The organism is Paracoccus sp. TD-10 (genome assembly GCF_048270675.1).
GTDB lineage: Bacteria > Pseudomonadota > Alphaproteobacteria > Rhodobacterales > Rhodobacteraceae > Paracoccus > Paracoccus pantotrophus.
The window spans coordinates 1048580-1162992 of sequence record NZ_CP182418.1 but is presented as its reverse complement, the minus strand read 5'-3'; the positions used below and the strand labels follow the sequence as shown (position 1 = coordinate 1162992).

Sequence of the window (114413 nt, the reverse complement as noted above, 5' to 3'; positions counted from 1 at the left end):
AGAGCACGCGGGACCGCCGCGTCCAGCGGATTGTAAGGTCGCCCAGTGTGCGCGGCGTGCGCCATGGCTGCTCCACATGGGCGACCGAGAACGGCCGCAGCCCCATGCCCACCGGTGTGAAGCTCTGCGCCACATAGGTGTCGTCGCTGACCGGGCGGCTGGCCGGGCCGATGCGCCAGTTCCACGGGATGCCGAGATCGGCCTCGGCGATCGGCAGCACGGCAAGGCTCTCGTCCAGCACCACGACCCGCGCGCCTGCCGGGGCCGGGTTGCCCATCGCCCCCTCGGTGCCGCGCTGGCCACGCAGGAGCCGGGTCAGGCGATAGCGACCAGGCGCCAACAGTTCGGCTGCACCCGCCTGGACGATCTCACAGAAACCCGGCGTGCTCTCCACCGCCAGCGCATTGGCGCCGCCGAACAGCGTCAGGTCGGTGACGCTTTCCAACGTGCCGGTCAGCAGATCGATCACCAGCGCATTGCCGAGGTCGAAGCGCGAGACCGGCCCCGCGTAGAAATCCGAGAACAGCGTCCCGATCCGGGCGCGGCTGCCAAAGCTGGTCAGCAGTTCGAAGCCATCGGCCGAAGGGCTGCGGAACACCGCCATCTCGCCGGGCCACGGCACGGCATGGGCTGCGATGAGCGGCCGATGCGCCGGCTGGTCCTCGGTCAATTGCGGCAGGTCCATCAGCACCGCATCCGGCGCGCCGAACACCACCGCCCGCGTCAGCGAGGCCGCGCGGGGATCGCCCGGCGGCAGATCGTAACTCGCGCGATCCTGGCGGACCGCCTCGATGCCGCGCGCCTCGGCGTCGGCGATGGAGACTAGCCGTAGGTCGACCAGCCGCCCGTCATGCACGAGCCGGATCGCGTCGGCCGGATCGAGCGCGAGACGCGAAGGCGGCAGACGGAACGCCGCTGTCTCGCGACCGACCCATGCTTCCATCAGCGCGCGGCGGCAGCGGCGCCCGGCCTCCTCGGGCGGCACCGCCATCGGGAAGGACTCGGAGGCAATCCGCGTCGTGTCGACGGTGATGCGCCGCGCCTCGACGAGGGCGGCGTCGTAATCCTCGTCGGCACGGGCCAGCTGCCATTTCAGGACCTGCGGCAGTTCGGTCTCCTGGCCGCGGGTCAGTTCGAGGACGTCGCCCTCACGGGCAGCGACCAGATCGTCGGGCGCGACGGTCGCGACGGAGGCCCGCCCGCGCATGACAAAGCGGATCACACCCTCGGTCTCGACAGCGTCGAAACCGAAATGGCGCGACAGCGTGGTGATCGAGGCGCGCGGGCTTTCCAGCGCCCCGATCACATAGCCTTCGACCGCGCCCCAGAGGCCGGAGACGTCGATGCGGGATTCCGGCATGCTTGCCCGCAGACAGAGGTGGCGGACGAGCGCGGCCAGCGACACAGCGCCAAGCCGTCCGGTCAGCCAGTGGCCGAGCCGCCAGTTCGCGCCGTCGGTCCAGACGTCGGTCAGCGCCGGAAAGAACGGATAGGGCCGCGCGTCCCAGGTCCAGGCGGCGCATTCGGGGACATGCACCATCCGGCCGCCATAGACCGACGAGATCGGGTTGTTCGCGGGCTTGCCCCACCAGAGATAGCTCGCCTCGAGATAGGCGCGCTGGATCGCGTCGTCGCGCCAGCCGCGCGAGAAATGCGGCGTGAAGCTCTCGGAAGACTTCGGGTCGAAGAAGACATTGGGCTGGTTGGTACCGCGGTCGATGGCCGGGCAGCCGAGCTCGGTGAACCAGACGGGCTTCGACTGCGGTGCCCATGCGGTCGGCGTCGCGCTCTCCACGCCGCCCTGGCGGCTATAGTGCGCGTTCGACCACCAGGCGCGCAGGTCCTTGTAGCGGAACACCCACGGCTTTCCGGCGGCGCCGTCGGTGATCGGAGTCCGCAGCTGCGCGGTACGGTCGGCGGCGCTGGCGTAGAACCAGTCGAAGCCCTCGCCACCGGCGATATTCGCCTGCAGGTAGGCCCGGTCGTGGATCGCGGGCCAGCCCTCGGCCGCGTCGGCATGCTCGAATCCGTCCCGCCAGTCCGACAGCGGCATGTAGTTGTCGATACCGATGAAGTCGATCTCGGGATCCGCCCAGAGCGGATCGAGGTGGAAGAACACGTCGCCGCTGCCATCGCCCGGCTGGTGCCCGAAATACTCAGACCAGTCGGCAGCATAGCCGATCTTTGTCCCGGCCCCGAGAATGCTGCGCACATCGCCAAGAAGATCCCGATAGGCCTGCACCGCGGGGTAGCTGCTGGCCCCGGAGCGGATGGTGGTCAGCCCCGGCATCTCGGTGCCGATGAGGAAAGCATCGACCCCGCCCGCCACCGTGCAAAGATGGGCGTAGTGCAGCACCATGCGGCGCAGACCCCAGTCTCCGGATGGCCCGGTCCATGAAACCGACTGACCCGAGACCGCAAAACTCGTGGGCGCCGCCGCGCCGAAGAGCGTCGAAACCTGCGTAGCGGCGGTGGCTGTCTTGTCCACGGTTCCGGCGAAGCCCGCCGCAGGTGAACAGGTGATCCGTCCTCGCCAGGGGAAAGCGGGCTGACCCGTCTCGGCGGCGTTGTCGGACCAGGGGTTCGGCAGGTTGTTCCCGGGCGGGACATCCATCAGGATGAACGGATAGAAGGTGACGCGCAGCCCGCGCGCCTTCATCTCCTGGATCGCCTGCACCACGGCGAAGTCGGACGGCGTGCCGCCATAGACGGGGCGATTCTGATCATCGCGGCTGACGAGAAAGGCATTGGCGCGGCCGACGCCATTGACCGACCAGCTGCGCGGCGTGGTGGATTTTGCCGATACCTCGACGCCCGGCCGCACCTTGCAGGTGCCCGCGCGCAGGTCGTCACCGAACCAGGCGACGACGAGGCTGACACTCTCGACCGCCGGGGCCATCGCCTGCAGCCGGTCGAGCGCCACCACCATGTCCGCCTCGTCCGGCAGCGCGTTCAGGTTCTCAGATACCGTCGCGCCGCCATCGGTCTTGCGGATCGCCTGAGTGGCATAGGTGAACTCGCCCGAGGCGGGGATCATGGTGACGGCGCGGGTCAGCCCCTCGGCGGTGTCGGGATCGGCAAGCGGCCGGAATACCTCGAAAGAGAGCTGCGGCAGGCGGTTGCCGTAGCTGGAGAGCGGCAGTTCCTCGAAAACCACATAGGCCGTGCCGCGATAGGCCGGCGTGTTCGCCGCGCCCATCTTCGCGGCGATGAACGGATCGGCCGCCTGCGCCTCGTCGCCCGGATACCAGCGCCAGGTCACGCCGGTCAGGTCCATCGGCTTGCCGTCGGCCCAGATGCGGCCGATGCCGGTGATCTGCCCCTCGCAGAGCGCCACGGCAAAGCTTGCATAGTACAGATATTCGGTCGTCTTGACCTTGCCGCCCCCGCCGCCCTTGCCGCCACCCTGCGTGGTGGTCTTCGTCTCCTCGCGGAAATCGGTGGCCCAGATGATGTTGCCGCCGATCCGCATCCGGCCATAGAGCCGCGGGATCACGGCCCCCTCGGTGGAGGATGTGATGCGCAAGCTGTCGAGCCGCGCCCCTTCGATCCGCTGCGTCGGCGCGAGCGAGGAAACGATCCAGCTGTCGACAACCGAGCCGATGGTGGAGCCGATGAAGCCGCCGATGGTCGCCGCACTGACACCGAGGATCGCGCCACCGATCGAACCGCCAATGGCGGCACCGGCGGCGCCGAGAATGAGGGTGGCCATGTCGTGGTCTCAGCGTTGCGGAAACAGGAAGACGAAGGCGATGCGCCGCCGCCAGGCTTGGGTCAGCGGCTCCTCGATCACGCCGAGTCGCTCGTAGGCATGGAGGAAGGTGTCGGGGCCAGTCAGGATCCCGACATGCTTTGCGATGGCGCGCGACCTCATCCGAAGGAGAACCAGCGCACTGGGACCGGCATCGGCCGGGGCGATCTCCGGCATCATGCGCCGCGCGCTTTCGGCCAGCACCTCGCGCGGACCGGTCTCGCCCCAGTCCCGACTGTAGGGCGGGATCGGGAATGGCTCGGGGCCCACGACTTCGCGCCAGACACCCCGGGCGAGACCAAGGCAGTCGCAGCCGACGCCCTTGAGGCTCGCCTGGTCGTGATACGGCGTGCCGAGCCACGACCGTGCCGCCGCGATGACCTTGTCGGGATCGGCGGTGTTCACAGCACACCTCCGTCGTGACCACCGTCCTTGGTGGCATAGCGCAGCACGGCATCCTGGCCGGGGATGTGCGGGAAGCCGCGGAAACTGGCGCTGTTCGCGAACTTCGCGCCGCAGGTCTCGATCCGCTTGTCGCAGCCCGCGCGGATGGTGAAACCGTCGTCCTCGCTGATGGCCCGCACCGGGGCCTCCAGCAGGGTCAGCACGGCGATGCCATCCGTAAGGTCATGGCCCAACACCTCGGTGCGCCGCCCAGCGTTTGCGCCGGAGGTCCAGTCCAGCGTCCCGAATGTGAACCAGCCCGCCTCGAAGCCGCCGAGACCGGAGGCGGTGAACGCGCGATCCCGCAGCAGATCGACCGCAGCACCCGCTCCCTTGAAGGCCGGGTCCTCCAGATCGACGCCACAGCGCGCATCGCCGAGCGCCGCGTCGCAACTCGCCTGGAATGTCCGCCCAACCGTCTGGCCCAGCACGTGCGCAAGCGAGCGCACCTCCGCCACGAAGGCGAGCCGCCCCCGCCGGATCTGGCCGATGGCCCCGCGCCGCATCAGCACGCGCTGCGCGGTGTCGGCCCAGTTCACCCGCCAGACCTCGACCGCCGCGTTGTCCCAACGGCCATCGAGGATGTCGGTCTCGGTGATGCGGTCCGAAGTCAGCACGCCTTCGGCGTCCTGCGCATCGACCGACAGGTCGGAACCCGAGCGCACCTCGGAGGCCGTCAGCCCGCTCTCGGGTTCGAAATCGGTGTCGTCGAAGCTGAGCGTCCGGTCGTGATCGGTGAAGCCGAAGGTGACACCATCGGCCCGCGTGATCCGCCAGCACCAGGCGAGCGTGGTCGTGCCCTCGTCGAGATGGGCCTGCAGAGCGGGCGAGAGGGATTTCACTTCCGCCCCCAGCCGCGAAGCAACGCCAGAGAGGCCAGTGCGGACGAGACGACACCGCCGCCAGCGCCGGTCAGGGCGTAGAGGTTGAAGGGCCTCAGGTCGAAGGTGCCGGTTGCCAGATCGAAATCAGCCAGCCCGGCCATCGCCAGACCAGAGGCTGCCAGACAGGCAAGGTAGATCAGCCCACGCGCGAGGTTCCAGTTCATGACGTTGCCTTTCCTTTGAAATGGTCCAACAGCCTCCGCCACCAAGACGGAGCGAAAATGGTTTGCGTCGGCACCGGCACGCTTGCGGGATGCAGCAGCGCCAGCGCCTCGCCCTCGGTCAGACGCCGGATCGGTTTCGAGAAATCGACCCGGCCGTTGCGGTCGACCGACCAGACGGGGATCGTTCCGGCGGGATAGCGGCCCGTGGCGAAGAGATCGCGTTCTGCCTCGCGGCGCGGGCGGATCGCGGCGGGTTTGAGCCAACCCATGAAGGCTGTTGCCGCAGCTGCCCGGTCGCCCGCGTTCAGGTGCCGGGTCAGCGCCGCCTTGGCGATGCCGCCCGTGTTGTAGTGAAACGAGACCAGCGCATCGAATTCGTGCGGTTCGAGCGGCACCTTCACGGCACGCAGGACGGCGGCCTCGTAGCGCGTGAGATCGGCGCGGAATACCCGGAACGCCTCGCGGATCCCGGCATCGAGATCAACGGGCATGCCGCGCGGCATTGTGGCGGGATCGGGCAGACCGGCTGCGGCCGTGTGGCCGATGCCGGAGGTCCAGACCTGTTTCACATCCGTGTAGGGTCCGGGCACGATGCCTTCGTGCCGGACGAGGGCCAGCAGCCCCCGGTCAGTCATCTGCATGGAAATCACCCCAGAAGCGAGAGGATCAGGATCAGCGCGGCGATGGCGATGCCGACGCCCAGCCGGTGGCGGAAGGCCTGGCCGGGATCGGACGGGTCGCAGCGCAGGGAGCGCGCGAGGCGGAGAAGGTCATGCATCGCCATCGCCTTTCCCGGCATGGCGCAGACGGGCGAGCAGCACCTCGATGAAGGCGGGACCGAAGACGCCGACCAGATAGGCCGCCGATCCGGCCGCGCCCCCGGCCGGGATCGCCTCGGGCGGCAGGCCGAGCCAACGGGTGATGATCGCCATCGACAGGCTGCCCATCCCGGCCGCGATCAGACCGCCAAGCAGGATGTGGCGTAGCGCATCGCGCAGCCGCATCTTCGTCGTCAGCGCATTGGTCGCCCCCCCGAGCGCGCCCCAGGCGGCGAGGATCACCGCCGTGGAGGCGAGCAGTTCCTTCAGCGCTGCCGCCAGAAATCCGGTTTCGTCGTTCATCGTCGGATCTCCAGAAGCGGGATGGAGGTGATCGAGCCCAGCCGCTCGAGGTCGAGCGTCACGTCGAGCACGTCGGTGTCGAAGCGGACCGGGACATCGAACTCGAAGCCTGCGGTGACCGCGACGCCAGCGCTCGGCGGGGTGGTGAAGGTGATGACGCCGGTCGTGGTATCGACGGACCAGCCAGACGCCTGCGGTGCGCCATTCAGGGCGATGGTGACCGAGCCCGCGACCGGCTTGGTGATGGTCCGCACCCACGACTGGCTGCCCGAGGCGTATCGCTTCACCAGCTGGAAGGCGGTCGTCGCGCCATTGCCGGTGCCGATCGCCTGGTCGGTCGGCGAAGGCGTGCCCGAGGGAAGGCAGGATTTGTGATCGCCCCAGTCCTTGAACCGGAAGCCATGGAGGCGACCGTTCCGCGTCTCGAAGAAGGCAACCACGGCGGCTAGATCGTCGGCCCGGCGGATACCGTAGGCCACGTCGTAGCGACGGCGCGAATTGGCCCAGCTGGCGTTGCGCTCTTCGTCGCCCGAGGCAAGTTCGACGATCTGGGTGCGCCGTTCGGGCCCGCCGCGCGCGCCTCGGCTGATGTTGTCCGGGAACCGGACCTCATGGAACGCCATGGGTTACATCCCCCGGCGCCCGAGCGAGACCGCCCGGGCGATGTCGGCCGCGACCTGCGTGCGGGATTGCCGGAAACTCTCGGCGTCGCGGGCCATGATGGTGACGTAGATCCCACCGCCCGTGCCGTAGCTCTGCGCATCTCGCCGGGAGAGCACGCGTTCGCCGCGCTGCAGGATCGCAGGCACCTCATCATGGCGAAGCCCCACCGCACCGCCCGAATGCATCCGGGGTGCGGCGGCGAAGGCCATGGCCGGGACCATGCGCGAGGGGCCGGACGATCCGACGATGCCGCCTGCGTGCAGGATATTGGCGAAGATCCCGCCCGCGCCGCCAAGCGCGCCCGAGAGCGCGTTGGCGATGGGACCGAGGATGAACCGCCGCGCCGCGAGCTTGGCGAGATCGGCGATGAGCGAGGTCACCAGATCGCGGAAGTTCAGCTTGCCGGTCTTCACGAACTCTCCCACCGCGTCCTCGGCCGACTGGAAGGCGCTGACGAGGCTCTGGCCGATATCGCCGCCAATCTCCCGAGCCCGGCTGGCATAGTCCGAGAGCGCCGCCGTCACGGCCTGCCATCCGGTCAGCGCGCGCTCCGCCCCGTCTCCAGCAGCGGTTCCGGCATCGCGGGCAGCACCTCCGGCGCCATTGGCCGCGGCAGCGGTGTCGTCGAGCCCGGCCGCCAGTGCATCGGCGGAGGTCGCGGCATCTGTCAGCGCGGTCCCAGCTTCCGTGCCGGACCCGGTCACGGCATCCTTCAGCGCCTGCCAGGCGGCAAGCGGCCGGGTCGCGGCATCGGTCAGCATACCCGCAGCCTCGCGATAGGCATCGGCCCGGGCACGCGCGTCATCCGCCATGGCACCGAGCCCGAGATCGGGCGGTGCGATATAGGTCCGGGCGAGCGCGTCTGAGAACGCATCGGCCGCTGCCGTACCGGCCGCCGTCGCGGCCCCCTCGAATGGGTTGTCGATCCGGCTCAGGTCCACTGCGTCGAGCGTGCCGATCCGCACGCCGCCTTCGCCGACCGCCCATTCGGGCAGCAGGGCCAGCGCGGCGTTCAGCGTTTCGATAAAGCTGTTGATGCGCGTGACGACGCCGTTCAGCATCGCCTCGACCCCGCCGATCAGCCCGTTTGCGGCCTGGTAGGTGAAGTCGCCGATGGTGCCCGGCAGGCTGCCCCAGATCGCCACCGCACCGTCATACGCGCCCTGGAAGATTGCCACAGTGCGGTCGCCGAATGTCAATCGGCGTTGAATGGTGCCCCCTTATCGGCGTCCAAAAGGGACCCCTCTGGCGATGTGGTGAGCAGGCCCGTGGCGGCGTAGCTTTTCAGCTGGCGCAGCCGACGCGGGCCTGCGTTTTGGAGGGCGGTCAGGCTCTTGTTTTGATGCGCCAGCTGTCGTTGCCGGTTTCGACGATGTCGCAGTGGTGGGTGAGACGATCGAGCAGCGCGGTGGTCATCTTCGCGTCTCCGAAGACGGTCGGCCACTCTCCGAATGCGAGGTTGGTGGTGACGATGACGGAAGTCTGCTCGTAGAGCTTGCTGATCAGATGGAACAACAACTGGCCGCCGGACTGCGCGAATGGCAGATATCCGAGTTCATCGAGAATGACGAAGTCGAGCCGCATGAGATGCTCGGCCAGCCGGCCGGCCCGCCCTGCACGGCCCTCGGCCTCCAGCCTGTTCACGAGGTCCACAACGTTGAAGAAGCGGCCGCGAGCGCCGTTGCGGATGACGGCGCGCGCGATCGCCACGGAGATATGGGTCTTGCCGGTCCCGGTGCCGCCGACCAGCACGACATTGCGCTGCTGGCTGAGGAATTCCCCGCTGGCCAGGTCGCGCACCAGCGTCTCGTTGATCGGCGTATCATCGAAGGTGAACTCCTCGATCTCCCGGGCATAGGGCAGCTTGGCGGTGGTGATCTGGTATTTGACCGAGCGCGCCTTCTTCTCGTTGATCTCGGCGGCCAGAAGATCTCCGACGATCTGGCGGGGTTCGTGCTGGCGGCGCACAGCCACCGCCATGAGTTCGTCGTAAGCGGCGCGCATGCCGTAGAGCTTCAGCTCGCCCATCGCTGCCATGATCTCTGCACGATCCATCAGCCGGCCCTCCGCAGCAGGTCATAGCGGGCACAGTCGGCCACCGGTTCATGGGTCAGGCGCAAGGCCGGAGAGGTGAGCAGCAAGGGTGGCGGCTCCGGGTCGCACCTGCGGGACAGGATGTTGAGGATCACATCGGCGGAGTGGACGCCCTGCGAGAGCGCTTCGGCGCAGGCCTTCTGCACGGCGGGAACTCCCTCCGTCAGCACGGCGCCGAGGATCTTCACCATCTGGCGGTCACCGTCCGAGGAGCCCTGCAGCTTGCGACGGATCTGCTCGAGGGCGCCGGGCAGAACCCAGTCCTTGAACGGTGCGCCATTGCGCAGCGCCCCGGGTTTGCGAAGCAGGACAGGCACATAGTGCCAGGGATTGTAGATTGTCCGGTCCCGCCCGAAGTGACGGGGATGGTCCCCGACCAGCCGCCCTTCCTGCCGGATCTCGATCCGTTCCGCATAGGCCCTGATCTCGACCGGCCGCCCGACAGCCGTTGCCGCGACAGAGTATTTGTTGTTGTCGAACCGCACGAGGCAGGTCTTCGATACCGCCGCAGGCAGCGAGTGGAAGCCGTCGAAGCGCCCGGCATAAGGGACGAGGTGCGGGCGTTCTTCCTGAAAGACTTCCCAGATGGTCTTGTCCGTCAACTCCGGATGCTTGCTGCTCCTGGCCGAGGCGATGCACTTGTCCAGCAGCCAGGCATTCAGTTCCTCGTAGCTCTTGACCCTGACCCGGGGTGAGAAGAACCGTTGGCGAACCGTGCCGACCTGGCTCTCCACCTGACCCTTCTCCCAGCCCGAGGCCGGGGTGCAGGCGACGGGCTCGACCAGATAGTGGCTGGCCATCTGCAGGAACCGACGATTGTAGAGGCGCTCCTTGCCGACAAAGATGGTCTCCACCGCCGTCTTCATGTTGTCGTAGATCCCGCGGGTGCAGGTGCCCTTGAAGAAGGCGAAAGCCCGATCATGGGCATCGAACACCATCTCCTGCGTCTCGCGCGGATAGGCCCGCACGAAGAACATCCGGCTGTGGCACAGGCGAACATGGGCCACCTTGATCGTGGTGGTCGCCCCATCGATCAGGACAACCTCGTGGCTCCAGTCGAACTGATAGGCTTCGCCGGGGGCAAAACTCAGCGGCACGAAGGCGGACGAGGCACCGGAGCTTTGAGTGCGCGCCCAGACCGAGGCGTAGCGGCGGACCGCATCATACCCGCCTTCATAGCCAAGGCCGCGCAGTTCCTCGTAGATCTGGATCAGCGTCAGGCGTTCCCGGCGCCCACGAGCCGCGTTGATCGCCAACAGCCGGCTCAGTTCCTCAAGCCAGGCGCCCAGCTTCGGGCGTGGCTGAACCGTCCGGGTGTAGGTGAACTCCGTTATCCCGGTGCGGATCACCTTGCGCACCACCTTCTTCGACAGCTTCAGGTCGCGGCAGATCGTCTTGATCCCCTTGCCCTCGGTAAAATGCAGCCGCCTGATTTTTGCGATTGTCTCCACGATCAGCATCCCGCGCTCGGCCTCCGATAATCCTCGGAAGCACAATGGACCCAACCCCCGGTCGGTGGGGTCCCTTTTGGACGCCGATCACCCCAGAAGCGGGGTCCTTATTCCACGCCGCTCAACACGCCACTGGCATCGAAGTGCTCAGGTGCACGTTCGAAAACTCAATCGTTTCAGATCTTTGAAAGCTATTCACCAAATCCGCGCAGTCATCAGGTCCGGAGAATATCCCGCCTGAGAGACCGCTTCCGGACGGCCCGGCAGCGGGGGCAGTGCTCAGCCCCACCCGCATAACCCTCGAAAACAACGGAAAAATCCGGCCGGGGCCGGATGGGGAGAACGCTTTCGCGAGGGCAAGTGGCGGAGGGGATGGTACTGCCGTCCAACCTTCTCTGGACCATGCTACGTAGCGGCGCGGGGCCGTACGAGTTGGATCGAAGTTTCCGGTACCACAACTTCTCCACGACGTCGGCGCGAGAAGGCAAAGGCGTAACGACCGAAATTGTCGCCCTAACGATTTATTTCTCAGATCGCGTATTATCGTGACAGGGAGATGTTCGGTGGCGAATAAGAAATTCGGATTGTCGAAATCGAAGATCGCGGCGTTTGAACAGTGTCCCAAGCGTTTGTGGCTGCATGTCCACCGAGCGGAGCTCGCCGATATTGATGATGCGGCTGCGGCCGGTTTCGCCGCTGGCAATACCATCGGTGCGATCGCCTGCTCTCTTCTACCGGACGGCGTCATGGTCAAGGCCGATCCAGATCTCAAAGCCGCTCTTCGGACGACCGAACAGCTGATTGCGGAAGGGCACCCCGGGCCAATCTTCGAAGCCACATTCTCCCATGACGGCGTTCTGGTGCGGATCGACATTCTCGAGCGCGATGCTTCCGGTGGTTGGGCCATCCGGGAGGTGAAGAGTTCAACCCGCGCAAAGGACCACCACCACGGTGATCTCGCGACCCAAGTCTGGGTTGCGCAGAAGGCGGGAGTCAATGTCAGCGCCGCCGCGATACGCCATATCGATAGCGCTTTCGTCTTGGGGCAGACGAACAAGTTCGATGGTCTCTTCGCCGATACCGAGCTTCTCGACGACATTGGCGGCATGGTCGCTTGCCGAGACGATACCATCCGTGAGGCCAGAACCACCCTAGCCGGTCCCGAGCCGGTGGTCGAAATTGGCGGCCGCTGCGCTAGTCCTTACGCTTGTGAGTTCACCGCCTATTGCAACCGCGACATCCCGGCGGGTCCAGACTGGCCGGTTGATCTCCTGCCCTATGGCGGCGGCCGCAAGTGGCGGGCGGAAGGCATAGAGGACTTGATGACCATCAATGCCACGGGCCTGGAAGGGCGCGAAGCCAACATCGTACAGGCCACGCAAAGCGGTCGTCCGTATCATGACGTAGAGGAAGCTCGCAGAGTGATCGACGGCTGGAGTTACCCTCGCGCCTGGATTGACTTTGAGACGATTGCCTTCGCCGCACCGCGTTGGGTTGGCACGCGACCCTACCAACAGATCCCGTTTCAGTTTTCGGTTCATCTTGAAGAAGCCGATGGAAGCATCACACACCACGAGTTTCTACACCTCGACGGCGGAGACCCGCGCCACGCCTGCGCGCAAGCACTCGTCGCCGTCGTTCCGGCAGGAGCAACCCTCGTTGCCTACAATGCTAGCTTTGAAAAACGCGTACTGGAGGCTCTCGCCGCCGCCGTGCCCACGTATGCAGACCGGGTGATCGGGATGGCGGAGACCATCGTCGATCTCCTGCCGGTTGCTCGGCAGTCCTGGTATCACCGAGACCAGCGGGGATCGTGGTCTCTGAAGGCGGTACTGCCTACCATCGCGCCGCTCGATTATGCTGGACTAGAAGTGAAGGACGGTGGCGCGGCGCAAGCGGCCTATCTTGAGGCGATTGATCTGGCTACCACGTCGGAACGAAAGCTTGCGATCGCCGCGGCGCTCCGTTCCTATTGCGAGCGCGACACTTGGGCAATGGTTGTGATGGCACGCGCACTGAGGGTGTCGAAGGTCGCTGAAGAAGAACATGTTGCCAGCATCAACCGGGTGTCGCGTGACGGCGAACAACCGTTCAGGCACGCCTAAGAGGTCGCACATTTACGGCAATACCGTGAAATCCTTCCGCCGGTGTCCCTTGACCAGATCGGCGACAGCCTTCGGGGCGATGACTTCGACGGTATCGCCCCATTGATACAGGTGCCACGCCATTTCGTAATGGCCTGAGGCCCGAAAGCGCACGGTGATCGAGCCATCTGCGTGATGCTCGAGCGTCTGGTCCGGATGGAAACGCCAGTTCGCAGCCGAAGCGGCTGCTCTCGGCGCGAACCGCCATTCCACATCCTCGTATTCATTCGCATTCCAGAAAACGCCGAAGCAGCGGCGTGCATGTTCGGCAAGCGTGAAGCCGTCTGGCATGGCACGCGCGGGCTTGTCGGCGATCACGGGATCAACGATCCGGTCCATGCGCCAGTGGCCAGGCTCGCCCCCGCTAGGTGCGGTAGCTACTCGCGCTACCAGATACTTGCGCGGGCCGAGGAGGACGCCCACGGGCTCCACGCTGCGGGGGGTCAACGATCCATCAGACCCCTTGTAACCGAAGCTGAGGCAGCGCCCTTTCAGAATGGCCTCGCTCACGATGCGTTCGATCGCCTCATCGATCCCGATCTGCGGACCTGGCTGCGCAACAATGGCCTGCGCGTCGCGGAGTGCCTCGAAATCAACTTCGAAGCGTGCGCGTCGGCGAGTATCAAGTGCCATCTGGAGCGCATTCTTCATCCGCTCGAGGCGTACTGCCCCGTCCCTGTCGTTGCGTTTTGCAAGTACGTCCGTGGCCCGATCGAGCGCGGCGAGATCCGCCGGATCAACGAGGGGCATGTTGGCAAGATCCTTCGTGCGCAGCGTCCAGCGCCGGTGATTCTCCTCGTCGGTGCTAACTTCAAGGCCCGCACCGAAAAGGACACCGAGTTGCGCAAGCATCCTCTGGCGCTGACGTTCCAGCGCTGTTTCGGACTGTTTTGAAGACCCGTTCTCTGTCAGTCGTGCTTCAATCTCGGAGGCGCTGAGTCCGTAATGGCTTCCGGCCAGTGCCAATGCCAGGTCCAATAATTCCCTCGCTTTCTCGTAGGCCATTCCGCATCGCACCTCCGTTAGTTCGGCCCATTTGTGCACTGCCGACCAAATTTGTCGACCCGGCGTGGCATCTATCATTCTAGAGAAGACAAGAACTGATCTGGAACGGGGACGAACATGACTGACGGTTTGTATTTCAGCGGTCACGCCACCGCCCGCATGACCCAGCGTGGGATCCACGGCGAGGTCGTCAAAACGTTGTTCGCCTATGGCAGGTGCAAGCGGTCTCGCGGAGCGGACATCTACTTCATGGATCGCAGCGCCCGGCAGCGGGCTCTTGATGATATCGGCCCAAAGACCTTCGCGCGGCTCGAAAAGAGCCTCAATACTTACCTCGTGGTCGCCGACGATGGCACTCTGGTCACTACCGCACGACGCCTACGCCGCCTCCGCGACTGAAGTTGCCGGCACGTTCGGCTGGGCCTCATCTTTTAATCTTAGAGATCAAACCATGCGACGCACCGCTCACGTCCGTTCGACTTCTCTTTTCGATGTCCCGTTCGGCGCTTATGAACGGCATCTCCTGCGCGGCTACGCGCTGGCCGCGTTCCTGCCTGAGAAAGGCAAGCGGCGTCGTGATGTCTCCGATGACCTCATCGACTGGTACAAGACCAATCGCCGGATGCTCGCCTACCGGATTGCGCCTCTCGATGCATTCTTGGAACGCGCCCGGTCAGATCGCGATTTTTCCGGCTCCACTTCGTTGCGATACACTGGCCGGAACTTTCCGGTCTACGATGGACCGGCGCCCGCGCCTTCTGCGCTCCAAAAGCGCCTCGACTGGGCAGCTGGAACGCTTCGACTTAACAGCACCGAAACAGCCTTTCTCGGCGCTGTTGTTCGTCTGACTTACGTCCGGCCGTTCTGCGAGTTCTACGAAGCAGCAATGGAAGGCCGCTCGTGCGACGATGAGGTTCAAGCGATGGCTGCCGCCCGCATGGCGGGATTGACCGAGCGCGAAGGCCGTCGTCTCGCCAGTCACCGCAGCCCCCTGATGCAACTCGGACTCCTGGAGGATCGCAGCGGTGGCGACGTTGCGGTGTCGGCCACCCTGATCGATCTGCTTGCGACACGAACCTGCGATCCGGTCGTTCTGCGCCGATCGCTCTTGGGCGAGGCGACGACGACCAACCTTACACTGGTTGATTTCCATCACCTGGGCGTGGCCCGCGACAACGCCATGAACCTCTTGAGCGGAGCTCTCTCGAGAGGCGAGCGCGGTGCGAGCCTTCTATTTTACGGAGCGCCGGGAACCGGGAAGACCGAGTTCGCCAAGCTGATTGGCGCGGAAATCGGTGCCGATGCCGTCTTCATCGGCGAGCGTAGATCGGAGCTGGAAGACAGTCGCCTGCGTGCGGAGCCCTCCCGCGCCGACCGGCTGTCGCATCTCGCCTTCGCCTCCGCGCTCGCTGAGCGCGCTGGGCGCGTTATCCTCATCATCGACGAGGCAGATGACGTTTTTACCGGAGTCGATGACGAGGAGTTCTCCAATCGCTCCGGCTCAAAGGTGTTCATGAACCGTATTGTCGAAGCCTGCCCCGTGCCGATGATTTGGATCACCAATCATCCGGACCGTCTCGGCGACGCCGTTCTGCGTCGCATGCTCTATGCGGTGGAGTTTCGCGAGGCGGACCGGACAACACGCCAGCGTATCGTTGAACGCCACGCAAACGAAAAAGGCGTTCCGCTTGCGCAGAGCGCGATTGACCGCCTCGCCAGTCTGCCCGCCGCCCCCGCATTACTCGAGACGGGAATACGCGCCGCCGCGCTGGCGGTGGCCGAGGGAGACAAGGCCTGCGACCTTGCGATAGCTGTCACTCGGTCGCTCCTAAAGGTCGCAGGACGCGACCGACCACCTGAGCCGCTCGCCGGTCCGATCGCGTTCGATGCCAACCTCTCCAACGCCGACACCGATCTTGCTGAACTGGAGCGGCAGGTAGCAGCGACCGGCCCGGCCGCGCTTTCCTTTCTCTTCTCCGGCTTGCCTGGCACGGGCAAGAGTGCGTTCGCCCGTCACCTCGCTACACGCCTCGGCCTAGAAGTCCTGGAGAAGCGCGGGTCGGACCTTCTTGGAATGTTCGTGGGCGAGACCGAGAAGCGCATCGCCGATGCCTTCGCCGAAGCTGCCGACACAAGACGCTTCCTGATCTTCGACGAGGCAGACTCGCTGCTGGCTGACCGCGCTGGCGCTCATCAGAACTGGGAGGTCGGCCAAGTTAATGAGATGCTGACCTGGATGGAGCGTCACCCCGCTCCCTTCGCTGCGACGACAAACCTCGCGGCGCGCCTTGATCCGGCGACGCAGCGCCGCTTCCTCTTCAAGGTAACCTTTGGTGCCATGACGAGCGAACAAGCGTCCAGCGCCTTTCGCCGGACGTTCGGTGTCGAAGCGCCCTTGCTCGTGCAGAGACTCCCCCAGCTTACACCAGGGGATTTCGCGATCGTCGCTCGCAAAGCCAAAGTCCTCGGCATCAATGATCCGATTGCGCTGGCCAGCATGCTCGAGGTTGAAGTACTGGCCAAGCCAAGCGCTTCAAGGCGTATCGGGTTTTGAGTAGGCGGAACAGAGATGCCAGAGAATACTTCCATTCCGTAAGGGAATTGTATCAAGCGGTTGCTGGTGCAGTTACAAACGCGTGCGGACTACAAACCGAGAGTTATTCCTAAATGACAATACATTGGGGCATGCTGGCGCCTGAAAACGTCAAGCCGTCGCGCAGAAGACTCACACTGGGGCTTGGCAGGGCAGTTATGCTCTACAACGAAGCTGCGGTTCCCGGGCTGGGCGGGATGTGGTTCATACGCCAGGCGGCGCTCGCTCTTCTAGGCATTCGGGTTGCGGAAGAGTCTCCTCATGCAGGAAGCAAGATAGAGGTCGCCAATGCCATAGAGGCTCTGGCCTGCTGGATCGGCTATCAGGACAGGGGCTGGAGCCGTGGAGACTGGAGACTGCGGGGACCACGCAAGCTCAAGTCACTGCATGACCGGGGGATGGAGCAGACCTTTCGCCGGCTGAAGTCGCCGTCGTCCTATGTAACGCAACCCATGCGCATGGGTTGTGTCGAAGCGCTCCCGGGGCTTGGACTCGTTGATGCGAGCGGATCAAGATTCAACAGCTTTTCGGTCAACGTTCGCGGACAACAGCTCATCGATGCCGTCTTTGGCGAAAGAGGCCGAGGGCAGCGATACCTTCCCGATTACCTACGCGACTGGGTGCTCGATGAGCCGGTAAAATTTACTGGCTCTCTTCGCGGAAAACTCAATCCAACGGCCGATGCGGGAGATGATGCTCGCATGGTGATGCGTGAGGCGCTGGCTTTTCCCGGAGCCGGGGCCGAGCGTCGTCGGAGCGCTTTGGCCTGGATGCGGAGAATCGATGCAGGGGACGATTTTGGCGCGACCCCGTACACCGACTGGGGGAACCAGCCCGCTGAAATTGAGGACAACCACTGGAAGGATCTGCGGGCAGGAGCAGCGCTTCTTCAAACTCGCGACGCCGCTATCAGTGTGCTGGCAAACATCGAACAGGAACTTGTAGCCCATTCACGTCTCGACCTGACACGAAAGCTTCCAGAAGGCGTAGCAACCTCGATGGAGGTGTGGCGCAAGGAAGCACAGCGCTTTCTGGCACTTGATGGCCACGGGCCGAATGAGGCGGCTGCAGCGGCACGCGAGTTTTGCACCGAAGCACTTCAATCCAACGTCCATGCAATCATGATGCTTGTGAGCCGCGAAGACCACATGTTGCGGGTGACGGGCAGCGTTGTCGTTCCGACTGCCGCGTGGCGAACAGACGCCGCTCTTCCTGTAAGCGACGCTGCGCAAGCGGGATCCGATATCGAACCGGACGCCGAGGGCATAGAGGACAGTGCGCCCAAGCGGGCCGAGCGTGACGTCCTGCCGCCTTCCATCTCTCCGCGCATAATTTACCTGCGACGCCTGTCACTTGACCTTGAGGGACGGCTCGGCAGGTTCATTGAAGCGCAGGGGCAGTACTGATGGCCGCTCCACATCTGCCCCTTTCCCTCGTGGACCATGCTGCACCTCCGACTGATATGACCGGCCATGCAGGATGGATGTGCGGCTTTTCTGCCGACGCAGATTTCATGGAGGCGTTCGTCGAGCGTTTCACCGGCCAGGGTCGATCGGCACGCGCTGACCTTGGCCGCACGTTCATCGGGCTCTGCCTTGACCGTTCGCAGGTACAGATCCCTCCTGGCGAAGTGCCGGGCGTCTTGCATCTGCCGGCCCGCAACGACGCACCGCCTTATCGCCTCATGCACGCGAAGGTGGCGCTTCTGGCTTTTCGCAATCCAACCGATGAAAGCAAGTGGGCTCTGCGCTTGCTCGTTACCACGGGCAACTGGACCCGGCAGACCACTGAGGACAGCATCGACCTCGTCTGGCGGCTCGATCTGGCTGCGGAAGATGTTCTTGCGCGGGAGACGGACGACGCGCTTGAGCAACACCGGACTGACATGGCCGCAGCGCGCGATTTCTGGCGATGGTTGCGGAAGCAATACCAGTGCCGGCTTTTGGAAGGGGACGCCGAGTCCGAAAAAGCCCACAAAACTCAAGGTGCGGCATTTGCCGAATTGGAGCGCTGGACGAACAAGCTGAAACCCCGGCTCAACACAGCGCCACGCTTCATCGACACAAGGCAACAGGCGCTGATCACCCAACTGGCCGGTCGCATCAAAACTCATGCTGGGTCGCAGCGCCGCAATAACCTCATTCTAGGCTCCGGATTCTGGGAAGGCGAGCAGGCCTCGGGCTTGCCAGTTGTTCCCAGCACGATCGCGAATACGCTGATAGAAGCCTCTCTCCTGACCCGATCCGCAAAGATCACGCTAGTCGTTGAAAGCGATAAATGCGCAGCACTGGCAGATGAGCATGTTTTCGACAGCATGCGTCAAGCCGGATGGTCGCTCCTTCATCCATTGAAGGTCGAGGGAGACATGAGGCGCCTGCACGCCAAATTCCTGTTCTCGGCAAACCGGCAAGCAGATGGCAAGGGGTGTGCCTCCGCCTGGGTCTATCTGGGCTCAGGCAATCTCACGCGTGCCGGTTTTCTCGCTGCACCAAGCCGTGGCGGCAATCTGGAGGCCGGTGTCATAATGGCGGCGGACGGTTTGAGCTGGGAATCCGCCGGGACCAAGTCCCGACTCACTCCTGTCGGGCACGTTCTACCCGTTGACTGGGACGCTCACATCACCGACCTTTCAGTGTTAACTGCAGGGGACGGCCCACCCGAGCGCGACACGCGCTTCATCGCGCCGCCCATTTCCCATCTTGTCTGGACACCTGGCGAGACGGTCCATTTCCTCACAGTGCCCCAAGGCGAGGATGCCACGGGAATAGTCATACTGGGGCCGAGCAATCAAGCGCTTACACCGAACGAGTCCGGACAGTTCCTGTGGGATGGCGAGCAGCCGGCGCATGTAGGCGTGGGTCGCCTCGACCAGAACGACGGTGCGTCGACTGTCCTGGTTCCCGTATTGGATCGCTACGGACGGCTTGCTGCGCGGCCGTTGGAGCCGATTGATCTGGAGCAGGCCATCGAGCTTCTAGATAGCTTTCCAACAGTGCCAGATGGAGGGGATACCGGAGAAGACGAGGATCCGCCTGCGCCGCCGGACACCAGAAATCCACCGGCCGCAGCTGGGCGACCGGCACCGGACGCGCGTTATGCCATTCGGCGAACCATGCAACTGATCGAGGCCATTGCCGAACGCCAGACGATGGTGCCCAAGGCGGATTGGACAAGTTGGACACAGCGGCTGCAATGTGTGCTGACGCAATTAGGCACCCTGCCGAAACATGGGAAGTTTGGCCAGAGGGCACACCACGACAAAGGGCCGACGAGAGGCGCATTGGTCGAGGCCCTGCTTCCGCTAAAGATCAACCCGCTTTCCTGCCTGCGGGAACCGCCATTCCTCCCGGACTACGTCAAGCGGGGCAGCACGGAGTTCTTGGCCCTTGACGAAGCCTTGAGTGCCGCTGAGGCCAACTGGGACGTGACCAAATTCGATGGGCTTGGAAGCAGGGTCTCTGATGTCGGCTAAGATGGGCAAGTTTGCAGGATGGGGAGCTGTTGCCGCTAACATCAGCGGACCACAGGAATCGCCATTATTACCGCAAGGCTATCTCGATGCGAGTCAGATCGACGCCTTGAAAACCTTGGCGGCATCCTTGAGAAATCACGGCGCCGTGCTCGCCGATGAGGTCGGCATGGGCAAGACGCGGATCGCGGTCGCTCTGGCCCTAGCGGTCAAGCGAAGCGGCGGCAGGGTTGCCTTCGTCATTCCGCCGGTCGTCGCCCCGCAATGGCGCGATGAGATCATCAAGGCAGGCGAGAGTTCCAAAGACATTTTGCGCAGCTTCGACGGCTTGATGCGTGAATATGAAACCGATGGCGCGGCAAGAATGGATGATGCTCTGGTCATCCTTTCCCACCGTTTTGGTGACCTGCGGGCACAAACATCCGGAAAGAGGTGGCGTGCCGATCTCCTTAAACTGATCGTCCGAAATGTAGACAGGAAGATCAGAAACGGGTGCCGCCTCGCACAGTGGCGGATGCCGGGCGTCGAACTAGCGGCCAACGAGATTTCGAAGCGAACTGAGGAATGCCATCTTACGAAGACTGCAGTTGAAGCGATCGTCGAGGAGTTCCGGGATCTCGATAACCGTTCTGAGCTCGATGATTCTCGGTCGTATCGCTTCGAGAATCACTCCCCCGAGCTCAAGTTGCTGGAGCGTACTCTCGGGCTTGCACTTGGCCCGTTCGATCTTGTCATCATCGATGAGGCCCATAAATCTCGTGGCGAATGGGGAAAGCTCTCGGCGCTTCTCGATCGCGTCATCCTCCCGCGTGGCAAGGCGTGCCGCCGCCTGGGCCTAACTGCGACCCCGGTCGAACTTGACGTGTGGCAGTGGAAAAGCACTTTAAAGCGCGTTTCCATGCCCGACCGTACATGGATGTCGATCGAATCCGCGGTGTTAGAATTTCGCGAAGCTGCTGAAGCGGTGCGCAGGCGGTGGCGTACGGACGAAGCGGCGCATCATCGTTACAAGGCGGCAGCGGCAAAATTTCAGGATGCTCTCGCGGCTTGGGTCGTACGCCGGGACAAGCGGCGTGATGAAACGATCATGCTGTTCGACAGGCATGCGCCCAACGGAATGAGCTACCGACGGGAGCACCCTATCGAAGTTCACGCCGGCGATTTGTCGCCAGGTTGGCGCCGGATCGTCTTTGCCGCCGAGGCGCTGTCAGTCATCGGCCAGGCGGCGGCTGACACAACCGCGGCGCGTGCACGGCTAACGATCAGTAATGGGCATGGAGTGGCCGGGATCATCGACAAGCTGGCGAACAGGCGGGCTGGAAACAGTAGCCTTGAAGATGATGAAGCCGATCGCCAGCAGGCAGCAGAAGATGGTGCCGAAGACGGTGTCGAAGCAAGCGCCGAGCTCACGGCCGAGCAATATGGCGTGCACAAGCGAAAGCAACGCGCGGATTGGTGGAAAAACGCGCTGGCTGCGTCATTCGCTGATGGTACCGAAAGCCTTTATGAACATCCGGTCCTGTCGGCGGTCGTTGACGAGATTGAAAACTACACACGCACCGGCGAGAAGGTACTTGTGTTCGGCCGCTTCACGCGGCCCATGCGCGTGCTGACCGATCTTCTCAATGCGCGGGCCTTGTTGCGGGCAGTGCGGGACGGAACGCCATGGCCACAGGAAAAGACGTCCGACGACGATCAAGGTGTACTGCGCGCAGCGGCCAAGCAGCTTGAACTCGACTACGACCGTAAGCGCGTCGATGATATCCTAGCCGATGCCTACAAAGCCTTTGAAACGCAACGCCAGACACTGCGCAACCACATCCTGGCTCTGATTGAAAGCGGGGCGGCCGACCAGACCATACTGTTGCAGGCCATGGCCAGTGACAAGAACCCGTCTGCGATCGTACCGCCACTTGCCCGGGCAGCCGAGCCCTTCTTACGCGAGGAGACTTCGGGAGCCAGGATCTCACGCGAAGCGGTAGCAAAAGCGCTCATCCAGGTAACCGATGCCCTGCGCGAACGCGGCGAAGGAAATGCCCAGGACGACGAACTTGACGGCATATCTGCGAGGGCATTGTGGGCAAAGCTTCGTGAGGGGCTGATAGAGGAGTACGGTGCGCCTCGAGCCTCATTCGCCCGGATGCTGTACGGCCAGACACTCCCTTCCACGCGACGTCTGGTTCAGCTTGCATTCAATCGTTCGGAAAGTGAACCGCACGTGCTCATCGCTCAATCCATGGTCGGACGCGAAGGGCTCAACCTGCACGAAAGCTGCCGGATCGTCATTCTACTCCATCTCGAATGGAATCCGGGTGTCGTGGAGCAGCAGATCGGGCGCGTCGACCGCAAGAACAGCTATTGGTCGCGGCTCCTGCAGGAGGCGGTAGATGCCGGTAGCCAGGAGCTGCCGCGGATCGAAATTCGACCCGTGATCTTTCGGGGCACGTATGACGAGCATCATTGGTCAGTGCTGTCACGGCGCTGGGACGAACAACGATCGCAGCTTCACGGGTTCATTGCCTCCGGTGACGATCGTGAGAATCTTAGTGACGAGGAGAGTAGGCTCCTTCAATCGCTCGAAGAAAAAAGCCCGGACTTCTGGCCAAAGCCGCCAGCAGAGAGCTAAGGGGTGCCTTTTTTCATCAGCACCCACGTACGCTATTACCGCCCCAACACCGACTTAATGGTGTGACCACCGCCATAGATCGCGAGCCACAGGCCGGCAAAGCCAAGGAGGTGTTCCCATGGGATCGGTACGATGGATGTGCCGGTAGTTGCGTTCGCAACCGGTAAGATCACGCCGTTCCACGACCAGAGGAACAGCAACATCCACGACATGGCCGGGCGCCATCCCCAGGAGAAGACGCTGCCACGCTGATCCTCGCGGTCCAGCATGTGGTCGCGCTGCGCGGTCGCCATCGTGAGATAGGCAACCCACTCGGCGCTTCGTTCGCGCTCGATCGCCTGCACCCTGGTGGCGGCTTTGGGATCAGCCTCGATCGCAGCTTTCACCGCTTCCGGTGTGGGCTTCGCACCAAAGGCCTGTTGACCGGCGTGGAATAAGGACCCCGCTTCTGGGGTGATCGGCGTCCAAAAGGGACCCCACCGACCGGGGGTTGGTCCATTGTGCTTCCGAAGATTATCGGAGGCCGAGCGCGGGATGCTGATCGTGGAGACAATCGCAAAAATCAGGCGGCTGCATTTTACCGAGGGCAAGGGGATCAAGACGATCTGCCGCGACCTGAAGCTGTCGAAGAAGGTGGTGCGCAAGGTGATCCGCACCGGGATAACGGAGTTCACCTACACCCGGACGGTTCAGCCACGCCCGAAGCTGGGCGCCTGGCTTGAGGAACTGAGCCGGCTGTTGGCGATCAACGCGGCTCGTGGGCGCCGGGAACGCCTGACGCTGATCCAGATCTACGAGGAACTGCGCGGCCTTGGCTATGAAGGCGGGTATGATGCGGTCCGCCGCTACGCCTCGGTCTGGGCGCGCACTCAAAGCTCCGGTGCCTCGTCCGCCTTCGTGCCGCTGAGTTTTGCCCCCGGCGAAGCCTATCAGTTCGACTGGAGCCACGAGGTTGTCCTGATCGATGGGGCGACCACCACGATCAAGGTGGCCCATGTTCGCCTGTGCCACAGCCGGATGTTCTTCGTGCGGGCCTATCCGCGCGAGACGCAGGAGATGGTGTTCGATGCCCATGATCGGGCTTTCGCCTTCTTCAAGGGCACCTGCACCCGCGGGATCTACGACAACATGAAGACGGCGGTGGAGACCATCTTTGTCGGCAAGGAGCGCCTCTACAATCGTCGGTTCCTGCAGATGGCCAGCCACTATCTGGTCGAGCCCGTCGCCTGCACCCCGGCCTCGGGCTGGGAGAAGGGTCAGGTGGAGAGCCAGGTCGGCACGGTTCGCCAACGGTTCTTCTCACCCCGGGTCAGGGTCAAGAGCTACGAGGAACTGAATGCCTGGCTGCTGGACAAGTGCATCGCCTCGGCCAGGAGCAGCAAGCATCCGGAGTTGACGGACAAGACCATCTGGGAAGTCTTTCAGGAAGAACGCCCGCACCTCGTCCCTTATGCCGGGCGCTTCGACGGCTTCCACTCGCTGCCTGCGGCGGTATCGAAGACCTGCCTCGTGCGGTTCGACAACAACAAATACTCTGTCGCGGCAACGGCTGTCGGGCGGCCGGTCGAGATCAGGGCCTATGCGGAACGGATCGAGATCCGGCAGGAAGGGCGGCTGGTCGGGGACCATCCCCGTCACTTCGGGCGGGACCGGACAATCTACAATCCCTGGCACTATGTGCCTGTCCTGCTTCGCAAACCCGGGGCGCTGCGCAATGGCGCACCGTTCAAGGACTGGGTTCTGCCCGGCGCCCTCGAGCAGATCCGTCGCAAGCTGCAGGGCTCCTCGGACGGTGACCGCCAGATGGTGAAGATCCTCGGCGCCGTGCTGACGGAGGGGGTTCCCGCCGTGCAGAAGGCCTGTGCCGAAGCGCTCTCGCAGGGCGTCCACTCCGCCGATGTGATCCTCAACATCCTGTCCCGCAGGCGCGACCCGGAGCCGCCACCCTTGCTGCTCACCTCTCCGGCCCTGCGCCTGACCCATGAACCGAAGGCAGACTGTGCCCGCTATGACCTGCTGCGGAGGGCCGGCTGATGGATCGTGCAGAGATCATGGCAGCGATGGGCGAACTGAAGCTCTACGGCATGCGCGCCGCCTACGACGAACTCATGGCGGTGGCTGTGCGCCGTCAGCATGAACCCCGCCAGATCGTTGGTGATCTTTTGGCCGCCGAGATCAACGAGAAGAAGGCGCGGTCGGTCAAATACCAGATCACCACCGCCAAGCTGCCCTATGCCCGGGAGATCGAGGAGTTCACCTTCGATGATACGCCGATCAACGAGACGCTGGTGCGCGATCTGACCAGCGGGGAATTCCTCAGCCAGCAGCGCAATGTCGTGCTGGTTGGTGGCACCGGGACCGGCAAGACCCATATCTCCGTGGCGATCGCGCGAGCCGTCATCCGCAACGGCGCCCGGGGCCGCTTCTTCAATGTTGTGGATCTCGTGAACAGGCTGGAGGCCGAGGTCCGTGCAGGGCGGGCGGGCCGCCTGGCCGAACATCTCATGCGACTCGACTTCGTCATCCTCGATGAACTCGGATATCTGCCATTCGCGCAGTCCGGCGGCCAGTTGTTGTTCCATCTGATCAGCAAGCTCTACGAGCAGACTTCCGTCATCGTCACCACCAACCTCGCATTCGGAGAGTGGCCGACCGTCTTCGGAGACGCGAAGATGACCACCGCGCTGCTCGATCGTCTCACCCACCACTGCGACATCGTCGAAACCGGCAACGACAGCTGGCGCATCAAAACAAGAGCCTGACCGCCCTCCAAAACGCAGGCCCGCGTCGGCTGCGCCAGCTGAAAAGCTACGCCGCCACGGGCCTGCTCACCACATCGCCAGAGGGGTCCCTTTTGGACGCCGATAAGGGGGCACCATTCAACGCCGATTGACATACAAGATCGACCGGCTCAGCCGCGCCCTGATGGATTTCTCGAAACTGGTCGAGGTCTTCGACCGCAACGGCGTGACCTTCGTCTCGGTCACGCAGTCCTTCAACACGACCACCTCGATGGGGCGGCTGACGCTGAACATCCTGCTCAGCTTCGCCCAGTTCGAGCGCGAGGTCATTGGCGAACGCATTCGGGACAAGGTGGCCGCCTCGCGCAAGCGCGGGATCTGGATGGGGGGCTATGTGCCGCTCGGCTACGATGTGCAGGACCGCAAGCTGGTGATCAATGAGGTCGAGGCCGCCTCGGTGCGCCGGATTTACGAGCGGTTCGCCGAACTCGGCTCGGCCACGATGTTGGCGAAGGAGCTGCGGCGCGAAGGGTTTCACAGCAAGCAGGGCACGCTGATCGACAAGGGCTACCTTTATCGGGTGCTCCGCAATCGCGTCTATCGCGGCGAGGCCGTCCACAAGGGCAAGGCCTATCCGGGCGAGCACGACGCCATCGTCACCGACAAGGTCTGGGATCAGGTCGACGCTATCCTGCAGGGCAACCGCCACGCCCGGTCCAGCAACAGCCGCATGCAGACGCCCGCGCCGCTGAAGGGCCTGATCTTCACCGACACAGGCGCGGCCATGACCCCGACCGCGACCAAGAAACGCGGCAAGCTCTACCGCTATTACGTGTCGATGGACGTGATCAAGAACCGCACCACGGAGGATGACTGCGGTGGCGATCAAGCACCGGTCCGCCTGCCTGCGGGCATGGTCGAGGACGCCATCGTCACAGAGGTCCGGCGCATCCTGCAGACGCCCGAGGTGGTCACGCAGGTGCTGGCGGCGCTGAAGCGCGATCAGGTCTCCGAGGCCGAGGCCATCGCGGCGCTGCATGATTTCAACACGCTCTGGGCCCAGCTGTTTCCGCTCGAGCAGGCGCGGATCATCCAGCTTCTGGTCCGGCGCGTCACGGTCACCGCCGCCGGGCTCGAAGTCGACATCCGGCGCGAAAGCGTCGCGGGCGTTATCCGCGAAATGATCGCGCCGCGCAACATGGAGGCCGCAGAATGACCCGGAGCAACGACACGATCCGCGTGCTGATCCCCCTGAAGCTGCGCAAGAAGAACGGGCGGCCCAAGATCATGCCGCCCGCCGATTACAGCCCGAGCGAGGATCAGGCGCAGGACCCGCACATCCTGCGCGCCATCGGCCGGGCTTGGGGCTGGCGGCGGCGCATGGAGGCAGGCGAGTTCGCCACGATCCAGGAACTGGCCGAGGCCGTCGGCTTGGCCGAACGCCATGTTAGTCGCCAACTGCGCCTCGCCTATCTGGCGCCGGAGGTGCTCAAACGCCTGACCTGCGGCCGCGAAGCGTCGGCGGTCAGTCTCTATGACCTGTGTTTTCTGGCCGGGGAGACATGGCAGGAGCAGGCTGAGCGGGTGTTCGGGTAGCTCACGGCAAGATTGCCATTGCGACGCGCATTCACTATAAGTGAAGTGAGTTCAGTTTCTTACGAGGGCCGTCCCATCCATGGCGAAGAAAAATGGTGGCGGAGAAAAACGCGCAGCCCCCTTGGTCGGAAACGGCGCGGATACTGAAGAAAGCAAGCAACCAGAACTTATCAATTCAGAAAATTTGTACAATTTTTCTTGGTGGTCGAAGACCGCCGACGCCAAAATTTCATCAATTATTTCATCTATTGATGTCCATGCTCGCGGGGAGCGTGACAGAACACCTTTGATGATGGCGGCACGGAACGGATCCCCCAGCCACATCCGCACATTGTTAAACGCCGATGCCGATGTAAATGCACACGATGATATCGGATGGACGGCGCTACTGTGGGCCACACGATCAAAGAAACCAGAGAATATCGAGGTTCTGCTCAATGCTGGCGCTGACATCAATTTTCGTGACAAGCATAATCGAACAGCGTTCAGCTACGCTCAAGAATGCGAGGTCCTCCGGGGCACAGTGCCGTACTGGCGATTGGCGAATGACCCGGATGCGCAACGAAAACCACTCGCCGACGTAGTAAAAGAGATACTCCGCTACTCCGCCGATGAAGGGAGTGACTTAATCATGGGAGGTGAACCGAGCTTCGTAAACCTCTCCTTAGTCTTTGACAAGGATAGGAGCCCCATAGTCACAAAAGAGGCATGGATCACTGCGCTGAAGGCAGGCGAGCACAAGCGAATAATTGGTGCAAGGATAGACGAGCCAGGTCTTATAGCCATAAGAGAACATGACTTACCAAACCTACTCTCGCTTGAAGAGGTAGAAGATGCTCAAGCCGCAAATGAATTAGAAAACCAGATCCGACGGTTTATGAAAGATCGCCTAAAAGAAGGGCCGCCATACTTTCGAGCCATCGGTGGCCACCCGCATTGGGGCTATCAAGAAAAGCATTCGTTCAGAATCTATTCAGACCACAATGCGGAACCCGATGAAATCGAGTCCAAAATTGAAAAATTCTGGCGGTACGGCGCAAGCGCTCATATTTCCCATCGAGTTCTTTCCATAAGCTATCGAGACAATATCGGCGTCTATATTGAGAAGCCTGACGAGGCGCTAATACTTTCATGGACGGGTCAAAGTGCAAGTGATGGCGACGAGCATATTATTTCGCGCAGCAGCATGAGAATGAAGGATTCGGCTAGGGCGTGTTGACAAAAGGGATTCACCGGGCGCGGTGATCGTGATTCAAGCTGGTATCTGCAATGGAGACCAGCGTGGCACGAAACCTGATGTCGAACGACGAGTGGGCGTTCTTTGAACGCTTCATCCTGGCTGTCCGTTCTCCGAACGGCCGCAAGCCCACGAACCATCGGCTTGTTCTGGATGGGATTTTCTGGATCGCCCGAACGGGGTCGCCCTGGCGCGACCTGCCGGAAGAGTTCGGCAAATGGTCGTCTGTCTATCGGCAGTTCCGGCGCTGGACGTTGGCGGGGCTGTGGGAACAGATCCTGGAGGCGCTGAACGAGAGCCGGATCGTGCCGGATGCGCTGCAGATGATCGACAGCACCGTGGTTCGCGCTCATCATCAGGCAGCGGGCGCAAAAGGGGGACTCCGCGCCAAGGTTTCGGCCGCTCGCGAGGTGGCTTCACGACCAAGATCCATCTGCGGGTCAATGCGGCAGGCCTGCCCATGAGAACCGAGATCACGGCCGGGCAGACATCGGACTACCTCGGCTTCGATCTGGTCATGGCTGACAACCTGCCCGAGCCAAGCGTTCTGCTCGCAGACCGCGGCTACGACTCCGACAACATCCGCAAGACCATGGAGGTGCGCGACGTGGTGCCGGTCATCCCCATGCGCAAAACCCGGAAGCTACGGGTCGCCGTTGACCGCAGGCTCTACCGCCTGCGCAATCTCGTTGAGCGGTGCTTCAACAAGCTCAAGAATGCCCGTCGCGTCGCCACCCGCTACGACAAGACCGCCGAAAGCTTCCTGGGCTTCATCGACATCACGTCGATCCGCCTCTGGCTCCGCCATTTGTCAACATGACCTAAGCGGTACACAAGGCTTATCTACGCAAGACTTGCAGAGAAGACGGCCATGTCGATCTACTCGTCTCTGTCAAACGAGACGGTCGAAGACTGCTCCATACTTCAAACCGGGGGAAAGGATAACCGATGGCGAGATTTCGATATCTGGGCGAGCAGACCTCTAGGTCATGTTGACAAATGGCGGAGCCAGAGGCGGATCGACGTGATGTCGATGAAGCCCAGGAAGCTTTCGGCGGTCTTGTCGTAGCGGGTGGCGACGCGACGGGCATTGTTGAGCTTGTTGAAGCACCGCTCAACGAGATTGCGCAGGCGGTAGAGCCTGCGGTCAACGGCGACCCGTAGCTTCCGGGTTTTGCGCATGGGGATGACCGGCACCACGTCGCGCACCTCCATGGTCTTGCGGATGTTGTCGGAGTCGTAGCCGCGGTCTGCGAGCAGAACGCTTGGCTCGGGCAGGTTGTCAGCCATGACCAGATCGAAGCCGAGGTAGTCCGATGTCTGCCCGGCCGTGATCTCGGTTCTCATGGGCAGGCCTGCCGCATTGACCCGCAGATGGATCTTGGTCGTGAAGCCACCTCGCGAGCGGCCGAAACCTTGGCGCGGAGTCCCCCTTTTGCGCCCGCTGCCTGATGATGAGCGCGAACCACGGTGCTGTCGATCATCTGCAGCGCATCCGGCACGATCCGGCTCTCGTTCAGCGCCTCCAGGATCTGTTCCCACAGCCCCGCCAACGTCCAGCGCCGGAACTGCCGATAGACAGACGACCATTTGCCGAACTCTTCCGGCAGGTCGCGCCAGGGCGACCCCGTTCGGGCGATCCAGAAAATCCCATCCAGAACAAGCCGATGGTTCGTGGGCTTGCGGCCGTTCGGAGAACGGACAGCCAGGATGAAGCGTTCAAAGAACGCCCACTCGTCGTTCGACATCAGGTTTCGTGCCACGCTGGTCTCCATTGCAGATACCAGCTTGAATCACGATCACCGCGCCCGGTGAATCCCTTTTGTCAACACGCCCTAGATGTCAAGAATGCGACCATCTATCGACAAAATACTCGACAGAACTTTGTTCCCAAGTTCAAGAGGTCAGGAAGCCAGGATGTTGTGATCTCAGCTTTTACGACTGCGCGCAGTACTTTTGGTGGGATTGAACAAACTTATCTCGGAGAGGTTTCACAGCACGATCTAGAATTGTCGAGAGCGGCGGTTCAACGTGCTTTTCCCGGCTTGGAGACAATACAAGTTCGCTTTGATGATCAGCATCTCCCAACTTGGTCATTCGAGTATCCCTTTGGGCAGCTAAATTACGAAGAACTGTTCAACGCATACTTGTTGCTTGCGGAGCGGCCGGAATCGATCCTTGCTGCGGCTCTCGCCGCTGGAAATGTTCACGAGATCGGAGCGTATACGCGGCTGAGTGCTCGACAGAGGCGGATTATTGATTCATTTTCGCAGGCAGTTCTCGAGTCGACATACTCGAAGAGAACAATCGTATTATTCGCAGTTTCGGGGTTTATCTCCGAGGCCTTGTCAGGCGGGTCGCCACTCAGGTTTGTAAGATTTTTTCGAAAGCTTTTCCAAATGGAGGAGCTCGGCAGGCGCTACGGGGACGGTGTTGGCGCAAAGAAATGCCCTCTTTTTCCTGAAAGCAAGACTGGTGGTCTCCCCGACCCACTACATTCAGTACGCAACATGTTCGACTTGCTCGAACGTGCCGCGGAGGCAATTTCAGCATCTGGTTTCGATTTCGAGGCGTTTCATGCGCAAAATCCACATGTCCTACTCGGACGCCTCAAAGGCGGAAGGCAGATCACAGTTTATGCCTATTGTGGCGGGCGATCGGAAGCCGGCATTCCGTGCGACACATTTCCTCTTATATTGGGGAAAAATGATACTTGTCATAGATGCGGAAAACTCGTGTGCCATGAATGCGGTTTCTGTAGCAGTGGTTGTAAGTAGGTATCTCAACAAAAACTCGCCTGAAACGTCGTTGCGGTCAATGAGACATGCGCGTCCAGCGGCGGATGCAATTCGAACGCCTTCGGCTCGCGCGCGAAGTTCCAGAGCCGGAACAGGGACCATTCCGAACGCCGCTCCTCGGCCACGGCCAGCTCGTTGCGGCTGATGTAGAAAGGGGTGCGTTCCCAGCCATTCGTCGTCTTCACCTCGATCAGGCGCGGACGGCCATCCGGCGCGAAGCTGGCGATATCGTAGCCGGCACCATCGCCGTCCTCCTCCGACACCCACCGGACCTTGCGCGCAAGATCGTCGCGGCCCGCTGATTTCAGGGCGGCCCGTTCGTGCGCCAGCACGCGTTCCTCACCGGCACGGCCGAGGGCGCGGTTTCGTTCGTCTCTCGCCGCGACATCGAATTTGCGGGCGATGTGCAGCATCTGCTCCAGCTCCTGCGGCGGCGGCTGGTTCGACAGCGTGGGCGGCGGTCCGATCCAGATCGGCCGCGCCTCCGCGAGGTCGGTCGTCGCTCTGATACCCGAATGGCGGCCGAGCCATGCCGGGTTCAGCGCCAGCCAGCGCGCCACGGCATCCACCAGCGTCATCTGGAAATTGAAGGCGGGCTTGTAGCCCGGGATCCAGTCCTCACCCAGCCCCTTCAGCACGGCGCTGATGTTCTGGTGCTTGAACTCGACCGATCCCTCGGACCGATCATTCAACAGCGGCATAAGCCCGCGCCGATGCTCGGCCTTGTTGTAAGGGCGGCCAGAGACGTCGTCGGCCAGCATCGCGAAGTAATCCGCAACGATCAGGTCGTTCTCTTGATCTGTCCAGGCCCCGTTCGACATCGCGCCAGGCTAGGGGCGGAAACTGCTCTTGTCATCAGAGACTTCGCGCAAAACTCCCAAGACATACCTACGACCACGCCGCCCGTGTCGTGTCTCCGCCTGCTTCGAGACAAGCCCGAACCAGCGAAACAGGGGCGCAGCGCGATCCGGTCAGTTCATTGAAATGTATTGGGGTTTTGAACCCGTCTCGCCGAGAGCGCAGGGCGGGTGGAAAGAGACGGTGGGCGTTCGGAGACCGATCTCGCGCGACTGGCCAGTCTCCGAAGGGCGGATGGCTCCTGCAAACCCCTTTGGCACATAAAGAAAAAGGCCCCGCGAGGGACCTGTTTTCGGGTTTGCAATGTGCAAGTGGCGGACGGTGAGGGATTCGAACCCTCGAGACGGTTCCCCGCCTACACACTTTCCAGGCGTGCGCCTTCGACCACTCGGCCAACCGTCCGTGGCGGTTCCTCTAGCGCGACGGACCGCGGGGCGCAAGACGCAGTTCTCTCAAAGCTTCGAAATCCGCTTCTGCAACTCGGCAAGCTGGCGGCGGATCTCGGCCATGTCCTCGGGTGCGGAGCCCTTCTGGCCGCCACGGCGGGTCTCGTCCGTCTCGGTCTCCTCCATCTCGGGGCCGCTGCTGCCGGCGCCCCAGCCCGCCGCCATCGCCTTCAAAAACAGCTGCTGCTGGCGCTGGAGCGCCTCGAAACCCGGCATCGAGGACATCGGGTTGGGAAAGGTCGACAGATTCTCCATCATCTTCGACTGACCCTCGCGCAGCATCTCGAAGCTGGCGGCCAGGAATTGCGGTACCACCGATTGCGCCTGGGTCGTGTAACTGCGCACCAGGTCGATCAGAACCTCGATGGGTAGCACGTTCTCGCCCCGGCCCTCATGCTCGGCGATGATCTGCAACAGATATTGCCGGGTCAGGTCGTCGCCGGTCTTGAGATCGACGATGCGGACCTGCCGCCCGGCACGGATGAAGCCCGCGATATCCTCAAGCGTCACGTAATCGCTGGTCTCGGTATTGTAGAGGCGGCGGCTCGCATAGCGCTTGATCAGAAGCGGGGTCGTGTTCTCGGGCTCAGCCATGGCTCCTCCGGCAGTGCATTTGCAGCATGATGGGAAATGACCCGGAAAAATGCAAAGAAAATCGCCATCCTGCGCCGGAAGCAGGGGCGAGGCATAAGAAAAGGGGGCAGCGAACTGCCCCCTGTCCCGAAACCGTCAAGGACCGCAATCAGGCCTTGGTCACGGTGCTGGCCGAAGTCGCGGCGGCAGCGGCTTTCTTGACCGCGGCCTGGGTGTCGCGGCTGGCCTTTTCGGCGGCCTTCTGCGCGTCGGCAGCCAGATCCTTGCCGGCGGTCAGCATCAGGTCGACGGTGTCCATCTGGACCTTCTTCGCCACTTCGGCAAAGGCGGCCATGTGCTCGGCAGCCATTTCGGCGGCGGCGGTGGCGAAATCGCTCAGCGCCTTGGCGTATTCGGCCGGCTCTTCCTTGGACGAGGTCAGCTCGCCCATGCGCGCGATGGTGTCCTTGGCCCATTGGGCCGAGATCTCGGTCGAACGCTCGGCAGCGGCCAGCGCGACGCGGGCCATCTTTTCGCCCAGCGCGGTCTGCGACTTGAAGGCGTCCTGGAACGACGAGGTGTCGACCGGGAATTTCGCCATAACTTCTTGCATGGTCTTGGTAAAGTCAGGGGTCTTGGCCATTTGCTCTCTCCTAGGTCGGCGCGAAGCTTCGGCACCGGTTGAACTGTTCTGTCCAACATATACTTTCTGCACCGCAGCATTGCAAGGTTTTCTTGCTGCGGTGCAGAAAAATTTTACGCCCGCTCGTGGACGTAAAGGCCCGGCGCAGGGCCGAAGCCCTCGCCCGGGTCGCGGGCATCGACCATGCCCCCCGCCCGCCGGGCCAGCCATTCGCCCCAGCGGCCCCACCAGCTGCCCTCGTGATGGCTGGCCTTGTCCAGCCAGTGCTGCTCGCCCTGACCGAAACCGGCGTCCGAGGTATAATGGCCGTATTTCTTCTTGCTAGGCGGGTTGACGATGCCGGCGATATGGCCCGATTCGGACAGGATGAAGGTCTTGTCCCTGGAACCCATCTGCGCGATGCCGCGCCAGCTGTCCTTCCAGGGCGCGATATGGTCGGTCTCGCAGGCGATGGCGCAAAGCGGCACGGTCACGTCGCCGACATGCAGGCGGTGGCCCATCAGATCGAACCCCTCCTTGACGAAGCGGTTCTGCTGGCACAGGCCGCGCAGGTATTCCACGGCCATGCGCCCGGGCAGGTTGGTGCCGTCGCCGTTCCAGAACAGCAGGTCGAAGGCCGGCGGCGTCTCGCCCAGCATGTAGCTGCGGATCGCCGGCCCCCAGACCAGGTCGTTGGCGCGCAGGAAGCTGAAGGTGCGCGTCATCAGCTGCGCGCCCAGGATGCCGGTCCGCGCCGCCTCCTCCTCGATGCCTGAGACGAAATCCTCCTGCAGATAGGCAGTGAACTCGCCCTGGTCGGCGAAATCGGTCAGCGCGGTGAAGAAGGTGGCCGCGTTCACCCGGTCGTCGCCGCGCTGCTTCAGCAGCGACAGGGTCAGCGCCAGGGTGGTGCCGGCGATGCAATAGCCCACCGCATTCAGCTTTTTCTGGTCGGTCAGATCCAGAACCCGGTCCATCACCTCCAGATAGGCGCTGACGTAATCGTCCATGCCGGTGTCGCCATAGCTGGGGTCGGGGTTCTTCCAGGCCACCACGAACAGCGTATGGCCCTGGTCCACGATCCATTTGATCAGGCTGTTCTGCGGCTTGAGGTCGAGGATGTAGAATTTGTTGATCCAGGGCGGAAAGATCACCAGCGGGATCTCATGCACCTGCGCGGTGGTGGGCTTGTACTGGATCAGCTCGTAAAGCTTGGTGCGCGCGACCACCGTGCCCTCGGTGGTGCCGATGTTCTCGCCCACGCGGAAGGCATCGCGGTCGGCCAGCGACACGATCAGCTCGCCGCTGTTCTGCTCGACGTCGCGCACCAGGTTCTCAAGGCCCCTGACCAGGCTTTCGCCCTCGGTCTCCAGCGCCTTTTCCAGCGCGTCGGGATTGGTGGCCAGGAAATTCGTCGGCGCCATCATGTCGATCATCTGGCGGGTGAACCATTCGATCCGGCGCCGGTCGGTCATCTCGGGCAGGTCCAGCGCGCTGGCCGCCTCCTGCAGGGCCTGGGCGTTGATCTGGTATTGCCGCTTGATGAAGTTGAAGAAGGGATGCGCCTCCCACAGCGGGTTGGCAAAGCGCCGGTCCCGCGGCCCTTCGCTGGGCGGCGGCGTCAGCGTGCCGCGGGCAAAGGCGGCCTGGGCCTCGGCGAAATGGCGCAAGGTTTCGCCCCAATAGCTGACCTGCTGGCCGATCACCCGCTCGGGCTGCTCGGCCAGAAGCTTGATCCAGGCCGAGGTCGCGGTGGCGAAAAGGTCGGGGCCCGGCATCTCGACGCCGGGATTCGAGGGACGGCGCTGCGCCAGCGCGCTGATCAGGCGCTGGGTCAGCGATTCGATGCGCTCGATGTTCTGGGCCAGCTGCTCGGGCAGGCGGCTGCCGGGACCGAAGGCCGCCTCGACGAAGGCGGCGGTGGTCGGGCTCGGATGCGGCTCGGCAGCGAGTCCGGCAGACTGGCCGGTCCCCGCCGGGGCGGCAGCCTGGGCGCGGGGCGCGGCCATGGGCGGCACGCCGCCGCCCGGTCCGACGGCGCCCAGCGGACGCAGCGCCTCGTCGGCCATACTGAGCGAGGCGGTCTCGGCCTGCGCCTTCGCGGCGGCCTTGCCCGAGGGCTTGCGGCGCGGACCGGGGCGCGGATCGCTGCGACCGGCCCCCCGCCCGCGCAACGCGGGCTTGCGTGTGCCGGCCTTGGCGGCAGGCTTGGCGGGATCGGAGGCCGCGGCCGCCTTGGACCTGGCAGGCGCCGCGGGCTCCGGCACGGGCTCGGGCGGGGTCTTTGCCGCGGCCTTTTCGCGCCGCGGTCGCGCCGGCTTTTCCGAATCGGCAGGCTTCGGCTCCTGTTTCGCGGCCCCGGCGCGGCCCTTGGCCCCTGCCCCGCGGCCCCTGCGTGGTTTGCCCCCGGCTTCGGCCGCGCCCGCAGCTTCCGGTTTTTCGTCCTTGCCCGCCATAATTGACAATCCTCCCTGAACCGTAAAATCATTATGCCCAGCACAATACGCAGGTAAAGCCGTGTCCTTCCCCGGCAAGGCCGAATCCGGCGGGTTCATGGGAGAAGGTTGCAATGACGACGTACAAGGGTTTGAGAGGGATCATCTCCTATGATGCGATGGAGACGATCCGCAACACCAATGAATGGATGGGCGCCAGCGCGCGGGCCCTGGCCTCCTACCCGGCCTTCGCGCTGCTGCCCAATCCGCTGTTCAAGCTGATGTCGGCCTGGGGCCGGGTGACCGAGCGCAGCTTCGCGCGCATGGTCATCAAGCCGGACTGGGAAATCCCGCCCGTCGTCTCCGAGGACGGCCAGGACCATGTCGTCTATGTCGAGCCGGTGATTGAGCGCCCCTTCGGCGACCTGGTGCATTTCCGCGTCGCCCGCCGCGCGCCGCTGGCGCGCAAGGTTCTGCTGGTGGCGCCCATGTCGGGCCATTACGCCACGCTCCTGCGCACCACGGTCACGTCCCTGCTGCCCGATTGCGAAGTCTATGTGACGGATTGGCACAATGCCCGCGACATCCCGGTCAGCTGCGGCAAGTTCGACATCGACGATTACACGCAATACCTGGTCGATTTCATCCGCCATCTCGGCCCCGACACCAATGTCATCGCCGTCTGCCAGCCCGCGCCGCTGGCGCTTGCCGCAACCGCGCTCCTGGCCGAGGAAGACCCCAAGGCCCAGCCGCGCTCGCTGATCCTGATCGGCGGCCCGATCGACCCCGACGCGGCGGCGACCGAGGTGACCGATTTCGGCAACCGCATCACCATGGGCGAGCTCGACTACCTGATGATCCAGCAGGTCGGCTTCAAGTATCGCGGCGCCGGGCGCATGGTCTATCCGGGCCTCGCGCAGCTTTCCTCCTTCATCGCCATGAATGCCGAAACCCATGCCAAGGCCTTCCTCGACAAGATCTTCGCCGAGGCGCGCGGCCAGGGTTCCGAAGGCGACAAGCACAACACCTTCTACGACGAATATCTCGCCGTCATGGACATGACAGCCGAATTCTACCTCTCCACGGTCGAGCGCATCTTCAAGGAACGCGAGATCGCGCAGAACCGCTTCACCGTGAACGGCAGGCCGGTCGATCTGGGCAAGATCACCGATGTCGCGGTGATGACGGTCGAGGGCGCCAATGACGACATCTCGGCGCCGGGCCAATGCGTGGCGGCGCTGGCGCTTTGCACCGGCGTGCCCGCGAACCGCAAGACCCAGCACCTGGAACCCGGTGCCGGCCATTACGGCATCTTCGCCGGGAAAAGCTGGCGGTTGAACATCCGTCCGCTGGTGCTGGATTTCATCGACGAGCAGGTGCAGCCCGCCGGCCAGCGCAAGCGCCGCCGCGGCGGCCCGGTCCCGGTCGATTGCGGCCTCGCCAACCTGTCCGAACACGACTCCAAGATCGCGGTCTAGGAAACCCGGCGCGGCCAACCGGCCGCGCCCCTCTCACCCCCGCGCCAGCACCTCCTCGACTGCCGCGCCGATCAGCGCCAGGCAATCGGGCGTCGAAAAGCGGTGATCCGCCCCCTTCACCAGCGTCAGCCGCATGTCCTCGCCGCGGGCATGGTCCAGCAGGTCCAGCGCCCAGGCCATCGGCACATCGGCATCCGCGGTGCCCTGCAGGAAGCGCGCCGGAAAGGGCAGCGGCAGGGGCTGGTCCAGCACCAGATGGTCGCGCCCGTCCTCGATCAGCCGGCGGGTGATGACATAGGGCTCGCCATAGTCGCTGGGCTGCTCGACCCGGCCCCGCTCCTGCAGCGCCGCGCGCTCGGCCGGTGAAAACCCGGCCCAATAGCCGCGCTCGGTGAAATCCGGCGCCGCCGCCACCGTGACCAGCCCGGCCAGCCGCTCGGGCATGGTGCGTGCCAGCAAGAGGCTGATCCAGCCGCCCATGGACGAGCCGACCAGCACCTGCCGCCCCTCGGTCAGCCCGCGGATCGCTGCCATGGCATCGGAAAACCAGTCGCCGATGCAGCCCTCCTCGAAAGCGCCCGAGGATTCGCCATGGCCCGAATAGTCGAAGCGCAGGAAGGCCCGCCCCTGCGCGCGCGCCCAATCCTCCAGCCACAGCGCCTTGGTGCCCTGCATGTCCGAGCGGAACCCGCCCAGGAACACTATGCCGGGCCCCTGCCCCTCGATCCGCTCATAGGCGATGCGTCGCCCCTGCGGCCCTTCCATGAATTGCGTCATTTCTCCGTTTCCCAAATACCCTGCGGGGGAGTCGCGGAACGCGACGGGGGCGCAAAGCCCCCTTGCACACCTAGCCGCATTGACAACGCCCGGCAATCGCGCCACACCCGCGCCACATACCCGCAGCCGGGCGTTCCGTGGGCGCCAAACCGACGAGGAGGACTCCATGTCCCAGATCTCCCTGACCTTTCCCGATGGCAATGCGCGCGACTATCCCGCCGGCATCACTGCGGCCGAGGTCGCGGCCTCCATCGCCCCCAGCCTGGCCAAGAACGCCATCTCGGCCAGTCTCGACGGCCGCCATATCGACCTGCAATGGCCGATCACGGCCAGCGGCAAGATCGCCATCAACACCATGAAGGACAGCGAGCCGGCGCTGGAGCTGATCCGCCACGACCTCGCCCATATCATGGCCCGCGCCGTGCAGGAGCTGTGGCCGGACGTGAAGGTCACCATCGGCCCGGTGCGCGACCAAGGCTGGTTTTACGATTTCGACCGCGCCGAGCCCTTCACCCCCGAAGACCTGGGCGCCATCGAGGCGCGCATGAAGCAGATCATCGCCGCCCGCGATCCGGTGCGCACCGAGGTCTGGGACCGCGCCCGGGCGCGCGCCCATTACGAGGCGCAGGGCGAGCCCTTCAAGATCGAACTCCTCGACCGCATCCCCGAGGGCGAGCCGATCCGCATGTACTGGCACGGCGACTGGCAGGATCTGTGCCGCGGCCCGCATCTGCAGCATACCGGCCAGGTGCCGGCCGACGCCTTCAAGCTGACGCATGTCGCCGGCGCCTATTGGCTGGGCGACGCCTCGCGGCCGATGCTGCAGCGCATCTACGGCGTGGCCTTCAAGAACCGCGACGACCTCAAGGCGCATCTGACCATGCTGGAGGAGGCCGCCAAGCGCGACCACCGCAAGCTGGGCAAGGAAATGGAACTCTTCCATTTCCAGGAGGAAGCGCCGGGCATGGTGTTCTGGCACCCGAACGGCTGGTCGATCTATCGCGAGCTGGAGGCCTATATGCGCCGCCGGCTGATCCGCGCCGATTACAAGGAAATCAAGACGCCCCAGGTCGTGGACCGCATCCTGTGGGAGAAATCCGGCCATTGGGAAGCCTATCGCGAGAACATGTTCATCGTCGAGGTGGACGAGGAGGGGGCTCGCGAAAAGCGCATCAACGCGCTCAAGCCGATGAACTGCCCCTGCCATGTCCAGGTCTACAACCAGGGCCTGAAGAGCTATCGCGACCTGCCGCTGCGGCTGGCCGAATTCGGCTCCTGCCACCGCTACGAGCCCTCGGGCGCGATGCACGGGCTGATGCGGGTGCGCGGCTTCGTCCAGGACGATGCGCATATCTTCTGCACCGAGGACCAGATCGAGGCGGAATGCGCCGGCTTCATCGAACTGCTGTCCTCGGTCTACCAGGATCTCGGCTTCGGGAAATTCGACATCAAGCTCTCGACCCGCCCCGAGGTCCGCGTCGGTTCCGACGAGATCTGGGACAAGGCCGAGGCGGCGCTGAAAGGCGCCATCGAGCATCTCGGCCTGCCCTATGAGGTCAATCCCGGCGACGGCGCCTTCTACGGGCCGAAGCTCGACTTCAAGCTGACCGACGCCATCGGCCGCGAATGGCAATGCGGCACCTTCCAATGCGACTTCAACCTGCCGCAGCGGCTCGAGGCGGAATATGTCGGCGAGGACGGCATGAAGCACATGCCGGTCATGCTGCACCGCGCCGTGCTGGGCAGCTTCGAACGCTTCATCGGCATCCTGATCGAGAACTATTCGGGCAAGCTGCCGCTCTGGCTCGCGCCGCGCCAGGTGGTGGTCGCCTCGATCGTCTCGGGCGCCGACGATTACGTGCATCAGGTGGTGGCCGCGCTACGCGATGCCGGGCTGCGGGCCGAGGCCGACACCCGCAACGAAAAGATCAACTACAAGGTGCGCGAGCATTCAGTCGGCAAGGTGCCGGTCATCATGGCCGTGGGCCTGAAGGAGGTCGAGGAGCGCAGCGTCTCGATCCGCCGCCTCGACCGCCAGGGCAGCGAAAGCCAGGGGCTCGAAGCGGCCATCGCCGCGCTGCGGGCCGAGGCCACCCCGCCGGATCTGCGCTGAACACCCGGCTTGGCGACAATTTGCCGATGCGAACGCGCAAGATGACCCTACGTCACCTTGCGCGGCGCATTCGTGCTTGCGTTTTTTGGCGAATCGTTCATCCTCTCGTCCGCGTGAGCACGACTTTCTACCGCCTCCCTTCACGGGGCAGCCGGACTTGACGGGAAAGGGCTGCACGGCCTGGGCGCAATCTCGCCCCAGGATGACTTGAAGGAGAGACGGTATAATGGCTACCGGCACCGTAAAATGGTTCAACGCCACCAAAGGCTATGGCTTCATCGCGCCCGATGACGGCGGCAAGGACGTGTTCGTCCATATCTCGGCGGTCGAACGCGCCGGCCTGACCGGCCTGAACGACAACCAGAAGATCGCCTACGAACTGCAATCGGGCCGCGACGGCCGCAGCTCGGCCTCGGATCTGAAGCTGCTCTGATTCGGCGACACCCGGAATTTCGGAAACGGCCGGCCCGCATGGCGCCGGCCGTTTTCATTTGCCTCTCCCGGCTTCTTTCTTGTCCAAATATCCTGGGGGAGCGCCTTGCCTGGCCCAGCGGGGGCAGGCGAGGCGCGGGGGCAAAGCCCCCTTCCCATGCGCGCCGCCAGCCTCTATCCCCAGGCCCGGGACGGAAAGAAGGGGCGACGGGATGAACCTGGCCGAACATGTGCTCAGCGCGGGGCTGGCTACGCCGGACAGGCTGGCCATGTCGGTGCTGGGCCTCAGCCGCGCCGACCGCTGGTCGCATGCCCGGCTGCGCCAGGCGGTGCTGGGCACCGCCACCGGCCTGCTGCAATCCGGCCTCGTCCCCGGCGACCGGCTGCTGATGCGGCTGGGCAACGATCCTGGCTTTCCCGTGACCTATCTCGGCGCCATCGCCGCCGGCATCGTCCCGGTCCCGACCTCGCCCATGCTGACCGCGCCCGAGATCACCCGCATCGCCGCCGCGATCCGGCCGGCCATGGTGATCGCCGCCCCGGACCTCACCCTGCCCGACCACCCGGCGCCGGTGCTGCCCGCGGCGAGGCTTGCCGATTTCGCCGCCCTGCCGCCGGCCGGCTTCGCGCAACGCGATCCCGGCGACCTGGCCTATATCGTCTTCACCTCGGGCACCTCCGGCCAGCCGCGCGCCGTCTGCCACGCGCATCGCGCCATCCTCGCCCGCCGGATGATGTTCCAGGGCTGGTACGGGCTGACCGCGCAGGACCGGCTGCTGCATGCCGGCGCCTTCAACTGGACCTTCACCCTCGGCACCGGGCTCATGGATCCCTGGACCCTCGGCGCCACGGCGCTGATCCCGGCCCAGGGCGTCGCACCCGAACAGATCCCGCTGATCGCCAGCCGCCACGGCGCCACCATCCTTGCCGCGGCGCCCGGCGTCTTTCGCCGCATGCTGCGCGCCGACTGGAAGCCCTGGGCCGGGCTGCGCCACGGGCTGACCGCCGGCGAAAGGCTCGATCCCGGCCTGCGCCGCGCCTGGCAGGCGCGCACCGGCACCGACCTGCACGAGGCCATGGGCATGTCGGAATGCTCGACCTTCCTGTCCGGCAGCCCCACGCGCCCCGCGCCAGAGGGCACGGCCGGTTTTCCCCAGCCCGGCCGCCGCATCGCCATCCTGGACGACAGCGGCGCCGAAGCCCCGCCCGGCGCCACCGGCATCCTGGCCGTCCACCGCTCGGATCCCGGCCTGTTTCTGGGCTATCTCGACCAGCCCGAGGAGACCGCCGTCCGTTTCCGCGGCGACTGGTTCCTGACCGGCGACCTGGCCGAAGTCGCGCCCGATGGCGCGATCCGCATCCTGGGCCGGGACGACGACATGATGAATGCCGGCGGCTTTCGCGTCGCGCCGGGCGAGGTCGAGGACGCGCTGGCCCAGGTCTCCGGCATCGGCGAGGTTGCCGCGGCGGAATTGCCGGTCGGCCCCGGCTCCAGCATCATCGCCGCCTTCTGGACCGGTCCCGCCGACGAGGCGCGTCTGCGCGAAGCCGCCAGCAGCGGCCTTGCGCGCTACAAGCAGCCGCGCGAATACATCCACCTGCCCGCCCTGCCCCGCACGCCGACGGGCAAGATCAACCGCCGCGCCCTGCGCGACCTCCATTCGCGCACACGGCACGACACCCATAGCAAGGACCAGCCATGACCGAACCCCTTCCCGGCCAAGTCCGCCTCGACATCTTCGCCGACCCCGTCTGCCCCTGGTGCCTGATCGGCAAGGCCGAACTGGACCGGGCGCTGGAAAGCCGCCCCGACCATCCCTTTGCGATCACCTGGCAGCCCTTTCGCCTCGACCCGCAGATGCCGCGGGCGGGAATGGATTACGTCGCCTACATGAAGATGAAATTTACCGACGAGAAGGGCATCATCGCCGCCATGAAGCCGGTGATGGAGGCCAGCGAGCGGCTGGGCCTGTGGATCAATCCCTCGCTGATCGAGCGGGTGCCGAACACGCTCGACGCCCACCGCCTGCTGCATTGGGCCGCGCTGGAAGGGGTGCAGACCCCGGTCATGGCGGCACTGATGCGGGCGCATTGGCGCGAGGGCAGGAACATCTCGAACCCGGACGTGCTGGCGGCGATCGGCGAAGGCGCGGGGATGGAGGGGGCGATGATCCACCGGCTGCTCGCGTCGGATGCCGATGCCGATACGGTGCAGACGCGCGAGTTCCATGCAAGGCAGCGCGGCGTGAACTCGGTCCCGACCTTCATCGTCGCCGATGCCCATGTGGTGACAGGCGCCCAGCCCGCCGATCTGTGGCTGCGGGTGATCGACGAGTTGGCGGGCACGCAGCACCAATAGGTTGCGCAGATACGCACAGCCGCCGCAATATCTGGAAATCGGCGCCGGTTTCGTCTATATTTCATTCTCTCACCCTTTCCGACTGGAACCGGGCGCGCGCGGCTGTATAAGACCCGCTCGCCAATTTCCGACCACGAACCAAGGACACCCGCCATGAGCCGATTCTCTGCCCCTATCGCCGAACAGATCTGGGACATGAAATATCGGCTCAAGGATGGCGCCGGCCAGCCGATCGACCTGTCGGTCGAGGATAGCTGGCGCCGCGTCGCCCGCGACCTTGCCCGCGTCGAGAAGGAGCCGGCGCTGTGGGAGGACCGCTTCTATGCCGCGCTCGAGGATTTCAAATTCCTGCCCGCCGGCCGCATCCTGGCCGGCGCCGGCACCGGGCGCGAGGTGACGCTGTTCAACTGCTTCGTCATGGGCACCATTCCCGACAGCATGGGCGGCATCTTCGACATGCTCAAGGAAGCCGCGCTGACCATGCAGCAGGGCGGCGGCATCGGCTATGACTTCAGCACCATCCGCCCGCGCGGCGCCGAGGTGAAGGGCGTGGCCGCCGATGCCTCGGGGCCGCTCAGCTTCATGGATGTCTGGGACGCCATGTGCCGCACCATCATGTCGGCGGGCAGTCGCCGCGGCGCGATGATGGCGACGATGCGCTGCGACCATCCCGACATCGAAGCCTTCATCGAGGCCAAGCAGGACAGCGCCCGGCTGCGCATGTTCAACCTGTCGGTGCTGGTCACCGATGCCTTCATGCAGGCGGTCAAGGCCGACGGCCCATGGGATCTGCAATTCGACGGCAAGATCTATCACACCGTGCGGGCGCGCGACCTGTGGAACCGCATCATGCGCGCGACCTATGACTATGCCGAGCCGGGCGTGATCTTCATCGACCGCATCAACCAGCAGAACAATCTGAACTATGCCGAGACCATCGCGGCGACGAACCCCTGCGGCGAACAGCCCCTGCCGCCCTATGGCGCCTGCCTCCTGGGCTCGGTCAACCTGGCCCGGCTGGTCGAGGCGCCCTTTACCGCCGATGCGCGCCTGAACCCCGAGGCGCTGGACGAGCTGGTCCGCACCGCGGTGCGGATGATGGACAACGTGGTCGATGCCTCGAAATTCCCGCTGCCGCAGCAGGCGGCCGAGGCGCAGGCCAAGCGCCGCATCGGGCTGGGCGTCACCGGGCTTGCCGATGCGCTGCTGATGCTGGGCCTGCGCTATGGCGCGGCGGATGCGGTCGAGCAGACGCGGGCTTGGATGAAGGCCATCGCGCGCTCGGCCTATCTGGCCTCGGTGGATCTGGCCCGCGAAAAGGGCGCCTTCCCGCTGTTCGACGCCAAGAAATACCTGGCCTCGGGCTTCATGCGCCGGATGGATGCGGATCTGCGCGAGGCGGTCAAGCAGCACGGCATCCGCAACGCGCTGCTGACCTCCATCGCGCCGACCGGGACGATCAGCCTTTACGCCGGCAATGTCAGCTCGGGGATCGAGCCGGTCTTCGCCTATGCCTATAGCCGCAAGGTGCTGCAAAAGGACGGCTCGCGCACCGAGGAAGAGGTCGTGGACTATGCCGTGCAGATGTGGCGCGACCTTCATGGCGACGCGCCCCTGCCCGACTATTTCGTCAATGCCCAGACCCTGGCGCCGCTGGACCATGTCGCCATGCAGGCGGCGGCGCAGGAATGGGTGGATAGTTCGATCTCCAAGACCATCAACTGCCCCGAGGACATTTCCTTCGAGGATTTCAAGGACGTCTACCTGGCCGCCTGGGACAAGGGTTGCAAGGGCTGCACCACCTATCGCCCGAACGACGTCACCGGCTCGGTCCTGTCGGTCAGCGAAAAGGCCGAGGAGGCGCCGCAGGCCGACAAGGGCGCCGACGTGGTCTATCTGACCGAGCCCTTGGACCGGCCGGCGGCGCTGGAGGGCGCGACCTACAAGCTGAAATTCCCCGGCAGCGAGCACGCAATCTACATCACCATCAACGACATCGTGCAGGGCGGGCATCGCCGGCCGTTCGAGGTGTTCATCAACTCGAAGAACATGGAGCATTTCGCCTGGACGGTGGCGCTGACGCGGATGATCTCGGCCGTGTTCCGGCGCGGCGGCGACGTGAGTTTCGTGGTCGAGGAGTTGAAGGCGGTCTTCGACCCGCGCGGCGGCGCCTGGATCGAGGGGCGCTACGTGCCCTCGATCCTCGCCGCCATCGGCGGGGTGATCGAGCGGCACATGATCGCCACCGGCTTCCTGGCCGGTGAGGGCATGGCGCTGAAATCCGACCCCCAGGCCGAGGTCATGGCGGTGGGCGAACGCCCGCGCGGCCCGGCCTGCCCGGCCTGCGGCCAATACGGCATGCGCATGATCGAGGGCTGCATGACCTGCCCCTCCTGCGGCCATTCGAAATGCGGCTGACCGGTGCGGCACACTGTGCGGCCATGCATAAAATACCCCTTGCCAGGTATTCTTGACCCTTCCTGCAAGCACAAAATGACTCCCGGGAAATCCAAGTTTGGATTTCCCATTTAAAATCAAATCAATACTGAATAACCTGCCTACGGCTCCTGCCGCCGTTTCAGGCATCGCTGATACGGCCCAGCCCCCGTTGACGAAGCAGCCATCGCCGAAGATGGTCGCAACATGTCCTCTGGGGCTGGCGGTTAGGCAACGCCCCCGTCCGCCCGGCTCTCAGTCGTTTCCACTCTCTCCGGGACAGCGCCACCGTTTCCGACGCCTCGCATCCGACAGGGCGGGCGCGACCGCTCAGCGTCTATCGGTTCTGGCGCGACCTCGGCCATGCCATCGGCGCCTTGTTCGCCGGGCGGATCGCCGACCGGTTCGGCTTCGCCGCCGCCATCCTCGCCGTTGCCACGGTCGGCTTCCTGTCGGAAACCCTTGTCGCCCTCCTCATGCGCAAGAACCGCGACCGGCTTTCGCGCATCAGCCGGGACACGGGGCAAGCCGGCGGGGCTGGCCTGGCGCGGCAGGCCGGCCGGCATCGCGCTATTTCACGCCGCGCACCACCGCCTGCACGGCAAAGACCGCAGCGCGGGTCCAGCCCGATCACCGCGTCGAGATCCTCGGCCGAGCGGGCGCAAAGCGTCACCGCCGCCCCGGCCGAGGCCAGCGCTTGCCGGCCGGCTCGAAGCTTGCCGCGATCATTCCACCGCCGTCCCATAGGCGACATCCGTGCCGCCATAGCGCCGGACGCGGATATTGGCCTGCTCGGCATGGCCGACAAAGCCCTCGAGCATGCATAGCCGCGAGCAATAGGCGCCGATCCCGGCCGCCGCCGCATCGGTGGTGATGCGCTGGTAGCTATGGGTCTTGAGGAACTTGCCGACCCACAACCCGCCGGTATAGCGTCCCGCCTTCCTGGTCGGCAGGGTGTGGTTGGTGCCGATGACCTTGTCGCCATTGGCGACATTGGTGCGCGGCCCCAGGAACAGCGCGCCATAGCAGGTCATCTTCTCAAGATACCAGTCGTCGCGATCCGTCATCACCTGCACATGCTCCGAGGCGATATCATTCGCCACCGCCAGCATCTCGTCATGGCTGTCGCACAGGATCACCTCGCCATAGTCGCGCCAGCTGGCGGCGGCGGTCTCGGCGGTGGGCAGGATCTTCAGCAGGCGCTCGATCTCGGCCAGCGTGTCCTCGGCCAGGCGGCGCGAATTCGTCACCAGCACCGCCGGGCTGTTATAGCCATGCTCGGCCTGGCCCAAGAGATCGGTGGCGCAAAGCTCGGCATCGACGGTCTCGTCGGCGATCACCATGGTCTCGGTCGGCCCGGCGAACAGATCGATGCCGACCCGGCCGTAAAGCTGCCGCTTGGCCTCGGCCACGAAGGCATTGCCGGGCCCGACCAGCATATGCACCGGCGCCATGCTCTCGGTCCCCAGCGCCATGGCGCCGATGGCCTGGATGCCGCCCAGCACATGGATTTCATGCGCGCCGCCCAGATGCATGGCCGCGATCACCGCCGGGTTCGGCTTGCCCTTGAAGGGCGGCGTGCAGGCGACGATGCGCGGCACCCCGGCGACGCTGGCCGTGGCGACCGACATATGCGCCGAGGCCACCATGGGGAACTTGCCCCCCGGCACATAGCAGCCCACGGATTGCACGGGGATATTCTTGTGGCCCAGGATCACGCCCGGCAGCGTCTCGACCTCGATATCCAGCATCGAGTCGCGCTGCGCCTGGGCGAATTTCCGCACCTGCTCTTGCGCGAAGCGGATATCCTCCAGCTCGCGCGGGCTGAGCTGGGCGATCAGCGCCTCGATCTCGGCCTGCGACAGGCGGAAGCTGGCGGGCGCATAGCCGTCGAATTTCTCGCTCAGCTCGCGGACGGCGGCGTCGCCGCGCGTCTCGATATCCTTCAGCGTGGCCTCGACCACGGCGCGGGTGCGGGCGTCGTCCTGGCTTTTCTCGGCCTCGGGCTTGCCGCGCTTGAGATGGGTGATTGCCATCGGGTGATCCTCCAAAATCCTGCGCCGACTGTTCCCGGAAGGCCGGATTCGGAACAAGAAAGACCCGCATGACTGAAAATTTTTCATCCACGACCGCCAAGCATATCGCGGTTTCGGCACGATCGCGCTAGAAATGCCGTGAAATTTTTTGCAAGGTAGGGCCATGCCGAAAGTCACCGCCAAGATGGTCGCCGATGCCGCGGGCGTGTCGCTGGCGGCGGTGTCGCGGGCATTCCGCAGCGACAGCGCGCTGGCCGAGGACAAGCGCGCCCGCATCCTGCGCGTGGCCGGGGAACTGGGCTACCTGACCCCCTCGGGCCGGACGCTCAGCCGCATCGCCACCGGCACGGTCAGCCTGGTGGCGGGCGACCTGACCAATCCCTTCTATCCGGTGGTGCTGGAAGAGCTGTCACGGCGCCTGCACCAGCAGGGCCGCCGGCTGGTCCTGCATGCGGTGCCGCCCGGCGGCTCGGTCGATCTGGTGATGCAGCAGGTGCTGGACTATCGCTCGGACGCGGCCATCGTCACCTCGGCGACCATGCCGTCGCGGCTGGTGCGGGAATGCCGCAAGCAGAACCTGCCGGTGGTGCTGTTCAACCGCGTGCAGCTGGATGCGCGGATGCTGGCGGTGACCTGCGACAATTACGGCGGCGGCCGGATGGCGGCCGAGCGCCTGCTGGCCCGCGGCTGCCGGCGCATCGGCCATGTCACCGGCCTGCGCGAGACCTCGACCCATCTGGAGCGGGCGCGCGGCTTTCTGGACGCGCTCGGCCAGCGCGGGCTTGCGCCCGCCTGCTCGGCGCGGGGCGAGTTCTCCTATGACAGCGCCCGGCAGGCGGCGCTGTCGCTGTTGCAGGCACCCGACCGCCCCGAGGCGCTGTTCTGCGAAAACGACATCATGGCGCTGGCGGCCCTGGACGTGGCCCGTTCGCTGGGCTTGCGCATCCCTCAGGATCTGGCGGTGATCGGCTTCGACGACATCCCGCTGGCGGAATGGGGGGCCTACCGGCTGACCACGATCCGCCAGCCGGTGCGGCAGATGGTGGCCGAGGCGCTGGAGCTGATCGCACAGGTCCGCTCGGGCCAGGGCAGCGAGGGCACGATCCGCGTCCTGCCGGTGCGGCTGATCGAACGCGACAGCGCCTGAACCGGACGGAGCCGCGGGGATGGCGCGGCCTTTCCCCGGTCAGGCCCTTTGCAGCCGGTCCAGCCGCGGACCAGCCGGCACCCGGCCTCGGCGGCGATCATCTTTGCGTCACCGCCGGCATCCGACAGGATGAAGATCTCGGCGGTGGCCGGCAAGCTGGCCGATACCGATGGGGCCGAAGACCTGGCGCCTGGCTTCGTTCACGAAGGCATTGCCGGGGCCGACGATCCCATCCACGCCGGGCACCGTTTGGGTATCGCAGGCCATGGCCGCGATAGCCTGCGCGCCGCCAACGCGGAAGATGCGGTCGGCGCCCGACAGCCGGCTCCGACCATCATCGCCGGATGCGCGTTCGGCGGGGAACAGGCAATCACCACGCCATCGGCCGCACCACGCAGAAGCCCCTCACCTCAACTGATCGGGCAAGGGAATGAACTCGTCCTGGTCGCCCGGCGGCAGTTGGAAGCGGCCATGTTCCCAGTCGCCCTGCGCCCATGCCTCCTTGGCGGCGTCGATGCGTTCCTGCGACGAGGCGACGAAGTTCCAGGAAATGTAGCGCGGCCCGTTCATGGTCTCGCCGCCCAGCACCATCAGCCGGGCACCGGCCTCGCCGGCCTTCAGGCTGATGCGATCGCCTGGGCGGAACACCATCATCCGGCCGGCCTCGAAGCTTTCGCCGGCGACAAGGATGCTGCCCTCGACCACATAGACGCCGCGGTCCTCGTGATCGTCGGGCAGCGGCAGGCTGGCCCCGGCGGCAAGGACGGCATCGGCATAGAAGGTCTCGGTGAAGGTCTTGACCGGCGCGCGCTCGCCCCAGGCCGAACCCAGGATCAGCCGCACCTGCTTGCCGCCTTCATCGAGGAAGGGCAGCGCCTCCTGGCCGTGGTGCTCGAAGGCCGCGGCGCGATCCTCCTCGGCTTCCGGCAGCGCGACCCAGGTCTGGATGCCGAAGAGCGAGCCGGGCCGCTGGCGCATTTCCTCGCTGGTGCGCTCGGAATGGGTGACGCCGCTACCGGCGATCATCCAGTTGACCTCGCCGGGATAGACCATCTGGTCGGCGCCGGTGCTGTCGCGATGATGGAACGCGCCCTGGTAAAGATAGGTCACGGTGGCCAGCCCGATATGCGGGTGCGGGCGCACGTCGATGCCGCCGCCGGTCAGGAACTCGGCCGGGCCCATCTGGTCGAAGAAGATGAAGGGGCCGACCATTTGCCGGCGCGGCGCGGGAAGCGCGCGGCGCACCTCGAAGCCGCCCAGGTCGCGGGCGCGCGGAATGATCAGCGTCTCGATGGATTCCAGGCCCTCGCGGTCGGGGCAATCCGGGTTCTGCGTGGGGTTCCAGCTCATGTCGGGCTCCTGTCATGGCTCCGGGGATGCAAAGGTTACGGTATCAGGTCTTGCGCCGCGCCGCATCGACACTGATCGGGCCGGCGCCCGCCGCCGCAAGATGGAGAAAGACCAAGCAGAACAGGATCGCGGCAACGCCGCCGTTCTGCGCCGGATAGAATCCCTGCGGCGCATGGACCAGGAAATAGGCAAAGGCCATGACTCCGGACAGGACGAAGGCCGCGATGCGGGTCTGGAAGCCGACAGGGACCAGAAAACCCGCGACCAGCTCGAAAATGCGCGCGATCCAGGACAGCGAGCCCTTCGGCGGCGCGGCCTCGCTGGCCGGAAAGCCCAGGATCTTCTGCGTGCCGTAGCGGAAGATCACCAGCGCAGCCACGATCCTGAGGATGCTGAGCAAAAGCGGTTCATGGGGTTTCAGGGCGTGTTTCATCATGTCTGTCCTTGGCTGGTGTCATGTCTGATCGTCTTGCAGGGCGACCGGACGCGGTCACAGCCGCCGCAGCAGGTGCCGGACCGGCGGCGGTCCTTCGCCGATATGGAAGGCGTTGAGCATCTGCTGGTCCAGCTGGTCGGCATGGGTGACGCGGGCGTGCTGGCGCTGATGCTCGGCCCAGCTTTCCACCACGAAGGCCTCGACCAGCCGCCCCGACTCGGCAACGTCCTCCCACAGGTTCCGGCGGATCGCGCCGTCGCGCTGACGGGTGGCGGTGAACCTGCGCAAGGCTGCGGTGAACGCGAGCAGCCGGGCCGGATCGACGCGATATTCGATCTCGATCAGCACCGGGCCGCGATCATCCCCCGGCGGGATGGCGACGACGGATTCCGCCCAATGGTTCGAGGGCGCAAGGTCGGTCGTCGCATCCTTCGGCAGCCACCAGATCCGTGCCAAGAGCACCAAGGCGGCCAGCCCCGCGACCACCAGCGCCGCCGGCACGCCGGCGCCCAGGCGATGGTGCCCCAAAACACGCTGCCGCCGGTCACCGCGCCCTGGAAGACCAGCAGATAGACCGCGAGCGCCCGCGCCTTCACCCAGCCCGGAGAGGCCGTCTGCGCCGCCACGTTCAGCGAGGCCAGCATCCCGATCCGGGCCAGTCCCGCCAGGAACATCACCACGCCCCCGATCCAGGCATTGCGCACCAGGCTCAGGGTCAATGTCGCCCGCGCGAATAGCAGCGTCGCCCAGACCGAGATGCGGTTGGCGGGAACCGTCCGGCGCAGCCGCTTCAGCAGCAGCGCGCCCATGCAGCCCGGAAGCGCGCCATAGCCCGCGGCGTCGAGCCCCAGCATCCTGTCGCCGACCAGCGGCAGCATGGCCCAGAGCGCGCTGCCGAACAGAAGGAACCCCGCCGCCCGGATCAGCACCAGCCGCATGGCGGGCGAATGCCGCGCATGGCGGTATCCGGCCATCAGGGCACCGAAGAAATGACCGGGCGGCAGGCTCTGCGCCGTCTCGGCGCATTCCCAAAAGAACAGCACGCCCAGGACGGCGAACACCGAAACCGCATTCAGCGCAAAGACCGCCGGGGTGCCGGCCAGCGCGACAATCACCCCGCCAAGCGCCGCGCCGATGGCGCGCACGATGTTCACGCCCAAGCTGTTCAGCGCCATGGCGTCGGGGAGGGCCTGCTTGTCCACCAGTTCCGGGACGGTGGCCTGGAACACCGGCGCGCTGACCGCCGCCAGCAGAACCCAGGGCCGGTCAGGTCCAGCAGGGTCAGGACCGAAAGCGCAGCCGCGGCGGCAAGGCCAAGCAGCTGCACCGCCAGCAGCAGCCTGCGCCTGCCGACGATATCGGCCATCGCCCCGGCGGGCCGCGCCAGCAAGAACATCGGCAGGGTCGTCGCCGCCTGCACCAGGGCGACCAGAAGCGGGCTGGGCGACAGCGAGGTCATCATCCAGGCGGCGCCGACATCGTGCATCCAGGTGCCGATCTTGGATATGATCGTCGCGATCCACAGCGCCCGAAAGACCGGGAAAGTCAGGAGACCGGATGTCCCGGGGCTCGGTTCGGCCATCTCGACGCCTCTCGAAAGGGAAATGGACACCAGGCACCGGCATCCGTGGCCGGCAGGATCGTGCATCCCGCCGCTGCAATCCCGTCCGGCGCAGACCGCCCAGCAGCAGCAGCAACTGCCGAAGCTGCCCCAGAAGCTCCGGGCGTCCGAGGCCGGCACATCGGCGCCAAGCGCCGCGGCGTGGTCATGGCCACGGGCCGCGCAGCCCGGCCCGCATCCGCAGGCGGCGGCGAAGCGGGTCCGGTCCTGCTGCAATTCCGCCCTGCGATAATAGCCGCCAAACCGCACCACCGGCGACCAGTCGGGCATCGGCGCGGGCAGCGCCGGCGCCAGCGGGCCGAATTCGTCGCCGCCATGCACGACCTTGCCGCCCAGCACGGTCAGGACCGAGCGGAGATGCACAATCCCGCTTTCCGGAACCGCGAAGTAATCCGCCGACAGCAGCGCCAGGTCGGCAAGCTGTCCCGCCTTGATCTGGCCCTTCTTGCCCTGTTCGTTCGAGAACCAGGTGTTCGCCTCGGTCCAGAACCGCAGCGCCGTCTCGCGGTCCAGCCGGTTCTCGGCCGGATAAAGCCGGGCGCCGCCCAGGATCCGCGAGGTCACCCCAGGACAGCGAGACCCAGGGGTTGTCGCTTGCCACCCGCGTCGCATCGGTGCCGGCGCCGACGGGCAGGCCCGCCTCCAGCATCCGCCGGATCAGCGGCGTGGTCTCGGCCGCCTTCCCGCCGTAGCGTTCGGTGAAATATTCGCCCTGATACATCATGCGGTGCTGCACCGCGATGCCGCCCCCCAGCGCCGCGATCCGGTCGGTGCTGCGCTCGCTGATCGTCTCGGCGTGGTCCAGAAACCAGTTGACGCCTTGCAGCGGCACGTCGCGGTTCACCTTCTCGAACACGGCCAGCGCGCGACGGAGGGTCTCGTCATAGGCCGCGTGCAGCCGCCAGGGCCAGCGGTTCTCGGCCAGCAGGCGGATGACGGGTTCAAGGTCGGCCTCCATGTTCGGCGGCCTCTCGGGCCGCTCCACCCGGAAACCCTCGAAATCGGCGGCGGAATAGACCAGCATCTCGCCGGCGCCGTTGTGGCGATAGGTGTCGTCGCCCTGTCCGGGGCCGACCTGCTTTACCCAGCCCGAGAAATCGGCCAGCTCCTCCTTGGGCTTTTGCGTGAACAGGTTGTAGCTGATGCGCACCGTCAGCTGGTCCTCGGCATGCAGCCTTTCGATGATCGCGTCATCGTCGGGATAGTTCTGGAAGCCGCCGCCGGCATCGATGACCGCGGTGACGCCCAGCCCGTTCAACTCGCGCATGAAATGGCGCGAGGAATTGAGCTGGTATTCCGGGTGGCATTGTTGCAGCACACTGACCGTGAAGGATTCACCTCGTGAATCCATGCGGTTAGACGGGCTGCATGAGCAAGCCCGAGCCCGCCCGCTACCGCACAACGAGCTGGCCCGCCTACAATGATGCGCTCAGGCAGCGCGGGTCGCTGCTGATCTGGCTGGACAAGGAGATGGCCTGGCACGCGCCGCATGAGGGTCGCCCCGGGCGCCCGCCGGTCTTCTTGAATGCGGCGATCCTGTTCTGCCTGTCGATCAAGGTGCTGTTCACGCTGCCGCTCAGACAGGCCGCCGGAATGGTCTCCAGGCTGTTGCGGCTGGCCGGGCTGGACCGGCCCGTTCCGGACGATTCGACCCTGCGCCGCAGGCAGAAGACCGTGGAGGGGCATATCCCATCGCCGCGCTGCCGGGCCGCTGAACCTGCTGGTGAACAGCACAGGGATCAAGTTCCTCGGCGACGGGGAATAGCGGGCGCGCAAGCATGGTGTTCAGAGCCGTCGCCAATGGTGCAAGGTCCATCTGGCCATGGACACCGCCACATCCGACATCCGCGCGGTGAAGTTCACCCCCCAGCCGGGAAGGCGACAGCCCCGTCCTGCCGGACCTTCTGGGCCAGATCCCCGAAGATGCGGAGATCGGCACCGTGACCGCAGACGGCGCCTACGACAGCCGCCGCTGCCACAGCGCCATCATCGCGTGCGGTGGCACGGCAATCATCCCGATCCGCAAGACTGGTCGAGCGTGGAAGGAGGACAGCCCAGCCGCCCGGCCCCGGAACAAAACCCTGCGCGCCACGCACCACTCCGGCCGCGCGTTCTGGAAACGATGGACAAGATACCATGCCCGCAGCCGAGCCGAGGCAAGGATGCGCTGCCTCAAGGCATTCGGCGAGCGCATCGCCGCAAGAGACCCAGGCCGCCAAACCGCCGAAATCGAGGTGAGCTCCGCGTCGCACTCATGAACCGCTTCAATGCACTCGGCACCGCCGAGATCGTCCGCGGGGTCCGAACATGAAGGGAGAAGGGGAAGTCACGCCTCAGTCCGACTTTCTGAAAATAATGCCGTCGCCATCGGTCGATGCTGAAACGCTCGGTCCTGCCCGAGGACATTGCCGAGGCCGCCTATTTCCTTGCCAGCGACCTTTCCGCGAAATCGACCGGCAATATCCTGAACGTGGACGCCGGCAACGTCCAGGCTTTCACCCGGTGACGACCATGATCGAGAAAACCGTGATCGAGGCGGAAAACGCCGCCCGCGAGGCCGATCTGCAGGCCGATTACCAGGCCCTTGGCGCCCGCCTGGCGCGCCGGAGCGTCGATATCGAGGCGTTGACCGCCCGCGCCATGTCCTTCGGCGTCGCCATCCCCAGCTGGGGGACCGGCACCGGCGGCACCCGCTTCGCCCGGTTTCCGGGCGAGGGCGAGCCGCGCGGCATCATGGACCGGCTGGACGATTGCGGCACCATCCACCAGCTCACCGCCGCCACGCCGCGGGTCAGCCTGCATATCCCCTGGGACAGGGAAGACCCGTCGCTGCTGCGCGAAAAGGCCGAGGAGGTCGGGCTGGGCTTCGACGCCATGAACTCGAACACCTTCCAGGACCAGCCCGGGCAGGCGCGCAGCTACAAGTTCGGCTCGCTCTCGCATACCGACCCGGAGACGCGCCGGCAGGCGGTCGAACACAACCTGGAATGCATCGAGATCGGCCGGGCCATCGGATCCAGGGCGCTGACCGTCTGGATCGGCGACGGCTCGAACTTTCCCGGCCAGACCTCGCTGTCGCGGCAGTTCGACCGCTATCTCGACTCGATGAAGGCGATCTATGCCGGGCTGCCCGAGGACTGGCGGATCTTTTCCGAGCACAAGATCTATGAACCGGCCTTTTATTCGACCGTGGTGCAGGACTGGGGCACCAGCCTGATGACCGCGCAGGAACTGGGTCCGCAGGCGCAATGCCTGGTGGACCTGGGCCATCACGCCCCGAACGTCAATATCGAGATGATCGTGGCGCGGCTGGTGCGGGCCGGCAAGCTGGGCGGCTTCCATTTCAACGACAGCAAATATGGCGACGACGACCTGGACAGCGGCACCATCGAGCCCTTCCGCCTGTTCCTGGTCTTCAACGAACTGGTCGAGCTGGAGGACCGGCCCGGCCTCGACCTGGCCCATATGATCGACCAGAGCCACAATGTCACCGATCCGATCGAAAGCCTGATCGTCTCGGCCGGCGAGATCCAGCGCGCCTTCGTGCAGGCTTCGCTGGTCGACCGCGCGGCGCTGGAGGGCTTGCGGGCGGAAAACGATGCGCTGATGGCGGCGGCGACGCTGCGCGCGGCCTTCCGCACCGATGTCGAGCCGATCCTGCAGATGGCACGGCTGCGCGCCGGCGCGGCCATCGATCCGGTCGCGACCTTCCGCGCCTCGCGCTATCGCCACCGCGTTGCCGCAAAGAGGCCCCGGACACGATCCGACGGCGGAGGTATCGTCTGAATCAGGGGCAGCGAACACGCTGTTTCGGCCAGCCGGACATCATCGCTGGCCCAAGGGCGGCAAGGCCATGTGCGGTGATCGCCCCACACGGGCCCTGTCGCCCAAGCCTTATCCGGGGACGCATCTGGTCTGGCAGGATAAGAGGCGCGACAGTCCCGACCTGCAGGACCGGAGACGGGCGAGCCAGCCGCAGGCCACGCCCTCTCGGCGAAGCGATCCGGGATCGCCGCAAATTCGCAAACAGGACCGGAAGCGAAAACCCGTAAAGGGCGCTGGTAGGGGTGGTCGGACTCGAACCGACACTTCTTGCGAAACCTGATTTTGAGTCAGGCGCGTCTACCATTCCGCCACACCCCCGTGGCGCCCTTTTCCTGGCCGGTGCGGCGCGGCGCGGCGGAACGGCACGACCTTCTGCAAAGGCGATGCTTTCCCGCCGCTGGACGCTTGGAATCCAAAACACCCGCTGCGCCCGGCACTCGGCCATCTCTGCGTTCCGCCTAAGGCGCAACGTAGGGTTTTGCAAGCCCCGACTTAGGCCTGGCCCAGCTTTGCCAGCCGCGCCTCGCGCAGCTGGGCGAAGTCGTCGCCGGCATGGTAGGACGAGCGCGTCAGCGGCGTGGCCGAGACCATCAGGAAGCCCTTGCCATAGGCGGCTTTCTCGTAGCCCTTGAACTCCTCGGGGGTGACGAATCGGTCCACCCGGTGGTGCTTGGGCGTCGGCTGCAGATATTGCCCGATGGTGATGAAGTCCACGTCCGCGGCACGCATGTCGTCCATCACCTGCAGGACGCCCTGGCGATCCTCGCCCAGGCCGACCATGATGCCCGATTTGGTGAACATGGCAGGGTCGAGTTCCTTGACCCGCTGCAACAGCCGCAGGCTGTGGAAATAGCGCGCGCCGGGCCGGACGGTCGGGTAAAGGCCGGGCACGGTTTCAAGGTTGTGGTTGAACACGTCGGGCCGCGCCTCGACCACCGCCTCCAGCGCGCCGGGCTTCGACTTCAGGAAATCGGGTGTCAGCACCTCGATGGTCGAGCCGGGCGAGCGGTGGCGGATGGCGCGAATGGTCTGGGCGAAATGCTCGGCCCCGCCATCGTCCAGGTCGTCGCGGTCCACCGAGGTGATGACCACATGCTTCAGCCCCAGCTTCTGCACGGCATGGGCGACGCGGCCCGGCTCGAACACGTCGAGCGCGTCCGGCTTGCCGGTCATCACGTTGCAGAAGGAACAGCCGCGGGTGCAGATCTCGCCCATGATCATCATGGTGGCGTGGCCCTGGCTCCAGCATTCGCCGACATTGGGGCAGCCGGCCTCTTCGCAGACCGTGGACAGGCGGTTGTTGCGCAGGATGTCGCGGGTGTCCTTGTAGCCCTGGCTGGTCGGCGCCTTCACGCGGATCCAGTCCGGCTTTTTCGGCTGCGGCTGGTCGGGGCGATGGGCTTTCTCGGGGTGGCGCAGAACCGGGGGCATATCCGCCATATCGGCATCCTTTGCTGGGAGTCGGCCGAACTTACGGGTTTTTCGGGTCTTGATCAACGCCCATGCAGGGTGCATCTATGCCCCTTCGATGCTGCGCCGCGGCATCGACCGAAGGGAGGAGCGGATGATGAAAGGACCAATGATGAAACAAGGCGATCTGCTTCCCGAAGTGACCTTCCAGACCCGCGTGCGCGACGAATCCGTCGGCGGCGACAACCCCTATCGCTGGCAGGCGATGACCACCGCGGATTACTTCAAGGGCAAGCGCGTGGTGCTGTTCTCGCTGCCCGGCGCCTTCACGCCGACCTGCTCGACCTATCAGCTGCCGGGGTTCGAGAAGGCGGCCGACGAGATGGCCGAGCTGGGCATCGACGCGATCTATTGCATGTCGGTCAACGACAGTTTCGTGATGAACCAATGGGCCAAGGCGCAGAATCTGCAAAACGTCAAGGTGATCCCGGACGGCTCGGGCGAGTTCACCAAAAAGGTCGGCATGCTGGTGCGCAAGGACAACCTGGGCTTCGGCGCCCGCAGCTGGCGCTATGCCGCCATCGTCGAGGACGGCCGCATCCAGGCCTGGTTCGAGGAGCCCGGCCGGATGGACGATTGCCCCGAGGATCCCTATGGCGCCACCGCGCCCGAGGCGGTGCTGGACTGGCTGCGCGCCAATCCCGCCAAGGCCGCGGCCTGATCCGGGGCCGGCGACGATGCGAAAAGGGCGCCGCCGGGCGCCCTTTTTCATGGCCGTCCATGACCATGCCCGATCGTCAGCCGATCAGCGGTGCGCCCGAGCCATAGGTCTCGCGATAGTGGCGTTCCAGCCGCATCAGGCCCAGGCGCAGCACGATCTTGCCCGAGCGCGCCGACCAGCCCAGCCGCCGCTCGGTCATCTCGATGCCCTCCAGAAAGCAGCAGACCCGCAGGCACAGGTCGCCCATGCCGGGGCCCAACTCGCGCAGCGCAGCGGCGACGCGGTTGCGCGCCCCTTCCGAACCGCCGCCATGGCCGGACGAGACGCGCGAGACATCGACGCCGGCGGTCAGGAAGCGATCCCAGTTCTGGGTGACGCGCGGCCCCATCTGCGCCAGTTCGAAATCCTCGCGCAGCCGTTCGCCGGCCGCGACCAGGTCCGGCGCCAGAAAGGGCCGCCCATCCGGCTCGCGCCGCCGCGCCAGCATCAAGAGCGGGCTTTCGGCGATATTGACGCGGGCACGGCGGCGTCGGCCATCCTCGGGGTCGGTGATCTCGCGCTCGTCCCATTGCCGGTGCCGGTCGGCATGGCGGAAGCCGGCCGCGTCCTCGGCGCAGCCCTGGACCGGGGAAGCGACCGGGGCCGCCAGCACGAAATCCTCGCCCCGCGGCAGGGCGCCGCCGCGCCGGGCGGCCAGGATCGCCCGCAGCGCCTCGCGCCCTTGGGCCGAGAGGGCATAGCGGTCGATCCTGCCCTGGCCCAAGAGCTGCACCCAGCCGCGCATCGCCATATGCTCGGCCAGTTCGCGGTCGAGGATGGCGGTGCGGATCTCGTCGCGCACGACGATGGCCTTGTCCATGCCGCCGGCCACCACCATCTGCGCCCCCGGCTCGGCCAGGCGTCGCAGGATGCGGGTGATCTGCTTGCGGCCCGCCAGCCCCGGATCGGCCGGACCCGCCCCCGCGCCCCTGCCCTTGCCCGCAACGCGCTCGACCGCGCGATCGACCAGCGGATCGTCGCGCCGCGCCTCGAAGCGCCGGATGCGGCGCAGGATGGTCGAGGCATGGCAGCCCGTCTCGCGGGCCAGCGAACGGATCGATTCCCCGCCCTCGACATGGCGCAGGTAAAGCTTGAGATCGCCGTCCTCGGCCTGCGGGACAAGCGCGGTTTCGGGCTGATTGCCGTCCGTGGGCCCGACGCCGGCCGGCAGGGCGGCAATCAGGGCGTCCGGCGCGAAATCTCCCGTCAAAATCGTCATGGTCATTCCTTCGCTTCCTGCAGACGAGCGGGCAGAGGCTCGCCGGTGGGTTGTTTCCCGCCCCGGTCCGGCACAGCGGGACCAAGGCAAGATGCGGCAGTATTTGCTAAGAATTCCTAACGATTCCTTGCTGCGGCGCGCGCAGCACGGGCGGGTGGCGCAACACACGCCATGGTTGCAAATAATTCCCCCGGCCTCGACCGGAAAGGGAAACCGCCATGACGATGATGAGCAATGTGATCGCCTTTCAGCCGCGTCCCGGACAGCCGCATCTGCGCCGCCCCCGACTGCTGGTGCGGGCCGCCAGGGCTGGCCAGGTCGGCTGGCGCCGCAGCCGCGACCTGCACCGGGTGCTGAAATGCGAGACGCCGCCGCCCGCCGGCAAGGCGCTGTCGCGGCTTCTGGCCGAAGAGGAGCGGCTGGACCTGCTTCGCCGCAGCGGCCAGGCCGGCTACGACATGCACCGTCACATCCTGCTGCTGATCGCCATCCTGGCCGAGACGGCCGAGGCCGCGCCCCGCCCGGTGCCGAACCCGGTCACTTGCCCCTGAACAGAGACCCCAGCACCCCGCGCACCAGCGCCTGCCCGGTCCTGGTGCCCAGTTGCCGGGCCAGGCTCTTGCCGAAGGTCACGGCGATCGAATCGCTGTTCGAACGGCGGGCACGGGGCTTGGGCTCGGCCGGAATCCGCAGGCCGGGGTCATAGCGGCGCGCGCGGGTATATTCGCGGTCCATCTGCCACAGATCGTCATCCGCCCCCTTGGCCCCGGCCCCGGCGCTGTCCGCGGCCACCGCCTCGGCGCGTTTCGCCAGGATCTCGGCCGCCGATTCGCGATCCAACGCCCGGCCGTATTTCAGCGCCATGGGCGAGGCCGCATTGATCGCCGCGCGCTCGGCATCCGAAATCGGACCAAGCTGCGACAGCGGCGGGCGAATCAAGGTGCGCTGCACGATGCCCGGCACGCCCTTGGCCTCCAGAAGCGAGGTAACCGCCTCGCCGGTGCCGACGGCCTGGATCGCCTCGGCGGTGTCGAAATCGGGATTGGGGCGATAGTTCTGCGCCGCCAGCCGCAGCGCCTTCTGGTCCTTGGCGGTGAATGCGCGCAGCGCATGCTGGACCCGGTTGCCCAATTGTCCCAGCACCGAATCCGGCAGGTCGGCCGGGTTCTGGCTGATGAACCACAGGCTGACCCCCTTGGAGCGGATCAGCCGCGCCACCTGTTCGATCTTGTCCACCAGCGCCGGGGGGGCGCCGTCGAACAAGAGATGCGCCTCGTCGAAGAAGAAAGCGATGCGGGGCTTGTCCGGGTCGCCCACCTCGGGCAATTGCTCGAAAAGCTCGGACATCAGCCACAGCAGGAAGGTGGCATAGAGCCGCGGCGCGTTCATCAGCCGCTCGGCCGACAGGATGTTGACCATGCCCTTGCCCGAGGCATCAAGCCGCATCATGTCGGCCAGTTCCAGCGCCGGCTCGCCGAACAGCCGGTCGCCGCCCTCGTTCTCCAGCACCATCAGCGCGCGCTGGATCGCGCCGACCGAGGCGGTCGAGACATTGCCGTATTTCAGCGCCAGTTCCTTGGCGTTCTGGCCGACCCAGACCAGCATGGCCTGCAAGTCCTTCATGTCCAGCAGCGCCAGCCCCTGCTCGTCGGCGACGCGGAAGGCGATGTTCATCACCCCTTCCTGCGCATCGGTCAGCCCCATGAGCCGCGACAGCAGCAAGGGCCCCATCTCGGCCGGGGTGGTGCGGACCGGGTGGCCGCGCTCGCCCCAGATGTCCCAGAAGGTGACGGGAAAATCCTGGTAGTCCAGCGCCATCCCGATGGTTTCGCTGCGGGCCTGAAAAGCCTCGTGCAGCTTGCCACCGGGATCGCCGGGCCTGGCGATGCCGGCGAGGTCTCCTTTGACATCCGCCATGAAGACCGGCACGCCAGCACGCGAAAACGATTCGGCCAGGGTTTGCAGCGTCACGGTCTTACCGGTTCCGGTGGCGCCGGCGATCAGCCCGTGGCGGTTGGCATATTTCAGCAGCAGCTTTTGCGGCTCGGCATGGCCAGCCCCGCCGCCCCCCACGAAGACCGTCCCGGTGTCCAGATCGACGATGCCTGTCATGTTTCCTCCACGGATCGGCAAAAAAGCGCAAGGCTCGGACGAAAGGACAATACAATCGTAAGGATTTTGTGCCAGTCTGTTCCTTGCCGGACCCCGCATCGGCGGATGGCCGGCTTCCTCCCTGTTGGACTGCCGCGCCTTCGGGCGCGGCATTTTTTCGCCCGGGCTGCCTGCAATCCGGTCAGATCGCGACGCGATCGCGCCGATGTCATATTTGACCTTTAGGACAGTTGACGGCTTGTCTTGCTGCATCTAGCCTTCCGCGCAATGATGACCGGCCAGTCCGGCAGGGAAGGAAAGCCATGGGGATCCGGGGCAGCGATCTTGCGCCCCGGATCCTCGTGTGTTGCGGCCTCGGGATGGACCCGCGCCTTCACGCCAACGCAAAGGTGACGCAGCGCGATGCGATCCGCCCTGACAAGGCGCGATGCCCATGTTAGGACCGGGGCCGATGCATGGACCAAAGGAAGAGAACATGGTCAACAGGACATCCGCGGCACTGGTTGCCGCCCTTGTTGCACTGGCGGGCAGCACCGCCGGCGTGATGGCACAGGACGCCAGCACCCAGCCCCCGGCCCAGCCGACCGCCGAAGCCCCCGCGGCCGAAGCCCCCGCTGCCGAAGCGCCTGCCACCGAGCCCCCCGCGGCCGAGGCTCCTGCAGCAGAGGCGCAGACCGCCGACGCCCCCGCTGCCGAGACCGCCGGCAACGGCGAGCCCCAGGTCGGCCAGCCCTATGCCAGGTCCACCCATGGCGACTGGACGCTGCGCTGCATGAAGACGGAGGACGGCAAGGATCCCTGCGAGCTTTACCAGCTGCTCAGGGATGACAAGGATTCGCCGGTGGCCGAGGCTTCGGTCATCCCGATGACCGGCAACGTCCAGGCCGTGATCACCTTCATCGCGCCCCTGGAAACCGATCTTCAGGCCGGCGTGGGCCTGCAGGTCGATGCGGGCAAGGAATCGCGCTATCCCTTCCTGCTTTGCGCGCAGGTCGGCTGCGTCTCGCGCGTCGGCCTGGCCGAGGCCGACCTGGCCCCGCTCAAGCGCGGCAAGGCCGCCAGCCTGTCGCTTCTGCCCTTCGGCGCGCCGGAAGACCAGATGGTCAAGCTGCCGCTGTCGCTGACCGGCTTCACCGCCGGCATGAACGCGCTGACCGAGGCCAGCAAGGGCCTTGCTGCCGCCCCCGCCCCCGCCCCTGCCGAGGCGCCCAAGCAGCAGTAAGCCGCAGCGAAAAGGGGCGCCGCAGGGCGCCCCGAGCAAGCGGGCCGGGTCACTCCCGGCCCATCTTCATGCTGCGTGTCACCCGACCGGAAGGGCGACGAAGCGCGGCTCGCCGGCACGGCGCACCATGACCAGGATGGACTTGCGCCCGGCATCGCGCGCCTCCTTGATGCGCGCCTCCAGATCGGCCAGCGTGGCGACCGGATGCTGGCCGGCCTCGGTGATGACGTCGCCCGCGGCCAGCCCCTTGTCGGCGGCGGCCCCGGTCGGCTCGACCGATTGCACCACCAGCCCCTGCATGTCGCGCGACACCCCCAGTTCGGCGGCGATCTCCGGCGTCAGCGGCGCCAGCGTCATGCCCATCAGGTCGCTGGCCGATGCCTCGGCGCTGTCCACCCTGCCGCCGCCGGTGCCCTCGGCCAGTTCGCGCCGGCCCAGCGTCACCTTCAGCTCAACGGGCTTGCCGTCGCGCTGCACCACGACCTCGACCGCCTCGCCCACCGGCGCATCGGCCACCCGGCGCACCAGGTCGCGCGGATCCTCGACCGCGCCGCCGGCAAAGCGGGTGATGACGTCGCCCGCCTTCATGCCGGCATCGGCGGCGGGGCCGGCGGGAACATCCGTGACCATGGCGCCCTTGGCCTCGGCCAGGCCCAGCGATTCGGCGATGTCTTCGGTCACCGGCTGGATCTTGACGCCCAGCCAGCCGCGCCGGGTTTCGCCATATTCCTCGAGTTGCTCGACCACCTTGCTGACCACGTTCGAGGCCATCGAGAAGCCGATGCCGATCGAGCCGCCGTTGGGCGACAGGATCGCGGTGTTCACCCCGATCACCTCGCCGTCCATGTTGAACAGCGGCCCGCCCGAGTTGCCGCGGTTGATCGCCGCATCGGTCTGGATGAAATCGTCATAGGTGCCCGAAAGCGCGCGGTTGCGGGCCGAGACGATCCCGGTCGAGGCCGAGAAGCCCTGCCCCAGCGGGTTGCCGAGCGCCAGAACCCAGTCGCCCACCCGCGCCCGGTCGCTGTCGCCGAACTTGACGAAGGGCAAGGCATCGCTGCTTTCCACCTTCAGCACGGCGATATCGGTCTTGTCATCCTTGCCGATCACCTTGGCCGGCAGCCGCTTGCCGGAAAAGAACTCGATCTCGATCGCATCGGCGCCGTCGATGACATGGTTGTTGGTCACGATCAGCCCGTCGGGAGAGATGACGAAGCCCGATCCCAGCGCGTTCGAGCGCTGCTCGCGCTGCGGCCCGCGCTGGAAGGGATTGCCCTCGCCCGGAGGGAAGCCGGGAAAGCCGAATTCGCGAAACAGGTCGCTGAACGGGCTGCCCTCGGGCAGTTGCGGCCCGCGCACCAAGGGCGTCGAGACGGTCGAGGTGGTGGTGATGTTGACCACGGCGGGGCTGACCTTTTCGACCAGGTCGGCAAAGCTTTCGGGCATGACCTGCTGCTGGCGGGCCTGGCTGTCGGGCGCGGTCAGCGGCTGGTTGTTGTTCGCGGCCTCCTGCGCTGCATCGGCGCCGGGGACCGCCGGTTCTTGCGCGATGGCCGGCGTCAGCGCCATCAGCAGCGCAAGCCCCGAGGCGGTCAGGAAATGGCGGGAAGAGGGTCTGTTCATCTGGATTGTCTCCTTCCATGCCCGGGCGGCGCTACCCGGTCTCCTGGCAATATGCTCATGTTCAAGGGGATTTTCGAGCCCGTTGCAAATGAACCACGCTCGCAAAGGATGAACTGATCGTGACTTGCAGGCAATGCCGGGCGCAGGCCTCGGGCCATAAAAAAGTTCCGCACCCCAGGGGACGCGGAACAGGTTTCATCGCAGCGATGATCTTCAGTGCAGCGCCGCCGCCTTTCCCGCGCAAATCAGCGTGACCAGGGTCGAGGCGCCGCGCATCTCGATGCCGGCCACGTCCATCGGCCGGCGATCCATGTCGCCGCCCAGGATCTCGACCCGGCCCGCGCCGTAAAAGGCCGCATCCAGCAAGGGCAGCACCGCGTCGCCCCGCAGCTCGGCCTCGACCCCGCCGGGGATCGGGTGGATGGCGGCGGGGGTGATGCGCCTGGCGCCGACGATCAGTTCCATGTCCTGCCTTTCGTCCTGGTCGGGGCCCGGCCGCGCGCTGCGCCCGGACCCGGATCGCCTCAGCTGCAACCGCTGGTCGCGCCGCAGGTGTTGCACTTCATGCAGGTGCCGTTCCTGACCAGCGTGTAATTGCCGCATTCGCCGCAGGGATCGCCCTCGTAGCCCTGCATCCGCGCCTTGGCGCGCGCATCCATGGCCACGACGCCGACCGCCGTCGCCGCCTCGACCGTCGAAACCGCCGCGACCGAGACCCCGGATTGCAGCGCCACCAGATCCTGCGGCAGGCGCTTGCGCAGATAGCCGGTCGAGCTGATCTGCTTGAGCATCTCGAGCGAACGCGAGGCGCCCTCGCTGACCGGGGCGAGATTGGGCTGGCTCTCGGCCTCGCCGCCGCCCAGGTCGTCGAAGCGCGCGCCCTGCGGCTTCACATGCGCCAGGTCGGTGCGGTCCAGATAGGACACGGCCAGCTCGCGGAACACATAGTCGAGGATCGAGGTCGCGTTCTTGATGCTGTCATTGCCCTGGACCATGCCCGCCGGCTCGAAGCGGGTGAAGGTGAAGGCGTCGACGAACTCCTCCAGCGGCACGCCGTATTGCAGGCCCACCGACACGGCGATGGCGAAATTGTTCATCATCGCCCGGAAGCCCGCGCCTTCCTTGTGCATGTCGATGAAGATCTCGCCCAGCTTGCCGTCGTCATATTCGCCGGTGCGCAGATAGACCTTGTGCCCGCCGATGATCGCCTTCTGGGTATAGCCCTTGCGACGCTGCGGCAGCTTTTCGCGATGGCTGCGCACCGCCTCCTTGACGATGATCTTCTCGACCACTTTCTCGGCGATGACCACGGCCTTTTCCTGCGCGCTGCCGCTGGCCAGGATCTCCTCGGCCTCCTCGTCGTCCTCGACCAGCGCCGAGGCCAGCGGCTGCGACAGCTTGGAGCCGTCGCGGTAAAGCGCATTGGCCTTAATGCCCAGCGACCAGCTCAGCTCATAGGCGGCCAGCGCATCGGCGATGGAGGCGCTGTTCGGCATGTTGATGGTCTTGGAGATCGCGCCCGAGATGAAGCTCTGCGCCGCCGCCATCATGCGGATATGGCTGTCCACCGACAGGTAGCGGGTGCCCTTCTTGCCGCAGGCATTGGCGCAGTCGAAGACCGGGTAATGCGCAGGGTCCAGATGCGGCGCGCCCTCCAGCGTCATGGTGCCGCAGACATGGTCGTTGGCGGCGTCGATCTGCGCCCGGGTAAAGCCCAGGTGCCGCAGCAGGTCGAAGCCGGGGTCGTTCAGCTTCTCTGCCGGGATGCCCAGGGTCTCGCGGCAGAAGGCTTCGCCCAGCGTCCACTGGTTGAAGACGAAGCGGATGTCGAAGGCCGAGGCCAGGGCCGCGTCGATCTTTTCCAGCTCGCGCGGTCCGAAGCCGTGGCCTACCAGGCTGGCATGGTTGATGCCGGGGCAATTGCCCAGGCTGGCATGGCCCACGGCATAGGCGATGATCTCCTCGATCTGGGCCGAGCCGTAACCCAGCGCCTCCAGCGCCGCCGGAACCGAGCGGTTGATGATCTTGAAATAGCCGCCGCCGGCCAGCTTCTTGAACTTCACCAGCGCGAAATCGGGCTCGATTCCGGTGGTGTCGCAATCCATCACCAGCCCGATGGTGCCGGTGGGCGCGATCACCGTCGCCTGCGCGTTGCGATAGCCATGCGCCTCGCCCAGGGTCAGCGCCTCGTCCCAGGCGCCCTGCGCCAGCGCCACCAGCCGCGGGTCGGGGCAGTTCGCGGCATCCAGTTCCACCGGGGCCACGTTCACGCCCTGGTAGGCGCCGGTGCCATAAGCCGCCGCGCGATGGTTGCGGATCACCCGCAGCATGTGCTGGGCGTTCTTGGCATAGCCGGGGAACGGCCCCAGTTCCGCTGCCATCTCGGCCGAGGTGGCATAGCTCACCCCGGTCATCACCGCGGTCAGCGCGCCGCACAGCGCCCTGCCCTCGTCGCTGTCATAGCCAAGGCCCATGTTCATCAGGAGCCCGCCGATATTGGCATAGCCCAGGCCCAGCGTGCGGAAGTCATAGCTGCGCTGCGCGATCTCCTTGCTGGGGAACTGCGCCATCATCACCGAGATTTCCAGCGTCACCGTCCACAGCCGGCAGGCATGGACATAGCCGTCGGCGTCGAACTCGCCGCCCTGCCAGAAGCTCAGCAGGTTCATCGAGGCCAGGTTGCAGGCGGTGTCGTCCAGGAACATGTACTCGCTGCACGGGTTCGAGGCGCGGATCGGCCCGTCCTCGGGGCAGGTGTGCCAGGCATTGATGGTGTCGTGGAACTGGATACCCGGATCGGCGCAGGCCCAGGCGGCATGGCCGATCTGGCTCCAGAGTTCGCGCGCCGAGACGGTCTTGGCCACCTTGCCGTCGGTGCGGCGCACCAGCTCCCAGGGCAGGTCGTCGCGCACGGCGCGCAGGAAGGCATCCGTCACCCGGACCGAGTTGTTCGAGTTCTGCCCCGAGACCGAGACATAGGCTTCCGAGTCCCAATCCGTATCATAGGTCGGGAACTCAATCGAATCAAAGCCCTGGCGGGCATATTGAAGAACCCGGTTGATATAGGTTTCCGGGATCATCACGCGTTTTGCCCCGCGGATCGCCGCCTTCAGCGCGGCGTTCCGGGCGGGATCGGTGGCATCCTCGACGCTGCCGTCCCATCCGCGGATGGCGGCGAAGATGGCATTCAGCTCGCGCTCATGCATCTTCGAACCCGCCACCAGCGAGGCGACCTTCTGTTCTTCGATGACCTTCCAGTTGATGAACTGCTCGATGTCGGGGTGATCCATGTCGCAGATCACCATCTTTGCCGCGCGCCGGGTCGTTCCGCCCGATTTGATCGCGCCGGCTGCGCGGTCTCCGATCTTCAGGAAGCCCATGAGCCCCGAAGATTTCCCGCCGCCCGACAGTTTCTCGCCCTCCCCTCGAAGGGACGAAAAATTGGTGCCCGTGCCCGAGCCGTATTTGAAAAGCCGCGCCTCGCGGACCCACAGGTCCATGATGCCACCCTCGTTCACCAGGTCGTCGGCGACGGACTGGATGAAGCAGGCATGCGGCTGGGGATGTTCATAGGCGCTGTCCGACCGGACCAGCTTGCCGGTCTTGTAATCGACATAGAAATGGCCCTGGCCGGGGCCGTCGATGCCATAGGCCCAATGCAAGCCGGTGTTGAACCATTGCGGGCTGTTCGGCGCCCCCATCTGGCTGGCCAGCATGAAGCGCATCTCGTCGTAATAGGCGCGGGCGTCTTCTTCGTTCGAAAAATACCCGCCCTTCCAGCCCCAATAGGTCCAGGCGCCGGCCATGCGGTCGAAGACCTGCCGCGCGCTGGACTCGCCGCCAAAGCGCGCCTCCTGGGGCAACGCCGCCAGCGCCGCCTCGTCGGGGACGGAACGCCACAGGAACTCGGGCACGCCCTTTTCCTTGACGCGTTTCAGCCGCGCCGGCACCCCGGCCTTGCGGAAGTATTTCTGGGCGATCACGTCCGAGGCGACCTGGCTCCAGCCCTGGGGCACCTCGACCGAATCGTTGCGAAAGACGACGGTGCCGTCCGGGTTGCGGATCTCGCTGCTGGTGGTGGTAAAGGAAAGCGCGCCGTAAGCCCCGCTCTCGACCGTGGTGAAGCGCCGTTCGATCCGCATCCTGACTGTCCCCCGTCATCCGCAACAGGACCGCATGCCGCCCGCCGCCGCCCGCGCCAAGCACGGGCCCAGGCGGCCGGATCGCACGGCACCCCGAAGCATTTTTCCTGATCTTCGCCCCGGCGCCGGACCGGATCACCTGTCGAAAAAGACACAAGATCTGGTGGCACCGAGGGCCTGGGCCACAAATTGACCCGAGACAGGACGCATTTCAATCAAAATTTTCGCTGGACTTCGCCACCGATTCCGACCCTCGCGGCGCCGCGAGATTCGCTGCAAATGCACTGTTAACAACTGCCCCTTGGCGGCCGGCGGCGAAAAGCCAAGCGATCTGGCGGGGTTCCTTGCGGCCGCTCACCCGGTTTCCACAGGCTTATCCCCAGTCGCAAGGCATCAAGGTTGCAATTTCGTTCCCGCACTCGCGCCTCGCGATTTTTCCGGCTGCGGCAGGATGACGCCCCGGTCGGTCACGATCAGGTCCAGGGGCTGGTCGGTCGCCTCGGCGGGGATGGCGCGAATCTCTTGCGCCGCGTAGGCCAGCCCGATGGCGACCACCGCCCCCTCAGCACGCAGCCGGGCCAGCGTGCGGTCATAGAATCCGCCGCCATAGCCCAGCCGATGCCCGGACCGGTCAAAGCCGGCCAGCGGCACGATCAGCACCTCGGGGCGCAGCAGCGGCGAATCGGCTGGGGGATGAAGGGTGCCGAAGCGGCCCGGCTCCAGCCGGTCGCCATGGGCGCGGAACGCCAGCGGCTGGGCCGGGCCGATCACCACCGGCAGGCAGACCGGCCCCTGATGCGCGGCCATGGCCGGGCGCGGATCGGCCTCGCCCCGCATCGGCCAGTAGCCGGCCAGCACCCTGCCGCGATGGGGCGCCAGCGCCGCGATCAGATGGCACGTCAGCGCGGCATCGTCGCCGCCCGCCGCGCGCGCCGCCAGAGCCGCCTGGCGCAAAGCGGCCTTCAGACCAGTATCCATGAAGCCAGCCCAAGGAATGCAAAGAACCCCATCATGTCGGTCATGGTGGTGACGAAGGTGCCCGAGGCCAGCGCCGGATCCAGCCCCAGCCTGCTCAGGCTCAGCGGCACCAGCACGCCGCCCATCGCCGCGACCACCTGGTTGGCGATCATCGCCATGCCCAGCACCAGGCCGATCTGCAAGCTGCCCAGGATGATGGCGCCGGCCAGGGTCAGGATCACCGCCAGGCCGAGGCCGTTGAGCATCCCCGCCATCAGTTCGCGCAGGATCACGCGGCGCGCATTGGCGCTGGTCAGCTCGCGCGTGGCCAGCGCGCGCACCGCCACGGCCAGCGACTGCGTGCCGGCGATGCCGCCGGTCGAGGCGACGATGGGCATCAGCGCCGCCAGGATCACCAACTGCGCCAGCGTCGATTCGAAGCGCGAGATCACCAGCGCCGAAAGCGAGGCGGTGCAGAGGTTGATCACCAGCCAGGGCAGGCGCTGGCGCGCGGTCTGGAACGGCCCGTCCGAGACGTGGCTGTCATCCGAGACGCGGGCCATGCGCAGGAAGTCCTCTTCGTGCTCCTCGTCCAGCACCGACATGGCGTCGTCGATGGTGATGACGCCGACCAGCCGGTCGTCGTCATCGACCACCGGGGCCGAGATCAGGTGATACTTGTTGAAGGCATAGGCCACGTCGCCCTCGTCCTGCCGGGCCGAGATGGTGCGGAAGCTGTCCTCGGTGATGTCGCGCAACAGCACCTCGCGGCGCGAGGCCAGAAGCTTGCCCAGCGTGACATAGCCGGTCGGATGGCGGCGCGGATCGACCAGCACCACGTGATAGAACTGGTCGGGCAGCCATTCCTCGGCGCGCAGGAAGTCGATGGCCTCGCCCACGCTCCAATGTTCGGGCGCGGTCACCACCTCGGATTGCATCAGGCGGCCGGCCGAATATTCCGGCCAGGTCAGCGAGCGTTCGACGGCGGCGCGGTCGGATTCGTCCAGCGCCGCCAGAATGGCCTGCTGCTCGGGCTCCTCCATGTCCTCGATCAGGTCGACGACATCGTCGCTGTCCATCTCGCGCACCGCCTCGGCCACCACCTCGCGGGGCAGCTGCTCGATCACTTCGTCGCGGATGGATTCGTCGATCTCGGACAGGATCTCGCCGTCGATCTCGCCGGAATAGAGATGCAGGAACTCGCGCCGGCGCGCCGGCGTCAACTGCTCGATCAGGTCGGCGATGTCGGCGGCGTGCATCGGCTCCAGCGCGGCATCCAGCGCCGGGCCGTCGCCGTCGTCCACGGCCTTGTTGATCGCGTCGATGTCCTGCCGGCTCAGCTGGAAATCGGCTTCGGGGGCATCCGTGTCGGTTTCGCGCGGCTCGGTCATCGGCTGGCTCCTCGGGGTTCGGGTCTTGCGACGAGGATGGCGGTCGGGGCAGTTCGATAGGGGCGCACCATAGGGGGCCCGCGCCGGGGTCTCAATCGTCCTTGAGCAGGGCTAGCGCCTCGGCATGTAATTCTTGTGAACCCGCGGCCAGGATGGTGCCGCCGCCATGCGCCGGCCCGCCCCGCCAGTCGGTCACCACCCCGCCCGCGGCCTGCACCACGGCGATGGGCGCGGCCACGTCATAGGGTTGCAGCCCGGCCTCGATCACCAGGTCGACATGGCCGGCCGCCAGCAGCGCATAGGCATAGCAGTCGAGCCCATAGCGCACCAGCCGCGCCCGTGCCGCGACGCGGGAAAAGGCGGCATGTTCGGCGGGGCTGCCGACCTCGGGATAGGTGGTCATCAGCGTGGCCTGTGCCAGCGCGACGCCGCGGCGCGCCCGCAAGGGCACGGTGCCGCGGCCCGAGATCAGCCGGGCATGGCCCAGCCCGCCCTCGAACCGCTCGTCCAGATGCGGCTGGTCCACGATGCCGTAGATCGGCCCCCGCGCATCGCTGAGCCCGATCAGCACGCCCCAGCTCGGCGCCCCGGCCATGAAGGCGCGGGTGCCGTCGATCGGGTCCAGCACCCAGGTCAGGCCGCTTCGCCCTGCCTGGGCACCGTATTCCTCGCCCAGGATCGCGTCCTCGGGCCGCTCGGCGGCCAGGATGGCGCGCATCGCGCGCTCGCTGGCCCGGTCGGCTTCCGTCACCGGATCGAACCCGGTCGCGGATTTGTTGTCGGGCCGCAGGGCCGGGCTGCGGAACAGGCTCATCGTCTCGGCCCGCGCCGCATCGGCCAGACGATGCGCCACGGCCACGATCCGCTCGGCTTCTTCGACAGGATTGGTCTTGTTCGCGCTTGTCATGACCTGCCCCCGCGGACTGCTTCGGGCGCAGGTTTAGCCGCAGTATCCCGCAAGCGAAAGCCCCGGAACGCGGCAGGTCTGGATCAGGCCGCGTCCGACAGCACGCGGGCGAGTTCGAAGATCTGGCGCCGCTGCGCCTCGGGCATGGCGTAATAGGCCCGCACCAGTTGCAGCGCCTCCTTGTCGGCCAGGATGTCGCCCTCGACCGAATTCTGGACCTGGCCATCCTCGAGCCCCTCGAAGAAGAAGCTGATCGGGACATCCACCGCCCGCGCGATGTCCCAAAGCCGCGAAGCCGAGACGCGGTTCATCCCGGTTTCGTATTTCTGGATCTGCTGGAACTTGATCCCGACCTTTTCGGCCAGCTGCTGCTGGGTCATGCCGATCATCCATCGACGATGGCGGATCCGCTTTCCGACATGGACATCCACGTTATGTTTCATGGTAACACCTCACTCAATCTAAACGGGCGCTACATCAGAACGGCGCAATTTTCGAGGTCGATAATGGCCACTTGTCCAAAAAGACAATCGCTTGCGGGCACCGAAAGCCTCTGGCCGAACCCCCCGAAAACATGGAAAAAAGCCGGGAAAAGGACAGGCGGAACGCGCCGGGAGGAATCATGAAGACGACCTGGAAAATGATGCAAATCAAAGAAATGTCGGGTTCTCCCGTCGCGGGCTGCCTGTCGCTTGCCGCGCCCGGTCCGGGCGAGGTGCTGGTGGGCCTGCGCGCGGCCGCCCTGAATTTCGCCGATCTGCTGATGACGAAGGGACAGTATCAGGAAACCCCGCCCCTGCCCTTCATCCCCGGACTCGAGGGCGCGGGCGAGGTGCTGGCGGCGGGCGCAGGCGTGGCCCTGGCGCCGGGCACTCGCGTCGTCGTGCAAGGCCAGGGCACCATGGCCGAGGCCAACCTGTTTCCCGCCGAAAGCTGCCACCCGATCCCCGACGCCATGGGCTATGACGAGGCGGCGGGCTTCCTGATCGCCTATGGCACCAGCCATTTCGCGCTGACGCTGCGCGCGGGCCTGCGCAAGGGCGAGACGCTGGCCGTTCTGGGCGCCGCGGGCGGGGTCGGGCTGACGGCGGTCGAGATCGGCGCCGCCCTGGGCGCGCGGGTGATCGCCGTGGCACGCGGGGCCGACAAGCTGGCGGTGGCGCGGGCGGCGGGCGCCTCGGATTGCATCGACAGCGAGACCTGTCCCGACCTGCGCGCCGCGCTGCGCGATCTGGGCGGGGTCGATGTCGTCTACGACCCGGTCGGCGATGCGCCCGGCGAGGCAGCCTTCGGTGCCCTGCACCCCGGCGGCCGCTTCCTGGTCATCGGCTTTGCCGGCGGCAAGCCCCCGGCCCTGCCGCTGAATCATGCGCTGGTCAAGAACATCGCCATCCACGGCTTTTACTGGGGCGGCTATCGCAAGCTGGACCCCGCGCTGCTGCGCCAGGACATCGCCGCGCTTTTCGCGCTTTACGAACAGGGCCGCCTGCGCCCGCATGTCGGCGCCACCCTGCCGCTGGAGCGGCTGGCCGAAGGCTATGAGCTGCTGGCCAGCCGGCGCTCGACCGGCAAGGTGATCGTTAGCATCTGAAATTTTCGTCAGCGAGGGCCGAAACCGCCGGTTCTGCATTGAAAAACCGGCGTGCTTTGCCAATATCTGCGTGGATGGTCGGCCATGCGGGCCGCACCGCGATTTTCGACCGGGGAGAACCTATGCAAGACTACAATTCGATCCGCACGGCCGGGACCGCGACGCGCTCGGCTGCCGTGGATGAGGGCCTGCGCGCCTATATGAACAAGGTCTATGGCCTGATGGCCGTGGGCATGCTGGTGACCGCCGGCGCCGCCTGGGGCATGGCGGGCCTTGCGCTGTCCGACACGCCGACGCAATGGGCGCTGGGCAATGGCCACTACCTGACCGAGTTCGGCAAGACGCTGTATCTGTCGCCGCTGAAATGGCTGGTGATGTTCGCGCCGCTGGTCATGGTCTTTGCCTTTGGCGCCGCGCTGAACCGGCTGTCGGTTCACGGTGCGACGACGCTGTTCTATGCCTTCGCCGCGGTGATGGGCATCTCGATCAGCTGGATCTTCGCGGCCTATACCAGCTTCTCGATCATCCAGACCTTCCTGATCACCGCCATCGCCTTCGCCGGGCTGTCGCTTTACGGCTATACCACCAAGCGCGACCTGTCGGGGATGGGCACGTTCCTGATGATGGGCCTGATCGGCCTGATCGTCGCGATGATCGTGAACATCTTCCTGCAATCCAGCGCGATGCAATTCGCCATCTCGGTGATCGGCGTGCTGATCTTTGCCGGCCTGACCGCCTATGACACGCAGAACATCAAGAACACCTATCTGCAACTGGCGAATTCGGACCGCGACTTCCTCGGCAAGGCCGCGATCATGGGTGCATTGCAGCTCTACCTGGACTTCCTGAACCTGTTCATGTTCCTGCTGCAATTCCTGGGCAACCGAGAATAAGACCGGAAGCATCCCGGAGCTTCCCTTTTCGGCCCCGCCGGTGCATGATGCCTGGCGGGGCCTTTTGTTGCGCGGAGCGGCCGCGCGCCGCGATGGCCCTCGCAACACCGGAATGCAAAAGCCCATGGCGATCCCCTGGCATGCCTTCACGGTCGGCCGATCGAGGCGATCGGACCGCGATCCTCTCCTCCAGATCCGGCGATGCCGGCATCGGAATGGCTGGCGATCCTGCTTGCGCGGACAGGGCCAGCCGCTTGCCGCGACGATGCACGGGGCCCAAGCCCGGAATGCCAGGCCGGCATGGCGCCCCAGACTGCAACCGCGGATCCGGGTCCGGCTGACGATATTGTCGCAAGATGTGCCGCTATCGTTGCATCCGGGACAGGACGAGGCGGGGATGATGCGGCATGAACACGTCCGGCTGCCGGTTGGCGCCTTGCCAGGCAAGCATCGCATTGCCCGAACTGCAACCGCAGGCCAGGATGACGACCGGCAGGAACCCGGTTCCTGCCCAAAGAGCCCCCGGTTGGAGCGACGCGCCGGGGAGCGGAGGATAGTTGTCGCAACAGGGAGATAACGATGAAACGACGCTTCTTTCACGGGACTGTTGCCGGGCTTCCGTTTCTGGTGCTGGCCGGCACTGCCTGGGCCGATTGCGGCAGCCCGACCATCGCCAGCATGAACTGGCAAAGCGCCGAGCTGGCCGCGGCGCTGGATGCCTTCATCCTGAACAACGGCTATGGCTGCCGCGCCGAGGTGATCCAGGGCGACACGGTGCCGACGCTGACCTCGATGGTGGAAAAGGGCCAGCCCGAGATCGCGCCCGAGGGCTGGGTCGACCTGGTGCCCGAAGTCATCCAGTCGGGCCTCGCCGAGGACAGGATCGTGGTCACGGGCGACATCCTGACCGACGGCGCCGTCCAGGGCTGGTGGATCCCGAAATACCTCGCCGATGCCAATCCCGAGTTGAAGACCATCGACGACGTGCTCAAGCGGCCCGACCTGTTCCCCGATCCCGAGGATCCCTCGAAAGGCGCCATCTTCAACGGCCCGGCCGGCTGGGGCGGCACGGTGATCACCAGCCAGCTCTACAAGGCCTTCGACGCCGAGGCGGCCGGCTTCACCCTGGTCGACACCGGCTCGGCCGCCGGGCTCGACGGCTCGATCGCGCGCGCCTATGAACGCCAGCAGGGCTGGGTCGGCTATTACTGGGCGCCGACCGCGCTGCTCGGCCGCTACGAGATGGTCAAGCTCGAGCACGGCGTGCCGCTCGACATGGACGAATGGCAGAACTGCACCTCGAATGCCGACTGCGCCGATCCCAAGAAGAACGACTGGCCGGCCGACAAGGTGCAGACCGTCGTCGCCAAGGGTTTCGCCGACAGCGCCCCGCCCGAGGTGATGGACTACCTGTCCAAGCGGTCCTGGTCGAACGACACCGTCAACGCGCTGATGGCCTGGATGACCGAGAACCAGGCCCAGGGCGAGGAAGGCGCGCGGCAGTTCCTGCGCGAGAACGAGGCGATGTGGACCGAATGGGTCACGCCCGAAGCGGCCGAAAGGATCAAGGCCGCGCTCTGATCGCGGCCGCGCCGCGGCCGGGCGGGCCGATCCCGCCCGGCCATTTCTCCGGCCACTCCCCCGATGCCGGCCGCCGCGGCGGTGCCGGCCCTGCCATGCCGCCCCGGCCCTGACCCAGCCCTTGCGCGAGGATCCCATGACCTGGCTCACCACATTTCCCCAATTGAAAAGCACCTGGCTGCGCGATCTCCAGCGGCTGATTGACGACGGTTTCCGCAGCTTCACGCGCAGCTACGGCGACCTGATCGAAGGCTTCTTCAGCCCGCTGCAGAGCCTGCTGATCTGGTTCGAACGGCTGCTTCTGGGCACGCCCTGGCCGGTGATCCTGCTGGTCGTGGCCGGCCTGGCCTGGGGCGCCAGCCGCAGCCTGCGCGTGGTGATCGGCTCGGTCGCCACCCTGGTGCTGATCGGCCTCTTCGGCATGTGGGACGACACCATGAAGACCATCTCCATGGTGCTGGCCGCCACGCTTTTGTCGATCGCCGTCGGCCTGCCGCTGGGCATCCTGATGGCGCGCTCGCAGCGGGTGCAGCGGATCATCAGCCCGATCCTCGACATCATGCAGACCATGCCCAGCTTCGTCTACCTGATCCCGGTGGTGATGCTGCTGGGCATCGGCCGGGTGCCGGGGCTGATCGCGGTGGTGATCTATGCCATCCCGCCGATGATCCGGCTGACCAACCTGGGCATCCGCCAGGTCGATCCCGAGGTGCTGGAGGCGGCCGACGCCTTCGGCTCCTCGGCCTGGCAGAAGCTGGTCAAGGCGCAGCTGCCGCTGGCGCTGCCCACCATCATGGCCGGCATCAACCAAACCATCATGATGGCGCTGGCCATGGTGGTGATCGCCTCGATGATCGGGGTGCAGGGGCTGGGCCAGCCGGTGCTGCGCGCCATCAACAACCAGTATTTCACCCTGGGCCTGTTCAACGGCTTCGCCATCGTCGGCATCGCCATCCTGTTCGACCGTATCAGCCAGGCCTGGGGCAAGCGGCTGCAGAAACACCATGAGGCCAGCCATGACTGATCCCATCGGCATCGAGATCAAGAACCTCTACAAGATCTTCGGCGCGGACCCCCAGGCCCATGTCGCGGCGGTGCGCGCCGGCATGACCAAGGCCGAGCTGCAGGCCCGCCACGGCCATGTGCTGGGGCTCAGCGACATCAACATCTCCATCGCGCCGGGCAGCATCCAGGTGATCATGGGCCTGTCGGGTTCCGGCAAGTCGACGCTGATCCGCCACATCAACCGGCTGATCGAGCCCACCGCCGGCGAGATCGTGATCGAGGGCCGCAACGTCGTCGGGATGTCCCGCGACGAGCTGCGCGCCTTCCGCCGCCACAAGACCGCGATGGTGTTCCAGAAATTCGGCCTGCTGCCGCATCGCACGGTGCTGGACAATGCCGCCTACGGGCTGGAGGTGCAGGGCATGGCGGAGGCCGAGCGCTATCGCACCGCCATGCGCTGGATCGAGCGGGTGGGCCTTGCCGGCTTCGAGAAGAGCTACCCGAGCCAGCTTTCGGGCGGCATGCAGCAGCGCGTGGGCCTGGCCCGCGCCCTGGCCAATGACGCGCCGATCCTCTTGATGGACGAGGCCTATTCGGCGCTGGACCCGCTGATCCGCTATGACATGCAGACGGTGCTGCTGGATTTGCAGCAGGAGGTGAAGAAGACCATCGTCTTCATCACCCACGACCTCGACGAGGCCTTGCGCATCGGCGACCGCATCGCGCTTTTGCGCGACGGCTCGGTGATCCAGCAGGGCACGGCGCAGGACATCGTGCTGCGCCCGGCCGACGATTACGTGGCCAATTTCGTCCAGCATGTCGACCGCGGCAAGGTGCTGAAGGTCGGCGCGGTGATGCTGGCCCAGCACGGTTTCGACGCCCTGCCCGAGGCCGCCATCGCCCCCGAGGCCAGCATCGCCGAGGCCCTCCAGCACATGGCCGCAAGCCGCCTGCAGGCCCTGCGCGTCCAGACCGCCGACGGAAGCACCATCGGCATCATACCCTTCCAGGAAGCCATCAACGCATATACCGGGCAGCGGGCATGAGGCGCCGCCATCGGCCGGCTCAGCGCAGGCCCATCTCGGCCAGCGCCCTGGCGATTTCAGGGGGCAGGTCCGGCTCGGCCCCGCGTCCTGCCGGCAGGTCGGGCGGGGCCTCGGTGCCGGGCAGATAGCGCCAGCCCTGAAAGGGCCGGCGCGGCACGGCCGCGACGCGCACCAGTTCCGGGTGGAGGATCAGCGCGCAGCGGCGGATGCCGTCCTCGCCCTGCACCTCCTGCAAATCCAGGATGCGCTGGCGGGCCTGCATCACGCCCTTGAACACCCAATAGATCGAGCCGCCGTCCAGCAATTCGGCCTCGCGCCTGGGCCACATGCGGGTGACGTGGCGGGCCGGGCCACCGCCGAAACGGTGTTTCTGCCATGCCGCGAGTTCGGCCGGATCGTCGCAGCCGACGCAGAGTTTCATCAGATTCAGGGACGCGCTCATGCGCCAGATATAGCCCGGCGGCGGGCGGGTGCAATGGACCTGCGCGCCGGCGCCATGATCGCTGCGCGGCGGCCGGCAAGCAGGACGAGGCGCGGCCGGGCCGGAGCGTGCCGTTTCCCCCGAGGCGATGACCGCCCTGCGACAGCATGGGCGCTAGGCCGAATCCGGTTCTTTGGCCAGACAGCGTTCATTCAAGAGAAATATTGCAAAACAATGCAGTCCGGTGCAGTCCGGTCCGGTGCAGTCCGCGCGCCCGGCCTCCTTGGGCTGTGAACCCATGAACACAACGGGAGGAGTAACCCATGATCAACCGCCGCATGTTCCTTTGCAGCACCGCTTCGCTCACGCTGGCTTCCGCCGGCGCGGCCCTGGCGGAAACCGCCTGCCTCATGCCAACGCAGGCCCGGCAGGCCGGCATGTCCCCCGCCGATGTCATCGCGGCGCTGAAAGAGGGCAATGCCCGCTTCGCCGCCGGAGCAATGCGGAACTGCGATCTGAACGCGATGGTGCGCGAAACCTCGGAAGGGCAATATCCCATAGCCGCGGTCGTGGGCTGCATCGACAGCCGCGTGCCGCCGGAACTGGTCTTTGACCAGAAGATCGGCGACCTGTTCACCGCGCGCATCGCCGGAAATTGTGTGAACACCGACATCATCGGCAGCCTGGAATTCGCCTGCAAGGTCTCGGGCTCCAAGGCCATCGTCGTGCTGGGCCATAGCTCTTGCGGTGCGGTCAAGGGCGCGATCGACAAGGTCGAACTGGGCCATCTGACCCATGCTCTGCAACTGATCGAGCCGGCCGTCGCGGCCGTTGCCCCGACCAATCGCACATCGAAAGACAAGGCTCTGGTGCAGAAGGTGGCCGAGAAGAATGCCGAACTGACCCTGGCCAAGATCCTGTCGGAAAGCCCGATCCTGAAGGACATGGCCGATGCGGGCGAAATCGTGGTGATGGCCGCGATGCATGACATCGCCACGGGGGAAATCCGCTTCCTGTAAGCGGAAAGCGCCGGGAGGATGCCGGGCGCCCCCAGGGGTTGAACCTGGGGGCCTGCGGGGATAGGCCGCAAGCTGCCCTGCCATGGAAACCGTCATGCCCGACCCGATTGCTCGACCGCCCCGCAGCCAGCCCCTGCCGGAGTTCATCGCGATGCTGGCGCTGATCTTTGCCGTCATCGCCTTTTCGATCGATTCCATGCTGCCCGCCCTGCCCGAGATCGCGGCCGCCCTGACACCCGGAAACGTCAACCGCGCGCAGCTCGTACTGACCTCTTTCGTGGGCGGGCTGGGGATGGGCCTGCTGGTCGGCGGGCCGCTTTCCGACGCGCTGGGGCGCAAGCCGGTCATCACCGCCGGCTTTGCGCTTTACGCCATCGCCGCCGTGGCGGCGATCTTTGCCGATTCGCTGGACCTATTGCTGGCGGCGCGTTTCGTGCAGGGCATCGGCGCCGCCGCGCCGCGGATCGTGGCGCTGGCCATGGTGCGCGACCTGTACCAGGGCCGCGAGATGGCGCGGATCACCAGCTTCGTGATGATGGTCTTCATCCTGGTGCCGGCGGTGGCGCCCTCGATCGGGGCGGTGGTGATCCATTTCGTCGGCTGGCGCGGGGTGTTCGGCTCTTTCGTGGTGCTGGCGCTGATCGGCAGCCTGTGGCTGAACCTGCGCCGCCCCGAGACCCTGCCCGAGGCCGCGCGCCGGCCGCTGAACACGCGCAGCCTGGTCGCCGCGGCGCGCGAGGTGATGGGCAACGGCCAGGTGCAGCTGGTGACGGTGGTGATGACGTTGGGCTTCGGGCAGATGTTCGCGCTGCTGAGTTCGGCCCAGCAGCTTTTCGTCGACACCTATGGCAAGGGCGACAGCTTCCCGCTGTGGTTCGCCGCCATGGCGCTGCTGTCGGGCAGCGGCACGGTGCTGAACGCGCGCTATGTCGTGCGGCTGGGCATGCGGCGGATCGTGGGCTGGGCCTATGGCATGCAGGTGCTGGTCTCGGGCTTGATGACGGTGCTGGTGTTTTGCGACCTGCTGCCCGAGGCGCTGCGCTTTCCGGCCTTCTTCTTCTGGGCGGTCAGCGTGTTCTTCATGGCCGGCGTGACCTTCGGCAACCTCAATGCCATGGCCTTGCAGCGCATGGGCCATGTGGCGGGGATGGCGGCCTCGGTGATCGGGGCGATCTCGACGCTGGGCGCGGTGCTGATCGCGGCGCCGGTCGGCCTGCTTTACGACGGCACGGCACGGCCCATCGTCCTGGCGACGCTGGTCTGCTCGGGGCTGGCGCTGATGCTGATGCGCGGCGTGCGCGAGGGCTGACGGCGCCGGAGCGCGAGTTACCCACAGGGAATGCACCGCGCCCCCTTGCGCAGCCGCCGAAGCTGGCCTAAAGAGCAGCCGTGTCGCCGGCCAAGGTGCAGGCGCAGGCATGGCCCGTTCGTCTATCGGTTAGGACGTCAGGTTTTCAACCTGAAAAGAGGGGTTCGACTCCCCTACGGGCTGCCACTTTCCCTTTTACCCCGATCCCGATCCCGCCTTGCGCAATCCGCCTGGGCCAGGCGGCAGGGCGCATAGGCGCGAAATGCGACCGACCCGGCCATGGTGCTTAGGGTGGCCTGCCGGCCGCGGCCATATTGCGCGGGCGCGAGGCTTGGCCGGCCCGCGGGTGGCATTGTGACACCGGCCCGTGGTCAGCCTGGAATATCCCGGCACGGCGCCTGCCGCTGACGGGCGGCGGTTTGGGCCGGATACGGGCAGGCCGCCAGGAAGGCGGCCCGCCTTGCGATCAATGGCTGGCCGGCCGGATCAGCGGCACCTCATTGCCGTTCGCGTCGTAAAGCCGGCCGTCCATGAAATAATCCCCGTCCTCGAGCTGGGCGATGTCGGTATAGCGGATGGTTCGTTCCGCCGCGGCACCGAAGACCGAGGGCTGGTCGGAATTGCCGGCCGTGAAATGGTTGAACAGCAGGTTGAGCGTGATCGCCATCAGCGCCGAGGAGCTGATACCCGAATGGAAGATCGTCTCGACCCAGGCCGGGAACTGGTGGTAAAAGGCCGGAAGCACGATCGGGATGGTGCCAAAGCCGATCGAGGTCGCCACGATGATCAGGTTCATGTTGTTGGCGTAATCGACCTTGGACAGGGTGCGGATGCCGCTGGCCGCAACCGTCCCGAACAGGACGATGCCGGCCCCGCCCAGCACCGGGCTGGGAATCGCCGCGACGATCCGGCCCATCACCGGGAACAGCCCCAGCGCCACCAGGATCAGCCCGCCCGTCGCCACGACATAGCGGCTCTTGACACCGGTCACGGCCACCAGGCCGACATTCTGGGCAAAGGCGCTTTGCGTGAACGAGCCGACAACCGGCGCCAGCATGCTCGACAGCATGTCGGCGCGCAGCCCGTCGCCCAGCCGCCGCCCGTCCACCTTGGTCTCGACGATCTCGCCCACGGCGAAGATATCCGCCGAGGTCTCGACCAGGGTCACGAGGATGACGATGAACATCGAGATGGTGGCCGCGACGCCGAAGGTCGGATAGCCGAAATGAAAGATCTGCGGCAGCGCAAAGACCGGCCCCTGCCCGACCTGGGAAAAATCGGTCATGCCGGTCGCATAGGCGATGGCAGTGCCGATCACCAGCGCCAGCAGGATCGACAGCCGGGAGATCGCGGCATTGCCGACCTTGCTGAGCAGCAGCACGATGGCCAGCGTCACGCCTGCCAGCAGGATATTGGCCGGGCTGCCGAAATCGGCCGCGTTGCGGTCGCCGCCCATCGCCCAGGTGCCGGCGACCGGCATCAGCGTCAGGCCAATGGTGGTGATCACGATTCCCGCCACCAGCGGCGGAAAGAAGCGGGTGATGCGGGAAAACACCGGCGTGATCAGTAGGCCCAGCAGCGACGAGGCGATGACCGCGCCGAAGATCGCCTGTATGCCGCCATTGCCCGAGATGGCGATCATGGTGGCGACCCCGGCGAAGGAAACGCCCTGCACCAGCGGCAGCTGGCAGCCAAAGAAGGGCAGGCCGATGGTTTGCAGGATGGTCGCGACCCCGCCGGCGAACAGGGATGCCGTGATCAGCAACCCGATGTCGGCGGGCGACAGGCCGGCGGCCTGGCCGACGATCAGCGGCACCGCCACGATGCCGCCATACATGGTCAGGATGTGCTGCATGCCATAGGCCAGGTTGGCGGCAAGGCCCAGCCGTTCGTCCTCGGGCCGGATCGGCCCCGCTTCTGCATTCGTTGCCGTTTGCACAGTCATCTCCCCCTCTTTCTCCGCAAGCAGACGCTCTCCCTGTAAAGATTGGCGGAACTTATCGGGATAAGCCGGGGGTGACTTTTACAGAAATCTATATGCTGACTTAAAATACAGTAGAAAGTCGGCACGGCCGGGGGCGCGGCGGACCAGGCCCGCGGCAGGGTTTCCGCCCTGCCGCTAGCCTGGGCCAGGGACGCAGGGCTTCAGTCGTCGCTGGCCGCATCGGCCGGGTTGACCATCGCCTCCAGGATCGAGGGCAGGTCGATGATGCCGACCAGCCTGTCGCCGTCGCGGACCTGCGCCTCGGACACGCCGGCCTTGGTCATGCGGCGCGCGACCAGGTCCAGCCGCGAGCGCGCCTTGACGGCAAAGCCGGGCAGCGCGCGCCCATCGGCAGCGGGGGCGGCGATGGTGCGCGCCTCGATGATGCGGCCGCGGTTCACCTCGCGCACGAACTCGGCGATATAGGCGTTGGCGGGGCGCAGCACGATCTCCTGCCCGTCGCCCACCTGCTCCATGGCGCCGTCGCGCAGGATGGCGATCTTGTCGCCGAGCCGCAGCGCCTCGTCGAGGTCATGGGTGATGAAGATGATGGTCTTGCGCAGTTCCTGCTGCAATTCCAGCAGGATCGACTGCATGTCCATGCGGATCAGCGGGTCCAGCGCCGAAAAGGCCTCGTCCATCAGCAGGATCTCGGCATCATTGGCCAGCGCCCGCGCCAGGCCCACGCGCTGCTGCATGCCGCCGGAAAGCTGGCGGGGATAGTATTCCTCGTAGCCCTGCAGGCCGACGCGGCCGATCCAGTGCCGCGCCCGCTCCTCGGCCTCGGCGATGCCGCGGATGTCCAGCCCATAGGCGACGTTGCGCAGCACGGTGCGATGCGGCAGCAGCGCGAATTTCTGGAACACCATCGCGGTCTTTTGCCGGCGGAAGTCGCGCAGCTGCGCCGGCGTCATCGTCACCACGTCCTGCCCGTCGTAAAGCACCTGCCCCGCCGTCGGCCGGATCAGCCCGTTGATATGGCGGATCAGCGTCGACTTGCCCGAACCCGACAGCCCCATGATGACCGTGATCCGGCCATGCGGGATGGTCAGGTTGATGTCTTGCAGGCCCAGGACGTGATTGTGCCGGTCGTTCAGCTCGGCCTTGGTCAGCCCGGCCTTGACCGCCTCGACATGGCGACCGGCCTCGGGGCCGAAGATCTTGTAAAGGTCGCGGATCTCGATGTCATGCATGCCCGCCTCGGTCATTTGCCCGCCTCCGTGTGCTTTTGCAGCCGCTTGCCATAGGCCTGCGTGGTGCGGTCCATGATGATGGCGATGGCGACGATGGCCAGGCCGTTCATCACCCCCATGGTGAAATATTGCTGGTTGATCGCCTGCAGCACCGGCTGGCCCAGGCCCCGCACCCCGATCATCGAGGCGACGACGACCATGGCAAGGCTCATCATGATGGTCTGGTTGACGCCCGCCATGATCGTCGGCAGCGCCAGCGGCAATTGCACGTCGCGCAGCTTCTGCCAGCTGGACGAGCCGAAGGCCTCGGCGGCCTCCAGGACGTCCGGCGCCACCTGGCGGATACCCAGGTTGGTCAGCCGGATCACCGGCGGGATGGCATAGATCACCACCGCGATCACGCCCGGCACCTTGCCCAGGCCAAAGATCATCACCACCGGGATCAGGTAGACGAAGCTCGGCATGGTCTGCATCATGTCCAGGATCGGCGTCACCAGGGCGTTCATCCGGTTCGACTGCGCCATCAGGATGCCGATGGGAATGCCCAGCACCACGGCGATCAGGGTGCAGACCGCGACCATGGCGATGGTGCGCATCGTGTCCTCCCACATGCCGAAATATCCGACCACCAGCAGGGCCAGCACCGAACCCAGCGCGATCTTCCAGCTTCGGCTGGCCAGCCAGATCGCCGCCGCCAGCACCGCCAGCACCAGGATCCAGGGCGAGCGGATCAGCAGGTTCTCGATCAGGGTCAGCAGGTCTTGCAGCGGCGCGAAGATCGCCTCCAGCGTGTCGCCCCAGGCGCGGGTGAAGTCCCGGAAGCCGCTGTCGATGGTCTGGCGCATCGCGCGCAGGCTCCCGCGGCTCATTTCCGGGAAACGGATCAGGTCCATGTCGTTCATCCTTTGGAAATGGAAATGGGCAAGACCGCGGCGGCGGCCTTGCCCGTCAGGCGCGAAGGCGCGGATTACAGGGCGGCCCTGACCTTTTCGGCCACCTCGGCGGGCACCCATTGGGTCCAGATCTCCTCGTGCCGTTCGAGGAACTCATAGGCGGCGTCCTCGTTGCTGGCCTGGTTCTCGACCATCCAGGCCAGCATCTCGTTGACGGTGTCATTGCTCCAGGCGCGGGACTTGACATAGTCCATGGCCACGCCGGCCTTGTCGGCAAATTCCCGGGTCACGGCGGTATAGACATCCGAGACCGGCCATTCCGTCACCTCCGGCTCGGCGCAATCGGGCTTGACCATGCAGCTGTCCCAGCGTTCGCGGTCGAACTCGGCCTCGAGGTCCAGCCGGGTCATCTCATACTGGCCCAGGATCGCGGTGGGTGCCCAGTAATAGCCCAGCCAGCCCTCTTTGCGGTTCGCCGCCCGCGCGATCGAGCCGTCCAGCGCCGCGGCCGAGCCGGAATCGACCAGTTCGAACCCCTTTTCCGCGGCGCCCGAGCCGACGAACTGGTTGCGGTTGATCGCCTGGCAGGCCCAGCCCGAGGGGCAGCCGAACCAGGCGCCCTTGCTGCTGTCCTCGGCGCCGGGGAACAGTTCGGGATGCTCCAGCGCGTCCGCGAGCGTGCGGATGCCATGTTCCTCGGCCAGCCAGGTCGGCACCCAGATGCCCTCGACGCCGCCATCGGACAGGATCTTCGAGGCGATGACGATCCGTCCCTCCTCGACCGCCTGGTCCAGGGGTTCCTTGACGGCATTGACCCACAGTTCGGGCGCCATATCCGGTTCGCCCTTTTCGTTCATCGAGGCGAAGGTGGGCATGGTATCGCCCGCCACCAGCCCCACGTCGCATCCGTAGCCCTCTTCAAGAATGATCTTGTCGACCCAAGCCGCCAACCCCGCCGAGGCCCAGTTCATTTCCGCGACGGTGATGCTGCCGCATTGCTCATCCGCGGCAAAGGCGGGAACGGTCAGCGCCAAGCAGGCAAGCGTGGTCGAAGCAAGAATTCTGCCCATCAAACATGATCTCCGGATTTTCAATGCGCACGCATGCCGCGGCGCAGGGCGAAACCAACCGGCGCGCGGCGCCGGTCACCTCCGCGGGTCGATTGCGACCCTGTTGCGTGGAATGGGGCATGAGCCCCGATTTCGGTGGGCGATATTATACAGTTCCGCGAGAAAAGTTCAAATCCGCATCAGGGTTTTCTGCCCGCGGGGGATTTGCGCCACCATCTCCGGGTCGGTTCGAGGGCCTGACGCAAGCCGTCGGCAGCCCACCGGACGCAACCCATCCCGATCCCCCGGGCGCTGAATCGCGCGCCGCGAATCCACCATTCAAACCGCTGGTCTGGAGGATAATGGTGGGCGACCCTGGAATCGAACCAGGCATGGGTCTCCCCGGCGGAGTTACAGTCCGCTGCCGCACCTTGCAGCACGTCGCCCGCCGAACGCTTTCGGCGTGAAGCGGTGATTATCCCGACCGTCCGGGGGCGTCAAGCAGGGAACCGCCGAAAAGTCGCACTTCCTTGCGCACCATGCCAACCCGCCGCGAAGGTTGCATTCGGCCGCGTTTTCTGCGCAGTCGAAACAGCAACCGGGAATGCGACATGGCCGAGAAACCACAGAAATCCAAGAAACCCGCCTGGGTCATCGACAAGGAACGCGCCCGCCGCGCCGCCGCGGCCGAAACGGTCTGGTTGTTCGGCCTGCATGCGGTGCGCGACGCCCTGGCCAATCCCCGCCGCGACAAGCTGCGGCTGGTGGTGACGCGCAACGCGCTGGACCGGCTGGGCCCCCTGCCCGCCGATCTCGCACCGGAGATCATCGACGCCCGCGTCTTCGACCGAACGGTGCCACTGTCGCCGGAAAGCGTCCATCAGGGCGCGGCGCTAGAGGTCAAGCCGCTGAAATGGGATAGCCTGGCCGACCTGGCGCTTACCGGGCCGGGCCGGCCGCTGCTGGTGGCGCTGGACCGGGTGACGGACCCGCATAACGTCGGCGCCATCCTGCGCTCGGCCGAGGTCTTTGGCGCGCGCGCGGTCATCGCGCCGGCGCGCCATTCCGCGCCCGAGACCGGGGCGCTGGCCAAAACTGCCTCGGGCGCGCTGGAGCGGCAGCCCTATCTGCGCGTCGTCAACCTGGCCGATACGCTGATCGAGCTGCAATCCATGGGCTATGTCGTGCTGGGCCTGGACGGCACCGGCACGGAGACCCTGCCGCAGGCGCTGGCGGAACTCTCGGGCCGGGCGATCTGCCTGGTCCTGGGCGCCGAGGGGCCCGGCCTGCGCGAACGCACGCGCGAGACCTGCGACCGCATCCTGCGCATCCCCTTCGCGGCAGATTTCGGCTCGCTCAACGTCTCGAACGCGGCGGCGGTGGCGCTTTACGCGGCTTCACAGAGTTGAGCCCAGCCTTCACATCGGCGCTAGAACCCGCCCGCCCCGGTTGAGAATCGCCAACCGATTTGCCAGATCGAAAGCAGTTCCACCAACCCCCCACGCGCCATGATTCGTCCGATTCTCGCCAGCCTGATGCTTGCCCTGCCCGTTCCGGCGGCGATGGCGCAGGATTGGGCATTGGACGGCATGGACCCGGTCTCCTATGGCACGGAAAATGCCGCGGTACCGGGGCGCACCGACCTGGTCACGGTCTGGCGCGGCCAGGCCTGGCATTTCGCCAGCGAACAGAACCGCAATCTTTTCGAGGCTAATCCAAAGGCTTATGCCCCAGGCCTTGGCGGGCTTTGCGTCCTGGCCCTGTCCGAAGGCCGATCCGAACCCGGCAATCCGCGCCATTTCGTGGTGATCGGCCAGCGCACCTATTTCCTGCGCTCCGAGCAGGCGCGTGAGCGGCTTCTTGCCGATCCGCAGCAAATCCTGATGCGCGCCAAGGCCGTCTGGGCACGCATGAATCCGTGAAATTTCACTTTTTTGCGAGCCGGGTGGAACTTTTTAGCCACGGTTCCCATTTATTTATCGAACATGACCACGGAACGGTCATGTTCAGATCACTGTCCCTCGTTCCGCGACTTGCGCCCGGCCAGACCTCTGGACCGGGCGCTTTTTCCATGCCACTTTCGGTTGAGATCTGGGGGAGGATCAGATGAACCTGGCAGTACTTCGCGACATCGGCACCTCGCCGGTCGACGACGACATTGCGCGCATCGCCCGCACGGTGCGCTGCATTGCCATCGTGGGCCTGTCGCCGAACGAGGCGCGACCATCCTGGGGCGTGGCCCGTTACCTGAAATCGCAGGGCTATCGCATCATTCCGGTCAATCCGGGCCATGCGGGCGGCACCATCCTGGACGAGCGGGTCTATCCCGACCTGCGCGCGATTCCGCCCGAGCAGGCGGTGGACATGGTGGACATCTTCCGTCGGGCCGAGGCCGTGCCCGCCATCGTCGACCAGGCGCTGGCGCATCTGCCCAGACTGGACACGATCTGGATGCAATTGGGCATCCGCCATCCGCAGGCGGCCGGCCGCGCCCGCGCCCGCGGCCTGACGGTGATCGAGGATCGCTGCCCGAAGATCGAGTTCCCGCGCTTTCTTTAAAGCCTTGAAAGCACGAGAAAGGCCCCGGTCCGGCGGATCGGGGCCTTGCCTTTGCGTCGCCGGCGATCAGAAGCCGGAATAGAGCCCTTCGTAGATCGGGCCCAGCGTGTCCACCTCGAACAGCGAGCTGACCGAAGTGCCGTTCCAGATGTTCAGAATCGCCTGGGCGAACATCGGCGCCGTCGGCACGATGCGGATGTTCGAGGCGGCCTTCACCTTCTCGGTCGGTTCGATGGAATCGGTGATCACCAGCGATTTCATCACCGAGGCCTGCACCCGCTCGACCGCCGGGCCGGAAAGGACGCCGTGGGTGATATAGGCATGCACCTCGGTCGCGCCGTGCTCGGTCAGCACCTGCGCCGCCTTGCAGAGCGTGCCGGCGGTGTCGCAGATGTCGTCGACGATGATGCAGGTCTTGCCGGTCACGTCGCCGATCACCGTCATCTCGGCCACCTCACCCGGCTTCTCGCGGCGCTTGTCGACGATGGCCAGCGGCGCGCCGATGCGCTGCGCCAGCTCCCGCGCCCGCGCCACCCCGCCCACGTCGGGCGAGATCACCATCAGATCGGACAGCCGCTCGCGGAAGTGATGCTTGATGTCCAGCGCAAAGACCGGCGCGGCATAGAGATTGTCCACCGGGATGTCGAAGAAGCCCTGGATCTGCGCCGCATGCAGGTCCAGCGTCAGCACCCGGTCCACGCCCGCCTCGGTCAGCAGGTTGGCGACCAGCTTGGCGCTGATCGGCGTGCGGGCCTTGGCGCGGCGATCCTGGCGCGCATAGCCGAAATAGGGGATGACCGCGGTGATGCGCGCCGCCGACGAACGCTTGAGCGCATCCGTCATGATCAGCAGTTCCATCAGGTTGTCATTGGCCGGGTTCGAGGTCGGCTGGATGATGAACATGTCCTCGCCGCGGACATTCTCATAGACCTCGACGAAGATCTCCTGGTCGTTGAACCGCTCGACCCGCGCCTCGACGGGGGCGACATTCATCCCGCGATGCATCGACATGCGGCGGGCGATGGCATTGGCCAGAGGCCGGTTCGCATTTCCCGCGATGAGCTTGGGTTCGGTCATGGCCGGCATGGGCTTTCCCTGTCTGGATTCGTGCGATTGCACCCCGCTTAGCACCGGGCTAGCCTGCCCGCAAACCCCGAGGACGAAACCATGGCGCATATCGACTATTACTTCGGCACCCCCAGCCCCTGGAGCTATCTCGCCGGCAACCGGCTGGAGGAAATCGCCGCCCGCCACGGGGCGACGATCACCTACAAGCCCGTCGATCTGCTGCAATTGTTCGACCGCACCGGTGGGGTGCGGCCGGCGAACCGCCACCCCTCGCGCATGGAATACCGCGCGCAGGAATTGCGGCGCTGGTCCGAACACCTGGGCATGGCGCTGAACCTGAAGCCCGCCTTCTGGCCGGTGAACCCCGCGCCTTCGTCCTATGCCATCATCGCCGCACAACAGGCGGGCGGCGGCGACCTGCCGGGGCTGGTGCAGGGCTTCCTGCGCGCCGTCTGGGCCGAGAATGCCGACATCGCCGACGACGCGGTGATCCGCCGCACGCTGGCCGCGGCGGGCTTCGACCCGGACCTGGCCGACAAGGGCCTGTTCGTCGGCGCCGAGACCTTCGGCCGCAACCTGGAACAGGCGGTCGAGGCCGGGGTCTTTGGCGCCCCCTTCTATGTGGTGCGCGAAACGGGCGAACGGTTCTGGGGCCAGGATCGGCTGGATTTCCTCGACCGGCACCTGGCAAGCCTGTGAGCGCGCTGCACCTGAGGCGCTGGCCGGGCAACGAGGACCGCCCGGCCCTGGCGCTGCATTGCATGATGGGCAACGCGGTCTATTGGGGGCCGATCGCCGAGGTGCTGCGCGACCGGGTGCGGATCAGCGCGCCGGACCTGCCCGGCCATGGGCAAAGTCCGGACTGGGACGAAGACGGGGACGCGCCGGATTACCACACCGACGTCACCCGCAAGGCCGCGGCGCTGATCGACCGGCCGCTGGACCTGATCGGCCACAGCATGGGCGCGACCGTGGCGCTGCGCATCGCCGTCGCCGCCCCCGAAGCGGTGCGCAGCCTGACCCTGATCGAGCCGGTGCTGTTCGCCGCCGCCCCCGAGCCGCTGAACGACGCGCTGATGGAGGATGTCGCGGCCCGGCTTGCCGCCGGAGAGGATGCCGAGGCGGCACGCGCCTTTCTGGGCGTCTGGGGCGGGCTCGACTGGGAGTCGCAGACCGCCGCGGGCAAAGCGCGGCTCGCGCGGCAGATCCACCTGGTCCAGGCCAGCAACCAGGCGCTGCGCCAAGACAGCGCCAATATCCTGCGGGAAGGCGGGCTGGAGGCCATCGACGCGCCGGTGCTGATCGTCATGGGCGAGGATTCGCCCGCCGTGATCCCGGCCATCGCCGATGCGCTGGCAGCGCGGCTGCCCGATGTCGGGCGCGCCCGCGTTCCCGGCGCCGGCCATATGCTGCCGATCACCCATCCGCGGCAGGTGGCCGAACTGATCGCGCTGAACCTGGACCAGGCCTGAGCAGGGTCAGTCCAGATCCCAGTCGTCCGCGTGTCGCAGGGGACCGATGGCCATCCAGCTGGCGCGGACGCGCGCGACGCGGGTATCGCCCCAGGTGCTGAATTGCAGCTCGAACCCTTCGGCGGTGATGTTCACCGCCTGAATATCGGCGCGCTGGTTGGCGGTGCTGTCCACATCCCACATGCTCAGCGAGACATGCACCACCGGCGGCTCGACGAAATGTTCGTCGAAGCGCACGGATCGCACTTCCACCCGCGGTCCATGCCCGGTCCACATCGGCCCGCCGCTCTCGAAAGCCGAAAACATCTCGGTCGAGCCATTGGCGACACCGACGGCGAAATATCCGAAACGTCGCACCCCTTCCCCCCTCCCCACGCCATGACAAACGATGGCGCAGAACAGATAAAGCCCCGGAAAACCGGGGCTTACCATCCTTTTTTGTCAATCCCGGTTAATGCGGGAAATTCGCCTGGTTCGGATCAAGCCCGATATGCGTGCCGAGCGCCTCCATGTCGGCCAGGAGCTTGACCGCCGCGGCGACCAGTTCCTCGCCGGCGGATTCGCGCTCCTTGGCGACTTCGACGCGACGACGGGCCTGGGCCATCATCTCGTTGAAGACCTCCTGCGTCATCTCGGCACGGGGATGCCCGCGTTCGGCCAGCAGGGTGACGGAGTCGTTGTTGATCTCGGCGAAGCCGCCGGTCACCGCGAATTCCGTCTCGGACCCGTCGCCCGCCACCACGGTCACCAGACCGGGGCGCAGGTTGACGATGGCCGGCGCATGGCCGGGCATCGCCGTCAGGTCGCCATCGGCGCCGGGCAGGCGCACCTCGCGCACCGGGACGGAAACCAGGTTCCGTTCCGGCGAGACGAGGTCGAACTGCATCGTGTCGGCCATGTCGCCCCCTTACGCCGCGTCAGCGGCGAGACGCTGAGCCTTGGCTTTCACTTCCTCGATGCCGCCGACCATGTAGAAGGCCGCCTCGGGCAGGTGATCGTATTCGCCGGCCACGACCGCCTTGAACGACTTGATCGTATCCTCCAGCGGCACCTGCACCCCGTCCGAGCCGGTAAAGACCTTGGCCACGTCGAAGGGCTGCGACAGGAAACGCTGGATCTTCCGGGCGCGGGCCACGGTCAGCTTGTCCTCTTCCGACAGTTCGTCCATGCCGAGAATGGCGATGATGTCCTGCAGCGACTTGTATTTCTGCAGGATGCCCTGGACGTCGCGGGCGACCTGGTAATGCTCTTCGCCGACGATCGCCGGATCGAGGATCCGCGAGTTCGAGTCGAGCGGGTCCACGGCCGGGTAGATGCCCAGTTCCGAGATGGCGCGCGACAGAACCGTCGTGGCGTCCAGGTGGGCAAAGGTCGTGGCCGGGGCCGGGTCGGTCAAGTCGTCGGCCGGAACGTAGACGGCCTGGATCGAGGTGATCGAGCCGTTCTTGGTCGAGGTGATGCGCTCCTGCATCGCGCCCATGTCGGTGGCCAGCGTCGGCTGGTAGCCCACGGCCGAGGGGATGCGGCCCAGAAGCGCCGACACTTCCGAACCCGCCTGGGTGAAGCGGAAGATGTTGTCGACGAAGAACAGAACGTCGGTGCCGGTCGCGTCGCGGAACTGCTCGGCCAGGGTCAGGCCGGTCAGCGCCACGCGCATCCGCGCCCCCGGAGGCTCGTTCATCTGGCCATAGACCAGCGCCACCTGCGATTGCGCCAGGTTGTCCGGCTTGATGACGCCCGATTCCACCATCTCGTGATAGAGGTCATTGCCCTCGCGGGTCCGCTCGCCGACGCCCGCGAAGACCGAATAGCCCGAGTGCACCTTGGCGATGTTGTTGATCAGTTCCATGATCAGAACCGTCTTGCCGACGCCGGCGCCGCCGAACAGGCCGATCTTGCCGCCCTTGGAATAGGGGGCCAGCAGGTCGATGACCTTGATGCCCGTCACCAGGATCTCGGAGGCGGTCGCCTGGGCGGCGAAGTCCGGGGCCGGCTGGTGGATGGCGCGGGTCTGGGTCGCCTCGACCGGGCCGCCTTCGTCGACTGGCTCGCCGACCACGTTCAGGATGCGGCCCAGGGTCGCATCGCCGACCGGGACGGTGATCGGGCCGCCGGTGTCGCGCACCGGCAGGCCGCGGACCAGACCTTCGGTCGCGTCCATGGCGATGGTGCGGACGGTGTTCTCGCCCAGGTGCTGGGCCACTTCCAGCACCAGGCGCTTGCCGTTGTTCTCGGTTTCCAGAGCGTTCAGAATCGCAGGAAGCTGGCCGTCGAACTGCACGTCGACGACGGCGCCGATCACCTGCGTGATTTTTCCATTGGCCTCTGCCATGTCTCTACCTCTACGTGTCAGAGCGCCTCTGCGCCCGAGATGATTTCAATCAGTTCCTTGGTGATCGCGGCCTGACGCGAGCGGTTGTATTCCGTCGTCAGCCTGTCGATCATGTCGCCGGCATTGCGCGTGGCGTTGTCCATGGCGGTCATCCGCGCGCCCTGTTCGGACGCGGCATTCTCCAGCAGCGCCGCAAAGACCTGCGTCGCCACCGAGCGCGGCAGAAGGTCGTTCAGGATCGCGCTTTCATCCGGCTCGTAATCGTAGAGCGCCGAGGCCGCGGCCTCGCCCTCCTCGACCACGGCGGGGATGATCTGCCTTGCGGTCGGAACCTGGCTGATCACCGTTTCGAAGCGGTTGTAGAACAGCGTCGCCACGTCGAACTCGCCGGCGTCGAAGCGGTCGAGGATCTCGTCCGCGATCTGGCGCGCGTTCTCGTAGCCGATGCGCTTGACCTCGCTCATGTCGACGTGATGGACAAAGAGGTCGCTGTATTCGCGCTTCAGCTGCTCGCGGCCCTTCTTGCCGACGGTCAGGATCGACACCTGCTTGCCCTGCGCCTGCAACTCCTGCAGGCGCAGGCGGGCGAGCTTGACGATGGACGAGTTGAACCCGCCCGCAAGCCCGCGCTCCGAGGTCATCACCACCAGCAGGTGACGGCGGTCTTCGCCGGTCCCCGCCAGCAGCCGCGGCGCCATGTCCGAGCCCGCCGCCGCAGCGGTCAGCCCGGCCATCACCGAGGCCATCCGGTCGGCATAGGGACGCGCAGCCTCCGCCGCTTCCTGCGCGCGGCGCAGTTTCGCGGCGGCGACCATCTGCATCGCCTTGGTGATCTTGCGCGTGTTCTTGACGCTGCCGATCCGGTTCTTGAGATCCTTGAGGCTGGGCATCTATCCCTCCTCTCAGGCGTAGGTCTTGGCGTAGCCGTCCAGCGCTGCCTTGATCGCATCCTCAAGCTCGCCCGCCACCTTGCGGTCGTTCCTGGTCATGTCCTCAAGCAGATCGGCCTTCTGGTTGCGCAGATACTGGATCAGCCCCTGCTCCCATTTGGTCACGTCGCGGACCGGGATGCCGTCCAGGTAGCCCTTGGTGCCGGCATAGATGACGATGACGATCTCGGCATTGGTCAGCGGCGAGTATTGCGGCTGCTTCATCAGCTCGGTCAGGCGGGCGCCGCGGTTCAAGAGCTTCTGCGTCGCCGCGTCGAGATCCGAACCGAACTGCGCGAAGGCCGCCATCTCGCGATATTGCGCCAGTTCCAGCTTGACCGGGCCGGCGACCGATTTCATCGCCTTGGTCTGGGCGGCGGAGCCCACGCGCGACACCGAAAGGCCGGTGTTCACGGCCGGGCGGATGCCCTGGAAGAACAGCTCGGTTTCCAGGAAGATCTGGCCGTCGGTGATCGAGATCACGTTGGTCGGGATATAGGCCGACACGTCGCCCGCTTGCGTTTCGATGATCGGCAGCGCGGTCAGCGAGCCGGCGCCATTGGCCTCGTTCAGCTTGGCCGAACGCTCCAGCAGGCGCGAATGCAGGTAGAACACGTCGCCCGGATAGGCTTCGCGCCCCGGCGGACGGCGCAGCAAGAGCGACATCTGGCGATAGGCCACGGCCTGCTTGGACAGGTCGTCATAGATGATCAGCGCATCCATGCCGTTATCGCGGAAATATTCGCCCATGGCGGTGGCCGAATAGGGCGCCAGATACTGCATCGGCGCCGGGTCCGAGGCGGTCGCGGCCACGACGGTGGTGTAGGCCATGGCGCCGGTCTCTTCCAGCTTCTTCACCAGCTGGGCCACGGTCGAGCGCTTCTGGCCGACGGCGACATAGATGCAGTGCAGGGTCTTCATGCCATCGGCCTCGCGGCCGTTGTAGTTCGCCTGGTTCAGGATGGTGTCCAGCGCGATGGCGGTCTTGCCGGTCTGGCGGTCGCCGATGATCAGCTCGCGCTGGCCGCGGCCGACCGGGATCATGGCATCCACCGATTTCAGGCCGGTCGCCATCGGCTCGTGCACCGATTTGCGCGGCATGATGCCGGGGGCCTTCACGTCGGCGATGCGGCGCTCGGAGGCGTTCAGCGGGCCCTTGCCGTCGATCGGGTTGCCCAGCGCGTCGACGACGCGGCCCAGCAGTTCCTTGCCGGCGGGGACTTCCACGATGGCGCCGGTGCGCTTGACGGTGTCGCCTTCCTTGATGTCGCGGTCGTCGCCGAAGATCACGACGCCGACGTTGTCGGTTTCAAGGTTCAGCACCATGCCGCGGATGCCGCCCGGGAATTCGACCATCTCGCCGGCCTGAACCTTGTCCAGGCCATAGACGCGGGCGATGCCGTCACCGACGGACAGCACCTGCCCGACCTCGGCCACCTCGGCGTCCTGACCGAAATTCTTGATCTGATCCTTGAGGATGGCCGAGATTTCGGCTGCCTGGATTCCCATTATCCGACCTCTTTCATAGCATTCTGGAGGGAGGCGAGCTTCGAGCGGATCGAGCTGTCGATCATCTGCGAGCCCAGTTTGACGATCATGCCGCCGATGAGGCTGTCATCGACACGCGCGTTCAGTTTCACCTTCTTGCCCGATTTCGCGGCCAGCGTATCCGCAAGGCGGGCTTTCTGTTCGTCCGTCAGCGCCTGGGCGCTGACCACGTCGGCGGTGACTTCGCCCTTCGCATCGGCGATCAGGCTGCGCAGCTTGGCCAGCAGTTGCGGCAGGGCGAACAGCCGGCGGTTGCGGGCCATCAGGCGCAGCGTGTTGGCCAGTTCGGGCGAAAGCCCCATGCGGCCGGCAAGCGCGCCGATCGCAGTTTCCTGCTGCTGGCGGTCGTAGAGGGGCGAGAGGGTCAGATCGCGCAGATCCTGGCTGGCGTCATAGGCCGAGGCCAGATCGTCGATCTGGGCGGACAGGGCGTCGATGCCGCCCGAGTCCCTGACCAGATCGAACAGGGCCTGCGCGTAACGCCCGGCGATATCAGCGGAAATCGAAGCGGAATTGGCCACGGTCATCCTTCCGGTTAGCGCAAGCTCCGCAGGCGGGCCGGCGGGCGGGCCGGTCTGTCGCGGAGCGCGGGTCAAGGGCGGGCCCTGGCACAATCCGGCTGAGGCCTTCCCGAAATCTGCGGCGTCTCTAGCAGGTGATTTTCCCTGCCGCAACCGCCTTGAACACGGAAAAATGAGCGTTTGCGGCCCTTGGCCGAGGACCGGCTGCGACCGATTGCGCAAACAGCCCGTCCGCCCGGTCGCCGGCGCCTGCGCAGAACCGCGATGCGGCGCAGGCAGGCGGGGGGATTCGCCCGGCGGCGGTCGGCCCGCCCGCCCCGCTCAGCCCGGACCCCGCGCGGTGCGCCCGGCCCCCTGTCCCGCCGGCTGCGGCCGGGCGATGCCGCCCAGCACGTCGAGCGGGCTGGGCACGCTGACGCGCCGCCCCGGCCCGGCCGGCGCCTGCACCTGCTTGCTGAACTCGGTCAGCACCACGCCCGCGACCAGAACCTGGCTGATGCGCAGCCCGGCGCGCTCCCACATCTGCGCGCTTTTCAGCCAGAACCGCCGATCCGAGGGCGGGATGTAGAGCGCGGCCCCCGTGCGCTCGGTCACGAAGCCCGCCTCGCGGGCCTGCATCTCCAGCTGCCCCGCGGTATAGCTGCGCCCGAAGCCGAAGGGCGTCGTCTCGGACCGCGCCCACAGCCCGGCACGGTTCGGCACCATGATCAAAAGCCGTCCGCCCGGCCCCAGCACGCGCCAGGCCTCGTCCAGCAGGACGAAGGGATGGTCCGCCGTCTCCAGCGCGTGCAGCAGCACCAGCCGGTCCACGCTGCCGGTATCCAGCGGCCAGGCCGTCTCCTCGCACAGGACCGAGCAGTTGGGCATTCCCGTCGGCCAGGCCATCACCCCCTGCGGCCCCGGCATCAGCGAAATGACCCGCCGCGCCCGCGCCAGCCAGGGCCGCAGCAGCGGCGCGGCGAAGCCATAGCCGGCCACGGTCATGCCCTGCGCCTGATCGGGCGGCCACAGCCCGGTCAGCCGGTCGCGCAGCACGCGCTGGACCACCCGGCCCAGGGGACGGTTGTAATAGAATTTCCGCAGCTCATAGACGTCGTGATGCATTGCGCCTCCGGCCTCGCGAGGCCAGACTGCGGCAAAGAAAGGAATTTGCCAATGCCGCTGGAACTCGTGCCTGTCCGCTGCCTGACCGACAACTATGCCTGGCTCGTGCATGGCAACGGCCGGACCGCGCTGGTCGATGCGCCCGAGGCCGCGCCCATCCTGGCGGAACTGGCGGCGCGCGGCTGGTCGCTGGACCAGATCGCGCTGACCCACCACCATGCCGACCACATCCAGGCCGTGCCCGAACTGGTCGCGCAGACCGGCGCCGCGGTGATCGGCAACGCCCGGGATGCCGCCCGGCTGCCGCCGCTGGACCAGGCCGTGCGGCCCGGCGAACGCTTCGCGCTTTGCGGCGAAGCAGCCGAGGTGATCGACGTTCCCGGCCATACCATCGGCCATGTCGCCTTCCACCTGCCCGGCCCGGCCATGGTCTTCACCGCCGACAGCCTGATGGCGCTCGGCTGCGGCCGGCTGTTCGAGGGTAATGCCGAGACGATGTGGGCCAGCCTCTCACGCCTGAACGCCCTGCCGGCGGAAACGCTGGTCTGCTCGGGACATGATTATTGCCGCGGCAACGGCGCCTTCGCCCTATCGGTCGATCCGGGCAATGCCGCGCTGCGCGAAAGGCTGGCCGAAACCGCGGCCGGCACCCGGCCCTGCGCCCCCTCGACCCTGGCCGAGGAACGCGCGACCAATCCCTTCCTGCGGGTGGCCGAACTGGCCGATTCCCTTGGCTTGGCAGGGGCTTCCGAGGCCGCGGTCTTTGCCGAGCTGCGCGCCAGGAAGGATCGGTTCTGAGGTGTTTTCGCAACGCAGCAAGAGCAAGACGCCCCAGGCGCATCCCGGCCGCGCCGGTGCAATCTGCGGGGGCGGCATGCTTGAAATTCGGCCAAGGAACATCACATCTGCCTTAACCGCGGGAAATTCGGCAGGGGCGGACGCAAATACCGCTTGAACTGCGCGAGAATCCACCAAATCTTAACTGTATCGTGACAGTCTGGTCAGGTGGACCGCTAAATCTGGCGGCCCATACCGCCAGCCGACTGACAGGAGCTTGAAGTGCCGTCCTTTTCGACCTCGCTGGAACAGGCCATCCATGCCGCGCTCGCGCTGGCCAACGAACATCGCCATGAGCTTGCCACGCTTGAACACCTCCTGCTCGCGCTGACGGAAGAACCTGATGCCGTGAAGGTGATGCGCGCGTGCAATGTCGATCTGGACGAGTTGCGCCGCATGCTGGTCGAGTTCATCGAGGACGACCTTTCGACCCTCATCACCGATGTCGAGGGTTCTGAGGCCGTCCCCACCGCCGCCTTCCAGCGCGTGATCCAGCGCGCCGCGATCCATGTGCAAAGCTCGGGCCGGACCGAGGTGACGGGGGCGAACGTCCTGGTCGCCATCTTCGCCGAGCGCGAATCCAACGCCGCCTTCTTCCTGCAGGAACTGGACATGACGCGCTATGACGCGGTGAATTTCATCGCCCATGGCGTCGCCAAGAACCCTTCCTTCTCGGAAAACCGCCCGGTCCAGGGCGCCGAGCAGCAGGCCGAGCAGGCCCAGGTCGAAACCGCCCAGCCCAAGGACGAATCCGCGCTGGCGAAATATTGCGTCGACCTGAACAAGAAGGCCGCCAAGGGCGATGTCGATCCGCTGATCGGCCGCGCCGACGAGGTGGAACGCTGCATCCAGGTGCTGTGCCGGCGTCGCAAGAACAACCCGCTGCTGGTCGGCGATCCCGGCGTCGGCAAGACCGCCATCGCCGAGGGGCTGGCGCTCAAGATCACCCGCGGCGAGACGCCGGACGTGCTGGCCGGCTCGACCATCTTCTCGCTCGACATGGGCGCGCTTCTGGCCGGCACCCGCTATCGCGGCGATTTCGAGGAACGGCTGAAGGCGGTGGTCAAGGAACTGGAGGACCATCCCGACGCCATCCTCTTCATCGACGAGATCCATACGGTGATCGGCGCGGGCGCCACCTCGGGCGGCGCCATGGACGCCTCCAACCTGCTCAAGCCGGCCTTGGCCGGCGGCAAGCTGCGCTGCATGGGCTCGACCACCTACAAGGAGTTCCGCCAGCATTTCGAAAAGGACCGCGCGCTCTCGCGCCGCTTCCAGAAGATCGACGTGAACGAGCCGACCGTGCCCGACACGATCAAGATCCTGATGGGGCTGAAGCCCAGCTTCGAAAAGCATCACGACCTGCGCTATACCAATGACGCGATCAAGATGGCGGTCGAACTGTCGGCGCGCTACATCCACGACCGCAAGCTGCCCGACAAGGCCATCGACGTGATCGACGAGGCCGGCGCGGCGCAACACCTGGTCGCGGAAAGCAAGCGCCGCAAGACCATCGGCCCGAAGGAGATCGAGGCGGTGGTGGCCAAGATCGCCCGCATCCCGCCGAAAAGCGTCTCCAAGGACGATGCCGCGGTGCTCAAGGATCTGGACGCGACGCTGAAGCGGCTGGTCTTCGGCCAGGACGCGGCGATCGAGGCGCTGTCCTCGGCGATCAAGCTGGCGCGGGCCGGCCTGCGCGAGCCCGAAAAGCCGATCGGCAACTATCTCTTCGCCGGCCCCACCGGCGTCGGCAAGACCGAGGTGGCCAAGCAGCTCGCCTCGACGCTGGGGGTGGAACTGCTGCGCTTCGACATGTCGGAATACATGGAAAAGCACGCAGTCAGCCGGCTGATCGGCGCGCCTCCGGGCTATGTCGGCTTCGACCAGGGCGGGCTTCTGACCGATGGGGTGGACCAGCATCCGCATTGCGTGCTGCTGCTCGACGAGATCGAAAAGGCGCATCCGGATGTCTATAACATCCTGCTTCAGGTCATGGACCACGGCAAGCTCACCGACCATAACGGCCGCCAGGTGGATTTCCGCAACGTGATCCTGATCATGACCTCGAACGCGGGCGCGGCGGACCAGGCCAAGGCCGCCTTCGGCTTCGGCCGCGAGCGGCGCGAGGGTGAGGATACCGCCGCCATCGAGCGCACCTTCACGCCGGAATTCCGCAACCGGCTGGATGCGGTGATCAGCTTCGCGCCGCTCTCGCGCGAGATCATCGTGCAGGTGGTCGAGAAATTCGTCCTCCAGCTCGAGGCCCAGCTGATCGACCGCGGCGTCCATATCGAACTGAGCCCCGAGGCCGCCGACTGGCTGGCCGAACGCGGCTATGACGAGAAGATGGGCGCACGCCCCCTGGGCCGGGTGATCCAGGAAACGATCAAGAAGCCGCTGGCCGAGGAGCTGCTGTTCGGCCGGCTGACCAAGGGCGGCGTGGTCCGGGTGCGGATCGAGGACGACAAGCCCGTCTTCGACATCACCGGCCCCGAGACGCCCAGGATCAGCAACTCCAAGCCGCCGCTCTTGACGGCCGACTGATCCGGACCCGAAGGGCGGCGCCACCACGACGCCGCCCTTTTTCTTTCGGCCGGCCTAGCGGGGCGGGCTTGCATGCCCTTGCCAGCCAACGGCCGCCGGCAGGGCTTCGGTTATCGGCCTGGCTGCCTTCCGCACGCCTGCCAGCCGACCGCGCCGAGAGCCCCCCTTTCACTGGCCAAGAATACCCTTGCCGGGGCGTTCAGCCGGTTCGGAAACGAAGCCGCCACCTCCAGGTCAGCCCAGGCCCGATGTCCCGCAGGCAGGGGCGGTTCCGCAAAATCCCCCGCACGCTCGCCGCATCCCTTGTCTCCGGACGCCGCACATGGGTTCGCCCAGCGGGCCTGGCCTCGGCACGCCCTGCTTCTTTCTTGTCCAAATATCCTGGGGGCCCGGGGGCAAAGCCCCCGGCTTCGGCACTGCGGCCAGAGCCGCGCTATCCCTTGGCCCTGCCTTCCCTGATCTTCGCCGCCAGTTCCTTGGCGATGGCGAAACTGCCCTTGATGCGGTCGGCATCGGTCGGCCAGTCGCGCAGGACGATAATGCGGTTGTCGCTGACCTTGGCCTGGCCGCGCTGGTCGTGGATGAACTCGACCAGCCCGGCCGGGTTCGGGAACTTGTCGCCGTGGAACTGGATGGTCGCGCCCTTGGGGCCCGCATCCAGCTTGGAAATATTCGCCCGCTTGGCCATGGCCTTGATGCGGATGACCAGCAAAAGCGTGTTCACCTCGCGCGGCAAGGGCCCGAAACGGTCGATCAGCTCGGCGGCAAAGCCCTCCAGTTCCACCTTGGTCGTCAGCTCGGCCAGCCGCCGGTAAAGCCCCAGCCGCACGTCCAGGTCGGGCACATAGCTTTCCGGGATCGTCACCGGCACGCCCAGGTTCAGCTGCGGCGCCCATTCATCCTCGGGCGTGCCCTCGATCTCGCCGGATTTCAGCTTGGCGATGGTCTCCTCCAGCATCTGCTGGTAAAGTTCGAAGCCGACTTCCTTGATATGGCCGGACTGTTCCTCGCCCAGCAGGTTCCCGGCGCCGCGCAGGTCCAGATCCTGCGAGGCCAGGTTGAAGCCGGCGCCCAGGCTGTCGATGGCGCCCAGGAACTTCAGCCGCCGCATCGCCTGCGGGGTCAGCGGCACCCGCGGCTTGGTGGTCAGGTAGCAATAGGCGCGGGTCTTGGAGCGCCCGACCCGGCCGCGGATCTGGTATAGCTGCGCCAGGCCGAACATGTCGGCGCGCCAGACCACCATGGTGTTCGCGGTCGGGATATCCAGGCCCGATTCGACGATGCTGGTCGCCAGCAGCACATCAGCGCCGCGGTCGTAAAAGGCGTTCATCCGCTGGTCCAGGTCGCCCGCCGCCAACTGCCCATGAGCGACGATGGTGCTGACCTCGGGCACGTGCTCGCGCAGCCATGCCTCGATTTCGGGCAGGTCCGAGAGGCGCGGCACGACGAAGAAGCTCTGCCCGCCGCGATATTTCTCGCGCAGCAGCGCCTCGCGGATGGTCACGCTGTCGAACTCCGATACATAGGTGCGGATCGACAGCCGGTCCACCGGCGGCGTGCCGATGATCGACAGGTCCCGCACCCCGGTCAGCGACAGCTGCAAGGTGCGCGGGATCGGCGTCGCGGTCAGGGTCAGGACGTGGATGTCGCTGCGCAGCTCCTTCAGCCGCTCCTTGTGGGCGACGCCGAAATGCTGCTCCTCGTCCACGATCAACAGGCCCAGATTCTTGAAGCGCACCTGCTTGGCCAGCACCGCATGGGTGCCGACGACGATGTCCACCGTGCCCTCGGCCAGGCCCTTGCGGGTCTCGGCCGCGTCACGCGCGGAAACGAAGCGCGACAGCGGCCGGACATCGATCGCCGTGCCGCGGAAGCGTTCGGCGAAGGTGCGGAAATGCTGGCGCGCCAGCAGCGTCGTCGGCGCCACCACCGCCACCTGCCGGCCCTGGCTCGCGGCGATGAAGGCGGCGCGCATGGCGACCTCGGTCTTGCCGAAGCCCACGTCGCCCACCACCAGCCGGTCCATCGGGCGGCCGGCGGCCAGATCCTCGGCCACGTCGGCAATGGCGCTGGCCTGGTCCTCGGTCTCGGCATAGGGAAAGCGGGCGGCGAAGCTTTCGATCTCGTGATGCTCGGGCTCCAGCACCGGGGCGGGGCGCAGCATGCGCTCGGCTGCGACGCGCATCAGCTTGTCGGCGATCAGCTTGATGCGTTCCTTGAGCCGCGCTTTCCGGGCCTGCCAGGCGCCGCCGCCCAGCTTGTCCAGCAAACCCTCCTCATGCCCATAGCGGCTGAGCAGTTCGATGTTTTCCACCGGCAGGTAAAGCCGGTCGCCGCCGGCATATTCCAGCGCCACGCAATCATGCGGCACGCCAAGCGCCTTGACGGTTTCGAGGCCAGTATAGCGGCCGATGCCGTGCTCGACATGCACGACTAGGTCGCCGGGGGTCAGCGTGGTGGTGTCGCGCAGGAAATTCTCGGCCTTGCGGCGCTTCTTCGCCCCCCGGATCAGCCGGTCGCCCAGCACGTCCTGTTCCGAGATCACCGCCAGGGCCCCGGTGGCCGAGCCGTCCGAGGTGAAGCCCTCCTCCAGCGGCCAGACCGCCAGCCCCAGCGCGCCGGGCTGGTCGGGCAGGTCACGCAGATCGGCGATGGGCTTGGCGCCCTTGATGCCCTCGTCGGCGATCAGCCCGGCAAGCCGCTCGCGCGCGCCTTCCGAGAAACTGGCGATCACCACCCGGCGCGAAGCTTGAAGATTTCGAATATGATCCGCGAGTGCATTGAAAAGATTTCCCTTCTCGGCCTGCCGCTCGGGCGCAAAATTGCGACCGACCCGGCCGCCGGCATCCAGCACGCCCGGACCAGGAGGTTGCGGCAGCACCGACAGGCGCAGCAGCCGATGCGCGGCCAGCCAGCGCGCCCATTCGGCCTCGTCGGGGAACATCCCGGCGGGGGGCACGGGGCGATAGACGGTGTCACTGCCGCCCTTGCGGGCCAGCGCCTCGCGCCGGGCGTCGAACTGTTCGGTGATCGTGTGCCAGCGCGCATCGCGCACCTGGTCCAGGTGATCGTCCGCAACCACCGAGGCGCCGGGCAGGTAATCGAACAGGCTTTCCAGCCGCTCGTGGAACCAGGGCAGCCAATGCTCCATGCCCGCCATCTTGCGGCCGGCGCTGATGCCTTCGTAAAGCGGATCGTTGGCGGCGGCGCCATATTCCACGCGGTAGTTCTGGCGAAAGCGGGTGATGGCAGCCTCGTCCAGGATCACCTCGGACATGGGCGCAAGCTCGATACGGTCAAGCTTTTCGACGGAACGCTGTGTTTCTGCATCGAATCTGCGCGCGCCCTCCAGCACGTCGCCGAACATATCCAGCCGGATCGGCCCCGATTCACCGGGCGGGAAGATGTCGATGATGCCGCCGCGGATCGCGAAATCGCCGGGCTCGGTCACGGTCGGGGCCTGCGAGAATCCCATGCGGGCCAGGAAGGCGCGCAAGGCGGCCTCGTCCATGCGGTCGCCCACCGCGGCCGAGAAGCCGGCATCGCGCAGCACCTCGCGCGCGGGCACGCGCTGCATGGCGGCCGACAGCGTGGTCAGCACCACGAAGGGCCCTTTCAGCGCGCCATGCGCCAGCGCCGTCAGCACCGCCATGCGCGCCGCCATCACCCCGGCGGCGGGCGAGACGCGGTCATAGGGCGTGGTGTCCCAGGCCGGGAATTCCAGCACCGCGGCCGCAGGCGCAAAGAACGCCAGCGCCGCCCGCATCGCGGCCATGCGCCGGTCGTCGCGGGCGATATGGATGACGGGATTGCCGCGGGCCAGTTCGCGCGCGACCAGCGCGGCGTCCATGCCCTCGGGCGCGCCGGACAGGGTCAGGTGTTCGGGAAGCGGTGCCATGCGCCCCGAGGTAAAGCGGGCATCGGCGAAGTCAAGACCGGTTCAGAAGCCGAAGGGATGCAGGATCATCCAGAGCGCGCCGTAAAAGGCGGTCAGCGCCACCGCCAGGACCGACATGGCCAGGATCACCATCCGGTGCCGGCGCATCAGCCGCGCGGCCTCGGCCCCGGCCTCGTTGACCGGCTGGCCCACCTCGGCGCGGGCCAGGATCACGCGCAGGCGCCGCGCCAGCCGCAATTCCAACCCGAAAAGCAGGGCGAAGGGCAGAACCAGCAGCACCAGCGCCTGCGCCATCTCCAGCCCGTAGCCAAAGCCCAGGATGGCCAGCGTCGTCAGCAGGAACGAGCCCAGGCCCAAGAGGATCGCGCCCTCGCGCCGGTCGAGGCGCCAGCGCGGCAAGGTCAGCGACAGCCAGTCGAGCAGCGCCAGGGCGGCGGGGTCGTCCTCGGGGCCCGGCTCGGCGCTGATGGCCCCGGAAATCACGTCCGAGGGCACGCCCAGGATGCGGCGTCCCGCCAGGGTCCAGGCCAGAGTCAGGATCACCCAGAACCAGATCGAGCCGAAAGACCGGCTGTCCAGCAGGGCGAGGATTCCCTCGGGTCGGGGCACGTCTTCTCCTTGCAGCGGTTGCGCGGGGCAAACTAACCGGGTGCGGCGCAAAGGAAAACCTCGATTTTCGGCGCCGGGCGGCAAGGGGTTGCGCGGCGCGGGGCATGGGTGCAGGTTCGGGCCAGATCATTGCAAGCCACAGGCCCTGCCCATGTCCCCGACCCCGATCACCGCCCCCTTCCCCGCCGCCCGCCTGCGCCGGCTGCGCCGCACGCCGGCGCTGCGCGCCATGGTGACGGAAACGACCCTGACCCCCGCCAACCTGATCTGGCCGATCTTCGTGACCGAGATCGCCGGCGGCGAGGGCGAGATCCCCTCGATGCCCGGCGTCGAGCGGCTGACGCTGGACGGCGCCAAGCGCGCCGCGGAAACCGCGATGCGGCTGGGCATCCCGGCGATCTGCATCTTTCCCCATTCCGACCCGGACCTGAAGACCGAGAGCTGCGAGCGCGCCTGGGATCCCGACAACATCGGCAACCGCGCCATCCGCGCCATCAAGCAGGTGGCCCCCGAACTGGCGGTGATGACCGACATCGCGCTGGACCCCTATAACGCCAACGGCCATGACGGGCTGGTGCGCGACGGGGTGATCCTGAACGACGAGACGGTCGAGGCGCTTGGCCGCATGGCGCTGGTCCAGGCCGAGGCGGGGGCGGACATCCTGGGCCCCTCGGACATGATGGACGGGCGCATCGGCGCATTGCGCGGGCGGCTGGAGGAAAACGGCCACAAGGACGTGGCGATCCTGTCCTATGCGGCGAAATTCGCCAGCGGGTTCTATGGGCCGTTCCGCGACGCGGTGGGCGCCTCGGGGCGGCTGGTGGGCGACAAGAAGACCTATCAGGTGAACCCCGCCAATCGCGAAGAGGCGATGCGCTGCGTCGCCCGCGACCTCTCCGAGGGCGCCGACATGGTCATGGTCAAGCCCGGCATGCCCTATCTGGACATCTGCCGCATGGTCAAAGACCAGTTCGCGGCACCGACCTTCGCCTATCAGGTCAGCGGCGAATATGCGATGATCGAGGGCGCGATCCGCAACGGCTGGCTGGCGCGCGAGGTGGTGGTGGAAAGCCTGCTCGCCTTCCGCCGCGCCGGCTGCGACGGCATCCTGACCTATTACGCGCCGCAGGTGGCCGAAAGGCTGGCATGAGGGCGCGCGCCCGTCTATCATCGCCGCCTTGACAGGTGGGGCAACCGCCGAACAGGGAACGAGGGCTAGGATGATGTATTCCAACGGGATGAGCCGGCGATTTGTGCTGCTGGGCGGGGCGGCGCTGGGGCTCGCGGGCTGCTCGAACGCGATCGGACAGGATGCGCCCTCGCGGCTGGACGCGCGCGTCGATGCGACGCGGGACTTCCTGCTGCGCAGCTATCCCAATGTCGCGCCCATGGTGCAGAACGCCAAGGGCGTGCTTTACATGCCGCTGATGACCGAGGCGGGCTTCGGCGTCGGCGGCGCCTATGGCCAGGGCGCGCTGCGCATCAACGACGTGACGGTGGATTACTATTCGGCGGCGCAGGCCAGCGTCGGCTTCCAGATCGGCGCGCAGCAATATGCCCATGTGCTGATCTTCCAGACCGATGCCGCGCTGGCCGATTTCCGCCGCGCGCCGGGCTGGGTGGCCGAGGCCGGGGCCTATTACGCGCTGCCCGCCGGGGGCGTCTCGATGGGCACCGATACCATCACCGCGCAGCAGCCGGTGGTGGCGATGATCTTCGGCCAGTCGGGTCTGATGGCCGGCGCCTCGATCGCCGGGACGAAATACAGCCGCGTCATCCCCTCGACCTTCTGAGGAAAAACGCCAAGGCCGGACGCCCTGCCCGGCCCTGCCTTTCAGCTGCCGTGGATGATGCGGACGTAGTTGCGCGTCTCGCGATAGGGCGGCACGCCGCCGTATTTCGCCACCGCCGCCGGCCCGGCATTATAGGCCGCCAGCGCCAGCCGCCAGCTGCCGAAGGTATTGTACATCATGCGCAGGTAGCGCGCGCCGCCTTCCAGGTTCTGGATCGGGTCGTTCGGATCGACGCCCAGCTTGGCCGCCGTGCCCGGCATCAGCTGCGCCAGCCCCTGCGCGCCCTTGTGCGAGCGCGCCGACGGGTTCCAGCCCGATTCCTGCTGCACCAGGCGCAGGAACAGATCCTCGGGGATGCCGTGCTTGCGCGCGACGGCGCGGGCATGGGGCAGATACTGGCTGCGCCGGTTGCCGCGATAGGCGGGAATCGCGGTGGGGATGTCCAGTTCCACCACGCTCTTGGTCGAGGTGCCGCCGGGGCGCAGCCGGGCCGACTGCTGGTATTGCGCGGCCAGACGCGAATCCATCAGCCGGGTCTGGCGCTCGAACTGGGCCAGCCGCGACTTGCCGCTTTTCGCCTGCAGCCGCAGCCCGTCGGCCGCGGCGGGGGCGGCCAGCCCGGCCGAAAACGCCAGGACCATCACGGCCCGGCCCAACTGGCGCATCATCGCCCGATCGCGTGAAAGCATCATTCGTCCCTCATGCATGGCGTCTTCTTTTTTGGCTGCACTATAGCGCAAAGCCCGGCGCGTGCCGCAAGGGGATTTTACCGCGCGCCGGCGGCCGCGATCATCGGCGGATTTCCGCCTGTGCCCGCTGATGCCATTCCGCTTGCTCCCCCGCCCCCTCACGCGCTACACCCCGCGGGAACGAAGCCAACGAAAGGGACCGCAGCATGGCTGGCAGCGTGAACAAGGTGATCCTGGTCGGCAACCTGGGCCAAGACCCGGAGATCCGCAGCTTTCCCAGCGGCGGCAAGGTCGCCAACCTGCGCATCGCCACGTCCGAGACCTGGAAGGACCGCAATACCGGCGAGCGCAAGGAGCGCACCGAATGGCACACGGTCGCCATCTATTCCGAGCCCCTGGTCCGCGTGGCCGAGCAATATCTGAAAAAGGGCTCCAAGGTCTATGTCGAGGGCCAGCTGGAAACCCGCAAGTGGCAGGACCAGAGCGGCAACGACCGCTATTCGACCGAGGTGGCGCTGCGCCCCTTCCGCAGCGAGCTGCACATGCTCGACAGCCGCGGCGGCGGCGGTGGCGGCGGCCGCGATGACGGTTATGGCGGCGGCGGTTACGGTGGCGGCGGCTATGGCGGCGGCAGCTCGTCGGGCGGCAATTCCTCGGGCGGCGGCGGGCAATCGCAGAACCGGCCCGATTTCGACGACGACATCCCGTTCTGATCGCGGGTGCCCAACCCGGTCCCACAAATCCCGGCCCCTCGCGGCCGGGATTTTCCGTTTCAGAACCGGCTCAGCAGGTCCGAGCGGAACGAGGCGTCCAGCCGGCGCATGTAGCTTTCGGCGCAGCACATGTGATCGTGCATGATGCGGGCCGCGGCATCGCCATCCTCGGCGCGAAAGGCGGCCAGCAGCTGCCGGTGGCTTTCGATATTCGCCTCGCCGAAGATCTCGTGCTCGCGCATGCTTTCGCTGCGATAGCTGACCAGGTCGCGCAGCATGCTGTTCAGGAAGCGGCACATGAAGACCAGGATCACGTTGTCCGAGGCCTCGCAGAGGATGTCGTGGAACTCGGTCTCGGCCCGGCGCACCAGGGCGCGGTCCTGGGCCGCGTTCGCCGCTTCGCAGATGCGGATGTTCTCTTCCAGCCGACGGAAATGCTCGGGCGTCAGCTTGCCGATGACGTTACGCGCCAGGCTGACTTCCAGCGACTGGCGCAGCTCGTAGACCTGGGCGAAGTCGATCCTCTGGAAATGCAGGTATTGCCGCAGCTGCTGGGTGACGATGTCGATCGAGGCGGGCTGGATCTCGGGCCCGCCGTTCGGACCCGAGAGCATGCGCACCAGCCCCTCGACCTCTAGCGCCTTCAGCGCCTCGCGGATGGTGCCTTTCGAGCAGCCGTAATGTTCCATCAGCGCGCGCTCATGCGGCAATCGGTCGCCGGGGCGCAAGCCGTCGCGGGCGATGCGGCGGCGGATGTCCTCGGCCACCTGGTCCGACAGCTTGATGCGGGTAAGCCTGCGTTCCTTGCCTGCCGGCGCGTCCTGATCCATGCGGTCCTTCAATCCTGCCAGGTTGTCCCCAGGTCCAGCGGATATATGGGCCGGGCGAGTTTTTTGAAAGCGAACAGATCGTAATCCGAGGCGGTTACGCCCGAGCTTGCGCATTCCACCACGGCTTGCGCAAGCGGCTCGAAGACCGGGCGACAATACATGCGCGATTTCAGGTGCAGGAAGCGCGCCTGCGCGGCGTCAAGCCCCAGGCAGGAAAAGCAACCCAGGTCCAGCGGCTCGTGCGGCTGCTCGCAGACGACGATGCGCGCGGCGCCGGTGTCGAAGGCGGCGGCGCGGCCCATCGACAGCTCCTGCCCGTGATAGATCGGCCCGGCGACGCGATAGCGCCCGTCCGACAGCGCCGTCACCCGACCCTTCAGCCGCAGCGGCGGGCGCGGCGCGGGCAGGCCCTCGGCCGGGGTCTTGTTGCCCAAGGTGATTTCCAGCTCGGCTCCCTCGCCTGCGGCGAAAAGCTGCACCACGGTTTCGGGATCGGCGACGGGACCGACCAGGATGCCCTGCTGCCCGGCGGCCAGCAATTCCTCCAGCACGTCCATCACGTCGCAGCTGCCGCCCGACATGCAATTGTCGCCATGATCCAGCAGCAGAACCGGCGCCGAACCGTCTGCCAGAGCCGCGGCGCGGGCGACGGATTGCGCCAGCGGCTCCTCGACATAGACATATTCGGCGCGCCGCCGCCATGCCTCGCGGCCAAGCTCCTGCGCGACCGCGCGCGCAAGCTCGGGCGTGTCGGCAACGGTGACGATGGAGAGGCCGGTCTCGGCCAGGTCGGCGATGGGAAAGCCGCCAAAGACCGTCGCCGCCTGCACGCCCGGCCGCGCCTCGGCCTGCCGCGCCAGCGCGATCAGGTCGGTCATGGCGCAATCGGTCGTGGTGTTCATGCACAGCGTCGCCGCCAGCATCGGCGGGTGGCACAGCGCCATGGCCGGGCGCGGGCCGCCGGATAGCAGCGGCTCGAACAGGCGCGCGACATGCTCGCCGGTCGCGACCATGTCCACATGCGGATAGGTCTTGAAGCCGACGATCACGTCGCAATGCTCCAGCATCGCTTGGGTGATGTTGCCATGCAGGTCCAGCGCCACGCCGATGGGCACGCCCGGCGCGGCGGCGCGGACGCGGCGCAGAAGCTCGCCTTCGCCATCGTCATGGCTGCGCGTGACCATGGCGCCGTGCAGGTCCAGCAGGATGCCGTCGCAGCCCCCTTCCACCGCCGCCAGGATCGCCTGCGCCATGGCCTCGAAGGCCTCGTCCTCGACGGGCCCCGAGGGCATGGCATGGGCGATCAGCGGCACTTCCACCTCGGCACCGATGCGGTGGGCGAAGGCGTGGAAGGCGCCGATGGCGGCGGGATAGTTCTCGGCCGCCGCCAGCGCCTCCCCGCCCCATTTCGGGGCAAAGGCGGCCAAGGGCGTCTTGACCGGCGAGAAGCTGTTGGTCTCGTGGTTCAGCCGGGCCAGGACAAGGCGGGTCATGCGGCGGCCTCCTTGCGGGCCTCGGCCATGCGGCGGTCATAGTCCAGAACCGCCTCCAGCAGCACCTGCGCGCCGGCGGCGCATTCCTCGGGCTCGGTCGATTCGGCGGGGTTGTGGCTCAGCCCGTCCCTGCAGGGCACGAAGATCATCGTCGTCGGCGCCAGTGCCGCCGCATGGGCCGCGTCATGGCCGGCGCCCGAGATGATGTCGCGCGTCGAATAGCCCGCCGCCTGCGCCCCCGCCCTGACCGAGGCGATGCATTCGGCGTCGAAGACCACCGGCGCGGTGCGCGAGATCTGCTCCAGCCGGCTTTCCAGCCCGACCGCTTGGGCGGCATCCCGCACCAGTTCCTCGACCTCGGCCTGCATCCGGTCCAGCACCGCGTCCGAAGGATGGCGCAGGTCGATGGTGGCGCGCACCTGGCCGGGGATCACGTTATGCGAATTGGGGCTGATCTCCAGGAAGCCGATGGTGCCTACCGCGTCCCTATGCGCCTTGGCGATGCGGTCGATCCCCTCGATCACCCGCGCCATGCCCAGCAGCGCGTTGCGGCGCATCCCCATCGGGGTCGAGCCGGTATGCGCCGCCGTACCGGTCAGCGTCAGTTCGAACCAGCGCATGCCCTGGATGCCCTGCACCACGCCGATCTCAACCTCCTCGGCCTCCAGGATCGGCCCCTGCTCGATATGCAACTCGAACATGGCGCCGAAGCGGACTGATCCCGCCTTGGTCTCGCCGCGATAGCCGATGCGGTCGAGGCTGGCGCCGAAGCTGTCGCCGCGGGCGTCCGTGCGCCCGTCGCCATAGTCGCGGCTGTAGACCCCGGCCCAGATCCCCGAGCCGAGCATCGCCGGCGAAAAGCGCGAGCCTTCCTCGTTGGTCCAGTTGACCAGCATCAGGGGCGCCTCGGTCTGGTAGCCGGCGGCGTCGAGCGTGCGCAGCACCTCGAGCCCGGCCAGCACCCCCAGCACGCCGTCGAACTTGCCGCCCGTGGGCTGGGTATCCAGATGGCTGCCCATGGCGATGGCAGGCAGGTCCGCGCGGGTGCCGGGACGGGTGGCGAACATGTTGCCGGCCTCGTCCACGGTCATGCTGAGACCCAGCGCGGCGCATTGGGCGCGCAGCCAGTCGCGCACGCGGCGGTCGTCCTCGGACAGCGTCAGCCGGGCAATGCCGCCGTCGGGCGTGGCCCCGATCCGCGCCGTCTCCATCAGGCTGTCCCACAGCCTTTCGGCGTCGATTGTCAGGTTGGACATGGTGTTTTCCTTCATGCCTTGACGCCCAGATAGCGGTCGATGGTGTCGGGGTCGCTGCGGAACTGCTCGGCGCTGGCGCAATGCACGATGCGGCCCAGTTCCAGGATGTAATGCCGGTCGGCCAGCTGGCTGCAGACGGCCAGGTTCTGCTCGACCAGCAGGATCGGCACGCCGGCCTCGCGGATCAGGCGGATCTGGGCGACGATCTCCTCGACGATGATCGGGGCGAGGCCCTCGACCGGCTCGTCCAGCATCAGCACCTTGGGACCGTTGAGCAGCGCCCGGGCGATCGAGAGCATCTGCTGCTCGCCCCCCGAAAGCTGGCCGCCGCCGTTCTTCCTGCGCTCTTCCAGCCGCGGGAAGATGCGATAGATGTCGGCCAAAGCCCAGGGCGAGCCGCGGCGCGCGGCGATGCGCAGGTTCTCCTCGACGGTCAGCAGCTGGAAGATGCCGCGATCCTCGGGCACCAGCGACAGCCCGGCCGCGGCGATGCGATGCGCCGGCTGGCCGGTCACGTCGCGGCCGGCCAATTCGACGCGCCCCTGACGCGGCGCGATCAGGCCCACGGCGGTTTTCAGCGTCGTGCTTTTGCCGGCGCCGTTGCGGCCCAGCAGGGTGACGATCTCGCCCGGCCCGACCTCCAGCGTGACGCCCTGCAGGATGTGGCTCTTGCCGTAATAGGCGTGCAGGTCGATCAGTTTCAGCGCGGCGGTCATGCGATGTCCCCCGTGATCATGTTGCCCAGATAGGCGCGCTGCACCTCGGGGTCGTCGCGGACCTGGGCGGGCGTGCCCTCGACCAGCTTGCGGCCCAGCCGCATCACCGTGACCACGTCCGAGATGTTCATGACGATGCCCATGTTATGCTCGATGAACAGCACGGTATGGTCGCGGCCGAGGTCGCGGATCAGCTGCTTCATCGCCTCGATATCGTCGATGCCCATGCCGGATGTCGGCTCGTCCAGCAGGATGACGCGCGGCCGCGCCGCCATGGCCATGCCCACCTCCAGCCGGCGCTGCTGGCCATGCGACAGCTCGCCCGCCAGCCGGTTCGACACGGGGGCAAGCGCCAGACGCTCGATCACCTCGTCGGCGATGGCCAGCGCCTCGGCATTGGCTTCCGCCCGCCGCCAGGGCGCCAGCGCCTGCCAGGGCGTGCGGCCCTGGGCGGCAAGGCGCAGGTTCTCGCGCAGGGCCAGGTTGGGAAACAGGCTGGTGACCTGGAACGAGCGCGCGATCCCCAGCCGCACCCGGTCGTCGTCCGAGGTGTCGGTGATGTCGCGCCCGTCCAGCTCGATCCGCCCCGAGGATGCCCGCACCCGCCCGGTCAGCGCGTGAAACAGCGTGGTCTTGCCCGCCCCGTTCGGCCCGATGATCGAATGGACCGAGTTGCGGCGGATCTGCAGGTCCACCTCGGCCAGCGCGTGGAAATTGCCGTATTTGACCCCCAGGCCGCGGGTCTGCAAGGCGATGTCGGTCATCTCAATGCTCCTCGGCCGGGGTTTCGGGCGCCCGCTCGCGGCGGAAGACCAGGTCGTAGCCGCGCTCGACCAGCCCCCAGAGCCCGCGTTGCAGGAACAGCGCCACCGTGACCAGCACCAGGCCCAGAAGCAGCAGCCAGCGCGGCCAGACGGTGGACAGCGCATCGGCCAAGAGCAGGTAGAACCCCGCCCCCAGCACCGAGCCGAACAGGCTGGAACTGCCGCCGATGATGGTCATGATCAGGATCAGCTCGCTGGTGTGGTATTCGATGTTCGACAGCGGCGCGACGCCGATCAGCATCGCATGCAGCGCGCCGCCAAAGGCCGTGACCGCGCCCGAGATGGCGAAAGCCTCGATCTTGAACAGCCGGGTCGGGAAGCCGATGGCGGCCGCCCGCCCCTCGTTCTCGCGGATCGCCAGCAGGGTGCGGCCGAAGGTCGATTGCGTGACCATGACCAGCACCGCGAAGACCGCCACGAAGCAGATGGCGACGAAGGTGTAATAGGACCAGGGCGCGTTCAGCACCGTGCCGCCGACCGAGGGGCGCGGCACGCCCAGCAGCCCGTTGTCGCCGCCGGTCACGCCGCTGAACGTATAGGCGACGAAATAGAACAGCTGCGAGAAGGCCAGCGTCAGCATGACGAAATAGACCCCCTGCCGGCGGATCGACAGCCAGCCGACCAGCGTGGCCGTGGCCGCGCCCAGCACCGCCGCGCCGGCCAGCACCAAGGGCACCGGGACCTGCCAGCGCGTCAGGCAGATGCCCGCGACATAGGTGCCGATGCCGAAGAAGATGCCCTGGCCGAAGGACAGAAGGCCGGTATAGCCCAGCAGCAGGTTGCAGGCCGCGACGACCATGGCGAAGATCAGGATCTCGGTCGCCAGGATGCCGGATTTCAGGAACAGCGGCAGCACCAGCACGGTCAGCAGCGCCAGCGCCAGCTGCGCATAGGGTTTGTCGAGCGGGTTCATGCTCATGCCCTCCCCAACAGGCCGCGGGGCATCAGCGCGATGACCAGCGCCATGCCGACATAGATCATCAGCCGCGCGCCCTCGGGCCACAGCGTGGTCATGACGCTTTGCACCACGCCGACCAGCAGGCCCGCGACCAGCGCGCCGGTATAGCTGCCCATGCCGCCGATCACGACGACGACGAAGGCCACCGACAGCGCCTCGATCCCCATGAAGGGCTCGACGCCGCGGATCGGCGCGGCCAGCGCACCCGCCAGCCCGGCCAGCCCGGCGCCGAAGCCGAAGACGGCCGTGTTGATGCGCAGCGTGTTGT

Annotated in this window: 97 protein-coding genes, 4 tRNA genes and 5 pseudogenes (2 of these 106 running past the window's edge); 43 read left to right on the top strand and 63 right to left on the bottom strand. The window is 66.1% G+C overall.

Annotation, left to right across the window (positions count from 1 at the left end; all coding sequences use genetic code 11):
- The 11 genes and pseudogenes from ACNKFW_RS05675 to istA (ACNKFW_RS05625) all read right to left on the bottom strand — a co-directional run.
- Positions 1-3712: the 5' portion of a baseplate multidomain protein megatron gene (locus tag ACNKFW_RS05675; protein WP_147427901.1), read on the bottom strand. 254 nt of this gene lie to the left of the window's left edge; 3712 of the gene's 3966 nt are visible here — the first part of the coding sequence; its start codon is at positions 3710-3712; the stop codon falls past the left edge of the window.
- Positions 3713-3721: 9 nt separating this feature from the next.
- Complete coding sequence (locus ACNKFW_RS05670; protein ID WP_418024082.1) at positions 3722-4156, bottom strand: peptidase; 435 nt, start codon at positions 4154-4156, stop codon at positions 3722-3724.
- Positions 4153-5037, bottom strand: a complete 885-nt coding sequence (locus ACNKFW_RS05665; protein ID WP_418024081.1) for a DUF2163 domain-containing protein — start codon at positions 5035-5037, stop codon at positions 4153-4155. Before ACNKFW_RS05665 ends, ACNKFW_RS05670 begins: the two co-directional genes overlap by 4 nt.
- The gene (locus tag ACNKFW_RS05660) at positions 5034-5243 is read right to left on the bottom strand and encodes a hypothetical protein (RefSeq protein ID WP_119896236.1); all 210 of its coding nucleotides are present in this window, start codon (positions 5241-5243) and stop codon (positions 5034-5036) included. The genes ACNKFW_RS05665 and ACNKFW_RS05660 overlap by 4 nt, the downstream gene beginning before the upstream one ends.
- On the bottom strand, positions 5240-5884 hold the full coding sequence (locus tag ACNKFW_RS05655) for a lysozyme (protein WP_147427898.1): 645 nt from the start codon (positions 5882-5884) through the stop codon (positions 5240-5242). Before ACNKFW_RS05655 ends, ACNKFW_RS05660 begins: the two co-directional genes overlap by 4 nt.
- 5 nt (positions 5885-5889) lie before the next feature.
- Entirely contained in the window at positions 5890-6021 is a 132-nt protein-coding gene (locus tag ACNKFW_RS05650; protein WP_269846609.1) for a hypothetical protein, read from the bottom strand.
- Entirely contained in the window at positions 6014-6364 is a 351-nt protein-coding gene (locus ACNKFW_RS05645) for a hypothetical protein (protein WP_058248933.1), read from the bottom strand. The genes ACNKFW_RS05650 and ACNKFW_RS05645 overlap by 8 nt, the downstream gene beginning before the upstream one ends.
- Entirely contained in the window at positions 6361-6987 is a 627-nt protein-coding gene (locus ACNKFW_RS05640) for a DUF2460 domain-containing protein (RefSeq protein WP_147427897.1), read from the bottom strand. The genes ACNKFW_RS05645 and ACNKFW_RS05640 overlap by 4 nt, the downstream gene beginning before the upstream one ends.
- A gap of 3 nt (positions 6988-6990) precedes the next feature.
- Positions 6991-8223, bottom strand: a pseudogene (locus ACNKFW_RS05635) (phage tail tape measure C-terminal domain-containing protein); the annotation flags it as partial.
- Positions 8224-8353: 130 nt separating this feature from the next.
- A complete protein-coding gene (gene istB, locus ACNKFW_RS05630; protein WP_062562743.1) occupies positions 8354-9082 on the bottom strand; it encodes an IS21-like element helper ATPase IstB in 729 nt (242 codons plus the stop codon).
- The gene (gene istA / locus ACNKFW_RS05625; RefSeq protein WP_418024080.1) at positions 9082-10581 is read right to left on the bottom strand and encodes an IS21 family transposase; all 1500 of its coding nucleotides are present in this window, start codon (positions 10579-10581) and stop codon (positions 9082-9084) included. Before istA (ACNKFW_RS05625) ends, istB (ACNKFW_RS05630) begins: the two co-directional genes overlap by 1 nt.
- A 554-nt stretch (positions 10582-11135) precedes the next feature.
- On the opposite strand from istA (ACNKFW_RS05625), the gene ACNKFW_RS05620 reads away from it, so the two are divergent.
- On the top strand, positions 11136-12677 hold the full coding sequence (locus tag ACNKFW_RS05620; RefSeq protein WP_418024079.1) for a DUF2779 domain-containing protein: 1542 nt from the start codon (positions 11136-11138) through the stop codon (positions 12675-12677).
- A gap of 12 nt (positions 12678-12689) precedes the next feature.
- Here the strand turns inward: ACNKFW_RS05620 and ACNKFW_RS05615 are convergent, their stop codons facing one another.
- Positions 12690-13721 carry a helix-turn-helix transcriptional regulator gene (locus ACNKFW_RS05615; RefSeq protein ID WP_418024078.1) on the bottom strand — a complete coding sequence of 344 codons (1032 nt, stop codon included), beginning with the start codon at positions 13719-13721 and terminating at the stop codon, positions 12690-12692.
- Positions 13722-13838: 117 nt separating this feature from the next.
- Between ACNKFW_RS05615 and ACNKFW_RS05610 the strand changes: the two genes are divergently transcribed.
- The 5 genes from ACNKFW_RS05610 (at position 13839) to ACNKFW_RS05590 (ending at position 22409) form a co-directional block, all read left to right on the top strand.
- A complete protein-coding gene (locus ACNKFW_RS05610) occupies positions 13839-14120 on the top strand; it encodes a hypothetical protein (RefSeq protein ID WP_418024077.1) in 282 nt (93 codons plus the stop codon).
- 52 nt (positions 14121-14172) lie between these two features.
- On the top strand, positions 14173-16275 hold the full coding sequence (locus ACNKFW_RS05605; protein WP_418024076.1) for an AAA family ATPase: 2103 nt from the start codon (positions 14173-14175) through the stop codon (positions 16273-16275).
- 131 nt (positions 16276-16406) lie between these two features.
- A complete protein-coding gene (locus tag ACNKFW_RS05600; RefSeq protein ID WP_418024075.1) occupies positions 16407-17720 on the top strand; it encodes a hypothetical protein in 1314 nt (437 codons plus the stop codon).
- Complete coding sequence (locus ACNKFW_RS05595) at positions 17720-19786, top strand: hypothetical protein (protein ID WP_418024074.1); 2067 nt, start codon at positions 17720-17722, stop codon at positions 19784-19786. The genes ACNKFW_RS05600 and ACNKFW_RS05595 overlap by 1 nt, the downstream gene beginning before the upstream one ends.
- Entirely contained in the window at positions 19776-22409 is a 2634-nt protein-coding gene (locus ACNKFW_RS05590) for a helicase-related protein (RefSeq protein WP_418024073.1), read from the top strand. Before ACNKFW_RS05595 ends, ACNKFW_RS05590 begins: the two co-directional genes overlap by 11 nt.
- A gap of 35 nt (positions 22410-22444) precedes the next feature.
- Here ACNKFW_RS05590 and ACNKFW_RS05585 read toward each other — a convergent pair whose 3' ends face one another.
- A complete protein-coding gene (locus ACNKFW_RS05585; RefSeq protein WP_418024072.1) occupies positions 22445-22795 on the bottom strand; it encodes a 3TM-type holin in 351 nt (116 codons plus the stop codon).
- 148 nt (positions 22796-22943) lie between these two features.
- Between ACNKFW_RS05585 and istA (ACNKFW_RS05580) the strand changes: the two genes are divergently transcribed.
- The 6 genes from istA (ACNKFW_RS05580) (at position 22944) to ACNKFW_RS05555 (ending at position 28803) form a co-directional block, all read left to right on the top strand.
- On the top strand, positions 22944-24443 hold the full coding sequence (gene istA, locus ACNKFW_RS05580) for an IS21 family transposase (RefSeq protein ID WP_418024071.1): 1500 nt from the start codon (positions 22944-22946) through the stop codon (positions 24441-24443).
- Positions 24443-25171, top strand: a complete 729-nt coding sequence (gene istB / locus ACNKFW_RS05575) for an IS21-like element helper ATPase IstB (protein WP_418024070.1) — start codon at positions 24443-24445, stop codon at positions 25169-25171. The genes istA (ACNKFW_RS05580) and istB (ACNKFW_RS05575) overlap by 1 nt, the downstream gene beginning before the upstream one ends.
- 127 nt (positions 25172-25298) lie before the next feature.
- Positions 25299-26366 (top strand): recombinase family protein, encoded by a 1068-nt coding sequence (locus ACNKFW_RS05570; protein ID WP_418024069.1) that lies wholly within the window; start codon positions 25299-25301, stop codon positions 26364-26366.
- Positions 26363-26746 carry a hypothetical protein gene (locus ACNKFW_RS05565; protein ID WP_418024068.1) on the top strand — a complete coding sequence of 128 codons (384 nt, stop codon included), beginning with the start codon at positions 26363-26365 and terminating at the stop codon, positions 26744-26746. Before ACNKFW_RS05570 ends, ACNKFW_RS05565 begins: the two co-directional genes overlap by 4 nt.
- Positions 26747-26825: 79 nt before the next feature.
- Positions 26826-27965 (top strand): ankyrin repeat domain-containing protein, encoded by a 1140-nt coding sequence (locus tag ACNKFW_RS05560; RefSeq protein ID WP_418024067.1) that lies wholly within the window; start codon positions 26826-26828, stop codon positions 27963-27965.
- Between the two features lie 50 nt (positions 27966-28015).
- Positions 28016-28803, top strand: a protein-coding gene (locus ACNKFW_RS05555) for an IS5-like element ISPme2 family transposase (protein WP_088238952.1) whose coding sequence is annotated in 2 segments (ribosomal slippage) — positions 28016-28352 and positions 28352-28803 — 789 coding nt in all. Because the reading frame shifts where the segments join, the coding sequence is not laid out codon by codon here.
- Positions 28804-28970: 167 nt separating this feature from the next.
- Here the strand turns inward: ACNKFW_RS05555 and ACNKFW_RS05550 are convergent.
- The 6 genes and pseudogenes from ACNKFW_RS05550 to phaC form a co-directional block, all read right to left on the bottom strand.
- Positions 28971-29731: pseudogene (locus tag ACNKFW_RS05550) on the bottom strand (IS5 family transposase).
- A 1034-nt stretch (positions 29732-30765) separates the two neighbouring features.
- Positions 30766-31602 (bottom strand): DUF3883 domain-containing protein, encoded by an 837-nt coding sequence (locus ACNKFW_RS05545; protein ID WP_418024066.1) that lies wholly within the window; start codon positions 31600-31602, stop codon positions 30766-30768.
- 349 nt (positions 31603-31951) lie between these two features.
- Positions 31952-32041 (bottom strand) — tRNA-Ser (locus tag ACNKFW_RS05540).
- A gap of 50 nt (positions 32042-32091) precedes the next feature.
- Positions 32092-32679, bottom strand: coding sequence for a polyhydroxyalkanoate synthesis repressor PhaR (phaR, locus tag ACNKFW_RS05535; RefSeq protein ID WP_024844657.1), 588 nt, complete (start codon positions 32677-32679; stop codon positions 32092-32094).
- 148 nt (positions 32680-32827) lie between these two features.
- Positions 32828-33301 carry a phasin gene (locus ACNKFW_RS05530; protein ID WP_024844658.1) on the bottom strand — a complete coding sequence of 158 codons (474 nt, stop codon included), beginning with the start codon at positions 33299-33301 and terminating at the stop codon, positions 32828-32830.
- Positions 33302-33414: 113 nt separating this feature from the next.
- Positions 33415-35454: a class I poly(R)-hydroxyalkanoic acid synthase gene (gene phaC, locus ACNKFW_RS05525; RefSeq protein WP_244314532.1), complete on the bottom strand. Its 2040-nt coding sequence runs from the start codon at positions 35452-35454 to the stop codon at positions 33415-33417.
- 395 nt (positions 35455-35849) lie between these two features.
- Here phaC and phaZ point away from each other — a divergent pair, with 395 nt between their 5' ends.
- The gene (gene phaZ, locus ACNKFW_RS05520; protein WP_051419784.1) at positions 35850-37193 is read left to right on the top strand and encodes a polyhydroxyalkanoate depolymerase; all 1344 of its coding nucleotides are present in this window, start codon (positions 35850-35852) and stop codon (positions 37191-37193) included.
- A gap of 33 nt (positions 37194-37226) precedes the next feature.
- Here phaZ and ACNKFW_RS05515 read toward each other — a convergent pair whose 3' ends face one another.
- Positions 37227-37970, bottom strand: coding sequence for an alpha/beta hydrolase (locus ACNKFW_RS05515; RefSeq protein ID WP_147427820.1), 744 nt, complete (start codon positions 37968-37970; stop codon positions 37227-37229).
- A 166-nt stretch (positions 37971-38136) separates the two neighbouring features.
- On the opposite strand from ACNKFW_RS05515, the gene thrS reads away from it, so the two are divergent.
- The 5 genes from thrS (at position 38137) to ACNKFW_RS05490 (ending at position 45292) form a co-directional block, all read left to right on the top strand.
- Positions 38137-40083, top strand: coding sequence for a threonine--tRNA ligase (gene thrS, locus ACNKFW_RS05510; protein WP_024844662.1), 1947 nt, complete (start codon positions 38137-38139; stop codon positions 40081-40083).
- A 226-nt stretch (positions 40084-40309) separates the two neighbouring features.
- Positions 40310-40516, top strand: coding sequence for a cold-shock protein (locus ACNKFW_RS05505; protein WP_011747293.1), 207 nt, complete (start codon positions 40310-40312; stop codon positions 40514-40516).
- A 211-nt stretch (positions 40517-40727) separates the two neighbouring features.
- Entirely contained in the window at positions 40728-42218 is a 1491-nt protein-coding gene (locus ACNKFW_RS05500) for a class I adenylate-forming enzyme family protein (RefSeq protein WP_147427818.1), read from the top strand.
- A complete protein-coding gene (locus ACNKFW_RS05495) occupies positions 42215-42874 on the top strand; it encodes a DsbA family oxidoreductase (protein WP_024844664.1) in 660 nt (219 codons plus the stop codon). The genes ACNKFW_RS05500 and ACNKFW_RS05495 overlap by 4 nt, the downstream gene beginning before the upstream one ends.
- Before the next feature lie 153 nt (positions 42875-43027).
- On the top strand, positions 43028-45292 hold the full coding sequence (locus ACNKFW_RS05490; protein ID WP_147427816.1) for an adenosylcobalamin-dependent ribonucleoside-diphosphate reductase: 2265 nt from the start codon (positions 43028-43030) through the stop codon (positions 45290-45292).
- A 743-nt stretch (positions 45293-46035) separates the two neighbouring features.
- Here the strand turns inward: ACNKFW_RS05490 and hisD are convergent.
- A complete protein-coding gene (gene hisD, locus ACNKFW_RS05485) occupies positions 46036-47346 on the bottom strand; it encodes a histidinol dehydrogenase (RefSeq protein WP_024844666.1) in 1311 nt (436 codons plus the stop codon).
- A 163-nt stretch (positions 47347-47509) separates the two neighbouring features.
- On the opposite strand from hisD, the gene ACNKFW_RS05480 reads away from it, so the two are divergent.
- Positions 47510-48493 (top strand): LacI family DNA-binding transcriptional regulator, encoded by a 984-nt coding sequence (locus ACNKFW_RS05480; protein ID WP_418024065.1) that lies wholly within the window; start codon positions 47510-47512, stop codon positions 48491-48493.
- 108 nt (positions 48494-48601) lie between these two features.
- On the opposite strand, the gene ACNKFW_RS05475 is transcribed toward ACNKFW_RS05480, so the two are convergent.
- From ACNKFW_RS05475 to ACNKFW_RS05445, 7 genes and pseudogenes are all read right to left on the bottom strand, one after another.
- Complete coding sequence (locus ACNKFW_RS05475) at positions 48602-48760, bottom strand: histidinol dehydrogenase (protein WP_244314533.1); 159 nt, start codon at positions 48758-48760, stop codon at positions 48602-48604.
- Between the two features lie 138 nt (positions 48761-48898).
- Positions 48899-49843 (bottom strand): pirin family protein, encoded by a 945-nt coding sequence (locus ACNKFW_RS05470; RefSeq protein ID WP_024844668.1) that lies wholly within the window; start codon positions 49841-49843, stop codon positions 48899-48901.
- A gap of 43 nt (positions 49844-49886) precedes the next feature.
- Entirely contained in the window at positions 49887-50279 is a 393-nt protein-coding gene (locus ACNKFW_RS05465) for a DoxX family protein (RefSeq protein ID WP_147427815.1), read from the bottom strand.
- A gap of 54 nt (positions 50280-50333) precedes the next feature.
- On the bottom strand, positions 50334-50735 hold the full coding sequence (locus tag ACNKFW_RS05460) for an MFS transporter (protein ID WP_276330373.1): 402 nt from the start codon (positions 50733-50735) through the stop codon (positions 50334-50336).
- Entirely contained in the window at positions 50621-51508 is an 888-nt protein-coding gene (locus ACNKFW_RS05455) for an MFS transporter (protein ID WP_418024064.1), read from the bottom strand. The genes ACNKFW_RS05460 and ACNKFW_RS05455 overlap by 115 nt, the downstream gene beginning before the upstream one ends.
- Entirely contained in the window at positions 51445-51861 is a 417-nt protein-coding gene (locus ACNKFW_RS05450; protein WP_256233628.1) for an MFS transporter, read from the bottom strand. The genes ACNKFW_RS05455 and ACNKFW_RS05450 overlap by 64 nt, the downstream gene beginning before the upstream one ends.
- Positions 51862-52275: 414 nt before the next feature.
- Positions 52276-53167, bottom strand: a pseudogene (locus tag ACNKFW_RS05445) (amidohydrolase family protein); the annotation flags it as partial.
- Between the two features lie 101 nt (positions 53168-53268).
- Between ACNKFW_RS05445 and ACNKFW_RS05440 the strand changes: the two are divergent.
- The 3 genes and pseudogenes from ACNKFW_RS05440 to rhaI all read left to right on the top strand — a co-directional run bounded on the left by ACNKFW_RS05440 (position 53269) and on the right by rhaI (position 55686).
- Positions 53269-54211 (top strand): annotated as a pseudogene (locus tag ACNKFW_RS05440) (IS5 family transposase).
- A gap of 51 nt (positions 54212-54262) precedes the next feature.
- Positions 54263-54406 (top strand): annotated as a pseudogene (locus ACNKFW_RS05435) (SDR family oxidoreductase); the annotation flags it as partial.
- A gap of 5 nt (positions 54407-54411) precedes the next feature.
- Entirely contained in the window at positions 54412-55686 is a 1275-nt protein-coding gene (gene rhaI, locus ACNKFW_RS05430; RefSeq protein WP_147427814.1) for an L-rhamnose catabolism isomerase, read from the top strand.
- A 273-nt stretch (positions 55687-55959) separates the two neighbouring features.
- Here rhaI and ACNKFW_RS05425 read toward each other — a convergent pair.
- Together ACNKFW_RS05425 and lipA are read right to left on the bottom strand one after the other, a co-directional pair.
- Positions 55960-56043 (bottom strand) — tRNA-Leu (locus ACNKFW_RS05425).
- A gap of 174 nt (positions 56044-56217) precedes the next feature.
- Positions 56218-57165 (bottom strand): lipoyl synthase, encoded by a 948-nt coding sequence (gene lipA, locus ACNKFW_RS05420; protein WP_024844672.1) that lies wholly within the window; start codon positions 57163-57165, stop codon positions 56218-56220.
- 142 nt (positions 57166-57307) lie between these two features.
- Here lipA and ACNKFW_RS05415 point away from each other — a divergent pair, with 142 nt between their 5' ends.
- Entirely contained in the window at positions 57308-57856 is a 549-nt protein-coding gene (locus tag ACNKFW_RS05415) for a peroxiredoxin (protein ID WP_024844673.1), read from the top strand.
- Between the two features lie 76 nt (positions 57857-57932).
- Here ACNKFW_RS05415 and ACNKFW_RS05410 read toward each other — a convergent pair whose 3' ends face one another.
- On the bottom strand, positions 57933-59120 hold the full coding sequence (locus ACNKFW_RS05410; RefSeq protein WP_418024063.1) for a DUF6456 domain-containing protein: 1188 nt from the start codon (positions 59118-59120) through the stop codon (positions 57933-57935).
- A 212-nt stretch (positions 59121-59332) separates the two neighbouring features.
- On the opposite strand from ACNKFW_RS05410, the gene ACNKFW_RS05405 reads away from it, so the two are divergent.
- Entirely contained in the window at positions 59333-59665 is a 333-nt protein-coding gene (locus tag ACNKFW_RS05405) for a DUF6477 family protein (RefSeq protein WP_147427811.1), read from the top strand.
- Here ACNKFW_RS05405 and ACNKFW_RS05400 read toward each other — a convergent pair.
- Complete coding sequence (locus ACNKFW_RS05400) at positions 59652-61226, bottom strand: helicase HerA-like domain-containing protein (RefSeq protein ID WP_024844676.1); 1575 nt, start codon at positions 61224-61226, stop codon at positions 59652-59654. The two genes, ACNKFW_RS05405 and ACNKFW_RS05400, sit on opposite strands and share 14 nt — an antisense overlap.
- Before the next feature lie 475 nt (positions 61227-61701).
- Here ACNKFW_RS05400 and ACNKFW_RS05395 point away from each other — a divergent pair, with 475 nt between their 5' ends.
- The gene (locus ACNKFW_RS05395) at positions 61702-62448 is read left to right on the top strand and encodes an invasion associated locus B family protein (RefSeq protein WP_244314534.1); all 747 of its coding nucleotides are present in this window, start codon (positions 61702-61704) and stop codon (positions 62446-62448) included.
- Positions 62449-62526: 78 nt separating this feature from the next.
- Here ACNKFW_RS05395 and ACNKFW_RS05390 read toward each other — a convergent pair whose 3' ends face one another.
- The 7 genes from ACNKFW_RS05390 to ACNKFW_RS05360 form a co-directional block, all read right to left on the bottom strand.
- Positions 62527-64071, bottom strand: coding sequence for a DegQ family serine endoprotease (locus ACNKFW_RS05390; protein ID WP_024844678.1), 1545 nt, complete (start codon positions 64069-64071; stop codon positions 62527-62529).
- Positions 64072-64284: 213 nt separating this feature from the next.
- Positions 64285-64536: a hypothetical protein gene (locus ACNKFW_RS05385; RefSeq protein ID WP_028710835.1), complete on the bottom strand. Its 252-nt coding sequence runs from the start codon at positions 64534-64536 to the stop codon at positions 64285-64287.
- 59 nt (positions 64537-64595) lie between these two features.
- Positions 64596-68213, bottom strand: a complete 3618-nt coding sequence (locus ACNKFW_RS05380) for a vitamin B12-dependent ribonucleotide reductase (protein ID WP_147427805.1) — start codon at positions 68211-68213, stop codon at positions 64596-64598.
- Between the two features lie 393 nt (positions 68214-68606).
- Positions 68607-69191, bottom strand: a complete 585-nt coding sequence (locus ACNKFW_RS05375) for a 5-formyltetrahydrofolate cyclo-ligase (RefSeq protein WP_147427803.1) — start codon at positions 69189-69191, stop codon at positions 68607-68609.
- Positions 69176-70561: a magnesium transporter gene (mgtE, locus tag ACNKFW_RS05370; RefSeq protein WP_024844682.1), complete on the bottom strand. Its 1386-nt coding sequence runs from the start codon at positions 70559-70561 to the stop codon at positions 69176-69178. The genes ACNKFW_RS05375 and mgtE overlap by 16 nt, the downstream gene beginning before the upstream one ends.
- A 91-nt stretch (positions 70562-70652) precedes the next feature.
- Positions 70653-71468 carry a histidinol-phosphatase gene (hisN, locus tag ACNKFW_RS05365; RefSeq protein WP_024844683.1) on the bottom strand — a complete coding sequence of 272 codons (816 nt, stop codon included), beginning with the start codon at positions 71466-71468 and terminating at the stop codon, positions 70653-70655.
- An 83-nt stretch (positions 71469-71551) separates the two neighbouring features.
- The gene (locus ACNKFW_RS05360) at positions 71552-71911 is read right to left on the bottom strand and encodes a helix-turn-helix domain-containing protein (protein ID WP_024844684.1); all 360 of its coding nucleotides are present in this window, start codon (positions 71909-71911) and stop codon (positions 71552-71554) included.
- Between the two features lie 179 nt (positions 71912-72090).
- On the opposite strand from ACNKFW_RS05360, the gene ACNKFW_RS05355 reads away from it, so the two are divergent.
- The 5 genes from ACNKFW_RS05355 (at position 72091) to ACNKFW_RS05335 (ending at position 77584) form a co-directional block, all read left to right on the top strand.
- The gene (locus ACNKFW_RS05355; RefSeq protein WP_024844685.1) at positions 72091-73059 is read left to right on the top strand and encodes an NADPH:quinone oxidoreductase family protein; all 969 of its coding nucleotides are present in this window, start codon (positions 72091-72093) and stop codon (positions 73057-73059) included.
- Positions 73060-73181: 122 nt separating this feature from the next.
- Positions 73182-73952, top strand: a complete 771-nt coding sequence (locus tag ACNKFW_RS05350) for a Bax inhibitor-1 family protein (RefSeq protein WP_024844686.1) — start codon at positions 73182-73184, stop codon at positions 73950-73952.
- A gap of 579 nt (positions 73953-74531) precedes the next feature.
- Positions 74532-75533, top strand: coding sequence for an ABC transporter substrate-binding protein (locus ACNKFW_RS05345; RefSeq protein ID WP_024844687.1), 1002 nt, complete (start codon positions 74532-74534; stop codon positions 75531-75533).
- A 136-nt stretch (positions 75534-75669) separates the two neighbouring features.
- Positions 75670-76557 (top strand): ABC transporter permease, encoded by an 888-nt coding sequence (locus ACNKFW_RS05340; RefSeq protein ID WP_418024809.1) that lies wholly within the window; start codon positions 75670-75672, stop codon positions 76555-76557.
- Positions 76550-77584 carry a quaternary amine ABC transporter ATP-binding protein gene (locus ACNKFW_RS05335; RefSeq protein ID WP_024846080.1) on the top strand — a complete coding sequence of 345 codons (1035 nt, stop codon included), beginning with the start codon at positions 76550-76552 and terminating at the stop codon, positions 77582-77584. The genes ACNKFW_RS05340 and ACNKFW_RS05335 overlap by 8 nt, the downstream gene beginning before the upstream one ends.
- Before the next feature lie 19 nt (positions 77585-77603).
- Here the strand turns inward: ACNKFW_RS05335 and ACNKFW_RS05330 are convergent, their stop codons facing one another.
- Positions 77604-78026 (bottom strand): DUF1489 family protein, encoded by a 423-nt coding sequence (locus tag ACNKFW_RS05330; protein WP_147427801.1) that lies wholly within the window; start codon positions 78024-78026, stop codon positions 77604-77606.
- A 302-nt stretch (positions 78027-78328) separates the two neighbouring features.
- Between ACNKFW_RS05330 and ACNKFW_RS05325 the strand changes: the two genes are divergently transcribed.
- The 3 genes from ACNKFW_RS05325 (at position 78329) to ACNKFW_RS05315 (ending at position 80519) form a co-directional block, all read left to right on the top strand.
- Positions 78329-79024, top strand: a complete 696-nt coding sequence (locus tag ACNKFW_RS05325) for a carbonic anhydrase family protein (RefSeq protein ID WP_147427798.1) — start codon at positions 78329-78331, stop codon at positions 79022-79024.
- Positions 79025-79118: 94 nt separating this feature from the next.
- On the top strand, positions 79119-80333 hold the full coding sequence (locus ACNKFW_RS05320) for a Bcr/CflA family efflux MFS transporter (protein ID WP_147427796.1): 1215 nt from the start codon (positions 79119-79121) through the stop codon (positions 80331-80333).
- 111 nt (positions 80334-80444) lie between these two features.
- Positions 80445-80519, top strand: a tRNA-Glu gene (locus tag ACNKFW_RS05315).
- Between the two features lie 280 nt (positions 80520-80799).
- On the opposite strand, the gene ACNKFW_RS05310 is transcribed toward ACNKFW_RS05315, so the two are convergent.
- The 5 genes from ACNKFW_RS05310 to ACNKFW_RS05290 form a co-directional block, all read right to left on the bottom strand.
- Positions 80800-82278 (bottom strand): nucleobase:cation symporter-2 family protein, encoded by a 1479-nt coding sequence (locus tag ACNKFW_RS05310; protein WP_024846076.1) that lies wholly within the window; start codon positions 82276-82278, stop codon positions 80800-80802.
- A 200-nt stretch (positions 82279-82478) separates the two neighbouring features.
- Positions 82479-83525 carry a quaternary amine ABC transporter ATP-binding protein gene (locus ACNKFW_RS05305; protein ID WP_418024805.1) on the bottom strand — a complete coding sequence of 349 codons (1047 nt, stop codon included), beginning with the start codon at positions 83523-83525 and terminating at the stop codon, positions 82479-82481.
- Positions 83522-84403, bottom strand: coding sequence for an ABC transporter permease (locus tag ACNKFW_RS05300; RefSeq protein WP_024846074.1), 882 nt, complete (start codon positions 84401-84403; stop codon positions 83522-83524). Before ACNKFW_RS05300 ends, ACNKFW_RS05305 begins: the two co-directional genes overlap by 4 nt.
- A gap of 74 nt (positions 84404-84477) precedes the next feature.
- Positions 84478-85473, bottom strand: coding sequence for an ABC transporter substrate-binding protein (locus ACNKFW_RS05295; RefSeq protein WP_024846073.1), 996 nt, complete (start codon positions 85471-85473; stop codon positions 84478-84480).
- A gap of 342 nt (positions 85474-85815) precedes the next feature.
- Positions 85816-85899: transfer RNA gene (locus tag ACNKFW_RS05290), tRNA-Tyr, on the bottom strand.
- 164 nt (positions 85900-86063) lie between these two features.
- On the opposite strand from ACNKFW_RS05290, the gene rlmB reads away from it, so the two are divergent.
- From rlmB to ACNKFW_RS05275, 3 genes are all read left to right on the top strand, one after another.
- Positions 86064-86861, top strand: a complete 798-nt coding sequence (gene rlmB / locus ACNKFW_RS05285) for a 23S rRNA (guanosine(2251)-2'-O)-methyltransferase RlmB (protein WP_024845130.1) — start codon at positions 86064-86066, stop codon at positions 86859-86861.
- Positions 86862-86960: 99 nt separating this feature from the next.
- The gene (locus tag ACNKFW_RS05280; protein WP_024845129.1) at positions 86961-87374 is read left to right on the top strand and encodes a YHS domain-containing (seleno)protein; all 414 of its coding nucleotides are present in this window, start codon (positions 86961-86963) and stop codon (positions 87372-87374) included.
- A 184-nt stretch (positions 87375-87558) separates the two neighbouring features.
- Entirely contained in the window at positions 87559-88011 is a 453-nt protein-coding gene (locus tag ACNKFW_RS05275) for a CoA-binding protein (protein ID WP_024845128.1), read from the top strand.
- Positions 88012-88077: 66 nt separating this feature from the next.
- Here the strand turns inward: ACNKFW_RS05275 and ACNKFW_RS05270 are convergent, their stop codons facing one another.
- Positions 88078-89097, bottom strand: a complete 1020-nt coding sequence (locus ACNKFW_RS05270; RefSeq protein WP_024845127.1) for a ribose-phosphate pyrophosphokinase — start codon at positions 89095-89097, stop codon at positions 88078-88080.
- An 81-nt stretch (positions 89098-89178) separates the two neighbouring features.
- Here ACNKFW_RS05270 and ACNKFW_RS05265 point away from each other — a divergent pair, with 81 nt between their 5' ends.
- On the top strand, positions 89179-89778 hold the full coding sequence (locus tag ACNKFW_RS05265; protein WP_024845126.1) for a 2-hydroxychromene-2-carboxylate isomerase: 600 nt from the start codon (positions 89179-89181) through the stop codon (positions 89776-89778).
- On the top strand, positions 89775-90551 hold the full coding sequence (locus tag ACNKFW_RS05260) for an alpha/beta fold hydrolase (RefSeq protein WP_147427761.1): 777 nt from the start codon (positions 89775-89777) through the stop codon (positions 90549-90551). Before ACNKFW_RS05265 ends, ACNKFW_RS05260 begins: the two co-directional genes overlap by 4 nt.
- A 6-nt stretch (positions 90552-90557) precedes the next feature.
- Here ACNKFW_RS05260 and ACNKFW_RS05255 read toward each other — a convergent pair whose 3' ends face one another.
- The 7 genes from ACNKFW_RS05255 to ACNKFW_RS05225 form a co-directional block, all read right to left on the bottom strand.
- Positions 90558-90908: an H-type lectin domain-containing protein gene (locus ACNKFW_RS05255; protein ID WP_024845124.1), complete on the bottom strand. Its 351-nt coding sequence runs from the start codon at positions 90906-90908 to the stop codon at positions 90558-90560.
- A gap of 94 nt (positions 90909-91002) precedes the next feature.
- Positions 91003-91449: a F0F1 ATP synthase subunit epsilon gene (locus ACNKFW_RS05250; protein ID WP_024845123.1), complete on the bottom strand. Its 447-nt coding sequence runs from the start codon at positions 91447-91449 to the stop codon at positions 91003-91005.
- A 9-nt stretch (positions 91450-91458) separates the two neighbouring features.
- Positions 91459-92883 carry a F0F1 ATP synthase subunit beta gene (gene atpD / locus ACNKFW_RS05245; RefSeq protein WP_024845122.1) on the bottom strand — a complete coding sequence of 475 codons (1425 nt, stop codon included), beginning with the start codon at positions 92881-92883 and terminating at the stop codon, positions 91459-91461.
- Positions 92884-92900: 17 nt separating this feature from the next.
- The gene (locus ACNKFW_RS05240) at positions 92901-93773 is read right to left on the bottom strand and encodes a F0F1 ATP synthase subunit gamma (protein ID WP_024845121.1); all 873 of its coding nucleotides are present in this window, start codon (positions 93771-93773) and stop codon (positions 92901-92903) included.
- 12 nt (positions 93774-93785) lie between these two features.
- The gene (atpA, locus tag ACNKFW_RS05235; RefSeq protein WP_024845120.1) at positions 93786-95321 is read right to left on the bottom strand and encodes a F0F1 ATP synthase subunit alpha; all 1536 of its coding nucleotides are present in this window, start codon (positions 95319-95321) and stop codon (positions 93786-93788) included.
- A complete protein-coding gene (locus ACNKFW_RS05230) occupies positions 95321-95887 on the bottom strand; it encodes a F0F1 ATP synthase subunit delta (protein WP_024845119.1) in 567 nt (188 codons plus the stop codon). The genes atpA and ACNKFW_RS05230 overlap by 1 nt, the downstream gene beginning before the upstream one ends.
- Before the next feature lie 315 nt (positions 95888-96202).
- Positions 96203-96985 (bottom strand): methyltransferase domain-containing protein, encoded by a 783-nt coding sequence (locus ACNKFW_RS05225; protein WP_024845118.1) that lies wholly within the window; start codon positions 96983-96985, stop codon positions 96203-96205.
- A 51-nt stretch (positions 96986-97036) separates the two neighbouring features.
- Between ACNKFW_RS05225 and gloB the strand changes: the two genes are divergently transcribed.
- Entirely contained in the window at positions 97037-97783 is a 747-nt protein-coding gene (gene gloB, locus ACNKFW_RS05220; RefSeq protein WP_024845117.1) for a hydroxyacylglutathione hydrolase, read from the top strand.
- A gap of 261 nt (positions 97784-98044) precedes the next feature.
- Positions 98045-100366, top strand: a complete 2322-nt coding sequence (gene clpA / locus ACNKFW_RS05215) for an ATP-dependent Clp protease ATP-binding subunit ClpA (RefSeq protein ID WP_024845116.1) — start codon at positions 98045-98047, stop codon at positions 100364-100366.
- A 433-nt stretch (positions 100367-100799) separates the two neighbouring features.
- Here the strand turns inward: clpA and mfd are convergent, their stop codons facing one another.
- Positions 100800-104264, bottom strand: coding sequence for a transcription-repair coupling factor (gene mfd, locus ACNKFW_RS05210; RefSeq protein WP_147427760.1), 3465 nt, complete (start codon positions 104262-104264; stop codon positions 100800-100802).
- A 42-nt stretch (positions 104265-104306) separates the two neighbouring features.
- Positions 104307-104873, bottom strand: coding sequence for a hypothetical protein (locus tag ACNKFW_RS05205; protein WP_147427759.1), 567 nt, complete (start codon positions 104871-104873; stop codon positions 104307-104309).
- A gap of 151 nt (positions 104874-105024) precedes the next feature.
- On the opposite strand from ACNKFW_RS05205, the gene hemB reads away from it, so the two are divergent.
- Both hemB and ACNKFW_RS05195 read left to right on the top strand, forming a co-directional pair.
- Positions 105025-106023 carry a porphobilinogen synthase gene (hemB, locus tag ACNKFW_RS05200; RefSeq protein WP_147427758.1) on the top strand — a complete coding sequence of 333 codons (999 nt, stop codon included), beginning with the start codon at positions 105025-105027 and terminating at the stop codon, positions 106021-106023.
- 88 nt (positions 106024-106111) lie between these two features.
- Positions 106112-106666, top strand: coding sequence for a YSC84-related protein (locus tag ACNKFW_RS05195; RefSeq protein WP_167521814.1), 555 nt, complete (start codon positions 106112-106114; stop codon positions 106664-106666).
- A gap of 41 nt (positions 106667-106707) precedes the next feature.
- Here ACNKFW_RS05195 and ACNKFW_RS05190 read toward each other — a convergent pair whose 3' ends face one another.
- On the bottom strand, positions 106708-107355 hold the full coding sequence (locus tag ACNKFW_RS05190) for a lytic transglycosylase domain-containing protein (RefSeq protein ID WP_024845111.1): 648 nt from the start codon (positions 107353-107355) through the stop codon (positions 106708-106710).
- A gap of 206 nt (positions 107356-107561) precedes the next feature.
- On the opposite strand from ACNKFW_RS05190, the gene ssb reads away from it, so the two are divergent.
- On the top strand, positions 107562-108068 hold the full coding sequence (gene ssb, locus ACNKFW_RS05185; RefSeq protein ID WP_418024799.1) for a single-stranded DNA-binding protein: 507 nt from the start codon (positions 107562-107564) through the stop codon (positions 108066-108068).
- Positions 108069-108127: 59 nt separating this feature from the next.
- Here ssb and ACNKFW_RS05180 read toward each other — a convergent pair whose 3' ends face one another.
- The 7 genes in view from ACNKFW_RS05180 to ACNKFW_RS05150 are tightly spaced (at most 11 nt apart) and all read right to left on the bottom strand, a layout consistent with a single transcriptional unit that may run on beyond the window.
- Positions 108128-108898, bottom strand: coding sequence for a FadR/GntR family transcriptional regulator (locus ACNKFW_RS05180; RefSeq protein ID WP_147427757.1), 771 nt, complete (start codon positions 108896-108898; stop codon positions 108128-108130).
- Positions 108899-108906: 8 nt separating this feature from the next.
- On the bottom strand, positions 108907-110391 hold the full coding sequence (locus ACNKFW_RS05175; RefSeq protein WP_147427756.1) for a M81 family metallopeptidase: 1485 nt from the start codon (positions 110389-110391) through the stop codon (positions 108907-108909).
- Positions 110388-111647, bottom strand: coding sequence for a Zn-dependent hydrolase (locus ACNKFW_RS05170; protein ID WP_167521782.1), 1260 nt, complete (start codon positions 111645-111647; stop codon positions 110388-110390). The genes ACNKFW_RS05175 and ACNKFW_RS05170 overlap by 4 nt, the downstream gene beginning before the upstream one ends.
- 11 nt (positions 111648-111658) lie before the next feature.
- Positions 111659-112363, bottom strand: a complete 705-nt coding sequence (locus ACNKFW_RS05165; protein WP_147427754.1) for an ABC transporter ATP-binding protein — start codon at positions 112361-112363, stop codon at positions 111659-111661.
- Positions 112360-113127 carry an ABC transporter ATP-binding protein gene (locus ACNKFW_RS05160; protein ID WP_147427753.1) on the bottom strand — a complete coding sequence of 256 codons (768 nt, stop codon included), beginning with the start codon at positions 113125-113127 and terminating at the stop codon, positions 112360-112362. The genes ACNKFW_RS05165 and ACNKFW_RS05160 overlap by 4 nt, the downstream gene beginning before the upstream one ends.
- Before the next feature lies 1 nt (position 113128).
- Positions 113129-114100: a branched-chain amino acid ABC transporter permease gene (locus ACNKFW_RS05155; protein WP_244314537.1), complete on the bottom strand. Its 972-nt coding sequence runs from the start codon at positions 114098-114100 to the stop codon at positions 113129-113131.
- Positions 114101-114102: 2 nt separating this feature from the next.
- Positions 114103-114413, bottom strand: partial view of a branched-chain amino acid ABC transporter permease gene (locus ACNKFW_RS05150; protein ID WP_024845103.1) — the 3' end only. Its footprint extends 544 nt past the window's final position; 311 of the gene's 855 nt are visible here — the last part of the coding sequence; its start codon lies beyond the right edge, outside the window — the gene reads right to left on this strand; it ends in the stop codon at positions 114103-114105.

Coding starts and splice junctions, on each gene's coding strand:
- ACNKFW_RS05660 (WP_119896236.1), bottom strand. CDS start 5,243: ATGAACTGGAACCTCGCGCGTGGGCTGATCTACCTTGCCTGTCTGGCA.
- ACNKFW_RS05655 (WP_147427898.1), bottom strand. CDS start 5,884: ATGCAGATGACTGACCGGGGGCTGCTGGCCCTCGTCCGGCACGAAGGC.
- ACNKFW_RS05650 (WP_269846609.1), bottom strand. CDS start 6,021: ATGCATGACCTTCTCCGCCTCGCGCGCTCCCTGCGCTGCGACCCGTCC.
- ACNKFW_RS05645 (WP_058248933.1), bottom strand. CDS start 6,364: ATGAACGACGAAACCGGATTTCTGGCGGCAGCGCTGAAGGAACTGCTC.
- ACNKFW_RS05640 (WP_147427897.1), bottom strand. CDS start 6,987: ATGGCGTTCCATGAGGTCCGGTTCCCGGACAACATCAGCCGAGGCGCG.
- istB (WP_062562743.1), bottom strand. CDS start 9,082: ATGGATCGTGCAGAGATCATGGCAGCGATGGGCGAGCTGAAGCTCTAC.
- istA (WP_418024080.1), bottom strand. CDS start 10,581: ATGCTGATCGTGGAGACAATCGCAAAAATCAGGCGGCTGCATTTTACC.
- ACNKFW_RS05615 (WP_418024078.1), bottom strand. CDS start 13,721: ATGGCCTACGAGAAAGCGAGGGAATTATTGGACCTGGCATTGGCACTG.
- ACNKFW_RS05610 (WP_418024077.1), top strand. CDS start 13,839: ATGACTGACGGTTTGTATTTCAGCGGTCACGCCACCGCCCGCATGACC.
- ACNKFW_RS05605 (WP_418024076.1), top strand. CDS start 14,173: ATGCGACGCACCGCTCACGTCCGTTCGACTTCTCTTTTCGATGTCCCG.
- ACNKFW_RS05600 (WP_418024075.1), top strand. CDS start 16,407: ATGCTGGCGCCTGAAAACGTCAAGCCGTCGCGCAGAAGACTCACACTG.
- ACNKFW_RS05595 (WP_418024074.1), top strand. CDS start 17,720: ATGGCCGCTCCACATCTGCCCCTTTCCCTCGTGGACCATGCTGCACCT.
- ACNKFW_RS05590 (WP_418024073.1), top strand. CDS start 19,776: ATGTCGGCTAAGATGGGCAAGTTTGCAGGATGGGGAGCTGTTGCCGCT.
- istA (WP_418024071.1), top strand. CDS start 22,944: ATGCTGATCGTGGAGACAATCGCAAAAATCAGGCGGCTGCATTTTACC.
- istB (WP_418024070.1), top strand. CDS start 24,443: ATGGATCGTGCAGAGATCATGGCAGCGATGGGCGAACTGAAGCTCTAC.
- ACNKFW_RS05565 (WP_418024068.1), top strand. CDS start 26,363: ATGACCCGGAGCAACGACACGATCCGCGTGCTGATCCCCCTGAAGCTG.
- ACNKFW_RS05560 (WP_418024067.1), top strand. CDS start 26,826: ATGGCGAAGAAAAATGGTGGCGGAGAAAAACGCGCAGCCCCCTTGGTC.
- ACNKFW_RS05545 (WP_418024066.1), bottom strand. CDS start 31,602: ATGTCGAACGGGGCCTGGACAGATCAAGAGAACGACCTGATCGTTGCG.
- phaR (WP_024844657.1), bottom strand. CDS start 32,679: ATGGCTGAGCCCGAGAACACGACCCCGCTTCTGATCAAGCGCTATGCG.
- ACNKFW_RS05530 (WP_024844658.1), bottom strand. CDS start 33,301: ATGGCCAAGACCCCTGACTTTACCAAGACCATGCAAGAAGTTATGGCG.
- phaZ (WP_051419784.1), top strand. CDS start 35,850: ATGACGACGTACAAGGGTTTGAGAGGGATCATCTCCTATGATGCGATG.
- ACNKFW_RS05515 (WP_147427820.1), bottom strand. CDS start 37,970: ATGACGCAATTCATGGAAGGGCCGCAGGGGCGACGCATCGCCTATGAG.
- thrS (WP_024844662.1), top strand. CDS start 38,137: ATGTCCCAGATCTCCCTGACCTTTCCCGATGGCAATGCGCGCGACTAT.
- ACNKFW_RS05505 (WP_011747293.1), top strand. CDS start 40,310: ATGGCTACCGGCACCGTAAAATGGTTCAACGCCACCAAAGGCTATGGC.
- ACNKFW_RS05500 (WP_147427818.1), top strand. CDS start 40,728: ATGAACCTGGCCGAACATGTGCTCAGCGCGGGGCTGGCTACGCCGGAC.
- ACNKFW_RS05495 (WP_024844664.1), top strand. CDS start 42,215: ATGACCGAACCCCTTCCCGGCCAAGTCCGCCTCGACATCTTCGCCGAC.
- ACNKFW_RS05490 (WP_147427816.1), top strand. CDS start 43,028: ATGAGCCGATTCTCTGCCCCTATCGCCGAACAGATCTGGGACATGAAA.
- hisD (WP_024844666.1), bottom strand. CDS start 47,346: ATGGCAATCACCCATCTCAAGCGCGGCAAGCCCGAGGCCGAGAAAAGC.
- ACNKFW_RS05480 (WP_418024065.1), top strand. CDS start 47,510: ATGCCGAAAGTCACCGCCAAGATGGTCGCCGATGCCGCGGGCGTGTCG.
- ACNKFW_RS05475 (WP_244314533.1), bottom strand. CDS start 48,760: ATGGCCTGCGATACCCAAACGGTGCCCGGCGTGGATGGGATCGTCGGC.
- ACNKFW_RS05470 (WP_024844668.1), bottom strand. CDS start 49,843: ATGAGCTGGAACCCCACGCAGAACCCGGATTGCCCCGACCGCGAGGGC.
- ACNKFW_RS05465 (WP_147427815.1), bottom strand. CDS start 50,279: ATGATGAAACACGCCCTGAAACCCCATGAACCGCTTTTGCTCAGCATC.
- ACNKFW_RS05450 (WP_256233628.1), bottom strand. CDS start 51,861: ATGGCCGAACCGAGCCCCGGGACATCCGGTCTCCTGACTTTCCCGGTC.
- rhaI (WP_147427814.1), top strand. CDS start 54,412: ATGATCGAGAAAACCGTGATCGAGGCGGAAAACGCCGCCCGCGAGGCC.
- lipA (WP_024844672.1), bottom strand. CDS start 57,165: ATGGCGGATATGCCCCCGGTTCTGCGCCACCCCGAGAAAGCCCATCGC.
- ACNKFW_RS05415 (WP_024844673.1), top strand. CDS start 57,308: ATGAAACAAGGCGATCTGCTTCCCGAAGTGACCTTCCAGACCCGCGTG.
- ACNKFW_RS05410 (WP_418024063.1), bottom strand. CDS start 59,120: ATGACCATGACGATTTTGACGGGAGATTTCGCGCCGGACGCCCTGATT.
- ACNKFW_RS05405 (WP_147427811.1), top strand. CDS start 59,333: ATGACGATGATGAGCAATGTGATCGCCTTTCAGCCGCGTCCCGGACAG.
- ACNKFW_RS05400 (WP_024844676.1), bottom strand. CDS start 61,226: ATGACAGGCATCGTCGATCTGGACACCGGGACGGTCTTCGTGGGGGGC.
- ACNKFW_RS05395 (WP_244314534.1), top strand. CDS start 61,702: ATGGTCAACAGGACATCCGCGGCACTGGTTGCCGCCCTTGTTGCACTG.
- ACNKFW_RS05390 (WP_024844678.1), bottom strand. CDS start 64,071: ATGAACAGACCCTCTTCCCGCCATTTCCTGACCGCCTCGGGGCTTGCG.
- ACNKFW_RS05385 (WP_028710835.1), bottom strand. CDS start 64,536: ATGGAACTGATCGTCGGCGCCAGGCGCATCACCCCCGCCGCCATCCAC.
- ACNKFW_RS05380 (WP_147427805.1), bottom strand. CDS start 68,213: ATGCGGATCGAACGGCGCTTCACCACGGTCGAGAGCGGGGCTTACGGC.
- ACNKFW_RS05375 (WP_147427803.1), bottom strand. CDS start 69,191: ATGGATACTGGTCTGAAGGCCGCTTTGCGCCAGGCGGCTCTGGCGGCG.
- mgtE (WP_024844682.1), bottom strand. CDS start 70,561: ATGACCGAGCCGCGCGAAACCGACACGGATGCCCCCGAAGCCGATTTC.
- hisN (WP_024844683.1), bottom strand. CDS start 71,468: ATGACAAGCGCGAACAAGACCAATCCTGTCGAAGAAGCCGAGCGGATC.
- ACNKFW_RS05360 (WP_024844684.1), bottom strand. CDS start 71,911: ATGAAACATAACGTGGATGTCCATGTCGGAAAGCGGATCCGCCATCGT.
- ACNKFW_RS05355 (WP_024844685.1), top strand. CDS start 72,091: ATGAAGACGACCTGGAAAATGATGCAAATCAAAGAAATGTCGGGTTCT.
- ACNKFW_RS05350 (WP_024844686.1), top strand. CDS start 73,182: ATGCAAGACTACAATTCGATCCGCACGGCCGGGACCGCGACGCGCTCG.
- ACNKFW_RS05345 (WP_024844687.1), top strand. CDS start 74,532: ATGAAACGACGCTTCTTTCACGGGACTGTTGCCGGGCTTCCGTTTCTG.
- ACNKFW_RS05340 (WP_418024809.1), top strand. CDS start 75,670: ATGACCTGGCTCACCACATTTCCCCAATTGAAAAGCACCTGGCTGCGC.
- ACNKFW_RS05335 (WP_024846080.1), top strand. CDS start 76,550: ATGACTGATCCCATCGGCATCGAGATCAAGAACCTCTACAAGATCTTC.
- ACNKFW_RS05330 (WP_147427801.1), bottom strand. CDS start 78,026: ATGAGCGCGTCCCTGAATCTGATGAAACTCTGCGTCGGCTGCGACGAT.
- ACNKFW_RS05325 (WP_147427798.1), top strand. CDS start 78,329: ATGATCAACCGCCGCATGTTCCTTTGCAGCACCGCTTCGCTCACGCTG.
- ACNKFW_RS05320 (WP_147427796.1), top strand. CDS start 79,119: ATGCCCGACCCGATTGCTCGACCGCCCCGCAGCCAGCCCCTGCCGGAG.
- ACNKFW_RS05310 (WP_024846076.1), bottom strand. CDS start 82,278: ATGACTGTGCAAACGGCAACGAATGCAGAAGCGGGGCCGATCCGGCCC.
- ACNKFW_RS05305 (WP_418024805.1), bottom strand. CDS start 83,525: ATGACCGAGGCGGGCATGCATGACATCGAGATCCGCGACCTTTACAAG.
- ACNKFW_RS05300 (WP_024846074.1), bottom strand. CDS start 84,403: ATGGACCTGATCCGTTTCCCGGAAATGAGCCGCGGGAGCCTGCGCGCG.
- ACNKFW_RS05295 (WP_024846073.1), bottom strand. CDS start 85,473: ATGGGCAGAATTCTTGCTTCGACCACGCTTGCCTGCTTGGCGCTGACC.
- rlmB (WP_024845130.1), top strand. CDS start 86,064: ATGGCCGAGAAACCACAGAAATCCAAGAAACCCGCCTGGGTCATCGAC.
- ACNKFW_RS05280 (WP_024845129.1), top strand. CDS start 86,961: ATGATTCGTCCGATTCTCGCCAGCCTGATGCTTGCCCTGCCCGTTCCG.
- ACNKFW_RS05275 (WP_024845128.1), top strand. CDS start 87,559: ATGAACCTGGCAGTACTTCGCGACATCGGCACCTCGCCGGTCGACGAC.
- ACNKFW_RS05270 (WP_024845127.1), bottom strand. CDS start 89,097: ATGCCGGCCATGACCGAACCCAAGCTCATCGCGGGAAATGCGAACCGG.
- ACNKFW_RS05265 (WP_024845126.1), top strand. CDS start 89,179: ATGGCGCATATCGACTATTACTTCGGCACCCCCAGCCCCTGGAGCTAT.
- ACNKFW_RS05250 (WP_024845123.1), bottom strand. CDS start 91,449: ATGGCCGACACGATGCAGTTCGACCTCGTCTCGCCGGAACGGAACCTG.
- atpD (WP_024845122.1), bottom strand. CDS start 92,883: ATGGCAGAGGCCAATGGAAAAATCACGCAGGTGATCGGCGCCGTCGTC.
- ACNKFW_RS05240 (WP_024845121.1), bottom strand. CDS start 93,773: ATGCCCAGCCTCAAGGATCTCAAGAACCGGATCGGCAGCGTCAAGAAC.
- atpA (WP_024845120.1), bottom strand. CDS start 95,321: ATGGGAATCCAGGCAGCCGAAATCTCGGCCATCCTCAAGGATCAGATC.
- ACNKFW_RS05230 (WP_024845119.1), bottom strand. CDS start 95,887: ATGACCGTGGCCAATTCCGCTTCGATTTCCGCTGATATCGCCGGGCGT.
- ACNKFW_RS05225 (WP_024845118.1), bottom strand. CDS start 96,985: ATGCATCACGACGTCTATGAGCTGCGGAAATTCTATTACAACCGTCCC.
- gloB (WP_024845117.1), top strand. CDS start 97,037: ATGCCGCTGGAACTCGTGCCTGTCCGCTGCCTGACCGACAACTATGCC.
- mfd (WP_147427760.1), bottom strand. CDS start 104,264: ATGGCACCGCTTCCCGAACACCTGACCCTGTCCGGCGCGCCCGAGGGC.
- hemB (WP_147427758.1), top strand. CDS start 105,025: ATGTCCCCGACCCCGATCACCGCCCCCTTCCCCGCCGCCCGCCTGCGC.
- ACNKFW_RS05195 (WP_167521814.1), top strand. CDS start 106,112: ATGAGCCGGCGATTTGTGCTGCTGGGCGGGGCGGCGCTGGGGCTCGCG.
- ACNKFW_RS05190 (WP_024845111.1), bottom strand. CDS start 107,355: ATGCTTTCACGCGATCGGGCGATGATGCGCCAGTTGGGCCGGGCCGTG.
- ssb (WP_418024799.1), top strand. CDS start 107,562: ATGGCTGGCAGCGTGAACAAGGTGATCCTGGTCGGCAACCTGGGCCAA.
- ACNKFW_RS05180 (WP_147427757.1), bottom strand. CDS start 108,898: ATGGATCAGGACGCGCCGGCAGGCAAGGAACGCAGGCTTACCCGCATC.
- ACNKFW_RS05175 (WP_147427756.1), bottom strand. CDS start 110,391: ATGACCCGCCTTGTCCTGGCCCGGCTGAACCACGAGACCAACAGCTTC.
- ACNKFW_RS05170 (WP_167521782.1), bottom strand. CDS start 111,647: ATGTCCAACCTGACAATCGACGCCGAAAGGCTGTGGGACAGCCTGATG.
- ACNKFW_RS05165 (WP_147427754.1), bottom strand. CDS start 112,363: ATGACCGCCGCGCTGAAACTGATCGACCTGCACGCCTATTACGGCAAG.
- ACNKFW_RS05160 (WP_147427753.1), bottom strand. CDS start 113,127: ATGACCGACATCGCCTTGCAGACCCGCGGCCTGGGGGTCAAATACGGC.
- ACNKFW_RS05155 (WP_244314537.1), bottom strand. CDS start 114,100: ATGAACCCGCTCGACAAACCCTATGCGCAGCTGGCGCTGGCGCTGCTG.